Source organism: Proteiniborus sp. MB09-C3, from assembly GCF_030263895.1.
In the GTDB taxonomy this organism is placed as follows: domain Bacteria; phylum Bacillota; class Clostridia; order Tissierellales; family Proteiniboraceae; genus Proteiniborus.
In genome coordinates, this window is record NZ_CP127161.1 from 2,305,313 (window position 1) to 2,420,655 (window position 115,343).

Annotated in this window: 126 protein-coding genes, 1 tRNA gene, 1 other RNA gene, 1 riboswitch and 1 other annotated feature (2 of these 130 running past the window's edge); of the genes, 117 read left to right on the forward strand and 11 right to left on the reverse strand. The window is 32.4% G+C overall.

Going from position 1 to position 115,343, the window contains the following annotated elements:
• The 20 genes from dnaG to spoVAEA form a co-directional block, all read left to right on the forward strand.
• Positions 1-1,574, forward strand: the 3' portion of a protein-coding gene (gene dnaG, locus QO263_RS11125; protein ID WP_285621256.1) for a DNA primase. Its footprint begins 259 nt before the window's first position; the window shows 1,574 of its 1,833 coding nt (coding positions 260-1,833); its start codon lies beyond the left edge, outside the window; its stop codon occupies positions 1,572-1,574.
• A gap of 25 nt (positions 1,575-1,599) precedes the next feature.
• The gene (gene rpoD, locus QO263_RS11130) at positions 1,600-2,709 is read left to right on the forward strand and encodes an RNA polymerase sigma factor RpoD (protein ID WP_285621257.1); all 1,110 of its coding nucleotides are present in this window, start codon (positions 1,600-1,602) and stop codon (positions 2,707-2,709) included.
• 82 nt (positions 2,710-2,791) lie between these two features.
• Positions 2,792-3,517 (forward strand): HAD family hydrolase, encoded by a 726-nt coding sequence (locus QO263_RS11135; RefSeq protein WP_285621259.1) that lies wholly within the window; start codon positions 2,792-2,794, stop codon positions 3,515-3,517.
• 12 nt (positions 3,518-3,529) lie between these two features.
• Positions 3,530-4,222, forward strand: a complete 693-nt coding sequence (locus tag QO263_RS11140) for a tRNA (adenine(22)-N(1))-methyltransferase (protein WP_285621261.1) — start codon at positions 3,530-3,532, stop codon at positions 4,220-4,222.
• On the forward strand, positions 4,216-5,322 hold the full coding sequence (locus QO263_RS11145) for a Nif3-like dinuclear metal center hexameric protein (RefSeq protein ID WP_285621264.1): 1,107 nt from the start codon (positions 4,216-4,218) through the stop codon (positions 5,320-5,322). Before QO263_RS11140 ends, QO263_RS11145 begins: the two co-directional genes overlap by 7 nt.
• A gap of 39 nt (positions 5,323-5,361) precedes the next feature.
• Positions 5,362-6,075, forward strand: a complete 714-nt coding sequence (locus tag QO263_RS11150) for a zinc ribbon domain-containing protein (RefSeq protein WP_285621265.1) — start codon at positions 5,362-5,364, stop codon at positions 6,073-6,075.
• A 134-nt stretch (positions 6,076-6,209) separates the two neighbouring features.
• Positions 6,210-6,599: RNase P RNA component class A (rnpB, locus tag QO263_RS11155), an RNA gene on the forward strand.
• Positions 6,600-6,822: 223 nt separating this feature from the next.
• Entirely contained in the window at positions 6,823-7,881 is a 1,059-nt protein-coding gene (locus QO263_RS11160) for a C40 family peptidase (RefSeq protein ID WP_285621266.1), read from the forward strand.
• Positions 7,882-8,087: 206 nt separating this feature from the next.
• Positions 8,088-8,939 (forward strand): bifunctional 5,10-methylenetetrahydrofolate dehydrogenase/5,10-methenyltetrahydrofolate cyclohydrolase, encoded by an 852-nt coding sequence (locus tag QO263_RS11165; protein WP_285621268.1) that lies wholly within the window; start codon positions 8,088-8,090, stop codon positions 8,937-8,939.
• 198 nt (positions 8,940-9,137) lie between these two features.
• Positions 9,138-9,473 (forward strand): anti-sigma F factor antagonist, encoded by a 336-nt coding sequence (gene spoIIAA, locus QO263_RS11170; RefSeq protein WP_285621270.1) that lies wholly within the window; start codon positions 9,138-9,140, stop codon positions 9,471-9,473.
• 17 nt (positions 9,474-9,490) lie between these two features.
• Positions 9,491-9,928: an anti-sigma F factor gene (spoIIAB, locus tag QO263_RS11175; RefSeq protein WP_285621274.1), complete on the forward strand. Its 438-nt coding sequence runs from the start codon at positions 9,491-9,493 to the stop codon at positions 9,926-9,928.
• Positions 9,929-9,933: 5 nt separating this feature from the next.
• A complete protein-coding gene (gene sigF, locus QO263_RS11180; protein ID WP_285621277.1) occupies positions 9,934-10,701 on the forward strand; it encodes an RNA polymerase sporulation sigma factor SigF in 768 nt (255 codons plus the stop codon).
• 137 nt (positions 10,702-10,838) lie between these two features.
• Complete coding sequence (locus tag QO263_RS11185; protein ID WP_285621280.1) at positions 10,839-10,979, forward strand: hypothetical protein; 141 nt, start codon at positions 10,839-10,841, stop codon at positions 10,977-10,979.
• Positions 10,979-11,602, forward strand: coding sequence for a stage V sporulation protein AA (locus QO263_RS11190; RefSeq protein WP_285621282.1), 624 nt, complete (start codon positions 10,979-10,981; stop codon positions 11,600-11,602). Before QO263_RS11185 ends, QO263_RS11190 begins: the two co-directional genes overlap by 1 nt.
• Positions 11,603-11,622: 20 nt before the next feature.
• Positions 11,623-12,045, forward strand: a complete 423-nt coding sequence (locus QO263_RS11195) for a stage V sporulation protein AB (RefSeq protein WP_285621285.1) — start codon at positions 11,623-11,625, stop codon at positions 12,043-12,045.
• A 24-nt stretch (positions 12,046-12,069) separates the two neighbouring features.
• Positions 12,070-12,216 carry a hypothetical protein gene (locus tag QO263_RS11200; RefSeq protein WP_285621289.1) on the forward strand — a complete coding sequence of 49 codons (147 nt, stop codon included), beginning with the start codon at positions 12,070-12,072 and terminating at the stop codon, positions 12,214-12,216.
• Between the two features lie 6 nt (positions 12,217-12,222).
• Entirely contained in the window at positions 12,223-12,675 is a 453-nt protein-coding gene (gene spoVAC / locus QO263_RS11205) for a stage V sporulation protein AC (protein WP_502928665.1), read from the forward strand.
• 12 nt (positions 12,676-12,687) lie between these two features.
• Positions 12,688-13,704, forward strand: coding sequence for a stage V sporulation protein AD (gene spoVAD, locus QO263_RS11210; protein ID WP_285621295.1), 1,017 nt, complete (start codon positions 12,688-12,690; stop codon positions 13,702-13,704).
• Positions 13,705-13,716: 12 nt separating this feature from the next.
• Entirely contained in the window at positions 13,717-14,073 is a 357-nt protein-coding gene (gene spoVAE / locus QO263_RS11215; protein WP_285621297.1) for a stage V sporulation protein AE, read from the forward strand.
• A gap of 12 nt (positions 14,074-14,085) precedes the next feature.
• Entirely contained in the window at positions 14,086-14,643 is a 558-nt protein-coding gene (spoVAEA, locus tag QO263_RS11220; RefSeq protein ID WP_285621300.1) for a stage V sporulation protein SpoVABEA, read from the forward strand.
• A gap of 72 nt (positions 14,644-14,715) precedes the next feature.
• Here spoVAEA and QO263_RS11225 read toward each other — a convergent pair whose 3' ends face one another.
• Entirely contained in the window at positions 14,716-17,676 is a 2,961-nt protein-coding gene (locus tag QO263_RS11225) for a penicillin-binding protein 1A (RefSeq protein WP_285621303.1), read from the reverse strand.
• A gap of 330 nt (positions 17,677-18,006) precedes the next feature.
• Here QO263_RS11225 and yunB point away from each other — a divergent pair, with 330 nt between their 5' ends.
• Both yunB and hflX read left to right on the forward strand, forming a co-directional pair.
• Positions 18,007-18,657, forward strand: a complete 651-nt coding sequence (yunB, locus tag QO263_RS11230) for a sporulation protein YunB (protein WP_285621305.1) — start codon at positions 18,007-18,009, stop codon at positions 18,655-18,657.
• Positions 18,658-18,751: 94 nt separating this feature from the next.
• Positions 18,752-20,047 (forward strand): GTPase HflX, encoded by a 1,296-nt coding sequence (hflX, locus tag QO263_RS11235; protein WP_285621307.1) that lies wholly within the window; start codon positions 18,752-18,754, stop codon positions 20,045-20,047.
• Here the strand turns inward: hflX and QO263_RS11240 are convergent.
• Positions 20,044-20,499: a DUF3189 family protein gene (locus tag QO263_RS11240; RefSeq protein WP_285621310.1), complete on the reverse strand. Its 456-nt coding sequence runs from the start codon at positions 20,497-20,499 to the stop codon at positions 20,044-20,046. The two genes, hflX and QO263_RS11240, sit on opposite strands and share 4 nt — an antisense overlap.
• Before the next feature lie 179 nt (positions 20,500-20,678).
• Between QO263_RS11240 and QO263_RS11245 the strand changes: the two genes are divergently transcribed.
• The 3 genes from QO263_RS11245 (at position 20,679) to QO263_RS11255 (ending at position 22,437) form a co-directional block, all read left to right on the forward strand.
• Positions 20,679-21,113 carry an NUDIX hydrolase gene (locus QO263_RS11245; protein ID WP_285621313.1) on the forward strand — a complete coding sequence of 145 codons (435 nt, stop codon included), beginning with the start codon at positions 20,679-20,681 and terminating at the stop codon, positions 21,111-21,113.
• A 76-nt stretch (positions 21,114-21,189) separates the two neighbouring features.
• A complete protein-coding gene (locus tag QO263_RS11250; RefSeq protein ID WP_285621317.1) occupies positions 21,190-21,837 on the forward strand; it encodes a YigZ family protein in 648 nt (215 codons plus the stop codon).
• Between the two features lie 204 nt (positions 21,838-22,041).
• Positions 22,042-22,437 carry a CoA-binding protein gene (locus QO263_RS11255; RefSeq protein WP_285621320.1) on the forward strand — a complete coding sequence of 132 codons (396 nt, stop codon included), beginning with the start codon at positions 22,042-22,044 and terminating at the stop codon, positions 22,435-22,437.
• Between the two features lie 19 nt (positions 22,438-22,456).
• On the opposite strand, the gene QO263_RS11260 is transcribed toward QO263_RS11255, so the two are convergent.
• On the reverse strand, positions 22,457-22,810 hold the full coding sequence (locus QO263_RS11260; RefSeq protein WP_285621323.1) for a sulfite exporter TauE/SafE family protein: 354 nt from the start codon (positions 22,808-22,810) through the stop codon (positions 22,457-22,459).
• On the reverse strand, positions 22,807-23,172 hold the full coding sequence (locus QO263_RS11265; RefSeq protein WP_285621326.1) for a sulfite exporter TauE/SafE family protein: 366 nt from the start codon (positions 23,170-23,172) through the stop codon (positions 22,807-22,809). The genes QO263_RS11260 and QO263_RS11265 overlap by 4 nt, the downstream gene beginning before the upstream one ends.
• A 155-nt stretch (positions 23,173-23,327) precedes the next feature.
• On the opposite strand from QO263_RS11265, the gene cysK reads away from it, so the two are divergent.
• The 37 genes from cysK to QO263_RS11450 all read left to right on the forward strand — a co-directional run bounded on the left by cysK (position 23,328) and on the right by QO263_RS11450 (position 59,906).
• Entirely contained in the window at positions 23,328-24,245 is a 918-nt protein-coding gene (gene cysK / locus QO263_RS11270; protein ID WP_285621328.1) for a cysteine synthase A, read from the forward strand.
• Between the two features lie 61 nt (positions 24,246-24,306).
• A complete protein-coding gene (gene nadE, locus QO263_RS11275) occupies positions 24,307-25,029 on the forward strand; it encodes an NAD(+) synthase (RefSeq protein ID WP_285621330.1) in 723 nt (240 codons plus the stop codon).
• Positions 25,030-25,301: 272 nt separating this feature from the next.
• Entirely contained in the window at positions 25,302-26,435 is a 1,134-nt protein-coding gene (locus QO263_RS11280; protein WP_285621332.1) for a DUF3798 domain-containing protein, read from the forward strand.
• A 106-nt stretch (positions 26,436-26,541) separates the two neighbouring features.
• Positions 26,542-28,155 (forward strand): sugar ABC transporter ATP-binding protein, encoded by a 1,614-nt coding sequence (locus QO263_RS11285; protein ID WP_285621334.1) that lies wholly within the window; start codon positions 26,542-26,544, stop codon positions 28,153-28,155.
• A gap of 1 nt (position 28,156) precedes the next feature.
• Positions 28,157-29,197: an ABC transporter permease subunit gene (locus QO263_RS11290; protein WP_285621337.1), complete on the forward strand. Its 1,041-nt coding sequence runs from the start codon at positions 28,157-28,159 to the stop codon at positions 29,195-29,197.
• A 1-nt stretch (position 29,198) separates the two neighbouring features.
• Entirely contained in the window at positions 29,199-30,521 is a 1,323-nt protein-coding gene (locus QO263_RS11295; protein WP_285621340.1) for an ABC transporter permease subunit, read from the forward strand.
• A 185-nt stretch (positions 30,522-30,706) separates the two neighbouring features.
• Positions 30,707-31,450, forward strand: coding sequence for a YebC/PmpR family DNA-binding transcriptional regulator (locus tag QO263_RS11300; RefSeq protein WP_285621342.1), 744 nt, complete (start codon positions 30,707-30,709; stop codon positions 31,448-31,450).
• Between the two features lie 144 nt (positions 31,451-31,594).
• Positions 31,595-32,329 (forward strand): hypothetical protein, encoded by a 735-nt coding sequence (locus QO263_RS11305; RefSeq protein WP_285621344.1) that lies wholly within the window; start codon positions 31,595-31,597, stop codon positions 32,327-32,329.
• 152 nt (positions 32,330-32,481) lie between these two features.
• Positions 32,482-33,114, forward strand: a complete 633-nt coding sequence (locus QO263_RS11310) for a CBS domain-containing protein (RefSeq protein ID WP_285621348.1) — start codon at positions 32,482-32,484, stop codon at positions 33,112-33,114.
• Positions 33,115-33,342: 228 nt separating this feature from the next.
• Complete coding sequence (locus QO263_RS11315) at positions 33,343-33,978, forward strand: hypothetical protein (protein ID WP_285621350.1); 636 nt, start codon at positions 33,343-33,345, stop codon at positions 33,976-33,978.
• Between the two features lie 205 nt (positions 33,979-34,183).
• Positions 34,184-34,678 (forward strand): crossover junction endodeoxyribonuclease RuvC, encoded by a 495-nt coding sequence (gene ruvC, locus QO263_RS11320; protein WP_285621352.1) that lies wholly within the window; start codon positions 34,184-34,186, stop codon positions 34,676-34,678.
• Positions 34,679-34,688: 10 nt separating this feature from the next.
• Positions 34,689-35,276: a Holliday junction branch migration protein RuvA gene (gene ruvA / locus QO263_RS11325; protein ID WP_285621354.1), complete on the forward strand. Its 588-nt coding sequence runs from the start codon at positions 34,689-34,691 to the stop codon at positions 35,274-35,276.
• A gap of 18 nt (positions 35,277-35,294) precedes the next feature.
• A complete protein-coding gene (gene ruvB / locus QO263_RS11330; RefSeq protein ID WP_285621357.1) occupies positions 35,295-36,305 on the forward strand; it encodes a Holliday junction branch migration DNA helicase RuvB in 1,011 nt (336 codons plus the stop codon).
• Positions 36,306-36,332: 27 nt separating this feature from the next.
• Positions 36,333-37,991: a SpoIID/LytB domain-containing protein gene (locus QO263_RS11335; protein ID WP_285621359.1), complete on the forward strand. Its 1,659-nt coding sequence runs from the start codon at positions 36,333-36,335 to the stop codon at positions 37,989-37,991.
• A gap of 12 nt (positions 37,992-38,003) precedes the next feature.
• Positions 38,004-39,029: a tRNA preQ1(34) S-adenosylmethionine ribosyltransferase-isomerase QueA gene (gene queA, locus QO263_RS11340; RefSeq protein WP_285621364.1), complete on the forward strand. Its 1,026-nt coding sequence runs from the start codon at positions 38,004-38,006 to the stop codon at positions 39,027-39,029.
• A gap of 99 nt (positions 39,030-39,128) precedes the next feature.
• Positions 39,129-40,247, forward strand: a complete 1,119-nt coding sequence (gene tgt / locus QO263_RS11345) for a tRNA guanosine(34) transglycosylase Tgt (protein WP_285621369.1) — start codon at positions 39,129-39,131, stop codon at positions 40,245-40,247.
• A gap of 59 nt (positions 40,248-40,306) precedes the next feature.
• The gene (yajC, locus tag QO263_RS11350; RefSeq protein WP_285621372.1) at positions 40,307-40,630 is read left to right on the forward strand and encodes a preprotein translocase subunit YajC; all 324 of its coding nucleotides are present in this window, start codon (positions 40,307-40,309) and stop codon (positions 40,628-40,630) included.
• 143 nt (positions 40,631-40,773) lie between these two features.
• Positions 40,774-41,163, forward strand: a complete 390-nt coding sequence (locus QO263_RS11355; RefSeq protein WP_285621374.1) for a TIGR04086 family membrane protein — start codon at positions 40,774-40,776, stop codon at positions 41,161-41,163.
• Between the two features lie 76 nt (positions 41,164-41,239).
• Positions 41,240-41,377 (forward strand): six-cysteine ranthipeptide SCIFF, encoded by a 138-nt coding sequence (scfA, locus tag QO263_RS11360; protein ID WP_285621377.1) that lies wholly within the window; start codon positions 41,240-41,242, stop codon positions 41,375-41,377.
• 121 nt (positions 41,378-41,498) lie between these two features.
• On the forward strand, positions 41,499-42,842 hold the full coding sequence (gene scfB / locus QO263_RS11365) for a thioether cross-link-forming SCIFF peptide maturase (RefSeq protein ID WP_285621379.1): 1,344 nt from the start codon (positions 41,499-41,501) through the stop codon (positions 42,840-42,842).
• 11 nt (positions 42,843-42,853) lie between these two features.
• Complete coding sequence (locus QO263_RS11370; protein WP_285621382.1) at positions 42,854-43,357, forward strand: gamma carbonic anhydrase family protein; 504 nt, start codon at positions 42,854-42,856, stop codon at positions 43,355-43,357.
• Positions 43,358-43,436: 79 nt separating this feature from the next.
• Positions 43,437-44,702, forward strand: coding sequence for a protein translocase subunit SecD (secD, locus tag QO263_RS11375; RefSeq protein ID WP_285621384.1), 1,266 nt, complete (start codon positions 43,437-43,439; stop codon positions 44,700-44,702).
• A gap of 13 nt (positions 44,703-44,715) precedes the next feature.
• Positions 44,716-45,603, forward strand: a complete 888-nt coding sequence (gene secF / locus QO263_RS11380) for a protein translocase subunit SecF (protein WP_285621387.1) — start codon at positions 44,716-44,718, stop codon at positions 45,601-45,603.
• A gap of 107 nt (positions 45,604-45,710) precedes the next feature.
• Positions 45,711-48,224: a single-stranded-DNA-specific exonuclease RecJ gene (gene recJ, locus QO263_RS11385; protein WP_285621390.1), complete on the forward strand. Its 2,514-nt coding sequence runs from the start codon at positions 45,711-45,713 to the stop codon at positions 48,222-48,224.
• Positions 48,225-48,237: 13 nt separating this feature from the next.
• The gene (locus QO263_RS11390) at positions 48,238-48,753 is read left to right on the forward strand and encodes an adenine phosphoribosyltransferase (RefSeq protein ID WP_285621392.1); all 516 of its coding nucleotides are present in this window, start codon (positions 48,238-48,240) and stop codon (positions 48,751-48,753) included.
• Between the two features lie 164 nt (positions 48,754-48,917).
• Positions 48,918-51,083: a RelA/SpoT family protein gene (locus QO263_RS11395; RefSeq protein WP_285621393.1), complete on the forward strand. Its 2,166-nt coding sequence runs from the start codon at positions 48,918-48,920 to the stop codon at positions 51,081-51,083.
• Between the two features lie 13 nt (positions 51,084-51,096).
• Positions 51,097-51,546, forward strand: coding sequence for a D-aminoacyl-tRNA deacylase (gene dtd, locus QO263_RS11400; RefSeq protein ID WP_285621395.1), 450 nt, complete (start codon positions 51,097-51,099; stop codon positions 51,544-51,546).
• Positions 51,547-51,557: 11 nt separating this feature from the next.
• A complete protein-coding gene (locus tag QO263_RS11405) occupies positions 51,558-52,181 on the forward strand; it encodes an MBL fold metallo-hydrolase (protein ID WP_285621398.1) in 624 nt (207 codons plus the stop codon).
• 63 nt (positions 52,182-52,244) lie between these two features.
• Positions 52,245-52,427, forward strand: coding sequence for a hypothetical protein (locus tag QO263_RS11410; RefSeq protein ID WP_285621400.1), 183 nt, complete (start codon positions 52,245-52,247; stop codon positions 52,425-52,427).
• Positions 52,428-52,429: 2 nt separating this feature from the next.
• Positions 52,430-53,914 (forward strand): coproporphyrinogen dehydrogenase HemZ, encoded by a 1,485-nt coding sequence (gene hemZ, locus QO263_RS11415; RefSeq protein ID WP_285621403.1) that lies wholly within the window; start codon positions 52,430-52,432, stop codon positions 53,912-53,914.
• A gap of 32 nt (positions 53,915-53,946) precedes the next feature.
• Positions 53,947-54,163: a binding site (T-box leader), on the forward strand.
• 68 nt (positions 54,164-54,231) lie between these two features.
• Positions 54,232-55,497: a histidine--tRNA ligase gene (hisS, locus tag QO263_RS11420; protein WP_285621405.1), complete on the forward strand. Its 1,266-nt coding sequence runs from the start codon at positions 54,232-54,234 to the stop codon at positions 55,495-55,497.
• A 4-nt stretch (positions 55,498-55,501) separates the two neighbouring features.
• Positions 55,502-57,283, forward strand: a complete 1,782-nt coding sequence (gene aspS / locus QO263_RS11425) for an aspartate--tRNA ligase (protein ID WP_285621408.1) — start codon at positions 55,502-55,504, stop codon at positions 57,281-57,283.
• 133 nt (positions 57,284-57,416) lie between these two features.
• Positions 57,417-57,551 (forward strand): hypothetical protein, encoded by a 135-nt coding sequence (locus QO263_RS11430; RefSeq protein WP_285621411.1) that lies wholly within the window; start codon positions 57,417-57,419, stop codon positions 57,549-57,551.
• Positions 57,552-57,569: 18 nt separating this feature from the next.
• Positions 57,570-58,064 carry a GNAT family N-acetyltransferase gene (locus tag QO263_RS11435; RefSeq protein ID WP_285621417.1) on the forward strand — a complete coding sequence of 165 codons (495 nt, stop codon included), beginning with the start codon at positions 57,570-57,572 and terminating at the stop codon, positions 58,062-58,064.
• Between the two features lie 320 nt (positions 58,065-58,384).
• Positions 58,385-59,143 (forward strand): tRNA threonylcarbamoyladenosine dehydratase, encoded by a 759-nt coding sequence (locus tag QO263_RS11440; RefSeq protein ID WP_285621420.1) that lies wholly within the window; start codon positions 58,385-58,387, stop codon positions 59,141-59,143.
• Positions 59,144-59,164: 21 nt separating this feature from the next.
• Positions 59,165-59,593, forward strand: a complete 429-nt coding sequence (locus QO263_RS11445) for a SoxR reducing system RseC family protein (protein ID WP_285621423.1) — start codon at positions 59,165-59,167, stop codon at positions 59,591-59,593.
• A 37-nt stretch (positions 59,594-59,630) separates the two neighbouring features.
• The gene (locus QO263_RS11450; protein WP_285621425.1) at positions 59,631-59,906 is read left to right on the forward strand and encodes a metal-sensitive transcriptional regulator; all 276 of its coding nucleotides are present in this window, start codon (positions 59,631-59,633) and stop codon (positions 59,904-59,906) included.
• A gap of 107 nt (positions 59,907-60,013) precedes the next feature.
• On the opposite strand, the gene QO263_RS11455 is transcribed toward QO263_RS11450, so the two are convergent.
• Together QO263_RS11455 and QO263_RS11460 are read right to left on the reverse strand one after the other, a co-directional pair.
• Positions 60,014-60,451, reverse strand: a complete 438-nt coding sequence (locus QO263_RS11455; RefSeq protein ID WP_285621427.1) for a threonine/serine exporter family protein — start codon at positions 60,449-60,451, stop codon at positions 60,014-60,016.
• A gap of 2 nt (positions 60,452-60,453) precedes the next feature.
• Positions 60,454-61,224 (reverse strand): threonine/serine exporter family protein, encoded by a 771-nt coding sequence (locus tag QO263_RS11460; protein ID WP_285621430.1) that lies wholly within the window; start codon positions 61,222-61,224, stop codon positions 60,454-60,456.
• Between the two features lie 231 nt (positions 61,225-61,455).
• Here QO263_RS11460 and glyA point away from each other — a divergent pair, with 231 nt between their 5' ends.
• The 8 genes from glyA (at position 61,456) to spoIVA (ending at position 70,155) form a co-directional block, all read left to right on the forward strand.
• Positions 61,456-62,685, forward strand: a complete 1,230-nt coding sequence (gene glyA / locus QO263_RS11465; protein ID WP_285621433.1) for a serine hydroxymethyltransferase — start codon at positions 61,456-61,458, stop codon at positions 62,683-62,685.
• Between the two features lie 146 nt (positions 62,686-62,831).
• The gene (locus QO263_RS11470; RefSeq protein WP_285621436.1) at positions 62,832-63,749 is read left to right on the forward strand and encodes a YIEGIA family protein; all 918 of its coding nucleotides are present in this window, start codon (positions 62,832-62,834) and stop codon (positions 63,747-63,749) included.
• Positions 63,750-63,761: 12 nt separating this feature from the next.
• Positions 63,762-63,956 carry a capping complex subunit for YIEGIA gene (locus QO263_RS11475; protein ID WP_285621438.1) on the forward strand — a complete coding sequence of 65 codons (195 nt, stop codon included), beginning with the start codon at positions 63,762-63,764 and terminating at the stop codon, positions 63,954-63,956.
• Between the two features lie 215 nt (positions 63,957-64,171).
• Positions 64,172-65,527 (forward strand): DUF512 domain-containing protein, encoded by a 1,356-nt coding sequence (locus tag QO263_RS11480; RefSeq protein ID WP_285621441.1) that lies wholly within the window; start codon positions 64,172-64,174, stop codon positions 65,525-65,527.
• A 1-nt stretch (position 65,528) separates the two neighbouring features.
• Positions 65,529-66,854, forward strand: a complete 1,326-nt coding sequence (gene der, locus QO263_RS11485; protein ID WP_285621444.1) for a ribosome biogenesis GTPase Der — start codon at positions 65,529-65,531, stop codon at positions 66,852-66,854.
• A gap of 2 nt (positions 66,855-66,856) precedes the next feature.
• Complete coding sequence (gene plsY, locus QO263_RS11490) at positions 66,857-67,456, forward strand: glycerol-3-phosphate 1-O-acyltransferase PlsY (RefSeq protein WP_285621447.1); 600 nt, start codon at positions 66,857-66,859, stop codon at positions 67,454-67,456.
• 17 nt (positions 67,457-67,473) lie between these two features.
• A complete protein-coding gene (locus tag QO263_RS11495; RefSeq protein WP_285621450.1) occupies positions 67,474-68,499 on the forward strand; it encodes an NAD(P)H-dependent glycerol-3-phosphate dehydrogenase in 1,026 nt (341 codons plus the stop codon).
• 177 nt (positions 68,500-68,676) lie between these two features.
• Positions 68,677-70,155 (forward strand): stage IV sporulation protein A, encoded by a 1,479-nt coding sequence (gene spoIVA, locus QO263_RS11500; protein WP_285621453.1) that lies wholly within the window; start codon positions 68,677-68,679, stop codon positions 70,153-70,155.
• A 193-nt stretch (positions 70,156-70,348) separates the two neighbouring features.
• Here the strand turns inward: spoIVA and QO263_RS11505 are convergent.
• Positions 70,349-70,425 (reverse strand) — tRNA-Pro (locus QO263_RS11505).
• Positions 70,426-70,669: 244 nt separating this feature from the next.
• On the opposite strand from QO263_RS11505, the gene QO263_RS11510 reads away from it, so the two are divergent.
• From QO263_RS11510 to pyrR, 13 genes are all read left to right on the forward strand, one after another.
• Positions 70,670-71,047 carry a hypothetical protein gene (locus QO263_RS11510; RefSeq protein WP_285621455.1) on the forward strand — a complete coding sequence of 126 codons (378 nt, stop codon included), beginning with the start codon at positions 70,670-70,672 and terminating at the stop codon, positions 71,045-71,047.
• 210 nt (positions 71,048-71,257) lie between these two features.
• Complete coding sequence (locus tag QO263_RS11515; protein WP_502928666.1) at positions 71,258-72,451, forward strand: biotin/lipoyl attachment domain-containing protein; 1,194 nt, start codon at positions 71,258-71,260, stop codon at positions 72,449-72,451.
• Positions 72,452-72,496: 45 nt separating this feature from the next.
• Complete coding sequence (locus tag QO263_RS11520; RefSeq protein WP_352169734.1) at positions 72,497-73,168, forward strand: YggS family pyridoxal phosphate-dependent enzyme; 672 nt, start codon at positions 72,497-72,499, stop codon at positions 73,166-73,168.
• A gap of 3 nt (positions 73,169-73,171) precedes the next feature.
• A complete protein-coding gene (locus QO263_RS11525) occupies positions 73,172-73,621 on the forward strand; it encodes a cell division protein SepF (protein WP_285621457.1) in 450 nt (149 codons plus the stop codon).
• Positions 73,622-73,637: 16 nt separating this feature from the next.
• Complete coding sequence (locus tag QO263_RS11530; RefSeq protein ID WP_285621459.1) at positions 73,638-73,904, forward strand: YggT family protein; 267 nt, start codon at positions 73,638-73,640, stop codon at positions 73,902-73,904.
• A 7-nt stretch (positions 73,905-73,911) separates the two neighbouring features.
• Complete coding sequence (locus tag QO263_RS11535; protein ID WP_285621461.1) at positions 73,912-74,703, forward strand: YlmH family RNA-binding protein; 792 nt, start codon at positions 73,912-73,914, stop codon at positions 74,701-74,703.
• 18 nt (positions 74,704-74,721) lie between these two features.
• Positions 74,722-75,192, forward strand: coding sequence for a DivIVA domain-containing protein (locus tag QO263_RS11540; RefSeq protein WP_285621464.1), 471 nt, complete (start codon positions 74,722-74,724; stop codon positions 75,190-75,192).
• A 169-nt stretch (positions 75,193-75,361) separates the two neighbouring features.
• Complete coding sequence (locus QO263_RS11545) at positions 75,362-76,180, forward strand: bifunctional 3-deoxy-7-phosphoheptulonate synthase/chorismate mutase (protein ID WP_285621467.1); 819 nt, start codon at positions 75,362-75,364, stop codon at positions 76,178-76,180.
• A 422-nt stretch (positions 76,181-76,602) separates the two neighbouring features.
• Positions 76,603-76,881 carry a DUF5665 domain-containing protein gene (locus QO263_RS11550; RefSeq protein ID WP_285621470.1) on the forward strand — a complete coding sequence of 93 codons (279 nt, stop codon included), beginning with the start codon at positions 76,603-76,605 and terminating at the stop codon, positions 76,879-76,881.
• A gap of 9 nt (positions 76,882-76,890) precedes the next feature.
• Entirely contained in the window at positions 76,891-77,550 is a 660-nt protein-coding gene (locus QO263_RS11555) for a TraR/DksA C4-type zinc finger protein (protein WP_285621474.1), read from the forward strand.
• Positions 77,551-77,668: 118 nt separating this feature from the next.
• Complete coding sequence (lspA, locus tag QO263_RS11560) at positions 77,669-78,139, forward strand: signal peptidase II (protein WP_285621477.1); 471 nt, start codon at positions 77,669-77,671, stop codon at positions 78,137-78,139.
• A 14-nt stretch (positions 78,140-78,153) separates the two neighbouring features.
• The gene (locus QO263_RS11565; RefSeq protein WP_285621478.1) at positions 78,154-79,059 is read left to right on the forward strand and encodes an RluA family pseudouridine synthase; all 906 of its coding nucleotides are present in this window, start codon (positions 78,154-78,156) and stop codon (positions 79,057-79,059) included.
• Between the two features lie 158 nt (positions 79,060-79,217).
• Entirely contained in the window at positions 79,218-79,754 is a 537-nt protein-coding gene (gene pyrR, locus QO263_RS11570; protein ID WP_285621481.1) for a bifunctional pyr operon transcriptional regulator/uracil phosphoribosyltransferase PyrR, read from the forward strand.
• 176 nt (positions 79,755-79,930) lie between these two features.
• On the opposite strand, the gene QO263_RS11575 is transcribed toward pyrR, so the two are convergent.
• Positions 79,931-81,706, reverse strand: coding sequence for an Rqc2 family fibronectin-binding protein (locus tag QO263_RS11575; RefSeq protein WP_285621484.1), 1,776 nt, complete (start codon positions 81,704-81,706; stop codon positions 79,931-79,933).
• Positions 81,707-82,033: 327 nt separating this feature from the next.
• Between QO263_RS11575 and QO263_RS11580 the strand changes: the two genes are divergently transcribed.
• The 18 genes from QO263_RS11580 (at position 82,034) to QO263_RS11665 (ending at position 98,492) form a co-directional block, all read left to right on the forward strand.
• A complete protein-coding gene (locus QO263_RS11580) occupies positions 82,034-82,927 on the forward strand; it encodes a YicC/YloC family endoribonuclease (RefSeq protein WP_352168709.1) in 894 nt (297 codons plus the stop codon).
• Positions 82,928-82,949: 22 nt separating this feature from the next.
• Positions 82,950-83,210 carry an extracellular matrix/biofilm regulator RemA gene (remA, locus tag QO263_RS11585; RefSeq protein WP_285621487.1) on the forward strand — a complete coding sequence of 87 codons (261 nt, stop codon included), beginning with the start codon at positions 82,950-82,952 and terminating at the stop codon, positions 83,208-83,210.
• 29 nt (positions 83,211-83,239) lie between these two features.
• On the forward strand, positions 83,240-83,836 hold the full coding sequence (gene gmk, locus QO263_RS11590) for a guanylate kinase (RefSeq protein ID WP_285621489.1): 597 nt from the start codon (positions 83,240-83,242) through the stop codon (positions 83,834-83,836).
• Positions 83,837-83,846: 10 nt separating this feature from the next.
• Positions 83,847-84,050, forward strand: a complete 204-nt coding sequence (gene rpoZ, locus QO263_RS11595) for a DNA-directed RNA polymerase subunit omega (RefSeq protein ID WP_285621491.1) — start codon at positions 83,847-83,849, stop codon at positions 84,048-84,050.
• 22 nt (positions 84,051-84,072) lie between these two features.
• Entirely contained in the window at positions 84,073-85,266 is a 1,194-nt protein-coding gene (gene coaBC / locus QO263_RS11600) for a bifunctional phosphopantothenoylcysteine decarboxylase/phosphopantothenate--cysteine ligase CoaBC (protein WP_285621493.1), read from the forward strand.
• Positions 85,267-85,364: 98 nt separating this feature from the next.
• On the forward strand, positions 85,365-87,851 hold the full coding sequence (gene priA, locus QO263_RS11605; protein WP_285621494.1) for a primosomal protein N': 2,487 nt from the start codon (positions 85,365-85,367) through the stop codon (positions 87,849-87,851).
• 11 nt (positions 87,852-87,862) lie between these two features.
• Positions 87,863-88,315 (forward strand): peptide deformylase, encoded by a 453-nt coding sequence (gene def / locus QO263_RS11610; RefSeq protein ID WP_285621496.1) that lies wholly within the window; start codon positions 87,863-87,865, stop codon positions 88,313-88,315.
• Between the two features lie 10 nt (positions 88,316-88,325).
• Positions 88,326-89,255, forward strand: a complete 930-nt coding sequence (gene fmt, locus QO263_RS11615; protein WP_285621500.1) for a methionyl-tRNA formyltransferase — start codon at positions 88,326-88,328, stop codon at positions 89,253-89,255.
• Positions 89,256-89,306: 51 nt separating this feature from the next.
• Entirely contained in the window at positions 89,307-89,993 is a 687-nt protein-coding gene (locus QO263_RS11620) for a zinc metallopeptidase (RefSeq protein ID WP_285621503.1), read from the forward strand.
• Positions 89,994-90,051: 58 nt separating this feature from the next.
• Entirely contained in the window at positions 90,052-91,392 is a 1,341-nt protein-coding gene (rsmB, locus tag QO263_RS11625; RefSeq protein WP_285621506.1) for a 16S rRNA (cytosine(967)-C(5))-methyltransferase RsmB, read from the forward strand.
• Positions 91,393-91,457: 65 nt separating this feature from the next.
• Entirely contained in the window at positions 91,458-92,501 is a 1,044-nt protein-coding gene (gene rlmN, locus QO263_RS11630) for a dual-specificity RNA methyltransferase RlmN (RefSeq protein ID WP_285621508.1), read from the forward strand.
• A gap of 31 nt (positions 92,502-92,532) precedes the next feature.
• A complete protein-coding gene (locus QO263_RS11635) occupies positions 92,533-93,276 on the forward strand; it encodes a Stp1/IreP family PP2C-type Ser/Thr phosphatase (protein WP_285621511.1) in 744 nt (247 codons plus the stop codon).
• A 4-nt stretch (positions 93,277-93,280) separates the two neighbouring features.
• Entirely contained in the window at positions 93,281-95,227 is a 1,947-nt protein-coding gene (gene pknB / locus QO263_RS11640; protein ID WP_285621514.1) for a Stk1 family PASTA domain-containing Ser/Thr kinase, read from the forward strand.
• A gap of 24 nt (positions 95,228-95,251) precedes the next feature.
• On the forward strand, positions 95,252-96,127 hold the full coding sequence (rsgA, locus tag QO263_RS11645; RefSeq protein ID WP_285621522.1) for a ribosome small subunit-dependent GTPase A: 876 nt from the start codon (positions 95,252-95,254) through the stop codon (positions 96,125-96,127).
• A 2-nt stretch (positions 96,128-96,129) separates the two neighbouring features.
• Positions 96,130-96,777, forward strand: coding sequence for a ribulose-phosphate 3-epimerase (gene rpe / locus QO263_RS11650; protein WP_285621525.1), 648 nt, complete (start codon positions 96,130-96,132; stop codon positions 96,775-96,777).
• A gap of 45 nt (positions 96,778-96,822) precedes the next feature.
• Positions 96,823-96,925, forward strand: a riboswitch (TPP riboswitch).
• Between the two features lie 88 nt (positions 96,926-97,013).
• A complete protein-coding gene (thiT, locus tag QO263_RS11655; protein WP_285621528.1) occupies positions 97,014-97,574 on the forward strand; it encodes an energy-coupled thiamine transporter ThiT in 561 nt (186 codons plus the stop codon).
• Between the two features lie 13 nt (positions 97,575-97,587).
• The gene (locus QO263_RS11660) at positions 97,588-98,214 is read left to right on the forward strand and encodes a thiamine diphosphokinase (RefSeq protein WP_285621531.1); all 627 of its coding nucleotides are present in this window, start codon (positions 97,588-97,590) and stop codon (positions 98,212-98,214) included.
• Positions 98,215-98,303: 89 nt separating this feature from the next.
• Positions 98,304-98,492 carry a hypothetical protein gene (locus tag QO263_RS11665; RefSeq protein WP_285621533.1) on the forward strand — a complete coding sequence of 63 codons (189 nt, stop codon included), beginning with the start codon at positions 98,304-98,306 and terminating at the stop codon, positions 98,490-98,492.
• A 71-nt stretch (positions 98,493-98,563) separates the two neighbouring features.
• Here QO263_RS11665 and rpmB read toward each other — a convergent pair whose 3' ends face one another.
• Positions 98,564-98,755, reverse strand: a complete 192-nt coding sequence (gene rpmB, locus QO263_RS11670; protein WP_285621535.1) for a 50S ribosomal protein L28 — start codon at positions 98,753-98,755, stop codon at positions 98,564-98,566.
• Positions 98,756-98,985: 230 nt separating this feature from the next.
• Between rpmB and QO263_RS11675 the strand changes: the two genes are divergently transcribed.
• From QO263_RS11675 to QO263_RS11700, 6 genes are all read left to right on the forward strand, one after another.
• On the forward strand, positions 98,986-99,342 hold the full coding sequence (locus tag QO263_RS11675) for an Asp23/Gls24 family envelope stress response protein (RefSeq protein ID WP_285621537.1): 357 nt from the start codon (positions 98,986-98,988) through the stop codon (positions 99,340-99,342).
• A gap of 45 nt (positions 99,343-99,387) precedes the next feature.
• Complete coding sequence (locus tag QO263_RS11680) at positions 99,388-100,998, forward strand: DAK2 domain-containing protein (RefSeq protein ID WP_285629288.1); 1,611 nt, start codon at positions 99,388-99,390, stop codon at positions 100,996-100,998.
• A 95-nt stretch (positions 100,999-101,093) separates the two neighbouring features.
• Entirely contained in the window at positions 101,094-103,166 is a 2,073-nt protein-coding gene (gene recG, locus QO263_RS11685) for an ATP-dependent DNA helicase RecG (protein ID WP_352168716.1), read from the forward strand.
• Between the two features lie 181 nt (positions 103,167-103,347).
• On the forward strand, positions 103,348-103,935 hold the full coding sequence (gene rsmD / locus QO263_RS11690) for a 16S rRNA (guanine(966)-N(2))-methyltransferase RsmD (protein ID WP_285621544.1): 588 nt from the start codon (positions 103,348-103,350) through the stop codon (positions 103,933-103,935).
• Positions 103,907-104,386, forward strand: coding sequence for a pantetheine-phosphate adenylyltransferase (gene coaD, locus QO263_RS11695; protein ID WP_285621547.1), 480 nt, complete (start codon positions 103,907-103,909; stop codon positions 104,384-104,386). Before rsmD ends, coaD begins: the two co-directional genes overlap by 29 nt.
• A gap of 2 nt (positions 104,387-104,388) precedes the next feature.
• Positions 104,389-104,835, forward strand: a complete 447-nt coding sequence (locus QO263_RS11700; RefSeq protein WP_285621551.1) for an ATPase — start codon at positions 104,389-104,391, stop codon at positions 104,833-104,835.
• Positions 104,836-104,863: 28 nt separating this feature from the next.
• Here QO263_RS11700 and spoVV read toward each other — a convergent pair whose 3' ends face one another.
• Together spoVV and QO263_RS11710 are read right to left on the reverse strand one after the other, a co-directional pair.
• Positions 104,864-106,174, reverse strand: a complete 1,311-nt coding sequence (gene spoVV / locus QO263_RS11705) for a dipicolinic acid transporter SpoVV (protein WP_285621554.1) — start codon at positions 106,172-106,174, stop codon at positions 104,864-104,866.
• A gap of 163 nt (positions 106,175-106,337) precedes the next feature.
• Positions 106,338-107,594: a nucleotidyltransferase gene (locus QO263_RS11710; protein ID WP_285621556.1), complete on the reverse strand. Its 1,257-nt coding sequence runs from the start codon at positions 107,592-107,594 to the stop codon at positions 106,338-106,340.
• Between the two features lie 200 nt (positions 107,595-107,794).
• On the opposite strand from QO263_RS11710, the gene QO263_RS11715 reads away from it, so the two are divergent.
• The 10 genes from QO263_RS11715 to acpP form a co-directional block, all read left to right on the forward strand.
• Complete coding sequence (locus QO263_RS11715) at positions 107,795-108,991, forward strand: acetate/propionate family kinase (protein ID WP_285621560.1); 1,197 nt, start codon at positions 107,795-107,797, stop codon at positions 108,989-108,991.
• 120 nt (positions 108,992-109,111) lie between these two features.
• Entirely contained in the window at positions 109,112-109,618 is a 507-nt protein-coding gene (locus QO263_RS11720; protein WP_285621564.1) for a YceD family protein, read from the forward strand.
• A gap of 18 nt (positions 109,619-109,636) precedes the next feature.
• Complete coding sequence (rpmF, locus tag QO263_RS11725) at positions 109,637-109,816, forward strand: 50S ribosomal protein L32 (protein WP_074350396.1); 180 nt, start codon at positions 109,637-109,639, stop codon at positions 109,814-109,816.
• 139 nt (positions 109,817-109,955) lie between these two features.
• Entirely contained in the window at positions 109,956-110,537 is a 582-nt protein-coding gene (fapR, locus tag QO263_RS11730; protein ID WP_285621569.1) for a transcription factor FapR, read from the forward strand.
• Position 110,538: 1 nt separating this feature from the next.
• Positions 110,539-111,558, forward strand: coding sequence for a phosphate acyltransferase PlsX (plsX, locus tag QO263_RS11735; RefSeq protein WP_285621572.1), 1,020 nt, complete (start codon positions 110,539-110,541; stop codon positions 111,556-111,558).
• Entirely contained in the window at positions 111,536-112,552 is a 1,017-nt protein-coding gene (locus tag QO263_RS11740; RefSeq protein ID WP_285621576.1) for a beta-ketoacyl-ACP synthase III, read from the forward strand. The genes plsX and QO263_RS11740 overlap by 23 nt, the downstream gene beginning before the upstream one ends.
• Before the next feature lies 1 nt (position 112,553).
• The gene (gene fabK / locus QO263_RS11745) at positions 112,554-113,492 is read left to right on the forward strand and encodes an enoyl-[acyl-carrier-protein] reductase FabK (RefSeq protein WP_285621580.1); all 939 of its coding nucleotides are present in this window, start codon (positions 112,554-112,556) and stop codon (positions 113,490-113,492) included.
• 10 nt (positions 113,493-113,502) lie between these two features.
• Complete coding sequence (gene fabD / locus QO263_RS11750; protein ID WP_285621583.1) at positions 113,503-114,450, forward strand: ACP S-malonyltransferase; 948 nt, start codon at positions 113,503-113,505, stop codon at positions 114,448-114,450.
• Positions 114,451-114,460: 10 nt separating this feature from the next.
• Entirely contained in the window at positions 114,461-115,204 is a 744-nt protein-coding gene (fabG, locus tag QO263_RS11755) for a 3-oxoacyl-[acyl-carrier-protein] reductase (protein WP_285621586.1), read from the forward strand.
• A gap of 36 nt (positions 115,205-115,240) precedes the next feature.
• A protein-coding gene (gene acpP, locus QO263_RS11760; protein ID WP_285621588.1) for an acyl carrier protein crosses the window boundary here: on the forward strand, positions 115,241-115,343 show its start. The gene runs 128 nt beyond the window's last position; the window shows 103 of its 231 coding nt (coding positions 1-103); it begins with the start codon at positions 115,241-115,243; the stop codon falls past the right edge of the window.

Consider the following 115,343-nt stretch of genomic DNA (forward strand, 5'->3'; position numbering starts at 1 on the left):
AGCTATTAGCAAATAGAGCAAATATAGTGCTAGACGAAAAGGAGGCAAATGTTGATTCTAAGACGGAACGAGAAAAAGAAATAATCTTAAACATAAATAGAGAGACAGCAAGATATTTCTTTGACAATTTGCTAGATGACAATAATGCATTAAAGTATTTGTATAATAGAGGGATAAACAAAAAAACAATAAAGGCATATGGAATTGGATATGCAAAAAATAGCTGGGATGGAGTATTATCATTTCTACTAAAAAAAGGATACTCAGAAGAGCAAATTGAAAAAGCGGGCTTAGTTATAAAGCATAGTGATGGAAACAGATATTATGATAGATTCAGAGGAAGGGTGATGTTCCCCATAATAGATACTAGGGGACGTGTTATCGGTTTTGGGGGGAGAACAATTGCTGATGCTCAACCAAAATACTTAAACTCACCTGATACACCTGTTTTTTCAAAAGGAAATAATCTTTATGGTTTGAATACTGCAAAGAAGTATAGCCGAAATAGAATAATTTTAGTAGAAGGATATATGGATGTCGTTTCACTATATCAAAATGGAATAAATTACTCAGTTGCATCTCTGGGAACTGCTTTAACTGCTAATCAGTCTAAGCTATTAAAGAGGTATAGCAATGATATATATATATGCTATGATTCCGATAATGCAGGATTAAATGCAGCAAGTAGAGCATTGGACATAATGAAAGAGGAAAAAATAAATGCTAAGGTAATATTTCTTCCTGATGGGAAGGACCCAGATGATTTTATTAAAGAAAATGGAAGCAATAGATTTGAGCATTTTTTAAATAATTCCCTTAATTATTTAGACTTTAAGATTTTATTTTATAAAAAAAGATATAATCTAAATACTTTAGAAGGGAAAATAGATTTTACTAAAGAAATATCTAATATGCTTAAACAAATTGAGAGTCCTATAGAATTAGATGCCTATATTAATAAAGTGTCTTTAGAAACAAATATTTCTATAGATGCAATTAGGGAAGAAATACGAGAAAAACAAAGAGGACAGACCAATTCAGCCATTAAGGACAAGTATATTAATACTAATTATAGGAATACTAATAAATATAACATTTTGCCTGTAAAATACAATCTTGAGCCAGGACATTTGATGGCTGAGAAGAATTTACTAAACTTTTTAATCAAAGACAAAAAAATATTTGATCATATAAAAGATAGGTTTAGACCTGATGATTTTCTAGAACAAGTATATAGAAGAGCTGCTGAGATTATTTTTGATATTTACAATAATGAAGAAGAAATCCACCAAGACGAAATCACTATTCATTTTGAAGGAGAAGAACTGGAGAAGCTAAAGGAAGTAATTAATCTTGAGTCCGACTTTGGTGAGGACGAAAAAATTAAGGCTGTAGAAGACTATATAAAAAAGATAAATTACTATGAGTTGAAAATTAGAAAAAATGACATTAAGGAACAAATAGCCGATATTCAGAATAATAAGGCAAGGATTAAAGGAGATGTTGAAAAATTAATAAGAGAATTATGTTTAGAATTAATCGAAATAGACAAAGAACTAAAGCTACATCAGTAGTCTTTGCTGAAGGGAGGGGACTGAAATGAGCAATTTTGGAAAACAAAAAGAACCAAGCATAGGTGTTGTTAAAGGCTTAATGGATAAGGGAAAAAAGCAAGGAATGCTCTCATATAAAGAAATAATGGATACTCTTGAGGAATTAGATCTAGATACTGATCAAATAGACGAGGTATATCAAAATTTTGAAGAAATGGGAATAGACATAGTAGGAGATAAAGAGGAAGATATACTGATTGACAAAGATGTGGAAGACGAAGAAGTAATTGATATTGAAAAAGAAGATCTATCGCCTCCAAAAGGAATAAGTGTTGATGATCCTGTTAGAATGTACCTTAAAGAAATAGGAAAGGTTCCATTGCTAGATGCAGATGAAGAGACTGAACTAGCTAAGAGAATGGAGCAAGGAGATGAGGAAGCAAAAAGAAGGCTTGCAGAAGCAAACCTAAGATTAGTAGTAAGTATTGCGAAAAGATATGTAGGTAGAGGAATGCAATTTCTGGATCTTATTCAAGAGGGTAATCTTGGATTGATAAAGGCAGTAGAAAAGTTTGATTATAGAAAAGGATTTAAGTTCAGTACCTATGCAACTTGGTGGATTAGGCAAGCCATAACTAGAGCAATAGCTGACCAAGCAAGAACTATTAGAATACCAGTGCATATGGTAGAGACTATAAATAAATTAATAAGGGTTTCAAGACAGCTTTTACAGGACTTAGGTAGAGAGCCTACTCCTGAAGAAATAGCTAAAGAAATGAATCTTGATGAAGAAAAAGTTAGAGAAATATTGAAAATAGCTCAAGAACCTGTTTCTCTTGAAACTCCAATTGGAGAGGAAGAGGATAGTCATTTGGGTGACTTTATTGAAGATGATGCAGCACAGGCTCCTGCTGAAGCTGCTACATTTACTTTATTAAAAGAACAACTAATGGAAGTATTAGATACTCTTACACCTAGAGAACAGAAAGTTTTAAGACTTAGATTTGGACTTGATGATGGAAGAGCTAGAACTCTTGAAGAAGTAGGAAAAGAGTTCGATGTTACGAGAGAAAGAATAAGACAAATAGAAGCAAAAGCTCTAAGAAAACTAAGACATCCAAGCAGAAGTAAAAAACTTAAGGATTTTCTAGAATAAACTTTGATTGAACTTAGTTTTAAAGATTCGCATTTGCGCGAATCTTTAATTATGATTTTTAAATTTTAGATGGAGGATTGAAATGATAGACACTTTATTATTTGATCTAGATGGAACACTTCTTCCGTTAGATATAGAGATATTTACATTGAAATATTTCAATGAGTTATGTAATAAATTTGAATCTATTTTTGAGCCAAGAGTATTACAGGAGGCTGTTTGGGCTTCTACCAAGTATATGATTTGTAATACACAGAAAGAGAAAACTAATAAGGATTGTTTTTTCGAAGATTTTCAAACTAGAATAGAACGAAATCTTGAAGAATTATTCCCAATATTTGACGAATTCTATAATAAGGATTTTGTAAATCTTAAAGATTCAGTAAATCCAAATCCTGTAGTTAAGGAGTCTATTGAAATATTAAAGGACAAAGGCTATAATCTGGTAGTTGCAACTAATCCTTTATTTCCTAAAGAAGCAATATTTCATAGAATAGATTGGGCTGGGCTTAATGCTGATGATTTTAAATTAATAACAACCTATGAAAACATGCATTATTGTAAGCCAAATATACAATATTACGAAGAAATATTGGAGTTGATAAACAAGAAGCCAGATAATGTTATGATGGTGGGAAATGACGTACAGGAGGATATAATATCTTCAAAACTTGGACTAAAAACATTTTTAATAGAGGACTGTTTGATAGATAGAAAATCACCAGTATATATACCTGATTATAGAGGAAGCATAAGTGACTTTTATGAATTTGTTAATGAGTTACCAAGACTAAAGAATAAATGTTAAAGGAGTAGAAGTATGAGATTATCTCCAAGACTGCAAGCTATTGCAGACTATGTTCCTAGGGGAGCTTTAGTGGCAGATATAGGAACTGATCATGGATATATTCCTGTTTACCTTGTAGATAAAGAGATATCTAACAAGATTATTGCAACAGATATCAACATTGGACCACTTAAAAATGCTAGTTCATATATTGACGAAAAATATTATGGAGAGACTATAGAGACTAGATTAGGGAATGGACTTAAATGCTTATATCCTAATGAAGTAGATACCATTATTATTGCGGGCATGGGAGGACTTCTAATCGCAGAGATACTTGAAAACTCCAAAGACATTACAGAAACTGTAAAGCGTTTTATACTTCAACCCATGTCAGCATCAGAGGATCTTAGAAAGTATTTATATGACAATAAATATAAGATTATAGATGAGAAGCTTGCTAAAGAAGGAAGCAAAATATACGAAATTATGCTAGTGACCCATGGAGAAGATAAGATAGATAAGGATATATTCTATGAAATCGGTAAAAAGTTAATTGAAAATAAAGATAAGCATCTCAAGGAATTTCTAGACAATAAGATTAGAAAAACAGAGAAGGTGCTAAGTACATTGAAAGATAATCAAGCCGTAGAAGGCAAGATTAGATATGAGTATTTAAAGACTAAATATGATGGGTACAAGGAGGTGTTAAATGATTTATGTTAGCACGAGATATTGTGAATTTAGTAAACAGTATAGCTCCTCCTGAACTAATAGAAGAAAACTGGGACAATTCGGGTTTGCAAATAGGTAGCTTAGATAGTGATATAAAAAGAATTCTAATTTCTTTAGATGTTAGCCCTCTTACGGTAAAATATGCGCTCGATAATAATATAGATATGATAATATCTCATCATCCCTTTTTTTTCACACCAATAAAATCTATTACACAAGATAATATTAAAGGTAAAATGATAACAGATTTAATAAAAAATGATATAATAGTATATAGTATGCATACCAATCTAGATTCAGCAGAAAATGGAACTAGCGAAATACTTTCCAATAAATTCAAGCTATCTAATACGAAAATACTAACTAAGAGCTATATAGAGAAGCTATATAAAGTAGCTGTTTATGTACCTACCTCTCATAGTGATATAGTTAGAAATGCTATGGCAGAAAGTGGAGGGGGATTTATAGGAAATTACAGTCACTGTACTTTTAGTACAAAAGGGACAGGCACTTTTATGCCTAGGGAAGGGGCTAATCCATTTATAGGTGAGTCTAACAAATTGGAATATGTTGAAGAAGAAAAAGTTGAAACTATAGTAAGTGAAAAGGATTTGAATACCGTAATTGAATCAATGCTTAAAGCCCATCCTTATGAAGAAGTAGCTTATGATGTATATAATCTTCATAACAAAGGCAAGGAGTATGGATATGGTAGAGTCGGAGAAATAAAAAAGGAAATGACCTTATATGATATGGCACTATTGACTAAGGAAATATTAGACTGTGATAGTGTAAGATTATATGGAAGTCCTGATAAATTAATAAAAAAAGTAGCAATCTGTGGAGGAAGTGGGATTGATTTTCTAAAGGACGTATATTCTAAAAAAGCTGACGTATATATTACAGGAGACATAAAATATCACGATGCTCAACTTGCCTTAGAGGAAGGTATATCATTAATAGATGCAGGTCATTTTTATACTGAAAAGGTAGTATTACCATATATAAGGAGTTTTTTGGATGATATTCTAAAAAAAGAAGTGCAGGTTTTAAGCTATAGTGAAAAAAGTATTCCTTTTATGACTATTTAATTGCATTTTATCTTTTATTTGCCTTAAGGGGGTCGAAAGATGAGCCAGCTAAAGCTTTTATGGAGCATGCAACAACATGATAGGAGATTGGCACAACTAATACAAAAGCTTAAGGAAATTGAAAATGAAAAGAAAATGGATGATTTAATAGTTAAACTACGTCAGGTAGAATATGACGTAACCAACAAAAAGACTCGAAAAGAAGTAAATGAACTGAAAATACAAAGATCTAACAGCAAGTTAGAGCAAATTTTATTCAAGCTTAACGATATTGAAGGGAAGCTCTACGATGGTAGTATTTCAGACTTAAAGCAATTGACATATATGAATAAAGAAGCACAGGATACTAAAAAGGAGTTTATTAAATTAGAGAAAGAAATATTGATTTTAATGGAAGAGACAGAAAAATTAGGACAAGAGCTAATGGAAGTAGTCGATATATATAATAAGCTTAAAGAAGAAAAAGATAACAATATGAAAGAATGTGAATCTGTATCGTCTCAAATAAAGCTTGAGATTAAAAAGGAAAAAATAATAATTAGTAAAATATCATCTAGATTAAGCGAGGATCTTAGAAAAAAATATACTACACTAAAAGCAAGTAAGGGGAAAGTATTGGCTCAAGTATATGATGGTAAATGCAATGGGTGTCATATGACTATACCTTTATTCATAATGTCTAAGTTAAAAAATAAAGATGAAATAACCTATTGTGATAATTGTGGAAGAATACTATACTATAAGGAATCATAGGATACGGTATTAGCAATACAGCCATTTTTATAAGATATATTAATATACACTTAAATGATTGGAATTAATTCAATTATTTTCATTTGACATTAAACACAGTATTATGCTATATTATATTATGTTAATTGAATAATTAAGTAAGTCAGATGATCGCATGTATTCGCATGAGGAAAGTCCGAGCTCCATAGGGCAGGGTGCTGGGTAATACCCAGTGGGGGCAACCCCAAGGAAAGTGCAACAGAGAGATACCGCCAGAACTCTCTATCGGTATGATTACTGATTTTGTAGTGAAATAACTCATATTGATGTTATCTGGTAAGGGTGGAAAGGTGAGGTAAAAGCTCACCAGAGGCTAGGCGACTAGTCTGCTATGTAAACCCCATCTGGAGCAAGACCAAGTAGGGACTAGAAAAGACGGCTGCCCGTCGTCATCCCAATGGTAGGTCGCTTGAACCTATTGGCAACAATAGGTCTAGATAGATGATCATTTGATACAGAACTCGGCTTATAGACTTACTTGATTTAAATCATGAAAACTCAATGCTTTCAAGGCATTGAGTTTTCTTTTATTATTGGGCCAGTATAGGAGAAGCAAGTTGTAGCTTTTAGGAGCCAATAAGCTGTTCTTATTTTATACTTTTAGTTAGGATATGAAACTTAATGTTGCCAACGAAATATCAATGTAATATAATAGTAATAATCAGATATTTGTCTATACTTATTTGTTTTTTAACTAACGGAGGGGATGTGAAGCTAGTGAAAAGATGCGCTGCAGCTTTTACTGTTGCTGCTTTGATGTTTGTAACAAGTACAGCTTTTGGAGACACGGGGGTATTTATAAAAAATGCAGTATTGGTGAATAAAGATGGTGAATGTGTTACAAGTTTTTCACAGGGGTCAAGGGTATACATTTCTGAGGAAAATGAAAGTCAGTATATAATCAATGAAGATGATGACATATATCATGGGGACAAGCAAGACCTACTTATAGTTACGAAAAAGACCAGAATATTTAGAGTAAAGAACGAAGCAGCAGTTATGTATCTGGAGCCAAATATAAATTCTAATCCATTAAAGGAACTAATGCCAAACCAGATTCTTTATCCAGAAAGTCTAGAGGATCAATTCGGTTTATTTAGAACTGAAGATAATAAAAAGGGATATGTACTTCTTTCGTCAATAGAAGAAGGCTTTATAGAAAAGGAAAACATTTCTCAAGCTACAGCTACAGCAACTTTAACTGTAAAAAATAGTGAAAATAAGTATTTACATATTAAAAAGCTAGATATATTATACATAAAAGATTTTAAAGACAATCAATACATAGTATTAGATGAGGAAGGAAACGAGTTTTTAGTAAATCCTCTTCTAGTTTCTCTTAATAGTGAAAATGTACAAGCTTCAAGATCTACCTTTAATAGAAAAAGTACTACCAATGTTAGTAAAGTAATAGAATACGCATATAATTCTATTGGGAAGCCATATGTCTATGGGGATACAGGAAAAAAAGGTTATGATTGTTCAGGCTTGGTTTACTCTATTTTTTTACAAATAGGAGTAGAGCTACCACGTTCATCTAGTTCACAGGCTAGTTCCGGAGTACTTGTGAAAAAAGAAGATTTAATAGCTGGTGATTTAATATTCTTTAATACTAATGGTAAGGGAGTATCTCATGTAGGTTTGTATATAGGTGATGGAAAGATGATACATGCTTCTACTAGTTCTAAAAAGGTTAAAATAGACGAAATAAATTCCTCTTATTATGGGAAAAGGTATGTTACTGCAAGAAGAATAATTGGAAATTAAGGTATATTCATTAGCTTATTTAGAAAGTTTTATTGGAGTTTGAATTTTTTATAAACCCTAATAAAACTTTTTAAATTTGAAAAGATGTGTTTTGGGTTGAATAAAAGTCTTCTATTGTGTTAAAATTAAAGAGAATGGCTTGTTTTAAAGAAATATACATCGGTAATTACTTTTTCAAATATATAATTGAAAGGAAGGATTTACATATGGCTGAAATCTTAAAAGGAGCACCTGTGGCAAAGACAATAAAGGAAAGAATTAAATCAGACGCTGAGTCACTAAAGCAAAAGGGTATTATTCCAACGTTAGGAATTATTAGAATGGGAAATAGAGCTGATGACATTTCCTATGAAAAAGGCGTAATAAAAAACTGTGAGTCTGTAGGAATACAAGCTCGTGTTTTTAAAGTACCAGCAGATACTCCAATGGACGAATTTGTTGAACTCTTAAAAAAAGTAAATGAAGATGATAATATACATGGAATTTTAATGTTTAGACCATTGCCAGATCATATTGATTATGAGATTATAAAGAATATAATAGATCCTAGAAAAGATGTTGATTGCATGAATCCAATAAATCTTGAAAAGGTTTTCGAAGGGGAACTAGATGGTTTTGTTCCATGTACTCCAAAAGCCGTAGTAGAGATTTTAAAGCACTACAATGTTCCACTAGTAGGAGCAAGCGTAGCTATTATTAATAGAAGTATGGTAGTTGGGAGACCACTTAGCATGATGTTTCTAGGCGAGAGCTCTACTGTTACCATATGCCACTCAAAAACTAAAAACTTACCCGAAGTAACTGCAAATGCAGATATAGTTGTGGCAGCAGTAGGTAAAGCGAAAATGCTTGGAAAAGAATATCTTAGTCAAAATAGTATAGTGATAGATGTTGGAATTAATGATGCAGGTGAAGGAAAAATATGTGGTGATGTAGATTATGATAATGTAGCTGAAAACGTAAAAGCTATTACTCCAGTTCCTGGGGGAGTAGGCAGCGTAACATCGGCTATACTGCTTAGCCATGTAATCATTGCATGTAAAAATATTATAAAATAATATGGTATTTTATAAAAGGACCGAGAGGTCCTTTTATTGTGTCTTTAAATAATCTAAATAAGGCATTGAAAATTTTTAAGAAAAATACAATTTAATACATTAATATACAAAACAATACATTTTTCATTGAAGGAAAATTAGACTTGTTTAGAGAATAACTCACTAAAGATATATGGCTGAGTAGAGGAGGAGATATTTTTGAGGATTTCACTTGATACAAGAGATAAGATGCTTATTGTAAATTTTAATGGTGAACTTGATCATCATTCGGCGGAAGAAATTAGAAAGGAGATAGATAAGATATATTTTGAAAGGAGACTAGATCATATTGTCCTAGATCTAAAAAAATTGAACTTTATGGATAGTTCAGGTATTGGTTTGATAATGGGAAGATATAAAAATGTTTCTGATAACGGTGGTAAGCTTTATATAATAAATGCATCTTCAAGAGTTGAAAAAATACTAAAGATGTCAGGTATTCTAAAGATTGTGCAAATGTACAATACTTTAGATGATATTCCTGTTAATATCTAAAAGGAGTGATGGTCAGTATGATACAAAATAGTATGAGATTAGAATTCCCTAGCAAATCACAGAATGAGTCCTTTGCTAGAGTAGTAGTAGCATCTTTTGCAGCTCAGTTGGACCCAACCATTGAAGAATTATCAGATGTGAAGACTGCTGTTTCAGAAGCTGTTACAAATGCAATAATTCATGGATATGAAGATAAAATTGGTACAGTGATTGTAGAGTGTAAAATTGAAGATAATAAAATTGAGATTATTGTTGAAGATAAGGGAGTAGGAATTGAAGATATAAATAAGGCTACTGAGCCATTTTATACTTCAAGACCAGAGCTTGAAAGATCAGGAATGGGCTTTACTGTTATGGAAACATTCATGGATGAACTAGAACTATTTTCAGAGTTAGGGAAGGGAACCAAGATTAAAATGGTGAAAGTTTTTAGAAGTGTAAAAGTTGAGGAATAGATAATATGGAAACAAGCTCTGTTAAAAAAAATAATTATGGCTTGTTAGGTCACTCTGAAACAATGAATTTAATAAAAAAAGCCCAACAAGGTGATGAAAATGCACAAACTTTATTGGTAAACCATAATCTTGGTCTTGTAAAAAGTGTACTTAGAAGATTTGTAAATCGTGGACATGAACCTGAAGATTTGTATCAATTAGGTTGTATTGGTCTATTAAAAGCAATTCAAAAATTTGATATTAACTATGATGTGAAATTTTCTACATATGCAGTTCCCATGATAATTGGAGAAATAAAAAGATTTTTAAGAGATGATGGAATAATAAAAGTTAGTAGATCTTTAAAGCAGACAGCTATGAAAGCTAATATTGCAAAGGAAAAGCTAGCAAAAGAGCTTGGGAGAGAGCCGAATATTCAGGAAATAGCTGAGGAGATATGTGTAGATAAAGAGGAAATTGTAATGGCTTTGGACTCAAATGTTCAGCCTGATTATTTGTATGATGTGATTCATCAAAACGATGGATCTCCTATACATTTAATAGATAGAGTTATGACGAGTGAAGACGAGGATGTAGGAGTTTTAGATAAAATAACTTTAAAGCAGATTTTAAGTCAGTTGAAGCCTAGAGATAGACAGATTATCATTATGAGATATTTTAAGGATAAAACTCAGACTGAAATAGCCAATATGCTTGGGATTTCTCAAGTTCAAGTATCAAGAATTGAAAAAAGAGTTCTTCACGACATGAGAGATATGTTAACAAAGGTATGATAAATCATGCCTTTATTTTTTTGCATTAAAAAACAGTATTAGTACATAATAAAGTTATAAGTTAATTCGATGCATTATAACATAGCAATTATTATTAGTTAAATACAATAGATTAAGTTAAGTGGAGTTGATTATATATGAAGATTAAAATAGCAAAATTAATAGGATTTTGTTTCATAGTATTGTCAATAATTATTGTAAGCTATTTTTGCTATCAAAATTATAATTCAGCAAATGAAGAGCCTAAAAGGGCAAAGCTAGTAATTAATTTAAATTAATGGGGGGAATTATTATCGATAATGTAAAAGTATTTTTACAAATAGAACCTAAAATTACAGCAGAACCAGGACAGATAATTAAAATTAAAGATATTGCTTCAATATTTTGTACTGATAAAAAGGCAGAAAAATCTATATTAGAGCTGGAAGTACACAATATATCTGGAAGAAAAATAAATGATGTGATTCCAGCATTAAGAATTATTAAAACAATATATAAGTATGATGAAAATATAGATTTAACAGTAATGGGAGAGGCAGAGATATTAATAGATGTCCAAGGAGATACTAATGAGAGTAAGCTATTTAGCATAATTAAGACAGTCATAGTATGCTTTATTCTTTTCCTTGGAGCAGGCCTAGCCATAGTAAATTTTCATGCTGATGTAAACATGGATAAATCATTACAGATAATATATCGTATGGTTACAGGTGAGGAAAACCACAAACCTCTTATATTGTTAATACCATATTCAATAGGAATTGGTGTGGGCATGGCTACATTTTTTAATCATGTATTTCAAAAGAAATGGAAAAAGGAACCTAGTCCACTTGAAGTTGAAATGTTTATGTATGAAAAAAATATTGATGATTATATTTTAGATAAAACTAAACATAATTAACTCATCATGGTGGTGGATTTATGGTAAAACAATTATTTTTATGTATAGTTGCTCTATCTGGTGGCGCATTAGTTGGTACAGCAGCAGCAGCCTTTATAACTCTTCTTGATATTGTTCCAAGATTGGCACAAGTTACTGACACATCAGACAAAATTGGATTATATGAAATTATCTTATTCACTTCAATGACTGTCTTCTCACTATCAACCTTGATGGGTTGGAGTGTGGGAATTAAATCTAAGGTATTTCTTATACTAATTGGGTTTATCTTAGGTGCTTTTATTGGTTTATTGGCTTCTGCTTTAGCAGAGGTACTAAATGTTATGCCTGTATTATTTAGAAGAGTTAGAATTGAGAAATATATTATTGCAGTACTTATAGCAATTGCTTTGGGAAAGATGGTGGGCTCTTTCTTTAGTTGGAGTATTATAGGAAAACACTAATTATGAGAAAGGCGATGATTATTTATGGAAAACAGACATAAAAGCTTCAATATGTCTAATATTGACGATAATACTGAAAGCCAAAAAATTAGATATAAGGAGGCTCATTATCATCCTTATGACCATATATGCAGAATAAAGCTAAAGCAAAAAACAAACAATCTTAGATAAAGGTAGGTGGATTTAATGGATAAAATAAATCAAAAAGACTATTATGAATATGTAAAGAAGAAAATGCCCAAGCCTAATTATCTGAAAAATTGTATCTGGGCTTTTATTGTCGGAGGATTAATCAGTGTTGTGGGACAGTTTATAACAAATTACTTTAAAAATAATGGACTAGATAAAAAAGCTGTAGCTGCTGCAACAGCTATAGTATTAGTTTTTCTAGGAGCATTTTTCACTGGTCTTGGATTATATGATAAGCTTGGCAAAAAAGCAGGGGCTGGATCCATAGTTCCTATCACAGGTTTTGCAAACTCAATAGTATCACCAGCAATGGAGTTTAAAAGGGAGGGCTTTGTACTTGGCGTAGCCTCCAAAATGTTTGTTATTGCAGGACCTGTATTAGTATATGGATATGGAAGCTCAATATTGGTTGGTATTATTTATTTATTACTAAAGAAATAAGGAGGTAATAGCTTGGCTCAAAAGAGATTAGGAAAGCAAACGGTAGTTTTGGAAAATCCACCTTCTATAATTTCTACAGCTAGCATAGTAGGACCGAAGGAAGGAGATGGCCCTTTAAAGGATTATTTTGACCTCATATTAGACGATGATTTATGGGGAGAGGAAAGCTGGGAAAAAAGTGAAGCAAAATTACAGTTAGAAGCAGTAAAATTAGCTCTAAATAATGCTAAAATAGTGCCATCACAAGTAGATTACTTATTTGCTGGTGATTTATTAAATCAAATAACCTCCTCATCTTATGCCGCAAGGGAGTTAAAGATTCCTTTCTTTGGTCTATATGGGGCATGCTCTACTAAAACGGAGTCCTTAAGTCTAGGTGCAATGGCTATAGATGGGGGCTTTGCAGATACAGTTGTAAGTGTCACATCAAGTCATTTTAGTACAGCAGAAAGGCAATATAGATTTCCACTGGAGCATGGCAATCAAAGGCCTCTAACTGCACAATGGACAGTCACAGGGTCAGGTGCTTCCGTACTATCCTCCTATGGTAATGGACCTTATATAACTCACTTGACTACAGGAAGGATTATTGATCCAGGAATAGTTAATGCCAATAATATGGGACCTGCTATGGCTCCTGCTGCTGCAGATACTATAATTCAACATTTTAGAGATACTGGTTTTAAACCAGAAAATTACGATATGATAATAACAGGAGATTTAGCTGCTGTAGGAAAGGATATTGCAGAGGAGTTAATAGCAAAAGAAGGATATGATATATCAAATATATTTATGGATTGCGGGATTGAAATATTTGATGCAGAAAGGCAAGATACTCATGCTGGTGGAAGTGGATGTGGATGTTCGGCAGTCGTCTTTGCGGGATATCTTTATAAGGCATTGAAAACAGGTAAACTTAAAAGAATAATGTTAGTTTCCACTGGAGCTCTTCTTTCACCAACTATAATACAACAAGGTGAATCTATACCTGGAATAGCGCATGCAGTGACCATTAGTAATGAGAAATAGAGGAGGATTTTCATGGATTTTATTAAGGCTTTTATAGTAGGAGGAATTATATGTGTAATTGGGCAAATAATCATGGACACTACAAAGCTTACTCCTGCTCATGTACTCGTATTATTTGTAACATCTGGTGTTGTACTTACTGCAGTAGGAATATATGAGCCTATAGTAGAATTTGGAGGCGCAGGAGCTACAGTTCCGTTGCCAGGGTTCGGTTATTCATTGGCAAAGGGTGTAATTGAGGCAGTTAAAAAGGATGGTATAATAGGCGCTTTTACAGGGGGAATAACTGCAACTGCTGGAGGAGTGGCTGCAGCAATTTTCTTTGGCTATATTATGGCTCTTATTTTTAACCCTAAAACTAAGCAATAGTAAGGAGACAAGATGAAAAGAAAAATAATTCTGGTTACAGATGGTGATGATATTGCTAAAAAGGCAGTAGAAAAAGCTGCTATAAATATAGGGGGGAGATGTATATCAAAATCTGCTGGTAATCCTACTCCAATAAGTGGCGAAGAAATAGCAAAGTTAATAGACAAAGCTTTATATGATCCTGTAGTAGTTATGGCTGATGATATAGGTAATCCAAGACAAGGAAAAGGAGAGGAGGCATTAGCTTACTTACTTACAAATCCAGATATTGAAGTACTAGGAGTTATAGCAGTAGCTTCTAATACTGAAGGTGTTAAAGGTATAGAGGTGGATTTTTCAATTGATCATACTGGAAGGATTGTAGAGAATGCTGTAAACAAGAATGGATATGAAACAGATACAAAAATATTATATGGTGATACAGTAGACATTCTGAATAACTTTTCTATCCCTCTAATTGTTGGTATTGGTGATATAGGAAAAATCTGTGGTGTTGATAGATATACTAAAGGAGCACCATTAATAACTAAAGCATTAAAGGAAATAGTAAATAGAAGTAAGGCAAATTAACTAGCATAACAGATTGAATTAATAAAAGCTAGAGACCATTAAAATGATCTCTAGCTTTTATATTATTTATTCTTAATTATTGTTAGAATCTGAGTTAGTGTTTTCATTTTGGTTATTCTCGTTGTTCTCATTGTTGTTGTTATTGTTAAACCAGTAATCAAACCAATCAAACCATTCATCATCATTATTACCATTATTATCATCATTATTTGCAAAGTGAATGTCACATTCTTCAGTAGGCACAGTGTATTGGTAATCCTTTGGCACTAGTCCATTATGTTCTTCAGGGTTATAAGCTGGATTACGCTTAATAAATACTTTGTTTTCAATTAATTCTGGAGGACAATTTTCTGAAGCTAGCTTTCCTGTACTTGTATCTATTGCAACTTCTACGTGAATATCACATTCTTCTGTAGGCTCCGTTCCCTTTACAAACATCTCAGTTCTTGTGGTATTTCCTCTTGGATCACGAGAGCATATTTCGGTTGCAAGCTTACCAGATATTTTACAAATCTGTTTAGTCACGATATTCTCTTCAAGTTTAGGGAAGTTTTTAGCTTCATATCCTTCATGAATACTTGTCATAATATACGACCAAAAATCAGCTGCTAGTGTACTACCTTTTGACATTGTAATTTTGGGAGAATCATTTCCTATCCAGACTCCAGCAACATAATAAGGAGTATATCCTGTAAACCATACATCAGCTTGATCTTGAGTAGTACCTGTTTTTCCAGCTACTGGTATTTGCATTTTGTTTCTAAGCTTTGCTTTTCCAGCTATACCATTTGATACAGTAGTTCTTAAGATATCTGACATGATATAAGAAGCTTCAGGGGATGCTACTTTTGTTTTCTGAGGTTTATTCTCCAAGATGACATTATCATATCTATCTAACACTTTAGTATATGCTATAGGCTCTATAGCTAGACCATTATTAGCAATAGCTCCATAAGCAGAGGTTATCTCTAATGGAGTGAGTCCCCTAGTCATCCCACCTAAACCTAAAGCAGATAAGTTTTCATCATTAGTTGCTTTATTTTCTTGTCTAGTTATGATACTATCCTTTCCATCTTCTTTTATTATACCAAGCTTCGCCAGATATTCTTTAGATAAATCAATACCAATATTACTTAACGTCTTAACAGCGTTTACGTTAACAGATTGCTCTACAGATTCCCTTAGTGTCATTAGACCACGATAACCCGTATACCAGTTTCTAGGCCATAGTTTTCCATTATTATCATAAAAAGGTATATCATCAATAGAACTTGCAGCAGTAAACCCATTATCAAGCGCAGGTAGATAGACTGCAATAGGTTTTATTGCAGAACCTGGTTGACGCTGAGAAAGTGCTCTATTAAAAAGCCTGCTACCTTCAATATCTCTTCCACCAACTAAAGCTTTTATTTCACCTGTATTGTAATCCATTACAACTGTTGCTGATTGAGGCTGAACAACTCCAGTCTTATCATTATTTTGAAAATATTTAGGATCTATTAATAGCGTGCCATCAGCAGTTATTTTATAGAAATCCTTATTGTCATTTAGATAAGAACTTTTAATAATAAGTTCTTTCTTGTCACTAACATCATAGTTATCCATTGCAAGTGCCAAAGAGCCTACAACATGTTTAACAAGGTTTTTTCTTTCATCTATCGTATAATAATCTTCAATGTCAATAGTTTTTGGATAAATGTTCAGTTTTCTGTTTTTAATAATCAGATTTCCATCATCAGTTGCATTATAGGTTCCAGCTTCGATGATCAAATTTCCACTTTCATCAAATAGATTTGATTCTTTATAAAGAACTATTTTTTTATCATCCCCAATAATATTTTGATTCTTATCAACAGACCAGTCAACAAGAATAGGGGCTTTAATTTTATCTAAATTTCCACCAACTAGGATTTCTCCAAAGTTCTCATATGCCTTTTCGACTTTTTGCTGCATATCTAAGTTCATAGTAGAATAAATTTTTAAACCACCTGTGTAAAGCTCTTTTTCTGCTTCTTCCTTTGTATATCCAGCCTTTTCCATTAAATCGTTTAAGACCTGTGTTTTCACATAGTCTGAGAAGTAAGAAGTGATCCCCATTAGCTCCCTCTTACCTGGCTTAATGGCACTTCTAATATCTTCATTCATAGCCTCTTCATATTCTTCCTTACTAATATGCGTAATATCTGTAAGTTCCAACATTTTACCTAAAATTACTTTTTGCCTATTGATAGGTTCAGGATTAAATATAGCAGTATATCTAGTTCCTAAGATATCCACTTGCCCAACTACATCGTCATCTTCATCTACATCATCAGGTAAGTAAAGCTTATAAGGGGGTAGGCTATTAGGATTTTTAGTAATCCCTGCTATCAATGCACATTCAGCTAAGGTAAGCTCGCCTACATCCTTTGAAAAATATGTTTGTGCAGCCTCCTGCACACCATATGCACCTTGCCCTAAGTAGATTCTATTAAGATAGGCTTCTAATATTTGATCCTTTGTAAGCTGCTTTTCAATCTGAATTGCTAAATAGGCTTCCTTAATCTTACGCTCTAAACTTTTTTCAGTTGTCAAATATAGGTTTCTAGCCAATTGCTGAGTTATAGTACTTGCACCCCTAGCTGCAGATCCGGCCTTAATATCATCTATTAGGGCACCTATTATTCCTCTAAAGTCAACGCCTATGTGGTCATAAAACCTTTCATCTTCTATTGAAATAAATGCATTTTGAAGATTTTTAGGTATTTTATCTAAGGTTACTGAAGTTCTATTTTGTTCCGTAAGCAGTTTTTCTATTACATTACCTTTTTCATCAAGTATATAGGAGCTCTGATGTAGAAAATCGTCAATACTTGTGGGATCAATTTTAGGTGCAGTCTTAATAACTGCTAGTACATAGCCTCCAACTATTCCAGTTGTAATGAATCCAGCCATTAAAACGAATACTATAATAAGTCTAAAAGCACTTAGTTTTTTCTTTCCATTATTTTTTTTCTTTTTTCTATTATCTTTACTTGAATTATCCTGTGTCATAACTAACCTCCTTAAATATATAGGTGATAGAAGAGCCATGAACCTATATCATAGAAATTATACCACAATACTGGCAGTTTGTTAATAATATTAGTCAAATGTTGAACGTACGTTCTGGAAAATTAATAAATTTGTCATAAATAAGTCAGAGAAATTTTATATTTATGAAATTTAGTAATATAGTAGGAGTATACCATAATTTGGTGAATTTCATTCATTGATAATATGACTAGAGTAAAAATAAAAAAGTTCCACTGTATTAAATACAACATTAAATAATTAGTTTAAACATTTCAAAAAAAATACATATATTATAGAAGGGGTGTTTTTTTGAGAAGAAGAAGTAAAAAGAAAAAAGTATTTATTATTGTCGTCATTATTTTGGTTTTATCAATATACGGGTTTATATGGATAGATAGAAATGTAAAACCTACTCTACTTGCAGTATCTGAGGTTCAAGCTAGAAAAATAGCTACACAAGCAATAAATGAAGCAGTTAAGAATAAAATAAAGGATGATATTAAATATAAAGATCTCATATTCGTTAATTTTGATAAAGAAGGTAAGGTCACTATGATGCAGGCAAATACTATTATGATGAATAGTATAGCTTCAGATGTAGCATTAGAGGTTCAAGATAATATTAGAAATGTTGCTACTAAACAGGTTAAGATACCTATTGGCAATGCACTTAACTCAAACTTAATCACTGGCCCTTATATCAATTTAACTATAGTACCTCAAGGTACGGTTACAGTAGATTTTACTACAGAATTTGTTGAATCTGGAATTAATCAGACTATACATAAGGTATATCTAGTTATAATTACAGAAGTAAGAGTAATAGTTCCTTTAGCTTCAGATGTTATAAGAATAGTTACTAATATACCAGTAGCAGAGACAATCATAGTAGGAGATGTGCCTGAGAGCTATGTCTTTATACCAGAAAGAGACATTCCAAATATAATAGATGTAGAATAAGATGTAGAATATGATAAACCTTGAATCATATCGCTATTATTGTGTATAATTAAGATTACTAAATGAGTAAAAAATGCTCTTATGGGGTGAAAAAATGTACGATATTCAAAATACTGATAAACAAGAAAAAGTACTTATTGTTGGGGTGAATTTAGATAAGAAAACTGATATTGATATTGAGAGTTCTATGAATGAATTAAAGGAGTTAGTTTATGCAGCAGGAGGAACAGTAATAAGTGATGTGGTTCAAAATAAGGATAGAATTGATTCGGCGTATTTTATTGGAAAAGGAAAGGCTGAGGAAATTGCCTTATGCTGTGAAGAATTAGATATTGATACAGTAGTATTCAACAATGAGCTTACAGGAGCTCAAATTCGAAATCTTGAAGGAGTATTAAACAAAAAAATAATAGATAGAACAAGCTTAATATTAGACATATTCGCTAAAAGAGCCACGAGTAAGGAAGGGAGGCTTCAGGTTGAACTTGCTCAACTTAAGTATATGCTGCCTAGACTAATTGGTTTAGGGAATCAACTGTCTAGGACTGGCGGAGGTATTGGAACTAGAGGACCAGGAGAGCAAAAGCTTGAGACTGACAGAAGGCATATTTCTCGCCGTATAGCCGATATTGAAAAAGAGCTGAAGGAACTGGAGGGTGTAAGAAGAATAAAAAGAAAGAAAAGGCAGGATTCTGAGATACCTATAGTTGCTTTAGTAGGCTATACTAATGCAGGAAAATCTACTTTATTGAATAGTCTTATTAAACTTGATGAAGAATATAGCGAAGAAAAGGAAGTATTTGTTAAAGACATGCTGTTTGCTACATTGGATACTACCCTAAGGAAAAGTGTGCTTCCAAATGGTCAAGGATTTCTAATAACTGACACTGTTGGTTTTGTAAGTCAGCTTCCTACAAAGCTAATTGAGGCTTTTAAAGGAACACTAGAAGAAGTACAATATGCTGATTTACTTTTACATGTAGTAGATATGACTAATCAGGATTTAGATATCCAGATAAAAACTACACTTAGTATATTGAAGGATTTAGAGGTTTTGGATAAACCTATGATTACGGTTTTTAATAAAGCAGATGCTGCAGAAAATGAAGTGATTCTTCATATCTCAGGGCCGATGATTAAATTATCTGCTAAAACGGGATACAATATAGATATTTTACTTCAAATGATACAAGACAATTTACCTCAAAAATTTTACAAAGTAGAATTATTGGTACCTTACTCTGATGGCAGCTTGTCTACTTATTTATTTGATAACACTAAGGTTGCCAGCTTTGAATATAAAGAAAAAGGAACCCTAATCACTACAGTGTTAGATTCCATTGAATATGAAAAATATAAAAGTTTTATTATCAATAATGAAGATGATTAATTAATCATCTTCTTAGCATTGTTTACTAATTGAGCAATCTTGTCATAGGCTTTTGCGGTGCCATAGGCAGCTATCGGTCTTCCAAAGGCTACTAAATGTAGCCTTCTGGAAGAAAAACCACCAATTTTCATTAGCCAATTTACGGGGCTCATAGTACTTACAAGGAGTAAATCACTTAATTGTCCTCCTCCTAACTGATATGCATCTTCAATTGCAGGTAATACTAAATGAGGGGCAAATTGTCTACTTAATGTAAATACCTTATTTCCGTTTTCATCTAATCCTCTTAGTAATATTTTGCCTTGTTCTTGTTTAGATAATGTGTCAAAGAAAGAGATACCTAGTATGTCTTCCTTTGTTGGTTTTCTGTCATCAGGAAGTAAACCTAAATGTATGGCAGCAGCTAATACTGATGAATGAGAGCCTCCTACACAGTGATATATAATGTTCATAAAGTCACCCCAATTTAAGTTGTCAGAAATATTTTTCCCAAAGCTGTATTAATTATGAATATAATGAATAGATTTAAGTTATATTAATATTGAGGAAATATAAAATTTTCTGAAAAGTATTGAAATTATTTAGAACTTGTTGTATTATTAATATAATAAGAAGAGGGGAGGCGTTTGCCATGATTTTTAGAAGTTGCGCAGGCGGTGTAGTTTTTCATGAGGATAAGGTTTTCATTATGCAAAACGATAAAAATGAATGGGTTCTACCAAAAGGTAAAATTCGTGATGGTTTCTTAGCTTCTGAGACAGCGATGGAGCGTGTCAGAGAGGAAGCAGGGCTTGATGTGGAGATTATATCTACAGCCGGAGAAACTAGTTACGAATTTTATTCTTTTTCTAGGCAACAACCAGTATGCAATGAAATAACATGGTTCATCATGGATTCTAAAGACACTAATTATGTAGTGAATAAAGATTATGGAATATTAGATGCAGGATTTTATAGTATTGAAGAAGCTATTGACATGATAACATATAGTCAAGATAAGTCTTTAGTAAGCCTTTCTTATAGGAAATTCTTAAAGCTGAAGGAAAAAGAAGCCATTTTGGTATAAGGGTAGTTTATCTACCCTTTATTTTTTTTGCTCAATAATGATATAATCTAACTATGAATTGGAGGAGATATATAAAATGCTTATGAAGTACAGAACAATACATAGTTTTGGAAGTGATGAGATAATAATAACTAAGTCAAGATTTATTGGCTATGCAAAGCCTATTTCAAGCGAAGAAGAAGCTATAGATTTTATACAGGAAATAAAATCAAGACATAGAGATGCTACGCACAATGTTTATGCATATGTATATGGAGAAAACAACAATATACAAAGATATAGCGACGATGGCGAGCCTAGTGGAACGGCTGGTATCCCTGTATTAGAGGTAATAAAAAAAGAAGATTTAAGAAATGTAGCTGTAGTAGTTACAAGATATTTTGGAGGAACAAAGCTTGGAGCAGGGGGATTAGTGAGAGCCTATACAAAGGGGGCTAAAATAGGTCTTGAGGCAGGTCTTATAGTTGATAAGGTATTATTTAAGAAGATAAAGGTAAGGATTGACTATACTCTTTATGGGAAAGTAGAAAATGAATTATTAAGATTTGAATACATTATTAGTGACGTAATCTATGACGATGCGGTAAACATAATAGTATTATGCGAAACTGAAAACGTTAATAATTTAATTAATTTTCTTACGGAATTGACAAGTTCTAGGATGGCTTGTGAAGAGCTTGAAGAGGAATATTATTCTGTGAAGGATAACAATATTGTAAAGTAAATTAACTTGATGTGCCAGTTAATATAGATTGTATTTAGTCGAGGCTTAAAGAGTTTATTAGCAAAGCAAGTTCAGCTCGGAACAAGCTTACAAATTCTAAGCATCATAGCATAGTATTTGTTATTAGCTAGCCAGATGAGATTGGCGTTATGAAGTTAAGTTTAATCTTTATTGGGTATATATCAAAAAATAGGAGGGGATTATGTGGAGAATCGTGAAAGACTAAAAAGAGAAATGCTCGATAAAAAAGTATGGGCAGTAGTTGGAGCCACTGCCAAAAAAGATAAATTTGGATATAAGGTATGGAGAAAACTAGTGCAGCATGGGTACGAGGTTTATCCAGTAAATCAAAATTATGAAGATATTCATGGACAAAAATGCTATAAATCATTAGAAGAGCTTCCTAAGAAACCAGATGTCATAAATTTTATAATACCTTCTGCTGCTATTCTTGATATGCTTCCTAGGGCTAAGAAATTGGGAGTAGATTATTTATGGTGCCAGCCAGGTGCAGCAAACGGAGAGGTGGTACTAGAAGCAGAGAGCTTAGGCTTTAATATTGCATATAATGTGTGTGTTCTAGTCGAATTAGGTGAGTAATGGTCTCCATACAAGGGGACTATTTTTTTTTCTTTCCAAAGGTTTCATATGCTCCCATAATAAATAGAAAGGCTGCAAATACCTTTCTTAAGAAAGAAGGAGTCATTTTTACTGCAATAGATGAGCCAATAAATGCTCCTATTAATCCTGTAAATATTATTGGTGCGGCAGTGCTTAGATCAATATTCTTTTTTCTAGAATGAGTTATTAGGGCAACAGTAGCAATAGGTATAAATACAGCGAGATTGATCCCTTGTGCTTGATGCTGATTTAGATTTGAAAATATTATTAACCCTGGAATTAAAATTGTTCCTCCGCCTATTCCCATGCCACTTATTATTCCTGACAAAAAACCTATTAAGAACAATTTCATATCATAACCATCCTTATAGCTGCTATTATCATAAAAATCCCAAATACCTTTCTGAGAATATTACTTGGCACTTTTGTTAGATTTCTCGCACCGATATAACTACCTATAATTCCTCCTAAAGTTACTATTGCTGCAATCTTTAAATTTAGTACACCATGCCTAAAATATAAAAAAGAACTAATAAGAGATAGTGGGAATATAATACTAATAGCTGTAGCATGGGCCTTATGCTGATCTAAGCCGAGCATAAGAACTAAGGCTGGTACAGCGATTGTTCCACCACCAGAACCAAAAAGCCCGTTTACTAATCCTATTATAAGGCCAATTAATAATAATTTTATTTTGCTTTTTTTATTGTCCATAAAATCACCTAGAATAAAATTATATATTAAATCAAATCTTAATATATAAATAATACTTTTCCTAAAAAAGTTCATACTTATTCACTTGACAGAAATTAATTTAAATTATATACTTAAAAACACATAGGAATACTAGGAATTAAGGAGGAATAAATATGAAGGTTGTCAATAGTATTGTAGAGCTAATTGGAGAGACACCGGTGGTTAAACTAAATAGGATAACTGATGATAACTGTGCTGATGTACTTGTAAAGCTTGAGTACTTTAACCCAGGCAGCAGTGTAAAGGACAGAATTGCTTTAAATATGATAGAAAAAGCTGAAGTAGAAGGTAAATTAAAGTCAGATTCCATTATAATTGAACCAACAAGTGGCAACACAGGAATTGGATTAGCCATGGTAGGTGCTTCAAAGGGGTATAAGGTTGTATTAGTAATGCCTGATACTATGACTGTGGAAAGAAGAAACCTGCTAAAAGCCTACGGCGCTGAACTTGTTTTAACTCCAGGAGAAAAAGGGATGAAAGGTGCAATAGAGAAAGCACAGGAAATGGTTAAAGAAAATGATAAATATTTTATACCTCAGCAATTTGAAAATCCGCATAATCCTGCAAAACATTTGGAAACTACAGGAATTGAGATTTTAAAGCAAGTGGATGGAATAATTGATGCTTTTGTTGCAGGTGTTGGTACAGGAGGAACAATAACAGGCGTAGGAAAAGTATTAAAGGAAAAATTAGAAAATGTAAAGATAATTGCAGTTGAACCTGATAATTCACCGGTTTTATCAGGAGGAAGCCCTAGTCCCCACAAGATTCAAGGTATAGGGGCTGGTTTCATACCTGAAATCCTTGACATAAAGATAATAGATGAGATAGAGAGAGTAAAAGATGAGGATGCAATAGCAATGACTAAAAGATTAGCAAGGGAGGAAGGATTGCTTTTAGGGATATCTTCAGGTGCAGCCATATTTGCTGCTGTTAAAAAGGCTAGAGAATTAGGAAAAGGTAAAAGAGTAGTTGTAATAGCTCCAGACAGTGGAGAAAGATATCTTAGCACAGGTATCTTCGAATAATATTTGCTTAGTTTACTAAAATATGCTATATTGTTTTTATCAATAATCTGGAGGTAAACATATGAGCAATATACAAAATCTATGCGATGATATTGTCAGATGGATAAGGGATAGAGTAGAAGAATCAGGATCAAAGGGTTTAGTTTTCGGACTTAGTGGAGGAATTGATTCAGCTGTTGTGGCAGCGTTAGCGAAAAAAGCATTCCCAGATGGCGCTTTAGGTATTATCATGCCCTGTCATAGCAATCCTGAAGATGAGGAGCATGCAAGGCTCATTGCCGATGCTCTAAACCTGGAAACAAAAAAAGTTGACTTAAGCAGTATATATGATCTGTTTTTAAGTAAATTGGAGAAAACTGATAATATTTTAGCTTTATCTAATATTAAACCTAGATTCAGAATGACTACACTTTATTATTATGCACAGGTAAAAAGATATTTAGTGGCCGGAACAAGTAATAAAAGTGAGTATACAGTTGGATATTTTACTAAGCATGGCGATAGTGGTGTTGATATATTGCCAATAGTTGACCTTTTAAAGGAAGAAGTATTTGAATTAGCTAGATATTTAAACATTCCTGATATAGTTATTAACAAACCACCAACTGCTGGATTATGGGAAAATCAAACTGATGAAAACGAAATGGGATTTAGTTATAAAGAATTGGATGGTTATATTAAAACTGGAGAAGCCAGCGACAATATAAAAGATAGAATTGAAACAATGTATAAAAGAAGTGAACATAAAAGAAGATTTCCTCTTATGTATACTAGGAAAGAGTAAAGATAATTATCTTTACTCTATTTTTTTGCCGAGAATAAAATTCAGAATATACATAATATTTAGGAAATAGTCAAAGAAATATTCTGGCCATATCAAAATATTTATAATATTTTATCTTATGTGTAAAGCACAACTATTATATTTTAAAAATTAGATATTATAACATTCACGGTTTATGCATAAATATATACAAGCAAGTATAAAAGGAGGTGCTGTGCTAAAACAAAATTAGCTACTCGTGGATACTATTAGTTTTGAAAGGGGGATTTTGAATGTTTAAAAGGGTTATTGTATTTTTACTGGTAGCAGTTATGATTTTGAGCATGATAGCTTGTGGAGATCAAGCTACAACTGGGAAAGGCGGAAAATGGAAGATTGGAATTATGACCAATACAGTATCGCAAAATGAAGAAGAGTATAGAGCAGCTCAAAATGTTCTCGCTAAATATGGCGCAGAACACATAATTCATATGACTTATCCAGATAAGTTTATGGATGAGCAAGAAACTACCATAGCTAACGCAGTTAGTATGGCATCTGATCCAGATCTTAAAGCCTTGCTCTTTGTGCAGGCAGTACCTGGAACTGCCGCAGCAATTGACAAAGTTAGAGAGATCAATCCGGGTTTATTAATAATAGCAGGTGTACCTGGAGAAGATCCAAAAATGATAGCAGAAAAGGCTGATGTAGTATTCCAAGCTGATGATTTATCAATGGGTTCAACTATACCTGAGCAAGCTAAAAAACAAGGAGCAAAAGTATTTGTACATTATTCCTTCCCAAGACATATGTCTTATCCGCTTCTTGCAGCAAGAAGAGATCTTATGAAGCAAAAGTGTGAAGAAATAGGCTTGCAGTTTGTAGATGCTACAGCACCAGATCCAACAGGTGATATGGGAACACCAGGGGCTCAGCAGTTTATTTTAGCAGACGTACCAAGTATGGTAGAGAAATATGGTAAGGATACCGCTTTCTTCAGTACAAACTGTTCAATGCAGGTTCCATTGATAAAAGCTTCTTTAGATGAAGGTGCTATATATCCACAGCCATGCTGTCCTTCGCCATATCACGGATTCCCTTCAGCTTTAGGAATAGAAATTCCGGAGGATAAAAAAGGTGATATCGACTATGTAGTAAGTGAAATCAAAAAAGAAATAGCTAACAAAGGTGGAGCAGGAAGGTTCTCTACTTGGCCAGTACCTGTGGCCATGATGTTCATTGAAGCTGGAGCAGAGTATGCAATAGACTATATTGAGGGTAATACTACGGGAAAGATGGACCTTGCCAAGTTACAAGAAGCATTTGAGGAATATGCAAAGGTTTCTATAACAACTATGCCGCTAGAAGAAAATGGAGTTAAATATGACAACTACCAATTAGTTTTGCTTGATTTCTTGAATTTCTAATCAATGTATATTGCTTAAATAATTATGCTTAGTTCATTAGGAAATGTAAGGTTGCCTATATTGGTGGCCTTACATTTTTAACAAAATTTTAGGAAGGTGATGTCAGATGGGAGAAAAGTACACATTGCAGATGAAAAATATACATAAGGAATTCTATGGAAATAAAGTTATAAGGAATGTTGATCTATCTGTAAAACCTGGTGAAATACATGCTTTGTTAGGAGAAAATGGTGCTGGTAAATCAACTTTGATGAATATATTATTCGGTATGCCTATAATACATTCATCTGGTGGATTTACAGGAGAAGTTTTTTTCGATGGAGAAAAGGCAGATATAAAGTCACCTAGGAAAGCAATGGAATATGGTATTGGAATGGTACATCAAGAATTTATGCTCATTCCTGGGTTTACTCTAACAGAAAATATTAAGCTGAATAGAGAGAATACAAAACACAATTTCATAAGTGGATTATTTGGAAAGCCAGAAAGTAGGTTAAAAACCTTAGATTATAAAACTATGAATAATGATTCCAGAAAGGCACTTAATACTCTTGGCATGAATATTGAAGAATGGGTTAAGGTAGCAGGATTACCAATTGGATATATGCAATTTATTGAAATAGCAAGAGAAATAGATAAAAGAAATATTAAATTTTTAGTATTTGATGAGCCTACTGCGGTTCTAACAGAAAGTGAAGCAGATAACTTGATTGAAGCTATGAAAAGGCTTGCTGATTCGGGAATAGCTATATTGTTTATAACCCATAGGCTAGATGAGGTAATGCAAGCAGCAGACAGTGTTACTATATTAAGAGATGGTGAAGTTGTTGCAACAAGGAAAAAGGAAGAAACTAATACAATTGAACTCGCCGAACTGATGGTAGGAAGAAAGATACTGTTATCTCGCAAATCTGAAGAGGAGTTCGATTTAGAAAGTAAGGAAACCCTAGTATCTATTAGGAATCTTAGAGTCGATATGCCTGGTGAACAAGTTAAAGGTGTTGATTTAGAAGTGAAAAAAGGCGAAATTTTAGGCATTGGAGGCTTAGCAGGACAAGGGAAGATTGGGATTTCAAATGGAATTATGGGACTTTATCAGTCTACAGGAGAAGTTTATGTGAAAGGAAGACCATTCAAACTTAACGACATAACAGAAGCTCTAAATAGAGGATTAGCGTTCTTATCAGAAGATAGAAGAGGCGTAGGACTTCTTTTAGAGTCTTCAATTGAAAATAATATTGTTATAACAAGTATGCAAGTAAGGGGAAATTTTTTGAGAAAGCTTGGGTTGTTTACACAAAGGAATGATAAAGCTATTAGAAATCATGCTTTAAAGATGATAAAGGAATTAGATATTCGCTGTACAGGACCTCAACAATTGGTTGGAAAGCTAAGCGGCGGTAATCAGCAAAAAGTGTGTATAGCTAGAGCATTGACACTTGAGCCAGAAATACTGCTAGTATCAGAGCCAACAAGAGGAATTGATATAGGAGCTAAAAAGCTTGTACTAGACTTATTGGTAAAATTAAATGCTGAGTTGGGAATGACTATAATAATAACATCTAGCGAGCTTGCTGAACTACGTGGTATTTGCCATAGGATTGCAATTATCTCAGAAGGTAAGGTAGAAGGAATTCTTAAACCAACTGACAGTGATGCTGATTATGGTCTCATGATGGCAGGAGAGTATCACAAGCTGCATAAGAAGGAGGCTTTATAGTATGACTGAAACAATAAAAAGATTTACCAATAAATTTGGTCTGCCAAGAATAATCATTAGCCTGTTTTTCATATTATTGCTAGTTACTGCTGTGATAATTGACTTGTCCTTTAGCACATTAATGTCTGATATATTAAAAAGATTTGGAATGTATGGAGTAATGGTACTTGCCATGGTTCCTTCAATTCAATCTGGTACAGGACCTAACTTTGCTTTACCTATTGGGATTATTTGCGGATTAGTAGGCAGTCTTTTAGCTATAGAGTTGGGATTTACGGGTGGCATTTCATTTCTTGTTTCAATACTACTTTCGCTGCCTTTCTCAATTATTATTGGATGGATATACGGGCTGCTGCTTAATAGAATTAAAGGTTCAGAGATGTTAGTGGCAACATATATGGGCTTTTCTATAGTATCCTTTATGAGCATACTATGGATATTGTTGCCTTTTAAACACCCAGAAATGGTTTGGCCCATTGGTCGTGGTTTAAGAGTAACTATTGCTTTGGACTCCACATTTGGAGAAATATTAAATAAATTTTGGGAATTTGAAATCAAAGGTATTAAAGTTCCTACAGGATTATTAATGTTTTTCTTTATATCTTGTTTAGTGGTTTTTCTATTTACTAGGAGTAAATCAGGAATTGCAATGAAAGCTGCAGGGGATAATCCTAAATTCGCTATTTCGTCAGGTATAAACGTTGATAAAAAAAGGATATTAGGTACTATTCTTTCCACAGTTCTTGGAGGAATGGGAATAATTGTCTATTCACAAAGCTATGGATTTATTCAATTATATGAAGGCCCATTAATGATGGCTTTTACAGCAGTAGCTGCTATATTAATTGGTGGTGCCTCAGCTAAAAAGGCAAAGATCTATCATGTAATACTGGGAACATTCTTATTCCAAGGGCTTTTGGCTATATCACTTCCAGTTGCCAATCAGATTATCACTACAGGGAATCTATCGGAGGTTTTAAGGGCTATTGTACAAAATGGAATAATCTTATATGCACTTACCAAGGTAGGAGGTGAAGAGTAATATGAGTATGGTGAATAATATTCAAGATACAAGAAGAGATCAAGGAAATAGAAATGTATCCTTTAAAATAAGAAATTTTATGATAAATAACTGTGTTACAGTTTTATTCTTAGTTATATGTTTAGCTGGAGTTGTGATATCTAGATTACCTTTATTCTTCATAGCTAACGAACTGTTAATTAGAATTACGAGAGATTCTTTTCTTGTATTGTCACTAATTATTCCTGTATTGGCAGGCATGGGTCTGAATTTTAGTATAACCATAGGGGCAATGGCTGCACAAATCTCCATTATTATCGTAACTCACTTTAGTGTACCTGGAATATATGGTTTTGTTCTATGTGCAATACTATCTGTGCCTTTAGCTATTCTGTTTGGAAACCTGACAGGGAGGCTTTTGAACAAAACTAGGGGTCAAGAAATGATTGCCGGTATGATAGTGGGCTTTTTTGCAAATGGATTATATCAATTTCTATTTTTATTTCTAGTAGGGTCATTAATACCTATGAATAATCCTGAATTAATTATACCTGGTGGTGTTGGAATTAGAAATTCAATAGATCTATCAAGGAATAATGGAATTATGTACTCCCTTGATAATATATGTAAGCTCCCATTATTTAATGTTTTATTGTTTGTAGGTATCATAGCTACAGGGTTTTTTATGTATAAACTGCTAAATAAAAATAATGAAAAAGCAAAGAGAATAAATAGGATTAAGCAAGTTACAAATTTAATCCTGAGCTTAGCAATAGTATTGTTAAGCCTTTCTATTACATTTATAAGTTCACTGCCAAATGAAATAAGAATGCTAAAAAATTTAAAACTACCAATTGCAACTTCGCTAGCTGTGGGATTTTTATGCTTATTCAACATATTGATTGTGAGGACAAAACTTGGGCAGGACTTTAGGACAGTGGGGAATAGCCAGCATATTGCAGAGGTTTCGGGTATCAATGTGGATAAGGTAAGGGTATTGGCAATTACCATATCTACAGTGCTAGCAGCTTGGGGTCAACTGATTTTTCTTCAAAACCTAGGCACCTTAAATACTTATGGAAGCCATGTACAGATAGCTACCTTTTCAATAGCAGCATTGCTAATAGGCGGAGCTTCAGTATCAAAAGCAACAGTAGGGCAGGCATTACTAGGCGTTATACTTTTTCACACATTGTTCATTGTTTCACCAAATGCAGGTAAGAATTTATTTGGTGAGGCGCAAATTGGTGAATTCTTTAGAGCCTTTTTTGCATATGGTGTAATAGGAGTATCGTTGGGACTTCATGCTTGGAGAAAGCGAATAGAGATGAAAAATAAGCTTTAATCTTGACATAAAGACGGGTGTTTTTACATTCGTCTTTTGTTTTAATTGACTATATGTTACAATAATATAGTATCTTATATAGCAAGATCATAGGTTTGAAGATAATATAGTTCAAAGTATAGATTGATGTAATTTTTAAAATATGCTAAAATATTTTCAGAACCAATTAAGGGAGGATAAAATTTATGGCTGGTCATTCAAAGTGGGCTAATATAAAGCACAGAAAAGGAAAACAGGATTCTAAAAAAGCCCAAGTATTTACTAAATTTGCTAGAGCAATTGCAGTTTCAGTAAGGGAAGGAGGAGCAGACCCTACTTATAATGGCACTTTAGCAGGTCTTATAGATAAAGCAAAGTCTAATAATATGCCTAATGATAATATAGATAGAGCAATTAAAAAAGGCGCTGGTGAGCTTGGAGATGCAAATTTTGAAGAAGTAACATATGAAGGCTATGGTCCATCTGGAATTGCTGTAATAGTCAAATGTCTAACAGATAACAGAAACAGAACTGCTGCCGATGTGAGATATGCCTTTGATAAATATGGTGGAAACTTAGGAGCTACTGGCTGTGTAGGGTGGATGTTTGATAGAAAAGGCTTGCTAATTGTAGATAAAGCAGATGAAATAGATGAGGAGCAGTTAATGCTAGAGGCAATAGATGCTGGAGCAGAAGATTTTAGCTCCGAAGATGAATATTTTGAAATAATTACTGATTCGGAGAGCTTTGCAAAGGTAAGAGACATATTAAAAGAAGCAGGATATGCTTTTTCAACGTCAGAAATAACATATCTTCCTCAAAATGAAACAAAATTAGAGGAAGAAAAAGATATAAAAAACATGGTTAAAATGATAGATGTTTTGGAAGATAATGATGATGTTCAAGAGGTTTTCCACAATTGGGAAATGCCAGAGGATTTAGAAATATAGGAAAAAAAGCTTATTTAAAAACACTCTCATATGTCGTTATATACTAATGAGAGTGTTTTTTACCCTATAATTTGAAAATATGATTTATAAATGTTATAACAGTCATCTTTGTGGCAATAATTGCTAGTGGGAGGGGATTGTCTTATGGAAGCTTTATCAGTAAAAACACTGGATATGTATAGAGGCTTAAGAGATAAGTTTCTATTTAGTAACGATATTAATTCAATCTATATCCTTCTAGCTTTATATGACTTAGAAGAAAATATTTCTAGCATATACCCAAAATATATGAGTAAGCATGATATAAAAAAGAAGATTAAATTTGTACTCACAAATAGGGATGACAGTGAAATTATTTCTCGTAGCATAAGTGATATTATACATGAAGATATAAATAGATTGGAGCTTTGCTTTTACCTAGAAGGTTATAAGCATGGCTATACTAATAAAAAATGGACAAATATTCTTGAAAAAAAGGCTTTAGATTTATATGGCTTAGAGGGGATATACAAAAAAACTCATCTTTTTCACTTTAATACCTCTGATCAATCTATAAACGATATGAAAAAGAAATGCAAAAGAGAGATTGATAACAAAGAAAGAATAGATAGATACATTGAATCTTTAGTTTATACTTTTACCAATAAAATAATTAAAAAAAAGATTGTTGAGTTGGACAGATACATAAATAAGCAGCTAAGAATGAGCTTTGAGTGTAATGACATACATATAAGAGAGGAAAAGCATTATTTGCAAGAGGAAGAAATAGACAAAGTATATTTTTCTATTGTAAAAGCATTGATTAAAAAAATGAAAATTATCTATAAGGAAGCCTTCTGGTATGCGGTAAATGATAAGGTTTTAGTAATGTATTATTAGCTATTTAAAGAAAGCTAGAGATATTAGAGAGATTTGATTAATAGGCTACTAATTAGGGTAAGAAATATTAAAGAATAGGAAGGATTTATAAGATAATTGTTGAATAACTATATTAAATTTTCTTAATATATGTTAAATAAGGGGGAATATTCATGTATGTCAAGAATCATGTTCTATCTAAAGATAAGCTTGTAACTCTTCAAATGGAAGAAAGTATAAGTGAAGCCTTGGATAAAATCACCAAAGGCGATTTTTTATCTTTACCAGTCCTAAATGGGGAAACGTTTGTAGGGATTTTAATGAAGGAGACTATTTTTAGACGTTATTTTGAAGAGGGGTATACGGATAAAGAAAAATATCTCAAAGAAACTAAAGTCAAGGATTTGTGTAAAGCTGATGTAAAAACAATAAATGAAAATGTTTTTATTGAAAATGCTTCATATCTGCTAAATGAGTTTAGAACTCCTTTTCTTCCAGTTTTAGATAACAAGGATAGCTTTAAAGGGATTTTAACTCATAGCTCAATATTTAACGCATTCTCTGAAATTTTTGGACTTAATAAGGGAACTAGAATACTTATAAATGTGTATGATATTCCAGGACAAATTGCAAAACTTACAGAGACTATACGAAAGGCCAATGTAAATATTGCTAATTTTGCAGTTATGGATGCAAAGGTTATGGATGTTTATAAAGTAGTAGTTAGAGTTGATACTACGGATGTAGATGAACTCATTGAAAAAATTGAAAAGGCTGGATTTAAGGTAGCAGAGGTAAACAATTAACCTGCATTTTTGCAGGTTTTTTTATGACCTAACCCGATTTTCCGAATGCTTTTGTCGGGAAATCGTTGGTAGATCAAATGCAACGAGGACCAGATTTATGTGAGCGACAGCGAGCAAATAAATCTGTGTTGCGAGACTGCTTATGACCTAACCCGACTATCTTCTTAGATGTATATTTTTCTTGAATATGGGAAAAATATCTAACTAGATAGTGTGGGAGGGATAGCTATGAAAAGAGTATCAGTAGTTTCTACTATAATACTTTTGGTTGGACTTACAGCAATTGGTACGTTTGCAGGATATTATATAGGATTAAGGAAGGTAAATGAAAAGCCTCAGCCGCCAATTGAAGATGTTAAAGATAATAAAAGCAATGCAAATGAAGAAAAGACTAATAATACAAAAATAAATGATGAAAAGGATCATGAAGCTGGGTCATTAAATGAAGAGAGAATAGGCCCAAATACCATTTTGGAGTATGTAACTTATTATACAGAATGTAACCATGAAATAGTGGAGACAAGTGAATTAGAAAAACATATGGTAAATATGACGAAGGAAACATTTGAAGGATATATAAAAGGTAGCCATCCGAAATGGGAAGTAGAGAGCTTTTCTCATGAGAAAGTAATAGTAAAAATCGAAAAAAATCATCTATGTCAAAATCACTATGTCATAGGAGAAAAGAACGGAAAAATAGCAGTTTTTCGAATTGGTGAAAATGGCGAATGGGTAGTTGAACGAATTTATGAGGATTCACCCTTATCTCTGTTAAAGCAAATCGATCAGGAAAAAATAGAAAAAGGAATTATTACAAATAGTAAAGAAGAACTAGACGATACGCTGGAAAATTACATAAGCTAACAGATTAAATTAATAAAATAAAGTTAGGATTTTATGTTTGTTTTTATCCTGACTTTATTTTATTTATAATAAATGATAGAATATATGTTCTTACTTCTATATTTCAATTGAAGCCTTTGATAAAATCATATATTATAAAATAAATAACTAAAGGATTTACGAGAATTATATCGAATTATGTTTGTATAATGAAGGAGTGTTATATATGATAATATTTGGAATAGACCCAGGAATAGCTATAGTAGGATATGGAGTTTTAGAGTATAAGGGAAATAAATTCAATGTCATCGACTATGGTGCAGTTCAAACTTCAAATGAATATACTTTTCCCGTAAGATTAAAAATAGTATATGATGAGATTTCAATGTTATTAGAGAAATATAGTCCAGATGCGCTGGCAATAGAAGAACTGTTTTTTAACAAGAATGTGAAAACAGCAATAACAATTGGACAAGCAAGAGGTGCTCAAATCCTTGCTGCTGTAAATAAAGGCATAGAGGTTTTTGAATATACCCCTCTTCAAGTAAAGCAGGGAGTAGTAGGCTATGGTAGAGCTGACAAAAGGCAAATTCAAGAAATGGTTAAAATACTTCTAAATTTGGATAAAATACCGAAGCCAGACGATGTCGCAGATGCACTAGCTGTCGCTATTTGTCACGCACATTCTGGTAACTTCAGAGATATGTTTAAAATGAAATAGGGGTGATTCTTTGTATCAATATATTATAGGTAATATTGAAGAAATAAGTGAAGATTATTTAGTAGTAGAAAATAATGGTATCGGATATCTAGTTTATACTTCAAAAAATTCTATAATGGATATAGGTCAGAATACTGCTAATAGAAAGATATTGACGCATTTAATAGTAAGAGAAGATGTGATGAGTCTTTATGGATTTACATCTGATGAGGAACTTAAAATGTTTAAGTTGTTAATAACAGTAACTAAAATAGGACCAAAGGTTGCTATTGGTTTGTTGTCTACTTTAAGCACATCAAATATCAAAGTATCAATACTAAACAAGGATGCCAGCACTCTATCCAGAGCTCCGGGTATTGGGAAGAAGACTGCGGAAAGGATTATACTTGAGCTCAAAGATAAAATAGATGACAATATTATCTGTGACGAAGGAAGCTATGACGTGATTCCACGTGATGAAATAGAGGAGGTTGTTGTAGCATTAACTTCACTTGGCTATACTAGAAATGAAGTATTTAAAGCATTATCGTCGGTAGACACTGAAGGCAAAAGGACGGAGGAAATAATAAAGCTTGCACTTAGAAGGCTATCAAAATAGAGAAAGGATATCTATGATATGGATGAAATAAATGATAGAATCATTACTAGAAATTTAATAGAGGAAGACGTGGAAGTCGAATTGTCCTTAAGACCAAGGACATTAAATGAGTATATTGGACAACATAAGGCAAAGGAAAAATTAGATATTTTTATTAGGGCAGCAAAGGGTAGAAATGAGCCCCTTGACCATGTATTGCTGTATGGACCACCTGGACTTGGAAAAACAACACTTGCAAATATTATTTCAAATGAAATGGGAGTAAATATAAGAATCACGTCAGGGCCCGCAATAGAAAGAGCAGGTGATTTAGCAGCTATATTAACCAATTTATCTGAGAATGATGTTTTATTTATAGATGAGATACATAGACTAAACAGAAGTGTAGAGGAAGTGCTTTATCCCGCTATGGAGGACTATGCACTGGATATTATAATTGGTAAGGGACCAAGTGCAAGATCAATCAGACTTGATCTTTCTAAATTTACTCTTATTGGTGCAACTACAAGAGCAGGTTTATTAACCTCACCACTACGAGATAGATTTGGAGTTATGTGTAAGCTAGATTTGTATGATATTGAAAGCTTAAAGGAGATAGTGATTAGATCAGCTAATATACTTGGAGTAAATATTGATAAAGACGGAGCTGAAGAAATAGCAAAAAGGTCTAGAGGAACTCCAAGAATTGCAAATAGATTGTTAAAAAGGGTAAGAGACTATGCGCAAGTAGTTGAAAACGGAGACATAACGAAAGAGGTTGCAGATAGAGCCCTAAAGCTTCTTGAAGTAGATTCATTGGGACTTGACAATGTAGACAAGAAGCTAATATTGACTATAATCAATAATTTTGGCGGAGGTCCTGTTGGATTAGATACCTTAGCTGCTTCTACAGGAGAAGAACGTACTACCATAGAGGATGTATATGAACCTTATCTTTTACAGCTAGGATTTTTAAATAGAACTCCGAGAGGAAGGGTTGCAACAAAGAGATGCCATGATTATTTTGGTATAGAGTACAAAGAAGACTAATTATTATTGAAGACGAGGGGGATTATTTTGAAAAGAAATCTTTTGCCAATTGTTTTAGCCTTATTTTTATCTTTTACTCTATCAGGCAAAGTGTTTGCATATGAGAACGACTACGTTAAGGTCGCCATTAAATCGCCTTTAAAGCTTAATTACACTGTAAATCTAAGCAGCGATGGATTTCAATTAGGAATATGGGATAATGGCTTTAATTCAATCCTTAGCTTAGATGATAAAAATCTAGTAGCCAGAATAGATAGCTATTATGGAAATGCATATGGAAATTATCAGAAATCTAATGATATTTTTACAGCTACTCATGGACCTTTTCATATAAAGACTAATAAGATTTTCTTTTCATACGATGAGGCCTTATACGAGGTAAAGTATTTTAGAGATTTAAATATTGATGCATTTATTTATTGTGACCAAGGCATTTTTGAAATCTGGGTTGGTCAATTTTTAAATGAGAGTATGGCTAGGCAAGAATTAATAAAATATGAAGATTATTTTGGCAGTCAAACTGATATTATTGGTGAACCTAATAGTAGAATAATGTTAACAGATGAAAGCAATCAAATAATATTGATGTTTGATAAAAGTCAAAGCCTGTATTTATCTTCTATTAATACAGATAAAAGTATAATAAAGGTTGAAGATGCTGGTTATAGGGATTATATTACCTTTTCTAGAAAAGGTGATGAATTAATAGTTATAAATAATATTAAAATACAAAACTACCTATATGGGGTTGTACCTAAAGAAATGTCTGCAAGCTGGGCATTGGAAGCTTTAAAGGCTCAAGCAATAGCGGCTAAGAACTATACTTTAATCAATATGAATAAGCATATTAATGAAGGCTATAATTTATGTGACACTACACATTGTCAAGTATATGGAGGATACAATTCGGAAAATATAATGACAAATAGAGCAGTGGATGAAACAGCTGGGAGAGTTTTAATGTATAATAATGAAATTGTAGAGGCTTATTATCATTCTTCTAGTGGAGGGCGTACTGAAAATAGCGAAAATGTATGGAGTGGTGTCATTCCATATCTTAGAGGAGTAGAGGATGATTTTTCATTAGGCTCACCTTATGATTCATGGCAGTTTGTAATTAGCGAAGATGAAATAAGAGCTAAATTTATTGAAAATGGCTTGGATGTAGGAAATATAACAGATATTCAAGTTGTATCTACTTCTGAAAATGGAAGAGTAATTGAATTAATGATTAGAGGAACAATGGGAACACAGGTACTTAAGAAAGAACAGATTAGACAAGTACTTGGAGCTTCAAATATAAAGAGTACATTTTTTGAAATGAAAATTAATGGTGAAGGCGGGAGCTTTTTATCCCAAGATATTTATATTTATAGTACTAATGAGGGAAGGGTTATAAAACAATCAATAGATAATGCTACTGTATTATCTTCAGAGGGGTTAAATGTTTTAGATATTACATCATCATCGAAAGGCATTACATTAACAGATGGTTTAAGCACCAAAGAGATAATTAATAAAATAGAAAATAACACAATAAACAGTGAAGGAAAGTATGTATTTATGGGCAAAGGCTGGGGCCATGGAGTTGGCATGAGTCAATGGGGAGCTAAAAAAATGGCTGAGCTGGGATATAGCTATGAACAAATTTTAGAACATTATTATACTGGAGCAAAAGTTAAGTAAAGGATGATTTTAATGAGAAAAGAAGATTTTTATTTTGATTTACCAGAAGAACTTATTGCACAGGTTCCAATAGAAAATAGAGAAGGCTCTAGACTGCTAGTTTTAGACAAAAAAACTGGAGATACAGAGCATGGTTTCTTTTCAGATATAGTAAAATATTTGAATAAAGGGGATTGCTTAGTACTAAATAATACTAGAGTAATACCTGCAAGATTATTTGGACATAGAAAAGGTACTGGAAGCAGTGTAGAATTTTTATTATTAAAGAAAATAGATAATAATAGATGGGAGACATTAGTAAAACCAGGTAAAAAGGCGAAACCAGGAGCAATATTTGATTTTGGTGATGGTTTAATGGAAGGTGAGATATTAGAAGTTAAAGATGGTGGAACTAGAATAATTGAATTTAAATATGATGGTGTGTTTGAACAGCTATTAGATCAACTTGGCGAAATGCCCTTACCACCATATATTAAGGAAAAACTAGAAGACAAAGAAAGATATCAAACAGTATATTCAAAAAAGGAGGGCTCAGCTGCTGCACCTACAGCAGGATTGCATTTTACTGAATCTCTTCTGCAAAAGATAAAAGAAAGAGGGGTTAATATTGTCTATATCACGCTTCATGTTGGATTAGGTACTTTTAGACCAGTAAAGTCTGAGAATATTGAAGAGCATGACATGCATTCTGAATATTACGAAATTGATGAGGACTCAGCCAACTTAATTAATAGTACCAAAAAGGCTGGAGGTAAGATTATTGCAGTAGGAACTACTTCTGTAAGGACTATAGAATCTGCAAGTAATGAACAAGGCGAGGTAATTGCCAAGAATGGATGGACTAATATATTTATCTATCCCGGATATAAATTTAAGGTAATAGATAAACTAATCACAAATTTTCATTTGCCAGAATCAACGCTAATAATGCTAATAAGCGCACTGGCAGGCAGAGAAAATGTTTTACATGCCTACGAGGAGGCAATTAAATTGAAATATAGATTTTTTAGTTTCGGTGATGCTATGCTTATTAAATAGTGAGTTAACTAGCACAGCAGATTAAATTAGCAAAAGCTATGGAAATATGCATTAAGAGTTTTAGATATGAATAATTCTTTATTATAGTAGGAGGCAGCAATGACATTTAGATATGAATTAATAAAAGAGGCCAGTGATAGTAAGGCGAGATTAGGCAAGATATACACTCCCCATGGAGTTATTGAAACACCTGTATTTATGCCAGTTGGCACTAGAGCCACAGTAAAGACCATGACACCTGAGGAGCTTAAAGATTTAGGTTCTCAGATAATTTTAGGTAATACTTATCATCTATACTTAAGGCCTGGACATAAGCTTATTGAAGAGGCAGGGGGCTTACACAAGTTTATGAATTGGGATAGGCCTATATTGACAGATAGCGGAGGATTTCAGGTTTTTAGTTTAGGAGATTTAAGAAAAATAATTGAAGAAGGCGTAGAATTTAGGTCACATATTGATGGGTCTAAGCATTTTATTAGTCCTGAGAAATCTATTGAAATTCAAAATTCTTTAGGCTCTGACATAATAATGGCCTTTGATGAATGTGCTCCTTATCCAAGTGACTGGGATTATGTAAAAAAATCGCTTGAAAGGACTACGAGATGGGCAAAAAGGTGTAAGGAGGCCAATAAAAATCCAGACACTCAAGCCTTATTTGGAATAGTTCAGGGTGGGATGTACAAAGATTTAAGAGAACAAAGTGCAAATGAGCTTATTGATTTGGATTTTCCAGGATACGCAGTAGGAGGTTTAAGTGTAGGGGAGCCTGCTGAACTTATGTGTGAGATGCTAGATCATACTGTGCCTCTACTACCTAGAGAAAAACCAAGGTATCTTATGGGAGTTGGAAGTCCAGATTATTTATTTGAAGCAGTAATTAGAGGAATAGATATGGCTGACTGCGTACTGCCTACTAGAATTGCAAGGAATGGAACTGTTTTAACAAGCCATGGAAAGGTTGTTATAAGAAATGCTAAGTATTCAAAAGACTTTACAAGCCTAGATCCAGAATGTGATTGCTATACTTGCAAAAACTATTCCAAGGCTTATATTAGACATCTTTTTAATGTAGATGAAATATTGGGAGCTAGATTGGCGACTATACACAATCTCTATTTCCTAATAAAGCTTATGGAAAATATCAGGAAAGCTATTAAGGAAGATAGACTAATACAATATAAAGAAGAGTTTTATAATAAATATGGATATACAAAATAAAAATAAAGGATTTATTTCAAAAATGTAGAATACTACAAAAGAGGAAAGGAGGGACTATCTTGAGAGAATTTGTTTTATTAGGAGCTGCAGCAGCACCAGGTGGTAATATATTGTCTACTTTGATGCTTCCAGTGTTGTTTTTAGCTATTTTCTATTTCTTTATCATAAGACCTCAGCAAAAAAAGGACAAAAAGATTAAAGAGATGAGAAGCGGTGCAAAGGTTGGTGATGAGGTACTAACTATTGGAGGCATCTACGGCAAAATTGTTAAAATTAAAGATGAGATTATAACAATTGAAGTAGGAGCTGACAAAACAAGATTTGACATTGCTAAATGGGCTATAGGTAATATTCAAACATCATCAGAAGAATCTGAAAAATAGAAGTAAACTATTATTTTATACTATGACATGAAAAGATTTTCTTAGTTAATTTATTAATAAAGAACTAGGAGGATCTTTTTTATTTTTTGTAATAAAGTGGCTCCTTAAGCATAAATATTGATTAAGGATATGGAGGTGGATTTATGAGTTATTTTAAAAATCAAAATAGTTCAAGCTACTTTATAGACGTTATTAGAGGCACTATTATAGGACTAATGCTGACTATTTTACTAATATTAATATTTACCATTACATTAACCTATACAAAGCTTTCGGAAGAACTTATTCCATTAATCAATTCAATTATTATGATTCTAGGGATTACTTCAGGAGCTATTTTTACTTCAAGGAAGCTAGAAAGAAAAGGCTGGCTAAGTGGAGGATTAATAGGGATTCTTTATTTTATTATAATTTTTTTCATAAGTGCATTATTCGTTAAAAGCTTTGCTATGGATAAATACTTATTAATAAAAGGATTACTAGCTATAATTACTGGATGTATAGGAGGAATGATAGGAATAAACATAAAATAAACCTTTATTTAGCAATACTATTATGTTATAATCTATATGCTAGTTGCAAATAGAATTCTATTAAGGGGGCATTAAAATGAAACACATCAAAACTATCAGTAGACGTAATCTAAAGAATACTATTGTTAATCATGGATGTGGAGAATGTCAAACATCATGTCAGTCAGCATGTAAGACATCTTGTACAGTAGGAAACCAAAAGTGTGAAAAATAAGTTGTTGTTACATAAAAAGTAGTGGGCAACCACTACTTTTTAAATTTGCTTAATTGATTTATAAGGTTTGAATACCTTTTATAAAAATATAGTATATTTATTGAAATAATAGGGGGTCAATATGATTCATAAATTTGAATTAAATAATAAAAAATTAATATTAGACATTAATAGTGGTTCCATTCATGTCGTAGATGACTTAGTGTGGGATATTATAGAGCTGTTTGAAAAATGTGAGCGTAATGAGATTATCAGTGCGTTAAACAACAAATATGACGAGCAGGCAATAGCTCAAGCTTGTGAAGAGATTCAGGAATTAGTTGACAATGGATTGCTATTAAGTGAAGAGACAATAATAGACAATATAGAATACAATAAAGAGAATATTGTTAAGGCTTTATGTTTACATGTTGCACATGATTGTAATCTTAGATGTAAATATTGCTTTGCTTCTCAAGGTGATTTTCATGGAGACAGGCTTATCATGCCTTTTGAAATAGGAAAAAAGGCGTTGGATTTACTAATTCAAAGTTCAGGCAATAGAAGAAATTTAGAGGTTGACTTTTTTGGTGGAGAACCATTAATGAACTTTGATGTTGTAAAGCAGCTTGTAGCATATGGCAGAGAGTTGGAGAAAAAGCATAATAAAGTTTTTAGATTTACTATAACGACAAATGGAATTCTGTTAGATAAAGAAAAGATGGACTTTATAAATGAAAACATGGATAATGTTGTGCTTAGCTTAGATGGCAGAAAAGAAGTTAATGATGATATGAGACCGACAGTGAATGGGCAAGGAAGCTATGATATTATTACTCCAAAATTTCTAGAGTTTGTTAAACTAAGAGGAAATAAATCCTATTATGTCAGAGGAACCTTTACCAGCAAAAACTTAGATTTTGGAAAAGATGTGATTAATCTTTATAATGAAGGATTTGAAAGTATATCGGTAGAGCCTGTAGTGGCGAAGCCTGATCAAGACTATGCATTATTAGAGGAACACTTACCTACAATCCTAAAAGAATACGAAGAATTATCACAAGAATATATTAAACTGCACAATGAGGGGAAATCCTTTAGCTTTTTTCACTTTATGATAGATTTAAATCATGGTCCTTGTTTTATCAAAAGAGTGGTAGGCTGTGGAGCAGGTGTAGAATACATGGCTGTTACTCCAGAGGGAGACTTATATCCTTGTCATCAGTTTGTAGGCAATGAAGATTTTAAAATGGGAGATGTAGATACAGGAATAGTAAATACAGATCTTAGGAACAAATTCAAAGCTGCAAACGTGTATTCAAAGGAAGATTGTAAAAGCTGCTGGGCAAAATATTATTGCAGTGGAGGTTGTCATGCCAATGCATACAACTTTAATAATGACATTAGCAAACCTTATTCCATCGGCTGTGAAATGGAGAAAAAAAGAATTGAGTGCGCAATATCCATTGCTGCGAACATGGATTAGGAGGCAGTGCTATGATAATTGAGTATGAAGGAATAAAACCTAATATACCTAAAACTTGTTTTATAGCCGATAGTGCAGAGATTATTGGACAGGTAAAGGTTGGTGAATACACTAGCATATGGTATAACTGTGTTCTAAGAGGAGACGAGAATTCAATAATTATTGGAAATCATACGAATATACAGGATGGTACAGTTATTCATATAAGTAAGGATTATAGTACTGAAATAGGCGATTATGTAACAGTGGGACATAAAGCAATAGTCCATGCCTGTAAAATAGGAGACAATGTACTTGTAGGAATGGGGACAATTATACTAGATGGTGCAGTAGTAGAGGATAATGTATTAATAGGTGCTGGCAGCATTGTGACGACAGGGAAGAGAATTCCTTCTGGTTCGCTGGTGTTAGGCTCTCCAGCTAAAGTTGTGAGAAGCCTAACTAATGATGAGATTGAGCATTTAAAACAATCTGCCATAGATTATGTTAGATATGCAGAAAAACACAAAAAGTGATGACACTGCCTTAATATTGACTTAAATACGGAAAAAGTTGTATAATAGATTTCATGAAGAAAGAAGGGGGAGTAAAATAATGAACCTTAGGAATACAATAGTTTTTATATTAATTATTGCGCTTATTGGAGCTGTAGCATATAGTGCTGTATATGGCATTGATTCAGGAAAGATTAAAATCCCTACTGCAAGAGAGAAAATTGGATTAGGACTTGATTTAGCAGGTGGAGTTTATGTATTGCTAGAGGCACAGACAGATGAAACGGGCCCAGAACTAGACAAAAAAATTGACCAGGCCATAGCTATTATTAGACAGAGAGTTGATGGCCTAGGAGTATCAGAACCCAATATTGTTAAAGAAGGCAGCAAAAGAATAAGGATTGAGCTTGCTGGATTAAAGGATACACAACAGGCCTTTGATATGATTGGTAAAACAGCTCAACTTCAATTCGTTGATCCAGAAGGAAACATTGTTGTAACTGGTAAAAATGTTAAAAACTCTGAAGTTGCTTTTCAAAAGGGCAGTACAGGAGTAGAGGAGCCAGTTGTATCTTTAGAATTTGATAAAGAAGGAGCTAAGAGCTTTGCAGAGGCTACTTCAAGATTATCAGCTAAAGCTGATGCCAAAGATAAAGTTATATTCATAGTACTTGACGATAAGGTTATCTCAAATCCAGTTGTAAGGACAACTATAAATGATGGAAAAGCCTATATTGAGGGAGGATTTGATGTCCAAAGTGCTAGTGAACTTGCAACTTTAATTAGAGCAGGAGCTTTGCCAGTAGAACTTAAAGAAGTTCAGACACGTGTTATTGGACCAACACTTGGACTTGAATCTTTAGATAGAAGCATTTATGCTGGTGCAATAGGTTTAGCTATTATATTTTTATTTATGCTTATAATGTATAGAATACCTGGACTTATTGCGGATATAGCCTTAACCGTATATGTATTGCTTGTGTTAGGCATTATGATAGCTTTAGGAGTAAAATTGACTTTACCAGGTATCGCAGGATTAATTCTTTCAATAGGAATGGCTGTTGATGCCAATGTAGTTATTTATGAAAGAATAAAAGAAGAATTGAGAGCAGGAAAAACCCTTAGGGCTTCAATTGATAGTGGTTTTAAAAGAGCATTATCAAGCGTTCTTGATGCAAACATCACAACCCTTATTGCAGGCTTAGTATTATATTATTTCGGAAGTGGTCCAATTAAAGGCTTTGGAGTAACTTTGATTATTGGTATAGTTGCATCAATGATTACAGCAGTATTCATTACTAAGTCCTTATTAAAGCTCTTTGTTGGAACTAATTTAGCAAAAAATACAAAATTATATGGTGCGTAAGGGGGGAAATATTGTGAACTTTATTCAAAGAAGAAATATATTTTTTATATTATCGGCTTTAGTCATAGTATGTGGTCTCATTTACGGACTTTCTACTGGACTAAACTATGGTTTAGATTTTACTGGTGGAACTTTGCTGCAAATAAGCTTAGGCAAAACTGTTCCTGTTGAGGACATTAGAAAAATCACTGATACTTTTGATACAAAAGCAAGCATAATCCATGCTGGTGAGGGTAAAGAAGAAGTAATAATCAAATCTACATTAGATTTAGATAGTCAAGAGAGAAATGAAGTATTTGCTAAATTTAAAGAAGAATATGGACTTGAAGATGATGCCCTTATAGAGTCACAAAAATTTGGTGCTGCTATTGGTAGTGAAATTCAAAAGAAAGCTCTATTATCAATAGTTGTAGCTACAATTGGTATGCTTATATACATCTCTTTTAGATTTGAAGTTAAGTTTGGTCTAGCTGCAATTATTGCATTATTACATGATACTTTAGTTGTTTTAGCTGTTTATGCTGTGTTTAATATACCCTTAGATAGCACATTTGTAGCTGCAATATTGACTATTGTAGGTTACTCAATAAATGATACAATAGTGATATTTGATAGAATTCGTGAAAACTTAAAGCTCATGAAGAAGGACAAGTACGAGGATATTATCAATACAAGTATAAAGCAGACACTGTCTAGAACAATTAATACCTCTTTTACAACACTAATCGCAATAGTTACTCTATATGTTTTAGGAGTTGATGCCATTAAAGACTTTGCATTTCCTCTAATTGTTGGTGTTATTGTAGGAACATATTCATCAATATTTATTGCTAGCCCAGTATGGTATCTTTTAAAAACAAAGCTTAAGGATAAAAATGGTGTAAACATAAATAGAGCCTAATAAAAAACTGCCCTTAGGGCAGTTTTTTATTGGATAATATATTGTTGTTGAACAGAATATTAGTATAAGATATAATAATAGTGTATTTTCTTTTAGTAGGTGAGCAAATGATAAAGTTTAACAGCCTCATAAAAGTTGCTGAAGATAATAGCATAATAGTAAATAAACTAAGTGAAGCTCTTAGTATCTCAAAACTTGCTTCAAAAGTTATGATGAATAGAGGAATAATTGATATAAATAAAGCAAAAGATTTCCTAAATCCAGATATTGAAGGTCTCCTAGATCCTTTTTTATTAAAGGATATGGATATAGCTGTAGATAGAATTGTCCACGCAATACATAAAAATGAAAATATTTGGATATATGGAGATTATGATGTAGATGGTGTTACCAGTACGTCTATATTAATTATTTTTCTAAGAACTTTATGCAAGAATATAGAATTTTACATTCCTGATAGAATGTCTGAAGGGTACGGTCTCAATACTGAGGCTATTGATTATATAAAAAATAAAGAAGGACAATTAATAATCAGTGTTGATTGTGGAATTCAGTCTTTTGAAGTAGCTGAATACTGCAAAAAAATAGGGATAGACTTAATAATAACTGATCACCATGCTTGTGGAGAAAAGCTTCCTGATGCTGTAGCTGTTATTAACCCTAACAGAATAGATAATGAGTACCCTTTTAACAAGCTAGCAGGAGTAGGTGTTGCACTAAAACTTATACAAGCCTTAGCTTTCAGGTTGAATACTACCATAAATTACGAGAGTATATTACCTATTGTGGCTATAGGTACAGTAGCTGATGTAGTTTCTCTAACAGGTGAAAATAGAATAATAGTAAAAAATGGTCTAAATATGATTAAATCCACTGATAATCATGGGGTAAATGCTCTTTTAGAAGTTACTGGACTTATTAATAAAGAGGTTACAAGTGGACATATTGGATTTGTCATAGGACCAAGAATTAATGCTACTGGTAGAATTGGTATGGCAAAGTATGCTGTTCATCTTTTTATTACCAAAGATTATGAAGAGGCTAAATATCTAGCTAAAATGCTAGATGAAGAAAATATAAAAAGACAGAATATTGAAATTCAGATATTGAAAGAGGCTGAAGAAATTATCAGCAAGGAAATTGATCTAGAGAAAGAGAAGGTTCTAATAATTGCATCGGAAAATTGGCATAGTGGTGTTATTGGTATAGTGAGCTCCAGAATAACAGAAAAATATCATAGACCTAGTATTCTAATATCTATAGAAGGAGAAGAGGGAAGGGGTTCAGCTAGAAGTATATCAACGTTTAATTTATATGAGAATCTAAATAGATGCAAGGATTTATTTGTGAAATTTGGAGGACATAGCCAAGCTGCTGGACTTACTATAAAAAAAGATAATATTGAAGAATTAAGAAAGAGGATAAATGATATTGCTGATGAGATACTTGCTGATGCAGACCTTATACCTCAAACCATAGTTGATGCAGATATTGATATTGAAGAAATTGTATTGAAGTCGGCTTATGAGCTAAAATCTCTTGAACCATTTGGAATAGATAATTCCAGCCCTAGCTTTTTATTTAGAGGAGCTTCGGTTAAAGCTATTAGACCTGTAGGGAAGGATGGAAAGCACTTGAAGCTGACTATGGAGAAAGAAGGACAATGTATAGACTGTATAGGTTTTAATTTTGGTAGGTACTTAGATATTTTGGAGGTTGGTCAGAGAATTGATTTAATTGCATCAATAGATATCAATGATTATTTAGGGCAACAATGTGTTCAACTTATAATAAAAGACATAATTATATCATATGCAAAATTACTAACTGCATCTGAGGATTACATTGTTTCTCTTTTACCTATAATTGAAGAATCAAATAAAAGCTTAGAGCTTAATCTAGAGAAATTATCTATACAGTATCTAAATGAATATGAAAGAATAGATTATACAATAAACTCCATTGGCGAAAACAGTAATATTTTGATTATTGTCAATAACATTTTCAATTTATCTAAGCTACTTAATAAAATGCAGTATGAAGGAAGAGAGTTTATTAAAAGAATAGGCATTGCCTATAATAACCCAGTAGAGCATAATCCATGTGACATCATAATTAATCCTATTTTGAGTCGTCTAGACACTACCAAATATGATAAAGTCATTATGTATGATATGTGCTTTACTCAAAGCTATTTAATGGATATGATTGGCTTTTTTAAAAATGCTGATTTTCAAGTGTTAGTGGTTGATGGTGACTTTTTTAACAACCAACATTTAATTGAAGATATAATGCCTAAAGTTGATGATATAAGATTAATATATAAAACCTTAATAACAAGAAAAGAAGCATATCTTAGAATTGAAATAGATAAGTATTTAAATTCCTTATTTAACAAAACTAGAATTGATATAAATAGGTTTAAGTTTATAACTATAGTAGAAATATTAAAAGGCGCAAAGCTATTAGACTACATTATAAAAGATGGATTCTTAATTGTAAAAGTGCTTAAAAAACCAGATAATAAAATTGATATTGCTAATGTTTCAATTTACGACAAGCTTTGTTACATATCAAAAGAAATTATCAATTTAAAAAACAATTTTAATTTTTTAAATTAAAGGAGGAAGCATAATGGACTTTAAAAGTAAAATAAGAAGTATTTTAGATTTCCCTAAGGAAGGTATTAATTTCAGAGATATAACAACTGTATTAAAGGATAAAGAAGCATTTAATACATGTATCAAGCAAATGGCTGAACAACTTAGAGATAAAGATATAGACCTTATCGTAGGGCCAGAGGCTAGAGGCTTTTTAATAGGAGCTCCTCTTGCATACGAGCTTGGAGTTGGTTTTGTACCTGTAAGAAAACCTGGAAAGCTTCCTTCAGAAACTGTAAGCTTTGAATATGAGCTTGAATATGGTACAGACAAGCTTGAAATGCACAAGGATGCTATAGAGAAGGGTCAGAGAATAGCTGTAATTGATGATTTACTTGCAACTGGAGGAACTGCACTTTCAACATGCAAAATGATTGAACAACTAGGTGGAGACATAGTATCAGTAGGATTCTTCATAGAGCTAGAAGATATTAATGGGAGAAAATCCCTTTCTGATTATAATGTATTTTCGTTAGTAAAGTTCCAATAGGATAGAGAATATTTTTCTAAAATGCAATACAGCCCAAATTATGGGCTGTTTTTATAGAAATTATTTTTTGTTTTTATATTAAATTATTTCACGAAACATCTGAATCTGTTATACTATATTTATATATTTATGTGAAACTAGACTTTAGTGAGAGGTTGAGAGAATTGTTAGAAAACTTAATTCAAAAAATTGAAGAATACAATCCTCATGGTGACTTAGGCTTGATAATAAAGGCATATAACTTTGCTGAATCTTCCCATGCTGGGCAACTAAGGAATTCAGGCGAAAGATTTTTTGTTCATCCTTTTAATGTGGCTATGATTTTGGCAGAGTTAAATATGGATACCGCAACAATTGCTGCGGGTCTTTTGCATGATGTTCTTGAGGATACTGATGTAACTTATGAAACCTTAGCTAAAGAATTTGGCCAAGAAATAGCCAATCTAGTAGACGGCGTGACAAAGCTAAAAAAATTAAAATATAGAACTAAACAAGAAACCCAAGCTGAAAACTTGAGAAAAATGGTAATTGCCATGTCGAAAGACATAAGAGTGATTATCATAAAGCTAGCTGATAGACTGCATAATATTAGAACTCTTGAGTATATGTCTGATGCAAAAAAGAAAGAGAAAGCACTAGAAACCCTGGAAATATATGCTCCAATAGCCCATAGACTGGGTATTTCAACAATTAAATGGGAACTAGAGGATCTTTCATTAAGATATATTGATTCAGAAGGCTATTATGACCTAGTAGAAAAAGTATCTAAAAAGAGAAGAGAAAGAGAAGCATATATTTTAAATGTTATAGAAGTATTGAAAGAAAAATTAGATGAAATGGAAATAGAAAACGACATAAGCGGAAGACCTAAGAACTTTTATAGTATTTATAAAAAAATGGTCTACCAAAATAAGACATTTGAACAAATCTTTGATCTTACAGCTATAAGGGTTATAGTAGATTCTGTAAAAGATTGTTATGGAGTTCTTGGTATTGTTCATACCTTGTGGAAACCAATTCCAGGAAGATTTAAAGATTATATTGCTATGCCTAAGCCCAATATGTATCAGTCTTTGCATACAACTGTAATTGGTCCCCAAGGGGAACCTTTTGAAATACAAATAAGAACATGGGAAATGCATAGGACTGCAGAGTATGGTATTGCAGCTCACTGGAAATACAAGGAGGGTATAACTAGGACAGATGGATTTGAAAATAAGCTAACATGGTTAAGACAACTTCTTGAGTGGCAAAAAGAGCTTAAAGACCCTAAGGAATTTATGGAATCCTTAAAAATTGATTTATTTACTGACGAGGTATTTGTTTTTACTCCAAAAGGAGACGTTATAAGTTTACCTGCAGGCTCTACCCCTCTAGACTTTGCATATAGAGTTCACACGGCAATAGGAAATAATTGTGTCGGAGCAAAGGTAGATGGCAGAATTGTGCCTTTAGACTTTAAATTAAAAAATGGTAATATTATTGAGATATTAACTTCATCAAGCAGTAGCGGACCAAGTAGGGATTGGCTGAAAATAGTTATAAGCAGCCAAGCAAAAAGTAAGATAAAACAGTGGTTTAAAAAAGAGGAAAGAGATACAAATATAAACAAAGGTAAGGAATTATTAGAAAAAGAAGCGAAAAGACAAGGATACAAATTAACTGAGTTTCTAAAAGAAGATTGGCTTAAATCTTTAGCTAAGAAAATTAGTTTAAATAACGTTGATGATTTATATGCAGCAATAGGATATGGTAGCATTACTTTATCTCAAGTAATAAATAAGCTAAAAGAAAATTATAAAGAGTATTATAGCCAAAAAATTGATGAAAAGGATTTAGTAAACAAGCAAATACCTACTGTAATCCCTAAAAAGGAATACAAACCGACTCAAGGAATTTCAGTAAAGGGTGTAGATAATATTAAGGTAAGATTTTCTAAATGTTGTAGCCCTGTTCCTGGAGACGATATTGTGGGATATATTACTAGGGGCCGTGGAGTATCTGTTCATAGAAGTGACTGTCCTAATGTGAAAAGTTTAGACATACAGGAGCGGTTTATTGATGTAGAATGGGATACAGATAAGAAAACCTCCTACCAAGCAGAAATACAAATCAAAGCTACAGATAGATATGGCTTATTAACTGAAATTACTCAGCTATTAGCAGATATGAAGCTTACAGTAACATCCTTAAATGCAAGAACAAGTAAGGAAAAAACGGCTCTTATGAACATGACCTTAGAAATTAAAGATATAGAACAATTAAAAGAGTTAATGAAAAAAATAAGGAAACTTGAAGGAATTATTGATGTATATAGAGTTATAACCTAGAAGGGAGATTTAAATGAGAGCAGTCATACAAAGAGTTTCAACAGCAAATGTTAGGGTAAATGATGAAATGGTAAGTTTAATTAACAAGGGACTTTTAGTATTATTAGGTGTGGGTCATGATGATACAGAAGAAGATATTAATTATCTAAGTGATAAAATAGCTAATCTTAGAATTTTTGAAGATGAAAATGATAAAATGAATCTTTCTTTATTAGATGTTAATGGAGAACTACTTGTTGTGTCACAGTTTACTTTGTTTGGAGATACAAGAAAAGGTAAGAGACCAAATTTCATGAACGCAGCTCCTGCTCATATAGCTAATGAGATGTATTTAAAATTTGTTGAAAAATGTAGTACCTATGGTATAAATGTTAAGACTGGTGTTTTTGGGCAACATATGGATGTATCTTTAATAAATGATGGACCAGTTACCATAATAATAGATAGCAAAAAGGATTTTTAGGAGGATTTTTAATGATTGTTGAAAGATTACCATTAGGAGTTTATGCAGCAAACTGCTATATTGTAATGTGCGAAGACACCAAAGAAGCAATGATAGTAGACTTAGGTGGTGAACCAGAAGAAATAATCAAAAAATCAAAAGAGCTAGATTTTAAAATTAAATTCATAGTATTAACTCATGGTCATGGGGATCATATAGCAGGGATACCTGGATTATTGAATGTGATTAGCTGCCCTGTTTACATTCATGAAAAAGATGAAGAGATGATTCTAGATCCTAAGCTTAATCTTACTGCTGTAATGTCTACTGGTAGAATAAGTATTAAACCAGATAGATTGCTTAAAGACGGAGACATTTTAAGTATTGGCAATTTAGAAATTGAAGTTATTCATACACCTGGTCATACAATGGGTGGTATAAGTCTAAAGGTTGAAAATTATTTGATTACAGGAGATACTTTGTTTAAGGGCTCAATTGGACGAACTGATCTTCATGGTGGCTCTTATGAGGCAATTATTGATTCAGTAAATAACAAATTATTAAGGTATAGCGATGATACAATCATATTACCCGGACACGGACCAGCAACTAATATAGGCCTAGAGAAAAAAACAAATCCTTTTGCTATTAAATAATATATAGAATACTCTCAAAGATAAGTGGAAGAATAATAACAAATAACTTTGGGAGGATTCTGTATGAAAAATTTCAACTTTAACTATAGTGACCATAGCTTTTTAAAGGATATAAATAATCAGGACTTACTTAAACTAAAGGAAATGGGATTAAATGATAGAGAATTAGCAAGTGAATTAGGGATTCCAAAATCTCATTTAACTCAGCTATACAGGGAATATGATGTTGAATTGCAAGGGGATTGAAAATGATTTTTGTATACTTAGAAGGACATGATTTTAGATATGAAGTTAAGGAATTAATAAAAGTTTTTTATTTTAACACGGATATAGAAATTATTGAAAATAAAGCTTTTTTTGATAAACAAAGCTTTTTAATAGTAAGTTCCTTGTCATATACTGAGAATAAAGCTATTGTAAATACAAAGGTTTTTAGAGGAAAAGAGCTTATTGTTAGTGATACTATAGATGAGGTTACCGAAATTGATATAAAAGAGAATAATAAGAATAAAGTAACTAAGCTTGCAGTAAAGCAATCTATTTTTAACGCATTAACTGAAATTAATTCAATAAAAGCTCCATGGGGAGTCTTAACTGGCATAAGACCTACAAAGATAGTACATGATTTATTAGACAAAGGTATTGAAAAAAATGAAATAATGAATATATTAATAAAAGAGTATAGATTACACGAGGACAAGGCTAACCTTACATTAGATATTGCATTAGTTGAAAAAAAGGTTATAGGCAAGATAGATGATAATAAGTTTAGCCTATATGTTAATATACCTTTTTGTCCTACAAGGTGCTTGTATTGTTCTTTTCTATCAAATCCAATAGGTAAATATGGCGATTTAGTAGATATTTATACAGATAAGCTTATTTATGAAGTTCATAGCATAAAGGCACTTTTAAAAAATAAAACCATAGATACAGTTTATATTGGTGGTGGAACTCCAACGTCGCTGCCAGTAAAAAGCCTGGAAAAAATTATTAAGAACATATATGAGACCTTTGGTAAAGACTGTATTAGAGAATTTACAGTGGAAGCAGGTAGGCCAGATACAATAACTGAGGACATGCTCTTAATGCTTCATGATAATGATATAAAGCGGATAAGCATCAATCCTCAAACTATGTGTGAAAAGACGCTGTCCTTAATTGGCAGAAACCATACTCCACAGGATATAATTGATGCTTATAGATTAGCTAAGGATGTAGGATTTGAAACTATAAATATGGATATTATAGTTGGATTACCAGGAGAAGGCCCTGAAGAAATAAAGGCTACTATGAATGAAATAATAAAGCTAAATCCAGATAACCTTACTGTTCATACAATGGCAATAAAGAGAGCATCAAAGCTAAAAAAAAGCTTAGGTGAGTACTCCCTAACAGCACAGAATACTATTGAGGAAATGTTAGGGATTACAAGAAGCTATTCAGAACGAATGGATATGCATCCTTACTATATGTATAGGCAAAAACAAATACTGGGGAATTTTGAAAATGTGGGATATTCCAGGATAGGAAGGGAATGTATATACAACATCTTAATCATGGAAGAAAAACAAACTATTTTAGCAGTAGGCGCAGGAGGGGTAACTAAAATTTGTTATCCAAAAGAAAACAGAATAGAAAGAGTTCCAAATGTAAAAGATTTAAAAGAATACATAAATAGAGTTGAAGAGATGATACAAAGAAAGGAATATTATTTTAAAACATTGACATAAATATTTACATAAACTATAATAATAAACAATACATAAATATTATGAATGGAAAGAGTAGTTAGATCACTTAGTTAAAGAGAGTCGATGCTGGTGGAAAATCGATACTAATATTTAACGAAGACATCCTGGAGTAGATATGCTGAAAGCCAGTAGGCATATACGTTAGCCAGCGTTAATGGTTTTAAAGTGGGATATCTATGATATCCAACAAGGGTGGCACCACGGGAAATAACACCTCTCGTCCCTGTCAAATTATTTGACAAGGATGGAGGTGTTTTTTATTTTTTAAAATATTTTATAATTAAGGAGGAAAAGGTATGTTGACAAAGGCGCCTAAGGGCACCAAGGATATACTAGCAACGGAAGTATATAAATGGCAATATATAGAGAAGATTTTTAGAGATGTGTGTGAAAGCTTTGGCTACAAAGAAATAAGAACACCAGTATTTGAGCATACGGAGCTTTTTGAAAGAGGGGTAGGAGAGACTACAGATGTTGTTCAAAAAGAAATGTATACCTTTGAAGATAAAGCAGGCAGAAGTATTACTTTAAAGCCAGAGGGAACAGCACCTGTAGTTAGAGCTCTCATAGAGCATAAATTGTACTCTGGTGCAATGCCGTTAAAGTTCTTCTACATTACTCCATGCTATCGTTATGAAAGACCACAAGCCGGCAGGCTAAGAGAGTTTCATCAGTTTGGAATAGAGGTATTTGGCAGCAGTCAGCCAGCAGTAGATGTAGAAGTTATGTCTCTTGTATATAATTTCTATAAAGTTCTTGGAGTAGAAGGTATTGGTCTTAATATTAACAATATTGGCTGTCCAAAATGTAGAGCAGACTATAATTTAAAGCTAAGAGAGTATTTAAAAGATAAGCTAGATAATTTATGTGAAACATGTCAATCAAGATATGAAAAAAATCCTATGAGAATATTAGACTGTAAAAATGAAAAATGTCAGGCTGAAATAACAGATGCTCCACTTATGATTAACCATTTATGTGATGAGTGTAGTGAGCATTTTGAAAGGGTTAAAGAGTACTTAGACATAGCTGGTATTGAGTATAAAGTAGATCCTAAAATAGTGCGAGGCTTAGATTATTACACTAAAACTGCCTTTGAGTTTATATCAAAAGAAATAGGTTCTCAAAGTACTGTATGTGGCGGAGGAAGATACGATAGACTTGTTGAAGAACTTGGAGGACCATATACACCAGCTGTTGGATTTGGAATGGGTATAGAAAGACTATTACTCACATTAGAGAATAATGGAATAGAAATTCCTAGAGAAAAGGGCTTAGATATATTTATAGTAACAATAGGAGAAAAAGCTGATAAAGAAGCATTTAGACTTTTAAATAATCTAAGAAAAAATAAGATCTCAGCTGATAAGGATTATTTGGGAAGGAGCATAAAAGCTCAATTTAAGTATTCTGACAAGCTAGAAGCTGAGTATACAATTGTAATTGGCGATGATGAAGTAGAAAAAGGAGTAGTAACTCTTAAAAGCATGCATACTGGAGAACAGCAAGAGGTAAAGCTAAGCAATTTAATAGATGAATTGAAATCAAGGTTAGGGAGGTAACATTATGGGAGAATCAATGGGCAATCTAAGAAGAACACATATGTGTGGAAGCCTTAGAATAGAAAATGAAGGGCAAGAAGTGGTATTAATGGGCTGGGTTCAAAAGAGAAGAAATCTTGGTTCATTAATATTTGTAGACTTAAGAGATACTTCTGGTATAGCACAAGTGGTATTTGACAGCAATATCTCAGAAGAAGCCTTTAATAAAGCTGAAGCCATAAGAAGCGAGTATGTATTAGCTATTAGAGGTAAGATATATAAAAGGCAATCAATAAATAAAGAGCTGCCAACAGGTGAAATAGAAGTATTTGTTGAAGAATTAAAAATATTGGATGAAGCAGAGACACCACCTATTTATATTAAGGATAATGACGATGTAGCAGAAGCCATGCGTTTAAAATATAGGTATTTAGACTTAAGAAAGCCTTCAATGCAAAGCAATCTAAAGATGAGACATAAAGCTACAAAGCTAGTAAGAGAGTTTTTAGATGAAAATCACTTTGTAGAAGTTGAGACACCTATGTTGACAAAGCCTACTCCAGAAGGTGCTAGAGACTATATAGTGCCCAGCAGAGTTAACCCAGGTAAATTTTATGCGTTGCCACAGTCTCCACAGCTGTTTAAACAGTTACTAATGGTATCAGGCATGGAAAGATACTACCAGATAGTAAAATGCTTTAGAGACGAAGATTTAAGGGCAAATAGGCAGCCAGAATTTACACAGATAGATATTGAAATGTCCTTTGTAGACATAGAAGATGTATTAGCTATAAATGAAAAGCTAATTTATAAGATATTTAAAGAGTTAAAAGGAGTAGAAATATCTCTCCCAATAGATAGAATGACTTATAATGAAGCCATGAACAGATTTGGCTCTGACAAACCAGATTTAAGATTTGGATTTGAAATTAAATGTCTGTCTGAAATAGTTAAAGATAGTGAATTTAAGGTATTTAGCGATACAGTTAAAAGCGGTGAAGATGTAAGAGCAATAAATATTAATGGCCATGGAGATGAATTTACTAGAAAAAACATTTCTCAGCTAGAGGATTTTGTTAAAACATATGGAGCAAAAGGATTAGCATGGATTAAGATAACTGATGAAGGTATAACATCACCTATAGCTAAGTTCCTAAAGGAAGAGGAACTAAATGGTATAATAGAAAGGATGAAAGCTAAAAAAGGAGACTTAATATTAATAGTCGCAGATAAACCATCTGTAGTCTTTGCATCCTTAGGAAGCCTAAGAGTAGAGGCTGCTAGAAGACTTAATTTAATTAACAATGATGAATATAAACTAGTTTGGATAACAGAATTCCCGTTATTTGAATACGATGAAGAAGAAAAAAGATATGTAGCAAAGCACCATCCATTTACCCATCCAGTAGATGAAGATATAGAGCTATTAGAAACAGCACCAGAAAAAGTAAGGGCAAAAGCTTATGACATAGTTATAAACGGAGATGAAATAGGCGGAGGAAGTATCAGAATAAACAACTCACAGCTACAGGAGAGAATGTTTAAAGCCCTAGGCTTTACAATGGATGAAGCTTGGGATAAATTTGGATTTTTATTAGAGGCTTTTAAATATGGAGCACCACCACATGGCGGGATAGCATATGGCTTTGACCGATTAGTAATGCTTCTTACAGACAGTGATAACATCAGAGATGTCATAGCATTCCCTAAGACACAAAGTGCAACCTGCCTGCTAACAAACGCACCAACAATTTTAACAGAAAATCAGCTTAAAGAGGTGCATGTAAGCACTACAGTAAATGAATAAAGAGATATAGTAAAAGCCTAAGGTTCTGATTTGTAATGAAGACCTTAGGCTTTGCTGTTTTTAGGAAGTTATTATGCTGGATTAATGAAATATCTAAATGATATACAAATTCACCAATAAATTGAAGGACTTTATGAGAAAAAGTAGAATTAAAATAAAAGGTATTGTGTGTTTTACTTCATTTCATATTGATAGAAAAGGAGAAAACAATGGAGAATGGGTGATAAATAATCTAAAGAAAATAGTAAATTTTGTAAAGAAGATATAGTAGAATGGGAGGATTATAATGGAGAAAAATTTAAGATTATCCATGGCAAAAAATGAATACGATATAGTTACATTTTGGAAGATGTTTGATAGCTACATCAATGAATTATCTTTAAATGCATCTTTTGGGGATGAATTTGACTTAGAGTACTTTTATTCCGATGAATATAGAAATGCGATTGATAAATTAAGAACAAGAGAAACAAATCCATTAAGAATATTTTTTATAACTAAAGATGAAAATATCGTTGGTTTTTTAATGCATGTTACATACTTTGACGAAGACAGAAAATGCTTTTTAATGGAATATTGTATTGCGCCAGAGCATCGAAAATTAGGTTATGGCAAGTTAGCTTACTTAATGGTCCAAAAGTATATTAAGGATGAAGGTGCCTCATACATTGAACTGACCCCGACAAACGAATCAAACGAAAGGTTTTGGAGTAGTGTTGGATTTAGAAAATCAACAGATATGGACGAAGATAATAAATACTATTATAGAAAATCACTTTAATTCTAAAAAACAGAAATCTGTTTTTAAAAGTCAAGAAAATAGCTTGATAATTTGACATAATCTATTTTATTTTATACAAAATGAAGATGGTTTTGAAATTATATATTCTAAAAATTTGAAGTAAGCATTTATTTTAAAAATAAATGAATTAGACTACATAAACATACAAAATATGGGATTTTATATCCTAATCTAGATACATCCACAATTGTACTCTTATAGTATAAATATCACATTATTGATGTATAACTAAAACTATGCTATTATTTATTTGGCTATTAAATTGAATTAATATAATATTATATAAGGAGATGTAATATATGCTGCACTCTTTTTCGAGAACAGAGATGTTGATAGGGACAGAAGGTTTACAAAAACTTAAGGAAAGTAAAATTGCAATATTTGGGATTGGAGGAGTTGGCAGCTTTTCAGCGGAGGCTCTCGCTAGAAGTGGGGTAGAATCTTTTGTACTTGTAGATGACGATGATATTTGCCTTACTAACATAAATAGACAGATACATGCCACTAGAAAGACAGTAGGTAAGCCTAAAGTAGATATTATGAAGGAGCGTATATTGGATATCAATCCAAAAGCAAATGTGATTGCTCATAAAGAACTATATAATAGTGATAGTGCTGAAAGGTTATTAAAAGACGATTATACCTATGTAATAGATGCTATAGATATGGTTTCAGCAAAACTGGACTTAATTGAAAGATGTAAAAACAGAAATATTCCCATAATCAGTGCCATGGGAGCTGGTAATAAATTAAATCCTACTATGCTTGAGGTATCAGATATTTATAAGACCAGCGTTTGTCCTCTAGCAAAAGTAATGAGGAAAGAATTGAGAAATAGAAATATTAAAAGCCTCAAGGTCGTATATTCAAAGGAAATACCAATTGTACCTCAAAATATTAGTGGAAATTGTAAGACTGACTGTATTTGTCCAAACAAGGATAGAACATGTGCTGTAAGAAGACAAATTCCAGGGAGTGTTTCATTTGTTCCCTCAGTGTCAGGATTAATTATTGCCTCTGAGGTTATTAAAGATATTTTGGGTATAAATAATATGTAACTTATGATTTGGAGGTGAAATATGGAACAGATTGGGTTTGTCATCACCACTAATGAGGATATGGCAAAAGTCGTAGTTGGAAGAACATCGGCATGTGGAGAAAATTGTGCTTCATGTGGTTCAAGCTGCAATACGCCAGGCGTTTCATTGGAGATAAGAAATACTCTAGGTGCTAAGCCTGGAGATTATGTAGAACTTAAATCACATACAAGTCAGATTATAAAGTTTGCCGCTATTGTATATCTAGTTCCATTATTAGCCATGATAGCAGGAATTGCAGGAGGCATAAATATTTTTAAATCTGCTGGCTATGCTGGCTATGAAACATATGGCTTTCTCGTAGGCTTAGTATTTTTAGGATTGTCTTATATCGTATTGAGGATAATCGATAAGAAAATCAAGAGGAAAGATAAAGTTATTATTGAGATGACAAGAATATTAAACAATTGATTCTGCTTTTATCGGATATACTCTAGGGGGTGTCTGGATGGAAACTATTAAGGAAAATAATAATGACAATATTTTAAAAAGACTTAGAAGAATTGAAGGGCAGATAAAAGGAATACAGAGAATGGTAAGTGAAGACAAGTATTGTGGAGATATTTTAATACAGATAGCAGCTGCTAGAGCGGCACTTAATAAAGTTGGTGGAATTATTTTAGAAAGTCATATGAAGGATTGTCTAAAAAAGCATCTTGAAAGCAAAGGAGAAGATGAAGTTTTAGACAATCTAATAGATACCATGATTAAATACACTAAGTAACATAACTTTACTATTAAATCAACTAAATAGACAAAACAATATATATAAAACAAAAAATAGCCTTGATAAAATGCAAAATTTTTCAGGCTATTTTACTTTTTATTGAATTATCTTTTAGTTTTTTGATTAAGTAAAGCCCTACTAAATGAAGAAGATACGATTATTCCTATTGCAATTGCCAATGCAATAAATATAGCTTCTGTGCCTAATTCAGCAGCGCTTATAAAATCTTTGTTAATTACCTCTAACATTGTATAGTACATTCCTGCACCTGGTACTAATGGAACAATTCCTGGTATTATAAATATTGTAGCAGGTTTTTTAAAATGCTTAGCCATAAATTCACCTAAGAAACCTACTGTTATGGCCGCCAAAAGTGTACCTCCAATTGAAGAAGAGAACAATCTAACTGAAATAATATATACTACCCAGCTCATCGCACCGCCTAAGCTAGATTTAATGATTGAGTCCTTAGGTATGTTAAAAAACACACCAAAACCTGCAGTAGATAAAAAGGCATAAACAAATTGCTTTATATAAAACAAAATTACATTCCCCCATGAAAAATAATTAGCATTAGTCCTACTCCAAAGGCAACAGATAGTGCGACAATTACAGCTTCAAAGCCTCTTGACATGCCTGCAAGAAAGTCTCCCAGCATAGAATCTCTAGCAGCATTTGTTATCGCTACTCCTGGAACTAATGGCATTATAATACCAATTATTATTTTATCCATATTACTTCCTAATCCAAGTTTAACTGATATTATGGCTAAAAAAGTACCGATAGCTGCTGCCACAAAATTATTTATAAAGTATATCATATTAATTTTTCCAAGCATACTATTAGTTTTTATTACTAGCATACTTATGAGAAATGTACAGATAAAGTCATTAATAGTTCCTCCAAATAAAAGGGAGAAAAATCCTGCACCAAATCCACCAAATAAAATATTGGTAAGGCTATGATATGCTTTCTTACTATCTATTTTTTCAAGGTATTTAAAGCCCTCATCAATTGTCATTTCAGAGCTAACAAAATTTCTTGAAAATTCATTCACCAGAGCAATCTTATTTAAATCTATGGTTCTACTTTTAGTTCTCTGTATGTATGTTAATATATCATCACCAAAACCAATTGATAATAGTATTCCAGTAGGAGTTACAAAGGGGCCAGAATATGTGATATAGCTTCTTGATTCACATATCCTAGAAATTGTATCTTCCACACGATAGGTTTCAGCTCCACTTTCAAGCATTATTTTACCAGCTAGAGTCGCCATGCTTAGTAATCTTTTAGCTTCTCTTTTTGTCTCCACTATAACACCTCCTCATACGTTATAATTTTATTATATCAAAACAATACTATATTTAAATATCTAAATAATCATTACAATATTATACATAATAAGTCTAATAAAATAAACTTTTTATTAAAAACAATTAATAACTATTTATTATATTCTACTTAAATGATATATTATATATGGAAAAGGTATTAAATAATATGCTTTATAAAAAGTCTATTTAAAGAAAGGAGACAAATGATTATGGATTTTAGTAACCTTAGAGAATTTGACCCAGAAATAATGAAAGTAATCGAGCAAGAAACAGAAAGACAAAGAAGTAAAATTGAACTTATTGCATCAGAGAACTTTGTTAGTAAGCAAGTAATGGAGGCAATGGGAAGCCAATTAACAAATAAGTATGCAGAGGGTTATCCAGGAAAGAGGTACTATGGAGGCTGTGAATTTGTTGATATAGCAGAGGATCTTGCTAGGGATAGATTAAAGAAGCTTTTTGGAGCAGATCATGCTAATGTCCAACCTCATTCTGGGGCAAATGCAAATCTTGGAGTATACTTTGCAGTACTAAAGCCTGGTGATAAGGTTCTAGGTATGAATCTTTCTCATGGCGGTCATTTGACTCATGGTAGTCCAGTAAATATTTCTGGTACATACTACAACTTTGTAGCTTATGGTGTTGATAAAGAAACTGAAACTATAGATTATAATCAAGTGAGAGAAATTGCATTAAGGGAAAGACCTAAACTCATAGTTGCAGGAGCCAGTGCTTATCCTAGAGTAATAGATTTTGCAAAATTTAGAGAAATAGCTGATGAAGTAGGAGCATATTTAATGGTTGATATGGCTCACATAGCAGGTCTTGTAGCTGCAGGACTACATCCAAGTCCAGTTCCTTATGCAGACTTTGTTACAACTACAACTCATAAAACTCTTAGAGGACCTAGAGGTGGAGTTATACTTTGTAAGGAAGAATTTGCTAAGCAAATTGATAAATCAATATTTCCTGGTATTCAAGGTGGTCCACTAATGCATGTTATTGCTGCAAAAGCAGTTAGTTTTAAGGAAGCATTAGAAGATGGTTTTAAAGATTATCAAAAACAAGTTTTAAAGAATGCTAAAGCTTTAGCTGATAGTCTTGTAGAAAAAGGTTTTAGACTTGTCTCGGGTGGAACTGACAACCATTTGATGCTTGTAGATGTTAGAAACAAAGGCTTAACTGGTAAAAAGGCAGAAGCATTACTCGATCATATCGGTATAACTACAAATAAAAATACTATACCATTTGAAACTGAAAGTCCTTTTGTAACTAGTGGTCTTAGAATTGGTACTCCTGCTGTTACTACAAGAGGTATGAAAGAGGAAGACATGAAAGAAATTGCAAATATCATTAGTCTAACTCTTGAAGAAAAAACTGATGAAAATACTTTAAAGGGCTTAGTTAAATCGCTTTGCGATAGATTCCCACTTTACTAAAATAGTTAAGTTAATTATGAGTGAAAAGGTATTATTTGATTTTTTAAATCCTATAATGCCTTTTCTTTTGTTTTATGGTGAATATATGGTTTATTAGAGGGGAAAATAATATTATGAAAAAACAATGAAATAAAGTAGGTGAGTAATTGTTTAAATATGGTTTTATAATAGTGCCAGCTATTGTCGTAGGATTTTTGTCTAGAGCCTCCATGCTAAGAGTTGATTATAGGCAGTATCCAAGCTATCCACAAGGTGTTTTATCTCATTTGACCCTTGGAATGATAGCTGCTTCTCTTGGATCAGTAGCAGTTCCTGCAATTGTTTCGAATGAATTTGCAGCATTTACTTTTTTATCTCTTGCAGCTCAACAATTTAGAGATGTTAGAAGCATCGAAAGGCAAAGCTTAGATAATATTGAACCTACAGAGCTAGTTCAAAGAGGAACAGCATACATTGAAGACATAGCAAAAGCTTTTGAGGCAAGAAATTATGTTACAATGCTTGTGTCCTTAATTACAAGTATTGTAATCTATATATTGTTTAAAATTGAATTACCAAAAACTTATTCAATGATTGGAGGTATTGTTGCAGGAATAATTACATTTTATATATTGAATAGAGCTATATCAAGGCAAATTGTAGAAGAAATTGCAAATGTAAAGCCTGCAGCCATATCGTTTAATGGAGCAACACTACTAATAAATGATATACCCATCATAAATATCGGGCTTGAAGCCTCTAGAGAGATATACTTAAAAAATGGAATAGCTGCCGAAATAATTCCACATGATGAAGATGGAATCAGCACACTTGCCAATATAGGTCAAAGGCAGGCAATAGTCCATAATGCGGCCGTTCTCTTAGGATTAAGGAAGGACGTGGATGAACCTGATTTCACTCCAATAGCAAGAAGAAATCCTCATACAGGAAGCGTTGTCATGGTAATAGTTGCACTTGAGCCTGATGTCGAATGTCTCGTGGAAGCAATCAAGAAAACTCTAGTTCTAGAAAGTTCAAAACGCAAGCCTTTACAGTCCTATATTGGGAGAAAGGCTGCTGATTAAAGGAGTAGGAACATGGATATTGGAATAAAGGATAATATTTTAGCAATAATAACGATAGATGAAAAAGTAGTCTCTGGAGGAAACGTCCCTACCTTTTATGCTAAGAATACTGAGGAACAAAAGAGGGTAGCTTTAGTAATATCAAAGATTACAACTGGCATGGTGCATGACTTAGAAAATGGATGTTTAGTGATAGTTAGACATTAAATCTAAGGTATAATGAATATTCATTATGCCTTTATTTATTTGTACAATTATTATTAAGCACAATAAGCTGGATTATGCTATAATTATTGAAGAATATATGGAATGTTTAAATAATCATGATATAATATTAATACTAGGTACTAAAATTAGGTATAATAATATAGTTTAATATAATAGTGCTATGTTTAAATTTTATTATTTTAGAAGGAGATATTATGGAAGTAAATAATTATGAGGTTAATACCTATTACGATGGGAAAAATATTATTGATAATGTGGATGAAAACAGCATAGCTGAAGAACTGGGAATAGAGTCAGGAGATATACTTGTTTCAATAAATAACAATAAGATTACAGATATTATTGATTATAAGTATCTAATTACAGATGATTTCATAACTCTAACTATTCAAAAAAAAGATGGGGAGCTATGGGATATTGAAATTGAAAAAGATTTTTACGAAGATATAGGTATAACTTTTACTAATCCCCTTATTGATAAAGCAAAAAATTGTAAAAATAAATGTATCTTTTGTTTCATAGATCAGCTTCCAAAGGGAATGAGAAAGACTTTGTATTTTAAAGATGATGATTCTAGATTATCTTTTTTACAAGGTAATTTTATAACATTGACAAACCTTAGCGATGAAGAAATAGATAGAATAATTAGATATAGATTAAGTCCTATTAATGTATCAGTACATACTACAGATCCAGAGCTAAGAGTAAAGATGTTAAATAACAAAAATGCAGGAAAAGTCTATGATATTCTAAAAAGATTTAGTGATGCAGGAATAGAAATGAATTGCCAAATAGTTCTTATACCTGGTATCAACGATGGAGATAATCTTAATAAAACTTTAAAAGACCTATCATACCTTTATCCCAATATATCTAGTGTTGCAGTTGTACCTGTTGGCCTTACAAAGTATAGAGAAGGATTAAGCCAGTTGAGCACATATGATTATGAAACTGCCAATGAGCTTATAGAATTTATTCACAATAAAGAAAGAGAATATTTAAAGGATATAGGAACTAGATTTGTTTTTGCTTCAGATGAATTCTATATTTTAGCTAAGAAGCCAGTTCTTGAATATGAGGATTATGAGGGATTTCCCCAATATGAAAATGGAGTAGGTCTAATAAGATCCTTTTATTGTGAAGTTCAAGAAGCTCTTTTGGATATTAAAGAGAACTTAGTCTTAGATAGGAGTTTTACTATTGCTACGGGAACACTGTCCTATGATTTTATCAAGGAAATAGCTAGTATGGTTATGGCAAAAATAGATGGGCTTAATTTAAATGTAGTCCCAATAATTAATGAGTTTTTTGGGGAAAAAATTACGGTGTCAGGACTAGTTACTGGTGGAGACTTAATTAATCAATTAAAAACATGCGAAATAAAGGATGGACTAATTATTCCGAGCTCTATGCTTAAAAGTGGAGAGAAAGTATTCTTGGATGACATCACAGTAGCTAATATTGAAAACAGCTTAAATACAAGGATTATAATATCAGATATTGACGGCGAAAAGTTCGTTGATATTTTTAAAAATGAGATGAGGTGCTAAAATGACAAGACCAATAGTTGCAATTGTTGGAAGACCAAATGTGGGTAAATCCACTCTTTTTAATAAAATTGCTGGAAAGAGAATATCTATTGTTGAAGATATGCCTGGCGTTACCAGAGATAGAATATATGCAGAGGGAGAATGGCAAAACAAATATTTTACTATGATAGATACAGGCGGAATTGAGCCAAAAAGCAATGATGTAATAATGTCTCAAATGAGAAGACAGGCTGAAATGGCAATAGAAACTGGCGATGTCATTCTTTTTATAGTTGATGGATTAGAAGGAATAACTGCTACAGATAGAGAAGTTGCTGATATGATTAGGAGAACTAAGAAGGAAGTTGTGTTAGTCGTTAACAAAATAGATACTCCAAAAACTCCAGATACTATTTATGAATTTTATGAATTAGGATTAGGAACTCCAATTGTTATTTCTGCAGGGCAGGGATTAGGTCTTGGAGATTTATTAGATGAAGTTGTAAAGCATTTTCCAGAAGATAAGGATGTTGAATATAATGAAGATGTCATTAAGGTCGCTGTAATTGGTAAACCTAATGTAGGAAAATCATCACTTATTAATAAAATATTAGGTGAAGAAAGAGTAATTGTTAGCGATATTGCAGGTACTACAAGGGATGCAATAGATACATATTTTACTCATGGAGAAGATGAATATGTATTTATAGATACAGCAGGAATGAGAAAAAGAAAGAGGGTAAATGAAAATATAGAACGATATAGTGTAGTGAGATCACTTACTGCAATAGAAAGAGCGGATGTTTCCATAATAGTAATAGATGCTGTAGAGGGAATCACTGAACAGGACACAAAAATCGCAGGCTATGCTCATGACAATGGAAAAGCAGCTATAATTGCAATAAATAAATGGGATCTGATTGAAAAGGAGACAAACACCTATTTAAAATTTGAAGAAGATATAAAAAGAATATTGTCTTTTATGAGCTATGCTCCAATTATCTTCATTTCGGCTGAGACTGGTAAAAGAGTTGATAAGCTATTAGATTTAGTAAAGGTAGTTTCAAATAACCATTCGATGAGAGTATCAACGGGTACCTTAAATGACATTATTGGAGAGGCAGTACTAATGAATCAACCGCCTTCAGATAAGGGGAAAAGACTAAAAATATATTATGGTACGCAAGTAGGTATTAAACCACCTAAGTTTGTCATATTTATTAATGACGAAGAACTTATGCATTTTTCATATGCAAGGTATCTAGAAAATCAAATTAGGCAGTCCTTCGGTTTTGAAGGAACACCTATTCAATTTGAATTTCGAGAAAAGGGAGAGAAGGGGGAGTAATCTTGTCTGGTATCATAGCTGTTATATTCATTGGCTATGGGGTGGGTAATTTTGCCACATCCTATATATTAGGAGAGCTTTTTAAGAAAACCGACATTAGAAAGCATGGAAGTGGCAATGCAGGTGCTACCAATGCTTTAAGAGTGTTTGGGGTAAAATTAGCTGCTGCTACATTTGTTATTGATGCATTGAAAGGTGTTCTGGCAGTAATTATTGGCAGATTAATACTAGGAGATGTGGGAGGGTTAATTGGAGGAATTTCTGTAGTGGTGGGTCATAACTGGCCTATACTATTGAAATTTAAAGGTGGTAAAGGAATTGCTTCCACGATAGGTGTAGTTACAACTATTAACTATCAAATAGCTTTAATATGCATTATTGTTGGACTAGTAATTGTAATTAAAACTAGATATGTTTCATTAGGCTCTATTACAGCCATATCTTTATTACCAATATTAATAGTAGTCATGGTCAGACCTTTTGATTTATATTTCTTTATTTTTTCTTTATTATTAGTGGCTATGGCTATTTTCAGGCATAGAAGTAATATAAAAAGATTAATTAACGGAAATGAATCAAAATTAGGGAAAAAAGCGATTTAACAAGGAGTGAACTAAAGTTGAAGAATATTTGTATACTTGGGGGAGGTAGCTGGGGTACAGCATTAGCTATTGTACTTGCTAAAAAAGGCTATAATATAGATTTATGGTTAAGAGATAAGAAGCAGTGTGATGAAATCAACATTGCAAGAGAAAATTTGAAGTATTTACAGGGGATTCTATTACCTAATAATATAAATGCAACAGACGATATAACTAAGGCAGTTTCTAACAAAAAGATAATAGTTTCAGCAGTCCCTTCTCACGCAGTTAGAGAAACTATGAGAGCAATAAGAAATCACACTTGTAAAGAACCTATTATAGTTAATGTAGCAAAAGGAATAGAAATAGATACCTTGCTGAGAATTTCTGAAATAGTAAAAAAAGAGCTGCCTAATGCGGAATATGCTATTTTATCAGGGCCATCTCATGCAGAAGAGGTTGCCAGAGATATACCAACTACAGTTGTAGTAGCCTCCGCAAAAAAGGCTGTAGCAGAGCTCATTCAAGATGTTTTTATGACTCCTAAATTTAGGGTATATACTAATCCAGATGTAATAGGAGTAGAATTAGGTGGAGCATTAAAAAACGTAATAGCTCTAGGTGCAGGAATATCAGATGGACTGGAATATGGGGATAATACAAAGGCTGCACTGATGAATAGAGGCTTTGTCGAAATAGCTAGAATTGGTGAAGCTATGGGTGCTAACAAGATGACCTTTGCAGGATTATCTGGAATAGGGGACTTGATTGTCACATGCACAAGTATGCATAGCAGAAACAGAAGAGCAGGAATTCTAATAGGACAAGGCTATAGCCTGGAGAAAGCCACTGAATCCATTGGAATGGTAGTGGAAGGCATAAAAACCACTAAAGCAGCATATCAGCTTTCTAAAAAATATGGTGTCATTATGCCTATTACAGAAGAAATATTTAAGGTTCTTTATGAAGGGGCAAATGTAAAAAATTCTGTTGTTAACCTGATGCTTAGGGATAAGACTCATGAAATAGAAGATATAGTTAATGAGGATCAATTCCTTTGGTAAAGACATGCGAATCGCATGTCTTTTTTTTATTGGCATGTCATAATGTTTAACTCTAGAGTCATATATATAACTAAAAGGTCTTTGTTTTTCTAGAATCTATGTTTATCTTTGTAGCGAGTAAACGGCTATAAAGAGATAAATATATATTTTTATTATTTTGTAAAGGAGGCTTGTTAAGTGGATAAGTATGATATTTACAGAGATATTTCAGAAAGAACTGATGGCGACATCTATATTGGAGTAGTTGGTCCAGTTAGAACAGGAAAATCTACTTTTATAAAAAGATTTATGGAAAAACTAGTTGTGCCCAATATAGACAATAAATTTAAAAAAGAAAGAGCAAATGATGAGCTACCTATGAGTGGCTCAGGAAAAACTATAATGACGACAGAACCAAAATTTGTACCTACGGATGCAGTAGAATTGACATTAAAAGACAATGTGAAATTTAGAGTAAGAATGGTAGATTGCGTTGGCTATTTAGTTAAAGGAGCCTTAGGCCATGAAGAAAATAATATACCTAGAATGGTAACAACTCCATGGTATGAAAAGGAAATTCCATTTGAAGAAGCAGCTGAAATAGGAACTAGAAAAGTAATTACTGATCATTCAACAATAGGGATTGTAGTAACAACAGATGGTTCAATTACAGATATTGATAGATCTAGTTACATTAAAGCAGAAGAGAGGGTTATTAGTGAACTTAGGGAGTTAGAGAAACCATTTGTTGTACTTCTTAACTCAAGACATCCAGAGCTAGATAGTACCATAGCTTTGAGAGAGAATTTAGAGGAGAAGTACAAAGTACCAGTCATAGCTGTAGATTGTCTTAACATGGAAATGGAAGAGATAAATAAGATACTTGAAAAGGTATTATTAGAATTCCCAATAAAAGAAATAAATATCAATCTTCCGCAATGGATTGAGGGATTGCCAAAAAATCATTGGGTTAAAAATACAATTCTTAGCTCAATTAAAGAAATAGTTCATAATCTTCAAAGGCTCAGCGAAATAAACTATGCTGTAAGCAGATTTGGCGAGCTTGATATAATAAATGCTGTTAAGATTAAGGGTATTGAGCTTGGAGAAGGGGTAGCAAATATTGAGATGAATGTTGATGGCCAACTGTTCTATCATATCCTAAATGAACTAACGGGATATAGAATTGAAGGCGAGCATCAATTGCTAGGATTAGTAACAGGCTTGGCTAAAGCAAAGAAAGAATTTGACAAGGTTGAAAGAGCTTTAAGTGATGCTAGGCTTACTGGATACGGGTTAGTTCCTCCTAGTCTAGAAGAATTAGATTTAGCTGAACCAGAAATATTTAAGCAGGGTAATAGATTTGGAGTCAAATTAAAGGCTATGGCACCAAGTTTACACTTTATCAGGGCAGATCTAACTACTGAAGTTTCCCCTATAATAGGAACTGAGAAGCAAAGTGAAGAGCTTGTAAAATATTTATTAGATGAATTTGAAAGTGATCCATCAAAGATATGGGAATCAAATATGTTTGGGAAATCTTTACATGATCTAGTAAAAGAACAACTAGAAAGTAAACTTAATATGATGCCAGAAGATGCTAGAAGCAAAATGCAGAGGACTTTAGAGAGAATAGTAAACGATGCAAGCGGAGGGCTAATCTGTATCATAATATAAAGTTAGGGGCAAGGTTACAAACCTTAGCCCCTAATTTTATGACGTAATTTAATCGTATCATAAATCTTTACATAATGAAAAACTAGATACTATTATTCGTGTCAATTTTAGCAAGATGTATCAAAACATATCCGAATCAAAAAAACATAAATGGCTATTTACCAACGTTATCTTAACATACACAAATGTAGCTTGGTCGGGATGACAGGACTTGAACCTGCGACCCCAAGTCCCCCAGACTTGTGCGCTACCATGCTGCGCTACATCCCGAAATATTTATTAGCAGTAACCTTGTACATGACAAGGCTATAAGAATTTATGTTTTGCTGACAAATTAAATTATAGCACAAGAATTATCAAAAAGCTAACTTGATTATTTTTTGTTCCAATATTACTACCATATCATACCGATAACATGACTAGTCTTTTAGTATCAATTTAATCTACATATTTCCTAGTAGTGTAATTTGTGATATACTTTTTATAGAAAATCATTAGAAAGCAGGTACTGTTAATGTTTTTATATGATATTATACTGATTTTATTTATGCTTTTTATGGTAAGTATAATTGGCTATATACTAGTGGTTATAAAAGAAAAACTTTACTTAAACGATAATATAATTGTTTTAGGTAAAAAGTCTGTTACTCAGGAGCATATAGATGAGACTGATATGAAAATTTTTTCAATAGGTGGTGTAAAGTTAAAATCAGGTGATGAAATAAGTGTTGTTTTATTAAATAATAATAGAGTGAATGGGATAGTGATTGGGGCAAAAACTAAGAAAAAAGAACTTTTGCTTGTGACACATCAAGATGAAGTAAAGAGCTTTGATGTAGAAAAAATTAGAAAGATTAAAATAATAAGTAAATATGGCAGCTTTTTTAGATAATAGTTTTTATTATCTGCAGAAAATGCCAAAATAAAAGGATAATTTTTGTATTCATTTTGAAGGAAAAAAAGAATATTTGAAGAATTAATATAGACAAAGAGGTGGTTAGATGTCGCAGGAAGAAAGAAAAAAAAAAGAATTAAACGTAAAAAATTTAGATATAGCCTAATAATAATAGTAGCTTCATACCTTGCTTTTAGAATGATTCCCGTGTTTTCCACAACGAATCTCAAGACAATAACTGCTAATAGTGGAACTATAGAAGAGTTTGTTTCTTCTAAAGCTATAATTTTAAAGGACGAGTTTGTCTATAAATCAGAGGTTCAAGGCTCCGTATCCCTATTAAAGCAAGAAGGTGAAAAAGTAGGCAGAGGAATACAGGTAGCTAAGATTAATAGAGTAGATGGCAGTTCTTATTCAAAAGAGTTAGAAGAGTTGGATAAACAGATAGAAATATTGAAAAAAACATCAAAAGGTAAGGATATATTGAATAAAGACAAAGAAAAAATTCATGACAATATCGATATGATAATTGATGAGCTTCAAAACAGCGTTTTAAGCGGTAATTATACTGAGGCTTTTATTTATAAAGACACTTTATTAGGCAGTATTGATAAGCAACATTTAGTTACTGGTCAAAAAAATCTTATGTCACAAAGCCTTGATAGTCTTTTGGAAAAGAAAAATCAGATAATCAAGAATATGGAAGGTTCAGACATTATCAGTTATTCTTCTAAAGCCGGAATAGTAAGCTACGAACTGGATGGACTGGAAGATATTTTTACAGTAAATAAAATTGATGAGTATAAACCGAGTGATTTTAGGATTATTGAGGTCAACAAAACTGATTTAGCAGAAAAAAAAGAGGTTAAGTATGGAGAGCCTGTCTATAAAATCATTAATAATTTTACATGGTATATGATGACAGAAATTGATGCGAAAGATATGGACAAGCTTGAAGAAGGAAAGATAATATACATAAGGATAAACAATGGAGATAAAAAAATAATTTCTAGAATAGTTAAACTTGCTAAAGAAAATGATAAATATTTTATGATTTTGAAATTAACAGAGTATTTTCATGAATACTACAATGAGAGATATTTAGATGTTCAAATAATTAAGAATACATTTGAGGGATTGATGATACCAAATAAATCCATAACTGAAAAAGATGGAATAAAGGGTGTTTATATTAAAGACATTAGTGGAATAGTAAAATTTAGACCTATAAAAATATTAACTAGTGATGACGAGCATACTATTGTAAGTGAAGGGGTTGGGAACTATAGCCTTATAGAGCTAAATATCAATGGTGAAACCCAACAATTTAGTACAGTAAAAATGTTCGATGAGGTATTTATTAATGGGAGTAAAATTAAAGAAGGACTTATAATTAATTAACATAGGGAGGGGTTACAGATTTATACAGGAGATAACATTAACATAATTAAGGAAAAAGTGAATAGCATCATGGCTAAAAAAGGCTTAAGTTTTGATGACATTATAATGGTAGCTGTGACTAAAACTGTAGATGTTGATAGGATTAACGAAGCTATTGAACTTGGAGTAACAGATATTGGTGAAAATAAGGTACAGGAAATCCAAGACAAATACCAGAAAATAAATTCAAATGTAAAATGGCATATGATAGGGCATCTTCAAAGCAACAAAGTAAAATATATTATTGACAAGGTCTGCATGATACATTCCCTAGACAGAATGAGTTTAGCCGAAGAAATTCAAAAAAGGGCTGAAGAGCATAATATTTCTGTAGATGTTTTAATTCAAGTAAATATAGCCGAAGAAGATTCTAAATTTGGTTTAAAAAAAGAGGAAGTTATTCCATTTATTGAATCAATTAGAGATTTTAGCAGAATAAGAGTAAAGGGCTTGATGACTATAGCACCCTATGTTGAAAACCCTGAAGAAGTAAGATTTGTATTTAGAGATTTAAAGAATTTATTTGAAAAAATTAAAGAACTCAATATACCTAATATTGACATGAAATATTTATCTATGGGTATGACAAATGATTATGAAATTGCTTTAGAAGAGGGCGCAAATATTGTACGTATAGGAACTGGTATTTTTGGAAAAAGATTATATAAGGGGGATTAAAAAATGGCTGATATGGCAAATAAATTTTTAAATAAGGTTAAGTATATAATTGGTATAGATGATATGGAAGAACCTGAAAATGAACAGGTTGAAAGCAATAAAGAAATTGAATTAGATTTACAAAAAGGCATGTATAAGCAAAATAGAGTTTTAAATATTCATACAAACAATAATATTAAGCTTGTGGTATATGAGCCTACAAAATATGAAGAGGCTCCTAAAATGGTTGAAGATTTAAAAAACAGAAAAATAGTAGTATTTAATCTAGAAGAAATGGAATTAGAGCCTAAAAAGCAAATTTTCGATTTTTTGAATGGTGCAATATACGCTTTAGATGGTAATATTCAAAAAGTTTCTAAGGATATATTTATATTAGCACCTAGTAATGTAGAAATAGATTCAAGATTGAAAGAAGAACTAAAGAACAAAGGAATATTTCCTTGGCAAAAATAATTAAGAGGTGAAAAGCTTGACAGTATTAAAGGTAGCCTTAGAGAAATTAATTTATATTATCGAAACCCTTATATTCATTAGAGCTATTTTATCTTTTATTGTAAGGGATACTAATAATGCTATAACCTCATTTGTTTTTCAAGTTACAGAGCCTATTTTATTACCCTTTAGAGAACTTTTGAGGAAATTAAAAATTGATACAGGAATGATGGACTTTTCTCCTCTTTTGGCTATCCTCTTTTTATCTTTTTTATCTACTATTATAAATACAATTTTATGGTAGACTAATGATGATTATTGATAAGACTGCATTATTAGACCATATTAAAGATAAAGATCAACACTTAGTCTTGAGAAGGGTAATCGACAAATTAGAAAGAGTAGTTGAAAATCATTCTATAGAATATACAGACTTTTTAGATCCATATCAAAGGAAACTATGCTATTCATTTATAAATAGATTTAATGAAGTTTCTTTTTTTGAAAAGGGAGGACTGGAAAGCTCTGAAAGAAAATCCATCATAATGTATCCTAGATATATGAATAATAATGATGTTGAATCGCCAATACAGGCACTCCGAATTGATGGCAGTTTTAAATTCAAAGAGTTAACCCATAGGGATTATTTAGGTGCATTAATGAGTTTAGGAATAAAGAGAGAAAAAATAGGTGATATTTTAATCCATAAGAATTATGGAAATATAATTACCTTTAAGGAAATTTCTGACTACATAAAATACAATTTAGAAATGATTAATAAAGAGTCAGTATTTATTACCGAGATAGAAACATCTGAATTAGTAGAAGTAGAAGAGGAATTTGTAGAAAAAAATATAACTATATCTTCTTTCAGATTAGATGCATTTATAAGTGCTATACTGAATCTTTCAAGAGAAAAAAGCTCTACTCTTATAAAAAGTGGTCTTGTTAAAGTAAACTGGCAGACAATAGATGCAGTATCTAGAGAGGTTCATGAAAATGATTTGATTTCAGTACGTGGTTTTGGAAGAATGAAAGTAAGTAGAATTTTGGGAAAAACAAAAAAAGATAGAAATAAGGTTATTGTTAAAATAATTAAGTAAAGGGGATGACAATACAATATGCTTACACCACTTGACATTCAGAACAAAGAGTTTAAAAGAGGAGTAAGAGGATATAAAGAAACAGATGTAGATGCTTTTCTTGATGAAATCATGATAGACTATGAAAATATATTTAAAGAAAATATAGAGCTTAAAGACAAGATTTCGATGTTGAATGATCAAATAAAGCATTATAATAAAATTGAAGAGACCCTGCAAAACACTTTAGTCGTAGCCCAAAGTACTGCTGAAGAGGTTAAGATTAATGCAAAGAAAAATGCAGATTTAATTATTAAGGAAGCAGAAGATGATTCTAAAAGAATTATTGAAGATGCTAGGAATGAAGCTTTGAAAGTATGTGAGGAGTATGAGACCCTAAAAAAAGATATGCTAGTATTTAAAACTAGGTTTAAGACATTACTTCAATCACAGCTGGAATCAATAAATGACTATTATAATGATTTAGGAATAGACAATAGCAAAGAGTAAAGGATATGTATTTTTTTATTACGTATCCTTTTATTTTTACTTGACACTTTTAAATATGACTATATAATGAAATAGAAAACAAAAAAATAAGAATTCATATTCTTTAGTTTATATGTTTAAACTATTTATGTAATGTTTATTTTTTTATACGCTTTTTGGAGGACTATAAATGGATATGTTTATTATAAAAAACGATGGAAATAGCAGAAAAATTATTGATTTAGGAGACGGTATAAGGATAGGAGAAAGAGAATTTACGATTATATCAGGTCCTTGTGCAGTAGAGAATGAAGAGCAAATTGAATTGGCAGCAGAAGCTCTAAGCAGTATGGGAATTAAAATACTCAGAGGTGGAGCATTCAAGCCTAGGACTTCTCCATATACTTTTCAAGGATTGGGACTTGAAGGCTTAAGACTTTTGAAAAATGCTGGCAAAAGGCATAATATGAAAGTTATATCAGAAGTTATGGATCCTAGAGATTTAGAGGCTTCCTATGATTATGTTGATATATTTCAGATAGGATCGAGAAATATGCAAAACTACACCTTATTAAAAGAAGTAGGTAAATTTAATAAGCCTGTGCTTTTAAAAAGAGGGATGGCTGCAACTATAGAAGAATGGGTAATGGCTGCCGAGTATATTGCATCAGAGGGTAATGACAAGATTATTCTTTGTGAGAGAGGAATTAGAACCTTTGAGGAATATACAAGGAATACTCTTGACTTGACTGTAGTCCCTATAATTAAGGAATTAACAAATCTACCCATTATTGTAGATCCAAGTCATGGTACAGGTAGAAAAGAATTAATTAGACCTTTAACTAGAGCCTCTGTAGCTATAGGAGCAGATGGTGTTATGATTGAAGCTCATCCTAATCCATGTGAGGCGTTATCAGATGGTAAGCAGTCACTGAACTTTGAAGAGATGAGAGCAGTATTATCTGATATTGAGGCAATTAAGAATTGTATGGATAACTTAAATAGCTAATTTGCACAAGTAGTTCAATATTCCATAATATATAATAGGACCAAAATATATATTTTCTAGTACTGAATATATTATTGGAATATTGAGGTGATATAATGTATTTTGATAATAAGGTAGAACATGCAGACTATTTATTGTTTTTTTTCATATTATTAGTACAAATATGGGGAGCAAAATTCAAAAAAAACAATTTACTATTTTTCTATATATTATTAGCTTTCTTTACTTAGTCTAAGTCAACAAAGTCAGAGAGCTTATTGAAGGGCTTTATCAGTTTTAGAGTATTTCTAAGCTGCTTAAAGCCTTTTATATTTTTATTAAATGTAATATAATGTAATATAATATATATAGGCAAAATACATTATATATACCTGATTATAAATTAAATCTTTTGGGAAGATTATTATAAGGGGGATTTAACTGTGAGCGAAAACAATGGAATAGAGAAAAGATTAGAAGAACTAGCTAATAACCTAGAGAAGGCAAAAATACATGAATACGTAGATTTTGTAAATAATAAAAAAAGACTGATATATATTAATTTTATAGGAGGATTAGCAAGAGGCTTTGGCATGGCAATTGGTTTCACTGTATTAGGCGCCTTAGCAATATATATTTTGCAAAAATTGATTTCATGGAATATACCTTTAATCGGAGACTTTATTGCTGAGATAGTAAGGATTGTACAAGAAAGATTGTAGGAGGAGGAAATGGATAAACAAAAGTTAAAGCATTTTAAGGAACTATTGATGAATGAAAAGAAGGATTTACTTAATACCCTAGAACTTATGAATTCAAATGAACCAAACGCTTCAATGAGAGAGTACTTTGATGAATTATCTAGTTATGATAATCATCCTGCTGATTTGGGAACTGAAATGTTTATGATGTCACAAAACATGAGCTTAAAAAGTAGTCAATCCAGTATTGTTGATGAAATAGATGAGGCATTAGACAGAATAGAGAATGGTTCATATGGAATATGTACAGTGTGCGGGAAAAATATAGATGAAGATAGATTAGAGATAATTCCATATACAAGCATTTGTATAAAATGTTCAGACCGTGAAGTACCTGTAGATAAAAAAATGAGTTATCGCCCTGAAGAAGAGGAGACTATTCAATTTCCTTATGGAGGTTCTAATACAGACCATACAATTGAAGATAAGGTAGGATTTGATGGTGAAGATAGCTTACAGTCTGTTATGAAGTTTAATGATGTTTTAGGAGATCCTTACTTTGCAACTGGCGATAATCAGGGCGTATTTGATGATATAGAGCATGGTTTAGTTGAGGAAGTGGAAGGAATATCTGAAGAATACTATAGGAAACAATATGATGATACTAAGAAAAAAGACTTTTCTGATTAATGGCTGGATATGAATCTAGCCATATTTTTATAATAAACAGGAAAATCTCATTATTAATATTTTGATGACTTGCTGTTGTAAAAAGAAGCTTTATAATTTAAAATAGTATTATACTATTTTGAGGAGGTCACAAATGCTATATGCAGCAATAAGTATAATAATAATCTTATTAGATCAAATAACTAAGTTCTATGCAGTACAATTACTTAAGGGAAATGCTCCAGTAGTCATTATAGAAAACTTTTTACGACTTAACTATGTAGAAAATTTTGGAGCTGCCTTTGGTATATTACAGAATAAAAAGATATTTTTTATTATAATTACGACTATAGTAGTGATAGGGATCATTGTTTACATAAAGACAAATACTAATTTGACTATTACAATGAAGATAGCATTAGCCATGGTAATCGGAGGAGCTATAGGAAATCTTATAGATAGAGTAAGATTAGGCTATGTAATTGATTTTGTCGATGTAAACTTTTGGGGCTTGTATGACTTTCCCGTATTTAACATAGCAGATAGTTCGATTGTAATAGCTACAATTCTAATATGCTATTTAGTGATTTTTAATAAATATGAGCTTTAGGAAGAGTGTTAACTATGGAATTGTTAGAGATATTTGTCAATGGTGAGGATAACGAAAGATTAGATATATATCTATCTCAAGAGCTAAATGATGTTTCAAGGTCATATATTCAAAAGCTTATAAAAGAAGGACTAGTTAAGGTAAACGATAAAGTAGTGAAAGCAAAGTGTATTGTTTCTGAAGGAGATTATATACAAGTACACCTTCCAGAACCTAAAAAGCTAGAGATAGAACCAGAAAATATTCCTATTGATATTGTATATGAGGATGGAGATGTAGCTATAGTAAATAAACCTCAGGGTATGGTAGTGCATCCTGCCCCTGGAAACTATAGCGGAACTTTAGTAAATGCATTGCTGTATCATTTAAACAGCCTGTCTAATATCAATGGCATAATCAGACCAGGCATTGTCCATAGAATAGATAAGGATACCTCTGGTTTATTAATGGTTGCAAAAAACAATTTAGCCCATGAAGAGCTATCCAAACAGTTAAAGGCTCATACCATTAATAGAATTTACAATGCTCTTGTAGACGGCAATATAAAAGAAGAAAAGGGAACAGTAGATGCACCAATAGGTAGGCATCCAGTAGATAGAAAAAAGATGACAGTAACAGATATAAATAGTAGAGAAGCTGTAACTCATTTTAAGGTATTAGAGAGATTCGGACAATATACACTAATTGAGGCAAAGCTTAAAACTGGTAGAACACATCAGATAAGGGTCCATATGTCTTTTATCAACCATGCTGTAACTGGTGATCCTGTTTATGGAGGAAAAAATCAGAGATTCAAAACTAATGGACAACTTCTACATGCTAAAACTATAGGATTTATCCATCCTAGAACTAGAGAATACTTAGAATTTGATTCTTCTTTACCAGAACATTTTACTAATGTGCTAAACATATTAAAGTGATACAAAGGAATAAATAGTTTATAAAAAGGCAATATTCATAAAATATAGTTAACATCCTTTAAATTAGCTCTGTGAGGTTGATAAGGTTTGGTTTAAACTTCTTATCAATAGCTATAAGAAGTTTTTTGTTTTAAAAAAGTAATACAGGAGGGACTAATATGGATACGAAGGCTATAGTAATGGACGAAAATGCTGTAAATAGAGCTATCACTAGAATATCCCATGAAATATTAGAAAAAAATAGAAGTGTTGATGATTTAATATTAGTAGGCATAAAGACTAGAGGAGTACCATTTGCCCAAAGAATTGCTGATAGAATTAAGGAAATAGAGAATAAAGCTGTACCTGTTCAAATTCTAGATATAACCTTATACAGAGATGATTTGACAGAAATAAATAGTAGACCAATAGTGAGTACAGAAGAATTTAATTATGATATTACTAACAAAATAGTCGTATTAGTGGACGATGTTTTATTTACAGGAAGGACTGTTAGAGCAGCCCTTGATGCATTAATAGATAAGGGAAGACCCCAGAAAATTCAATTAGCAATATTAATTGATAGAGGACATAGAGAGCTTCCAATAAGAGCTGATTTTGTAGGGAAAAATGTTCCCACTTCTAGAGATGAAATTGTCAGCGTAAATTTCTATGAAACTGATGGTGCAAGCCAAGTTCTGATAAATAAACTGTAACCCTAAAAAACTCCAGCATTTTAGATGGTCACTGAAAAAGTCTTTTTTGTCATCCTGAGCATCAGCGAAGGATCTCTCATGCATTGAAAACATAAGATTCTTCGACTGCATCTCAGAATGACAAACAAAAAAACGAAATTTTTAGTGGCCCCTATTTTAGCTGGAGTTTTTAGGTATTACTCTAATTTAGTCAATTTATTAATCAATTCTTTTTCAGGTGTGACATAAACCGTATTGTAGTAATCATATATAACCATACCAGGCTTAGCACCACTAGGTTTTTTTACATTTTTTCTTTCAGTATAATCAACTGGAACATTACTAGATAATTTAGCCTTGCTATGATATGCTGCAAGCATCGCCGCTTCTATTATAGTTTCTTCAGAAATTTGACTGTCCTTAGCTTTTATTATTATATGCGAACCAGGAATATTTTTAGTATGCATCCAAATATCCTCTTTGCTAGAAAGCTTCAAAGTAAGATAGTCATTTTGCTTATTATTTTTTCCTACAAAAATATCATATCCATCTGAGGATATAAAATGAAGTGGAGAAGAATATACTTCTTTTTCTTTCTTTTTTACTTTTGAAGAAGATTTTTTTACATAGCCTTCGTTAACCAGCTCTTCTCTTATTTCTTCTATTTCCCTTAGTTCAGTACAATTTTCAAGGCTTATCAGTACATTTTCTAAATAATCTATTTCCTCTTGCGTTTTTATAATTTGTTCGCTAACAAGCTGATATGCATTTTTTAGCTTATTATATTTTTTATAATATTTTTGAGCATTTTGAATGGGAGACAATCTTGGATCTAGATGTATGCAAATCTTCTCTAAATCCTCCCTATAGTAGTTTTCTAATACTATAGAAGTTTGTTTTTTTTCAATCCTATGAAGATTTGCTGTCAATAGATCTCCATAAATCTTAAATATTTCTCTTCCTTCTGCCTCTAATAGTTCTTCTTTTTGTTTTGCAAATTTGTTAAGGGCTCTATCAAGCTTTACAGAAATAGATTTTCTTAAATCAATTGACTTATGCTTGATTCTATCTATTTTATCTCTAGTAATATAGAAATCTTCCAGTAATTCATTTATAGAAATATATTGGGTTTTTGGCATATCGCCATATTGTAGTATATCTACTGCTGAAAAAGCTATGATTTCGCTTTCATCTTTATTTTTTACCATAGCTGGAGAAAATATATTATCATTAATTTTGTCATAAAATTCTTTAAAGGAAAAATAAAGATTATTAAGACTATCTTGCTGTAATTGTCCAACTATCATACTATCATCGAGGCTAGCTCGATAACATATTTCTCTTGCTAACAAAGGACTTAAGCCGATGATATTTCCATATAATGCTTTGTATACATACATTCCTTTCTCAGATTTATCTATAAAGCTAATAAAATCTTCTTTAGATAAATTAAAAGGTGCTAGCTTTCCCTGAGAAGGAGGATTTTTATATTCAAGTCCAGGTAGAATCTGTCTAACACTGCTTACGGATATAGGGACTCTTTTTACAGAATCTATTATTTTATTTGAATCTTTTTCAATTAGTATTATATTACTATGCTTTCCCATAATCTCAATAATTAGAGCTTTAGTAGATAATACTCCAAGCTCATCTAGGCTTTGTATGTCGATGCATAAAACTCTATCCATAGAATGCTGATAGATGTCGATCAATTTTCCACTTTGCAGATGCTTTCTAAGCAGCATACAAAACATAGGTGGTGCCATTGGATTTGTTTTTGTTTCATTAGTAATATACACTCTAGGATTACTACTGCTAGCAGAAATCAGAAGCTTATAATTTTTGCTTTCATTTCTTATACTTAAGACTATTTCATCATTTTCAGGCTGATATATTTTTTCTATTCTCCCGTTTTTTAACAAGTTAGATAATTCATATACTAATGCATTCATTACTATTCCGTCAAAAGACATAATAATTCCTCCAAATATGTTTTAATAAAGTATAACATTTTTTATTTCAAATAGAAAATAATAAAATTTAAAAATCTCATAATAATTTCTAAAATTATCATAAAAATTGATAAAAAATAATATAGTTGTTAAAATTTCGTAATAGAGTGAAGGTTTAAAGCTTATAAAGTCAAATTATATATATATATCATTTTTTATTGAGAATCTATAAAGTATTCAAAAAAAATATATGGACAAAATTAAATTATATAATTGTATATTACTTGATTCATGACATTGACACTAGTGTATTTTGTGGTAAAATTGATTATAATAGTTTGGGGAAGGATGAGAAGCTTGATAAAGAGCATGACAGGATTTGGTAGGGGAGAAATGAATGATGGCTTGAGAAACTTTACAGTAGAGATTAAATCTGTAAATCATAGATATAATGATACTCTGGTAAAGATGCCTAAGCATATCGGATACCTAGAAGAAAACGTAAAGAAGAAAATTAGAAATGTTATTAGCAGAGGAAGAGTAGAGGCTTATATTAGTCTAGAGTATGTTGGAGAAGGGGATGTAGAGGTAAATGTGGATTTGCCCCTAGCTAGATCTTATAAAAAGGCAATTGACTTATTGTGTGAGGAGATTGGATTAAAGAATGAGGTTTCAGTAGAGCTATTTGCTAAATTTCCTGACATATTAAAGACTAGTAAAAGAGAAGAGGACGAAGACGAGATATGGCTTTGCTTGAGTAGAGCAGTTGACATAGCATTAAAGAGCTTAATTGCTATGAGAATAGAGGAAGGGAAGGAGCTTTCCAAGAATATTAAGTCTAAGCTTCTTAATATAAGAGAAATAGTAAAGCAAATTGAAAACAGAGCACCTTTAATAGTAATAGAATATAAGGAAAAGCTTTGTAATAGAATTAAAGAGCTCCTAGATGAAAAATATGAAATTGATGAAAGTAAACTGGCAAATGAAGTAGCCTTTTATGCTGACAAAAGTAGTATTGATGAAGAAATAGTAAGGCTTTATAGTCATATTAATCAATTTATTGATATATTAGAATCTGATGAAGACTCTGTGGGCAGAAAACTAGACTTTTTAGTTCAAGAAATGAACCGAGAGGTAAATACAATTGGCTCAAAAGTTGGCGATATAATTATTACCAATTATGTAGTTGAACTAAAAAGCGAAATGGAGAAAGTTAGAGAGCAAATTCAAAATATTGAATAATTAAATAAGAAGGAGGATAATCATGAGTATAAAGCTTATTAATATAGGTTTTGGCAATATTGTATCAGCTAACAGAATTATAGCTGTAGTAAGTCCTGAATCAGCACCCATTAAGAGAATAATTCAAGAAGCTAGAGATAGAGGAATGCTTATTGATGCTACGTATGGAAGAAGAACTAGGGCTGTAGTCATTACAGATAGTGACCATATTATCTTATCAGCAGTACAGCCAGAAACAGTAGCACATAGATTAAATAGTAAAGACAGCAGTGAGATGGAGTAATTATATAACAACGAAAAGAGGAGAGCTGAATGGGAAATGGGTTGCTTGTTGTAATTTCAGGTCCATCAGGTGTAGGCAAGGGGACAGTTTGTAAACGTCTACTTAGTGACAATGACAAAATTAGCTTATCAGTATCTGCAACTACAAGGGAGGCAAGAACTGGTGAAATAGATAAAATAAGCTATTATTTCATTGATAGAAAAGAATTTGAAGACATGGTGGAAAAGGACGAATTCCTTGAATATGCATATGTGCATGGAAACTATTATGGTACTCCTAAAAAATATGTCTTGGATAAGATTGATAAGGGACAGGATGTTCTACTAGAGATTGATATACAGGGAGCACTAAAAGTAAAGGAAATTTATCCTGATGGAGTTTTTATTTTCATAATGCCGCCATCAATGGAAGAATTAAAGAAAAGAATTGTCAATAGGGGAACAGAGACTGAAGAAGCAATTGCAAGAAGATTTGAAACTGCATATAAGGAAATCGAATATGTATTCAAGTATGATTATGCAGTATTTAATGATGAAATAGGAGTAGCTGTAAAAAAAATAGAATCTATCATTGAAGCAGAAAGATGTAAAGTTAATAGACAAACAGATATTATTAAAAAGATTTAGGAGGTTTTTTATGTTATACCCTTCAATTAATGAATTATTAAAAAATGTAGACAGTAGATACACTTTAGTTTTATTAGTTTCTAAAAGAGCTAGACAAATCGTTGATGGTTCGGAGCCTTTAGTAGATCCAAAGTCTAGTAAACCAGTATCTATTGCAGTGCAAGAGGTATCAGAGCATAAGGTTACGTATACAAGACCACAGACATATAAGTAAGCAATATCGTGAGGTGTGAAAAATGCTTAGTGGAAAAAACATTGTAATGGGCGTTTCTGGTGGTATTGCTGTGTATAAGGCTGTAGATGTAGTTAGTAGGTTAAAAAAGCTAAATGCTAATATAGATATAATAATGACCAAATCGGCAGCCGAATTTGTAGCACCCTTAACCTTTCAATCAATATCGCAGAATCCCGTCACTGTAAATATATTTAATGAACCAAAGCAATGGAAGATTGAACATATTTCTCTAGCAAAAAAAGCAGATGTTTTTTTAGTGGCTCCAGCAACAGCCAATATTATTGGAAAGGTAGCTAACGGTATTGCAGATGATATGTTAAGTACTACAATAATGGCTACTAGAGCAAAAGTAATTTTTGCTCCAGCTATGAATACGAATATGTATAATAATATTATTTTTAAAGAAAATATGAACAAGCTGAAAGAACATGGCTATGAATTTATTAAACCTGGATCTGGCAGACTAGCCTGTGGAGATATTGGAGAGGGCAAAATGGCAGAACCTTGTGATATAGTAGATTATATAATAGGTTCGTTTAATGGCAATCAGCTTAAAGGAAAGAAAATCATTATAACTGCTGGACCTACTATAGAACCCCTTGATCCTGTAAGATATATGACTAATTATTCAAGTGGAAAAATGGGATTTGCTTTAGCTAAGGTAGCTCAACAGCAGGGGGCAGAGGTTACACTAATATCTGGACCAGTGAATTTGGAGCCTCCTTTAGGAGTTGAATTTATTAGGATAAATACTACTCAAGAAATGTTCAATGCAGTAGGTAGATATTTTGATGATTGTCATGTACTTATTAAGGCAGCGGCGCCACTTGATTATAGACCAGTTTCAGTCAGTGAGCATAAAATTAAGAAAGAAAAAGATGAAATTGAACTTAAATTTGTTAAGAATCCAGACATTGCAGCACATTTCGGTAAAATTAAGAAAAAACAAATAATAATAGGTTTTGCTGCAGAAACAGAAAACATTATTGAAAATGCAAGGAAAAAGATTGATAAAAAGAATCTAGATTTTATTGTTGCAAATAACGTATTAGCAGAAAATGCAGGATTCAAAAGTGATACTAATATAGTGACTATTGTTGATAAAAACGGATCTGCGACAGATTATCCAATGATGAAAAAAGAAGACGTAGCAAGGGCCATTATAGATAAGATTTCTGCAATGCTAAATTGCTAATTAGAGCTAGATGTTTGACATGGTAGAGGTTAATCCTTATTATGTAAATATCTAGCTTTTAAAATATTTTTTATGCTTAAATTGAAAGGTTGGATTTTATGACTGATAGAATGTTTGTTGAAGTAGTCGTAGACAACGCAAGCTCAAGCACTGATAGATTTTACACATATATTGTGCCAGAGGGATATAAAGAAGATGTTGAAATCGGAAAGAAAACACTAGTTCCTTTTGGAATTGGCAATAAGCTAGTTGAAGGAATAATAGTGAATATAATTAGTGATACAGATATAGATTATAAAAGAATAAAGCCTATAAAGAGTATTTTTAACGATGACCTTATTCTATCTAAAAATCTTGTTAAATTAGGGTTTTGGATGAAGGATAAATATTTGGCTCAATATACTGATATTTTTAGAACCATGATGCCTTCTGGGACGACAAATAAAGTAATTGAAATCATAAACTTAGTTAGTAATGAGGAAGAGGATTATAAAAAAATAAAGTCTAAAAATCAGTTAAGGATAATAGATTACCTAAAAGAGCATGGAGAAGCGGAGCTACAACAAATTAGAGAAGCAACTGGAATAAAAAATATCAACTCGAGCATAGATTCATTAGTTAAAAGTGAAATAGTTGAGATTACTAAGAAAGTTAATTCTGATGTAAATATAAAATATGAGAAGTTTGTAAAGACCTGTTTTTGTCCTGCAGATACTGAGGCAATTCTTGGTGCATTAGCTAAAAATGCAACCAAACAGATTGAAATAATCAAATATCTGAAGGATATCGAGTCCATAAGCTTAAAGAATATGATGATTAATACTAACTGCAGCTTAAGCTCATTAAAGTCATTAGAGGAAAAAGGATATGTTGAGATTATAGACATGGAAGTTAAACGAGATGCTATAACTAAAGAGATTGCTCCATATAATAAAGTTAAATTGACAAAGGAGCAAAAAGATTGTGTAGATAATATATATAATGATTATCTTGAAAATGGTTTTAGCAAGTATTTAATTCACGGAGTGACTGGAAGTGGAAAGACAGAAGTTTATCTTCAATTAATCGAAAGGGTTCTTGAAGAGGGCAAACAAGCTATTGTGCTAGTTCCAGAAATATCTCTTACTCCTCAGACTGTTGAAAGGTTTGCAGGAAGATTTAGAAATAATGTAGCTGTCTTGCATAGTAGATTATCAAATGGTGAAAGATACGATGAATGGAGAAAGATAAAAGAAGGTGAAGTACAAATTGCTGTAGGAGCTCGGTCTGCAATTTTTGCTCCCTTTGACAACCTAGCATTCATTATTATTGATGAGGAACATGAGGCAAGTTATAAATCCAGCATGAATCCAAAATACAATGCAATAGAATTAGGAGAAAAAAGATGTGAAATTGAAGGGGCTACCCTAGTTCTTGGCTCTGCAACCCCATCTATGGAAAGCTATTATAGAGCAAAGCAAAAAGAATACAAGTTATTAGAACTGCCAAACAGAGTAAACAGCAAAGAAATGCCTAAGATTGAAGTCATAGATATGAAAAAAGAACTGGATAATGGCAACAAATCTATGTTTAGCAATGCTCTTTATAATTCTATTGTAGAAACCCTTAAAGCTAGGAAGCAAGCTATACTTTTTTTAAATAGAAGGGGATTTTCTACTTTTATTTCTTGTAGAAAATGTGGCTATGTTGTAAAATGTAAGGAATGTGATATTTCTTTAACTTATCATATGGCACAAAATATACTCAAATGTCATTATTGCGGATATACTCTAAAACCGCCAACTATATGTCCTAGCTGTAATAGTAGATATATTAAATACTTTGGAACAGGGACACAAAGGGTAGAAGAGGAAGTAAAAAGACTATTTCCTCATGCCAGAACTGCCAGAATGGATATGGACACTACCACAGCTAAAGGAAGCCACGAAAAAATATTAGGGAAAATGAAAAGGGGCGATATTGATATACTCATTGGAACCCAAATGATTTCAAAAGGGTTAGATTTTCCCAATGTAACATTAGTAGGGATAATTGCAGCAGACCTTACACTTAATATACCTGATTTTAAGGCTTCAGAAAGAACTTTTCAATTATTGACACAAGTCGGAGGTAGAGCTGGAAGAGGAGAATATGATGGTAAGGTAGTTCTTCAGACGTATGAACCTGAGCACTATAGTATAATGACTGCTAAGTCTCATGACTATATTAGCTTTTACAATAAGGAAATATCAATACGGAAAGAATTTAACTATCCTCCATTTACAGATATTATAAATATCATTATTTCAGGAGAAAATGAAAAGGATACATATAATATTTCTAATTCAATTGCAGAGGATATTAGACGAGAAATATATCAAGAGACCAATAATCTTGAATTAAGAGAAGCAGTCATAGGGCCTATGGAGGCTCCTATTTATAGAATAAAGGGGAAGTACAGGCGTCAAATTATTATTAAAATAAAAAGAAGTTATGTTTCCATGATAACTAAAGCAATAAATAGGGTAAATATAAGCAATAGGATAAAGAATAATTATAAAAGCATTAATATAAGCATTGATATTAATCCAGTTTCAATCATTTAGGAGGTTATGAAATGGCTATTAGACAGTTAAGATATGAAGACGATCCTATTTTAAGAAAAAAATCTAGAGAAGTAGACGTAATTGATGAAAAAATAAAAACTTTGGTACAGGATATGCTTGATACAATGTATAAAGAAGAAGGAGTAGGCTTAGCAGCTCCACAGGTTGGTATCCTTAAAAAAGTGGTAGTAATAGATATTGGTGAAGGACCAATAGCATTAATTAATCCCAAAATTGTGCAGGAAGAGGGAGAAATTATTGATATGGAAGGTTGCTTAAGTATTCCAGGAAAAAGTGGAAAAGTGTGCAGACCTGAAAAAGTAAAAGTAGAATATTTGGATATAGGTGGAAATAAGAATGTAATTGAAGGCACAGCTCTTTTAGCCAGAGCACTTTGTCATGAAATTGATCATCTATATGGAATATTGTATATTGATAGGGTAATAAATTCAGAAGAAGAATAGGAGTGTTAAAATGAAGGTTGTATTTATGGGAACTCCAGACTTTTCTGTCCCAACACTTGAGGCTTTATTTAATAATGGCCATGAAATATCTTTAGTAATATCCCAAGCAGACAAAGCAAAAGGAAGAGGGAAAAAGGTACTATTTACTCCAGTTAAAGAAAAGGCCTTACAGCTAGACTTAAATGTGTATCAGCCTGATAATATTAATTCCGAGGAAAGTATAGAGATAATTAAAAAAGAAAGCCCAGATGTAATAGTAGTAGTAGCCTATGGTCAAATCTTAAAGGAAGACATATTAAATATTCCTAAGTTTGGCTGCATAAATGTACATGCTTCTCTATTACCTGAGTATAGAGGGGCAGCTCCTATAAATTGGGCAATAATAAATGGTGAAAAGAGAACTGGTGTAACGACGATGGTTATGGAGAGAGGATTGGATTCTGGAGATATGCTGCTAAAAAACGAAACCAAGATATATGATGGAGAGACTGCTGGTGGGCTTCATGATAGACTCATGAAAATAGGGGCAGAATTACTTATAGAGACTATTAAAGGTCTAGAGACTGGAGATATTAGTAGAACTCCTCAGAATCATGAAAATGCAACTTATGCACCTATGATGTCTAAGGATCTTGGAAAAATCAAATGGAATGAAAAAGCCGATAATATAAGAAACCTAGTCCGAGGTACTCAGCCGTGGCCTGGGGCATTTACCACATATAAAGATAATAATATGAAAATACTAGAAGTTGATATTGTAGCTAAATTTAAAGATGAAGAAAGTGGAAGAGTTGTTAAAGTAAATAATGATGGAATATATGTAAATGCATTAGATAATTGTATATTAATAAAACAGATTCAGTTTCCAGGTAAAAAAGGAATGAGCGTATCAGACTTCTTAAGAGGTAATGAATTTGAGATTGGAGCTTTATTAAAATAATATATAATTAGACTTAACGAAGTAAAGAATATTTAATAAGGAGGGCTTAAAGTGTATGGTTATTATTTTAATTCAGAATTTATCTTTTTAATTCCTGCTATTCTTTTTGCAATGTATGCACAATCAAAAATACAGAGTGCATTTAACAAATATTCTAGGGTCAGTAGCAGGTCAGGCTATACTGGAGCACAGGTAGCTAGAAGGATATTAGATAGAAATGGACTATATGACGTCAATATAGAACATATTTCTGGAAGACTTACAGACCATTATGATCCTAGAAGCAGAGTTTTAAGACTTTCCAGCACAGTTTATAATGGTACATCTCTTGCTTCTTTAGGTGTAGCCGCCCATGAGGTAGGTCATGCTATACAGCATGCCGACGGCTATTCATTTTTGATATTTAGAAATACTATAGCGCCTATAGCAGGATTTGGTGCAAGATTTGTTTGGATTTTAATTATTGCGGGATTTGCATTTAGTTTCCCTTCTTTAGTCAGTGCTGGTATTTTGTTGTATTTAGGAGTAGTGTTATTTCAAATAATTACACTCCCAGTAGAATATAATGCTAGCAAAAGGGCGTTATTACAATTGGAAACTGGTAGCTTTCTTTCACAGGACGAATTAGTTCCAACAAAACGAGTATTAGATGCTGCCGCTTTAACTTATGTAGCTGCAACTCTCACTGCTATAGCACAGCTTTTAAGATTAGTGGCATTATCTAGGAGAAGAGATTAAAGGGGTTATATGTAACCCCTTATTTTTATTTAGATAGATCATATTATGAGGTGAAGTAATGAATAAAAACCCAAGAGAAATTGCAGTTAAGATTCTAGGAGAAATTAATGAGGAAAAAGCTTATTCAAATATATCTATAACTAGAAATATTAATGAAGGAATAAGTAACCTAGACGAGTCTTTAATAAGGGAAATGGTTTATGGAGTAATTGAAAACAAGCTTTTAATAGACTGGGTTATTATGCAATTTTCAAAAGTTAAGATTAAAAAAATAGCACCTATAATCAAGGAAATATTAAGAATAGGAGTCTATCAGATTCTTTTTATGGATAAAATACCAGATAGTGCTGCTGTAAATGAATCAGTGAAGCTAGCAAAAAAATATGGGCATAAAGGCTCTGTAGGCTATGTAAATGCAATATTGAGAAATATATCTAGGAATAAAAGCAATTTAGAATTTCCTAAAAGGAATAATGATCCTGTAGAATATCTATCAGTAAAATATTCTCATCCTAAATGGATGGTGGAAAAATGGTTGAGTGATTATGGCTTAAGTTTTACAGAAGAGCTATGCATCGCCAATAATGAGAAGCCTAAGTTAAATATAAGAGTAAATACATTAAAGATTTCTAAACTGGATTTAATGGAGAAATTAGAAAGCAAAGGATTTATTGTAAGTGAAGGTAAGTATGCATATGATTGTATAATAATAGATAATCCAGTTAGAATAACAGACACAGAAGAATTCAAAAGTGGCTTATTTCAAATACAAGATGAAAGCTCTATGATGGTGGCTCAGATAATGGATCCAAGTCCAGGAAGTCTTGTAATAGATGTTTGTAGTGCACCAGGAGGGAAAACTACCCACATAGCTCAAAAAATGCAGAATGAAGGCAAGATAATTGCTAGGGACATTCATGAGCATAAGCTTCAGCTGATTGAAGGAAATATTAAAAGACTTGGAATTAATATTATTGAATTAGAAAAGTTTAATGCTTTAGATTTAGATGAAAAATTAATTGGTAAAGCTGATTATTGCCTTGTAGATGCTCCTTGCTCTGGACTAGGACTGATACGAAGAAAGCCAGACATAAAGTGGAACAAGGAGAAAGACAATCTAATTGAAATAGCGGAATTACAATATGAAATACTAATGAATAGCAGTATGTATGTTAAAAATGGAGGTCTTTTAGTTTATAGCACCTGTACAATACAAAGAGATGAAAATATCCACCTAATTAGAAAATTCACGGAGAATAATAATTTTAAACTTATAAGCTTTGAAAGCTTGATAAATAATACTGAACTGAAGAAGTCTGCGACAAATGGATATATCGAATTATACCCTAATATTAACAATACAGATGGCTTTTTTATTGCTAAGATGATTAAAATATAAGATATAGCTAGTAGTTAAATTATACATGATTATGATATAATATATAATGTCTAAGGAGGGATTCTTTGAATAATATTGACTTAAGGTCGCTAGAAATAGAAGAATTAGAAGAAGTGTTTTCAAATCTTGGAGAAAAAAAGTACAGAGCTCATCAGACCTTTAAATGGATACATCAGAAGATGGTTTCTTGTATAGATGATATTACAGAACTTCCTCAAGGACTAAGGGACAAGCTGAATTCTGATTTTTTAATTAGTAAGCTTAAAATAGCAGAAAGACTAGATTCGAAACATGATGATACTAGTAAATATTTATTTGTCTTAGATGATGGAAATATCATTGAAAGTGTAATGATGAAGTATAAGCATGGCATTTCTGTGTGCCTATCTACTCAAGTAGGATGCAGAATGGGTTGTAAGTTTTGTGCTTCAACTAAAAGTGGGCTAGTAAGAAACTTATTACCAGGGGAAATACTTGAACAATTTTACGAAATACAAAAAGATCAAGGCATCAGTATCTCAAATATAGTGTTAATGGGAAGTGGAGAACCTTTAGATAATTATGACAATGTGATGAAATTTTTAAAGATTATACATGATAAAGATGGACAAAATTTAGGATATAGACATATTACGATTTCAACCTGTGGGATTGTTCCTAGGATATATGATTTGGCAGAGGAGGGTATACCCATTAATTTATCTATTTCTCTTCACTCGCCATTTGATGAGGAAAGAAAGAATATTATGCCAATAGCCAATAGATATAGTTTACACGAGATAATGGAAGCCTGTAACTATTATATTGCTAAAACAAACAGAAGAATAACCTTCGAATATACATTAATTTATGACGTAAATGATAGACCAGAGGATGCATTAGAAATAATAAAATTGCTCAAAAATATGCTGTGCCACGTGAATTTGATACCCCTTAATAATATAAAAGAATTTACTCATACTAAATCTGATGAGAAATCAATACAGAGCTTTAAAGATATTCTAATCAAAAATGGAGTAAATACTACTATAAGGAGAGAAATGGGGGCAGATGTGAATGCTGCTTGTGGGCAACTAAGAAGAGATTATCTTAACAGGAAAAAATCATGAGCTACATTATCTTGTGAAGTGAGGTGTTTAGATGTTTATTTGTGCATGTTCAGACATAGGAAAAGTAAGAAATATTAATCAGGATTCTTACTATTATTCAGATGACAGCAGGCTGCCCTTGTTTGTAGTAGCAGACGGTATGGGTGGTCATAATGCAGGTGAGGTAGCCAGTTCCTTAGCCATTGATACGATTAAAGAAAATTACAAGAGAGAAAAAGAAAATATCATTCAGGGTAGCCTTGATATTCCAAGGTTTATAAACCTAACCTTAATGGAGGCTAATAATAGAATACTAAAGGAAGCCAAGGAGAATGATAACTATGTAGGTATGGGAACTACAATTACCTTGGGAATCATATACAATGACGAAGTATTTATAGGACATATGGGTGATAGTAGAGCATATCTATTTAGAGAACAGGAATTATATCAGCTGACTCAAGATCACTCCTTAGTAGCTGAATTAGTCAGAAATGGAAGCATCAGCACTGAGGAGGCGGTAAATCATCCGCAGAAAAATATTATTACTAGGGCATTAGGTACAGATAATGACATCAAGGTTGACATAATTAATAGAAAGCTTGATATTAATGACGTAATAATATTATGTACTGATGGCCTCACTAATTTAGTAGCTGATTTAAAAATAAGGGAAATTTTAAATAGCTGTTGCGACTTACGACATGCTTGCTGCTTGCTCACAGATGTCGCAAACGAACTAGGTGGCTTTGACAATACAACAGTTATGATTATAAGATATGTTGAAAAGAGGTGAAGACATGATTGGAAAAATATTAGGTAATAGATACGAAATCATTGAAAAGGTTGGAGGAGGAGGCATGGCTTTAGTCTATAAAGCCAAGTGCAGATTATTAAACAGATTTGTTGCAGTTAAGATATTGAGATCCGAATTCATACACGATGAGGATTTTATAAATAAATTTAGAAGAGAATCACAGGCTGCTGCAAGTTTATCTCATCCTAATATAGTAAGCATTTATGATGTAGGCGTTGAAGATAATATTCATTATATTGTAATGGAATATGTTAATGGTAAGACATTAAAGCAGCTAATTAGAGAAAAAGGAAAGCTAAGTATTGATGAATCTTTAGATATTGCGATTAAAATTGCTGAAGCATTGAGTCATGCACATGAAAATCATATAGTTCATAGGGACATTAAACCTCACAATATCTTAGTAACAGATGATGGAGTTGTTAAAGTAACCGATTTTGGAATAGCAAGAGCAGCTACTACTTCTACTGTAACTAATACAAGCAATGTTATAGGCTCTGTACATTATTTTTCGCCAGAGCAGGCTAGAGGTGGGTATACAGATGAAAAATCAGATATCTACTCCTTAGGTGTAGTTATGTATGAAATGATAACTGGAAGACTTCCTTTTCAAGGAGATAGTCCAATTTCTGTTGCTTTAAAGCATATTCAAGAGGATATAGAGCCGCCATCACATATTGATGATACTATTCCTAAAAATCTAGAAAGCATAATTATGAAGTGTGTACAGAAAGATCAAAGCTTAAGATATAGTGATATTAAACTCCTATTAAGCGATTTAAAGAAAGTAAAGAATAGCGATGAGATTCATATAAGCAGCTTTAATGATTCACCTACTAGAGTAATTCCAAGAATAGATGATACCTTGATTGGCTCAAATGGAAATGACTTAGTTAATAACCAAAGAAAAAAAGCTGATAAGCATAGTAGTGATAATAAAATTCATGAGGATGAGAAAAAAGGAACATCTAGATTTATTACACTGACTGCAATTATGTTAGCTTTATTATTGACAATAGGGCTTACAGCAGGATTTTTATGGTTTAGAGGACAGATACAAGGTCAGGAAGTGAAGGTCATTAGCGTTGTAGGACTTCACAAAGATGCTGCTAAAGCAAAAATAGAAGAAATGGGTCTTAAGTTTAAAGTGAAAAACGAAGTATATAGTTCAGAATATAAAGAAGGACATGTAGTTGATCAAAGTGTTGATGCTGGAGAAATCGTAAAATTAGGCTATCCTATTGAGGTCACAGTGAGTAAGGGGCCAAGAGAAACTGATGTACCTAGTGTAGTCAATAAGCATATAGATGAAGCAGAGATCCTTTTAGAGGGCAAAGAGCTGAAAAGCATTGTCAAACGTGTTCCAAGCGACATTCCAAAGGACTATGTCATAAGCCAAACTCCAGAAGAAGGCGAAAAGGCTGTAGTAGGTTCTACCGTAAGCTTAGTCGTTAGTGATGGCCCTGAGATAGAGTATGTGGTGGTGCCAAATGTAATTGGAGATAATATAGAAACAGCTGAAAAGCAGCTTACTTCATTGGGCTTAATTGTCAATAAAAAATATGAGTATAATGAAAATGTTGATAAAGGTATAATAGTTTGGCAGGATCTCACAGCAAATACAGAAGTAGAAAAAAATGCAACTATAAACCTAACTGTAAGTGATGGCCCAGAAGTTACTGAGGAACCAAATACTAACGATACGGGAACAGGTGAAGAGGATTTAACAAGTAGTAATTTGTCTATTATTCTTCCAAAGGATAGGGAAGAAGTCGAGGTAAAGATATATAGAATACAAGATGGTGAAAGAGAAGTAATATATAATGAGGTTCACAGTACAAAACAGGAATCTATCTCTGTTTTAGTCAAAGGAAAGAAAAGTGCAAAATATGAGGTTTATTTTGATGGTACCTTTAAAGATGAAATATAATTATATTTTTAGGAGGACTGATTAATGCTAGAAGGAACTATTATAAAAGGTATAGGTGGATTTTATTATGTGAAAGTAGACGATACAGTTTATGAATGTAGGGCAAGAGGACTTTTTAGAAAGAGTAAAATTACCCCTCTTATAGGAGATAGGGTTTTAATAAAGATAAATAAAGAGGATAATACTGGATATGTGGAACAAATTCTTGACAGAATTACAGAACTAAAAAGACCTCCTGTTTCAAATGTAAATCAGGCTGTGATAGTCTTTGCTGTACAAAAACCAGATCCTAACCTATGGCTTTTAGATAGATTCTTGCTTCTAGCATCATATCAGAAACTAGATGTAATCATATGCATAAATAAATCTGATTTAGACCTAGATGGAAAAGCAGATGAGATTTATGATGTTTATAATAAGGCTGGTTATAGAATTATAAAGACTAGCTGTAAAACTAAGGAAGGCATTGAGGAAATAAGAAATTTGCTTAAAAAGAAAATTACAGTATTTGCAGGCCCATCTGGAGTAGGAAAATCTACGCTATTAAATAATATTCAGGCAAATTTAAAGCTACAGACTGGTGACATTAGTCAGAAAACTAGCAGAGGTAAGCATACAACAAGGCATGTAGAGCTTATTGAATTAGATTTAGGGGGATGGGTTTTAGATACCCCAGGCTTTAGTACTTTAGATATTGATTTTTTAGAAGAGGAGGAACTTGAGAACTTCTTTATTGAAATATCTGAAAAAAGTACCCTTTGTAGGTTTTCAGGATGCTGCCATAATAAGGAGCTTGGTTGTGCAGTAAAGGAAGCAGTTGATAATGGTGAAATAAGTAAATCTAGGTACGATAATTACCTAAGTATGCTACAGGAAATAAAGGAAATCAGGAGGTACTAGACATGATTAAAATAGCTCCTTCTATTTTATCAGCAGATTTTAGTAAATTAGAAGAACAAATCAAATTAGTTGAGGAGGGTGGAGCAGATTTTATTCACCTAGATGTAATGGACGGGCATTTCGTTCCTAATATCACATTTGGCGCACCTGTAATTAAAATGCTGAAAAAGGTTACCACTGTACCCTTTGATGTGCATTTGATGATAGAAAAACCAGACCAATATATTAAGGATTTCGTAGATGCAGGAGCAGATATTATTACTGTCCATCAAGAAGCATGTATTCACCTTCATAGGACAATACAGTATATAAAGAGCTTTGGAATAAAAGCAGGAGTTGCGTTAAACCCATCTACTTCTATTGAGACCATTAGATATATTATTGATGAAATAGATATGGTTCTGATTATGACTGTTAACCCTGGATTTGGGGGGCAATATTTTATAAATCAGATGAAGAATAAGATAATTGACTTAAGAAAGCTGATAAATAGTCGCAACCTCAATATTGATATACAAGTTGATGGTGGAATAAAGCTGGACAATATCAAGGAGGTAGAATCCTATGGAGCTAATATATTTGTAGCTGGTTCTGCCATATTTAATAGTGAAGATATTGTTTATGCTACTAGAATGTTTAAAAGTGTATAGCTTTACTTTCTTTAAAATACTTGATATAATGTAGACAAACAGGATAATCTACACTAGGGGAGCATTTATGCTGAGAGGAGGCAAATTAGCTTCGACCCTTAAACCTGATCTAGTTAATACTAGCGTAGGGAAGTGTTTGCAAAATATTTTTTTGTTGCATTTTATGCTATGAAAAATTAAATGGACACTAATCCCTCCCTAGTAAATATTTTTAAAACATAAAGGGAGGTTTTTTTATGGCTTCAATTGTCAAAAAAGAAAAAGTAAGGTTTTTAGCTGAAAGTGGTATCATGATAGCATTAGCTACAATATTAAGTATGATAAAGGTTTATAAGGCACCTTTTGGAGGCTCTGTAACAGCAGGAAGCATGATACCTATAATTCTTATTGGAATAAAGTGGGGTACATTGCCTGGGATATTGGTAGGTATAGTATATGGGATACTTCAAGCAGTTTTAGAACCCTATATTGTGCATCCAATCCAGTTCCTTTTAGACTATCCCATAGCTTTTGGGTTGTTAGGATTAAGCGGTTTTTACAGAAGCATAAAGAACATTCAACCTCGAAATAGGACCATGGAGTATGTCGGTGTTGTAATAGGAATATTTTTAGCCATATTTGGAAGGTTTATTTGCCATGTGTTAGCTGGAGTTGTATTTTTTTCAGAAAATGCCGGTGACATAAACTCATGGCTATATTCATTAGGATATAATGGAGGCTATCTATCTTTGGAACTAGCAATATCTATTGTAATTATTGTATTGCTATGGAAGCCTATTAGAAGAGAGATTAAATAAAGAGAGTGATTAAATGAAGGCTTTAATAATATCAAATGGAGATTTAAGCGATATCAGCTTAGCTAAGTATTTTGATGATGCAGATATAGTTATTTGTGCTGATGGTGGTGCAAGGCATTTGTTTAATGAAGACCTTGTTCCAGACACTATAATAGGTGATTTAGATTCATTGGATGAAGAGGCTCTGAATAGTTTTCAGAAATTGGGCGTAAACTTTGAGAAATATCCAACACATAAGGATAAATCAGATACTGAACTAGCAATAGAGTTTGCAATAGATAAAGGTGCTACGGACATTACTTTACTAGGTGCTACTGGCAGTCGTATGGATCATTCACTAGCAAATATATTGATTTTATATAGGCTAGTCAATCAAAATATTAATGCAGTTATTGTCGATAGTCACAATGAGATGTTTATAACAAAAAGTCTACTTAAGCTAGATAATAAAGATGGGCATTTTGTTTCGGTGATACCTTTAACTGATTCAAAGGTTACTCTTAAAGGATTCGAGTATGATACCAATTCTGTAGAATTTAATTTTGGTTCCACATTAGGCGTAAGCAATATAATAAAAGATGAAGAAGGGCTTATAGAAATAGAATCTGGAATATGCCTTGTTATAAGATCAAGGGATTAAATAAGAAAGTCAGCGATAGCTGGCTTTTTTGTAACGTTTTTTAGAAAAATTGAATACTATATAATAGTAGCCTTATGAGGGGTGTCTATATGGGAAGATATAGAAGATATAAATTTAAACGACATTTCATTGATGGCAGTATCAAAAAAATTATAGGTATAGGCTTATCCATATTAGGTGTTATTATAATAATACAAGTAATACCTATAAGAGCATGGATTTTTGCACTGGGATTGCTATTTATTTGCTTGGGCTGGTTTCTGTTTAAAATTTTTTAGAGATATAGAACATCCAACTAACTATATGTACAAAAAATCAGACAGGCTTCCATTACACTGGAAGCCATTTATTATAATGCTCTTTCAACATTACCTGATCTGATACATCTTGTGCATACGTAAATTCTTTTTGGAGTTCCATTAACCATAGCTCTTATTCTACGTACATTTGGAGACCAAGTTCTATTGCTCTTTTTATTTGAGAAAGTTACTAAGTGTCCTGACACTTTTCCCTTGCCACATACTTCGCAGAACTTTGCCATATAAAACACCTCCTTAAACCCTAGGTTTGCTAATAATCATTATTTATTATATATTTATAAAATCAACATATATTATTGTATCACATCCTAGGTATTTTTTGCAATATAAAGATATTTTTATCCCTATTTTAATTATTATTTATTCTTAAGTTGAAGATAATACAAATATAATGTAAAATAAAACTATAAAATCCTTTATTCACTTTTCTAAAATAAAAGGAGGACTGTAAATGGCAGGTAAATTGACCAATGAATATGGCTCAATAAATATTGATGAAAGCGTTATAGAAACTATTGCTGGGCTAGCAGCGATTGAAAGCTATGGTCTAGTTGGAATGTCTAGTAGAAACGCTACAGATGGGCTAGTAGAACTATTAAAGAAAGAGCATGTAAAGAAAGGCGTAAAGGTTTATACTGATGGAGATAGAATTGTTGTTGATCTATTTGTAGTAGTGCAATTTGGCACAAAAATTTCCGTAGTAGCAGATAATATTATAGATAAGGTAAAATATAATATTGAAAGTATGACTGGTTTAAAGGTTGAAAAAGTAAATATAAATGTACAGGGAGTAAGAGTACAAAAGTAGGCTAAGGAGGTACTAATATTGAAAATTCAATATATAGATGGAAATATGCTCAAAAAGTTATTTTTTGGAGCTGCTAACTGTCTTGAAAAAAATAAAGAAGCTATCAATGCATTAAATGTTTTTCCGGTTCCCGATGGAGATACTGGTACCAATATGTCATTGACTATGCAGTCTGCTATTAAACAAATAAGAACCTTAGAAACGGATGACATAGACAAAATTGTCACAGCTGCTTCTAATGGTTCTTTGATGGGGGCGAGAGGTAATTCTGGAGTAATACTTTCTCAATTATTCAGAGGCTTTGCAAAAGGGTTAAAGGATACCGATAAAATTGATACCTCTGCAATTGCAACGGCTTTAAAACTTGGTTCTGATACAGCCTATAAAGCAGTTATGAAGCCTATTGAGGGAACTATACTAACTGTTGCCAGAGAGAGTGCTGAAATGGCTATAAATATATCAAAACAGGAAACGGATATGGTAGAATTTCTTAGGACAGTTATTAAACATGGCGAAGATGCTTTAGCTAGAACACCTGAAATGCTCCCTGTACTAAAGCAAGCAGGAGTTGTAGATGCAGGTGGAAAAGGACTTATCACTATTTTCATAGGAGCATTGGAGGCTTTAACTGGTAAAGAGGAAACATTAGTAGATGATGTAATAGCAAAGGATGATACTGCTAATTCTTTTATAGAAGCTGATGGAGATATTACATTTGGCTACTGTACTGAATTTATAATCAATAATTCAAAAGTAGATTATGAAGTATTCAGGGATGAAATAGTAGACTTTGGAGACTCTATGCTTGTAGTTGGTGGAGACAATATTATTAAGGTACATATCCATACAAACGAGCCTGGTGGAGTGTTACAAAAGGCATTACAATATGGTGAACTTATAGATATTAAAATTGATAATATGAGATATCAGCATAGAAACAATTTAATAGATGATACTGCTACTACAGCAGCAATGGAAAATACAGTGCAAAAAGAAAGTAAAAAATATAGCTTTATTACTGTTTCTATGGGAGAAGGGCTCTCCAATGTATTTCATGATTTAAATGCTGATTATGTAATTGCAGGTGGACAGACTATGAATCCAAGTACAGAGGATATTCTTAATGCTATTGATAAGGTAAATGGAGAAAATATTATTGTTTTGCCTAACAATGGAAATATCATTTTAGCCGCTACCCAAGCAAAAGAGTTGAGCAATAAGAAAGTAGAAGTATTACCAACCAAAACCATACCACAGGGAATTGCTGCCTTAGTTACTTTTGATGAAGAGCTTAGCATGGAAGAAAATGTTGAGAACATGAAAGACACAATTGCATCAGTAAAAACTGGTCAGGTGACTTTTTCAGTTAGAGATACAATCATGGAAGAAAAAGAAATAAAAAAAGATGATATTATGGGAATATATGATGGTAAAATAGAAGTGATTGGTAACAATGTTCATGAAGTAGCCTTTAGCTTAGTTAAATCAATGGTGAATGACGATAATGGCCTAGTAACAATATTTTATGGTAATAACTTATCTGAGCAAGATGCAACAGATTTAGCAAATAGAATTGAAGAAGAGTTTGAGGATTTAGATATTGAAGTGGTTTTTGGAGGACAGCCTCTCTATTATTATTTAATTTCGGTTGAATAATTTGATGATTATATTTCTTTAAATACAAGAATTCGAAGTAATAGACTTTGGATTCTTGTTTATTTTTTGTATAATATATATAGTAAAGCATAGAGGTGATTACTTTGGAAAAACTGGAGAAGTCAGTTCAATATATTAAGGGCGTCGGTCCAAAAAAAGCAAAATTATTAAGTAAAATGGGCATAGAAACTATTGAAGATATATTCTATAATTTTCCTAGGGCATATGAAGATAGAAGAGAGATAAAAAAGATTTCGACCTTGGAAAATGGAGAAAAAGCCAATGTAAAAGTAATTATATGTGGTACTCCTAGAACATATAGGCCCAGAAAAAATATGTCAATAATCAAGTTACCAGTAAAAGATGAAACAGGTATTATGTATTTAACTTGGTTTAATCAGGACTATATAATAAATAATATTAGTATGGGAGACATTATTGTCATAAGTGGAAGAGTAAAAAGATTAGGGAATCAAATAGAGATGCAGAATCCAATATATGAAAAATATAATGAAAGTGGGAAAAAAATTGGGAGAGTAGTCCCAATTTATCAATTAACTGAAGGTCTAACGAATAATGAATTGACTAAAATAGTTGAGCAGACCATAGATACTTACTTAAGCTATACCGTAGATGCGATTCCACAAAATATTATTGATAGATTAGGATTATTTTCATTTAATCAAGCCATCAAAAATATTCATTTTCCAGAGGACAGGTTTTCCTATAAAAAAGCAAAGGAAAGACTTGTTTTTGAAGAATTGCTATTTTTGCAATTAGGGCTTTTTATTATAAAGGGAAATAGTATTGTTAATAATAAAGGGATTATATTTTCTAAAAATGATGAAACTAGTAAACTCTTGGAATTGCTTCCTTACAAATTGACATCAGCTCAAACTAGGGTTTTTAATGAAATTGCTAGGGATATGGAATCTCCTAAACAAATGAATCGACTTGTACAGGGGGATGTAGGTTCAGGAAAGACTATTATTGCAGTGTTATCAATGTTAAAGGCATTCAATTCAGGTTATCAATCTGTGATGATGGCGCCTACTGAGATACTAGCAACTCAACATTATGAGAGTATAAAAACTTTACTTGATAAATTTAATATTTGCTGTGAACTATTGACTAGTAATATTGCTGGAAAAAAGAAGGCTGACATATTGAGTAGAATTGAGACTGGTGAAGTAAATATAATTATTGGTACACATGCTGTATTGCAAGAAAATGTTAGCTTTTATAAATTAGGATTAGCAATAACTGATGAACAGCATAGATTTGGAGTCAGGCAAAGGGCTACATTATCATTAAAGGGCAGTAATCCAGATATACTTGTTATGACTGCCACACCTATACCTAGAACTTTGGCATTGATATTATATGGTGATCTGGAGGTATCAATAATTGATGAACTTCCAGCTGGGAGGAAAAAGATAAAGACCTATGCAATTACTGGAGAGATGAAGGAAAGAGCTTATTCATTTGTTCGAGAACAGGTTAATAAAGGTAGGCAGGCTTATATAGTATGCCCGTTAGTTGAAGAATCAGATAGCATCAATGCACAATCTGCTAACGAATTATACGAAAATTTAAAAAGCAGTACTTTTAATGATTTACGCCTTGGACTACTACATGGCCAGATGAAGTCCCTTGAAAAAGATAATATAATGGCAGAATTTAAAAATGGACAAATAGATGTTTTAGTTTCAACTACTGTAATTGAAGTTGGTGTAAATGTGCCTAATGCTAACATCATGTTGATAGAAAATGCAGAAAGATTTGGATTAGCTCAGCTTCATCAGTTGAGAGGAAGGGTAGGAAGAGGAAATCATCAGTCTTATTGTATATTAGTTAATGAAAGTAAAAGCAGGATTTCTAAAGAAAGAATGCATATAATGGAGAAAACAAATGACGGTTTTTTAATAGCAGAAAAGGATCTTCAAACAAGAGGACCAGGTGAATTTTTTGGAACAAGACAGCATGGATTGCCTGACTTAAAAATAGCTAATTTATTTTCTGATATAAATACTTTGAAAATATCTCAAAAAATAGCGTTTCAAATATTAGAGAAGGATCCTAATTTAACATCAGAAGATTATAGAATTATAAAAGAAAGAATACTAAAGCTATTCAATAAAGAATCACAGCTGATATCCTTCAATTAAAATAGTTCTAGTAGCGCAACAATTATTATTAACTAGTATGACAGATAAATTTATAAGGAATTATGATGAAATGACAGGATAATTATAACAACATTTGAGTATTTTGCAAAAAACATAATAAATTGTTTAGAATTTAGTGTTTTTGTGATAAAATATTAATTACTAATGAGGAGGAATTCAATTGCGTGTTATAACAGGGAAGTCAAAAGGAAATAAGTTGATTGCTCCTAAAGGACTACATACTCGCCCTACATCAGATAAAGTAAAGGAATCCATCTTTAATATTTTAGGTGATATAAATAATGAGAGTCAAGTTCTAGACCTTTATGCAGGTTCTGGGAATATAGGAATAGAGTTTTTAAGCAGAGGAGTTAGTAGATGTTATTTTATTGATAATGATATTAACAGTATCAAATCAATAAAAGAAAATTTAGAAAGGACAAGGCTTGTTGCTCAAGCTTTTGTATATAAAAATACTGCTGAAAAAGCAGTAAATACTTTGAGTTTAAGAGGAATTGCGTTTGACTATATTTTTTTAGATCCTCCATATGAAAAGGGGATCTTAGTACCTATAATAGAGAAGATAAGCAATAGCAATATACTTGATGAAAGAGGGATCATAATAGTTGAGCATGAAAGTAAACTAGTTTTGCCAGAATATATAAATAATTTAATAAAAAAAGACTTACGAAAATATGGAGGAACTACAATATCTTTTTACATCTATGGGAGGTTAAACAATGAAGGCGATTTATCCGGGGACTTTTGATCCAGTTACTAATGGACATTTAGATATTATTAAAAGATGCTCCAAGAAGTTCGATAAAATAACAGTTTTGGTTTTAAATAATCCTTCAAAAAAACATATGTTTACTGTTGAAGAGAGAATTGATTTACTGAAAGATGTCACGAAAAATTTGGAAAATGTTGAGGTTGACTCATTTACGGGTCTACTAGTAGATTATATGAGGGAAAATCAGGTAGAATTAATAATAAGGGGATTAAGAGCTGTTTCAGACTTTGAGTATGAAATGCAAATGGCTCTAATGAATAATAGACTTCATGATGATGCAGAAACATTTTTTTTGATTGCAAGAAACCAATATTCTTATTTGAGCTCTAGTATTGTAAAAGAGGTTGCTAGCTTTAATGGAAACATTACTGGTTTAGTACCTGAAACGGTGGAACTAGCCATAAAAGAAAAACTCAAGGGGGTATAAGAATGGACGTATTAAAGCTTTTAGATGAAATTGAGGATATTATAGAAGGTAGCTCAACAATACCATTTGCAGGTAAAGCTTTAGTAGATAAAGGCGATGTGTTAGACATCATTAAGGAAATAAGAATAAAATTACCAGACGAAATAAAGCAGGCAGAATGGATTAAAGAGGAAAGACAGAGAATTTTAGCAGAGGCGCAAAATGAAGCAGATACAATGGTTGAAGAAGTAAAGTTACATATTGAAGAAATGATAGAACAGCATGAGATTACAAAACAAGCATACGAAAGAGCAGAAGAAATAACTTCAAAGGCTCAAAGCAATGCTAAAGAAATGAGAATTGGAGCAAAAGAGTATGCTGACGGACTTCTCAAAGAGGTAGAAATGAATTTAAGAAATATTGTAGGTACATTAGAAAAGAATAGACAGGAATTGAACAACTTTAAGTAATAAAGGACTCCTTACTAAAGGAGCCCTATTATTTATTAGATAAAGATCTTATACTATATATAGTTCCAATAAAAATTGAGAGGACGATTATAGCCATTAATATAATAAATTCCAAGCCTATTGAAAATCTAAGAGTTTTTAGCCAATTTTCAAATAAATTTTCTTGTATACTATAATTTTCTGATAAGAATGACATCACTACAATGTTTTTAAAGAAAATTTTATATAATACGAAGCAGTATATGGAAGAAAACATAGCATGAAAAACTTTAGACAGTATGTAAAGCTTAGGACTAATATCAGTGTTATTTAACATGCTGATAGCTTGACTATGTATTGATAAACCGCTCCATCCGATTAAAAAGCTTACAGAACATAATTGCGAGATAATACTTGCGTTCTTAGCTGTAGATATTAATTTACAGCCGTTTGTCATTTCTAAAAGTCCGCTAATTAGACCTTCTATAAGCTTAATATCCAAATTAATAGGTATTATTAGCTTAAAGAAGCTTGCTAAAAGGTTAATGACTCCTGTAGTTAATAATATTTCTATGATCACAGAATATATTACTATAAATCCTCCAACCATAAACATTGCTTCAAGGGCAGATTTTATTGAATCACTCATTAGTATACTCATGCTTCTTCCATCTTTTTTCCTAGCTGCAATTAGTTCTGATAATGCATTTTTTAAGTAGTTATTGCTACTATTACTATATATTTTGTTATTTTTATTTTTTATTTTAGCTTTACCATAGCCTCTAAAAAGTAATCCTACAGTTATTGCACCTAAGTAGTGGGAAGAGGCAAGGAGAGTACCAATGGAGGAGTTTTTAAACATTCCTATAGAAACTGCTCCTATCATAAATAAAGGCCCAGAGGTGCTGCAAAATGAAACAAGTCTTTGAGCTTCAACCCTACTAATTATATTTTGCTTCCTAAGTCTAGAAACTAAAGAAACTCCCACTGGATAACCAGAAGTTATACTCATAGCAAATGCAAAGGAGCCTTCTCCAGACGTTCCGAACAAAGGATACATTACAGGATTTAATAGTGTCCCAATAAAATTCACTACGCCAAGTCCTATAAGTATTTCAGCACCAATAAAAAAAGGTAATAAAGACGGGAGAACAACACTTGACCAAGTTACCAATCCATTAAATGCTGCACTTATAGTGTTATTAGGATATATTATTAAACAAGAAACTAAGAATACTACTATCAGGATTAATAAGTATGTTTTTATGTTTTCAAATCTATTTATTATTTTTTTGTATATTTTGTGTATTGCAAAAAAAACAATACTAATAGAAAAAAGTATAACTAAATAATTAGCCATAATAGACCTCCAATGTCTATACTGATATATTATATTGAGGTCTCTTGGATAATATGATAGTTACTAGTACTAGTTCAACTAAGACTATGAAGCCATCAATCACATAGTTAATCCATAGTATCTATGTGATAATAAAAATGCAATTTTTAGGTTATATCTTGAATTATTCACTGTTTAGTTTAATATAAGGTGACATTGTATAATCTAAGTTCATTTTCATTTCGCCTCTACTAAGACCTAGAATATAGACATCTGTAGCTTTCTTATCCAACTCTATCATTTGATTTAAGATTTTGTTATTTAGTTTTGGATAATCAGCAAATTTAGTGATTATAGGTAATGAACTTGTTTTTTTTGCTTGCCTTAATATATCAATACCTTTAGAATTTAATCCTAGAATTCTTATATACTGAGGACCATATGAATGAAGAGTCCTAATTATATTTTTATTCATACTAAGCAGTAAATGAATAATAATTCTTTTCAATCTAGTCATTGTATACCTTTTAGTGCTTACACAATTCAATATATCGTCAATACAGTTATACTTACTAGAGCAATCTATAATTCTATTATCTAGTCCTTCACTTACATCTAATATATTTTTTAGAATCTCGGGAGTGCTATTTCTCAGTAAATACAATAGAATCATAGAAAAGTTGTTTAATGAATTGAAATCCTTATTGTCATTATAAAAGCTTTCTAAATACTTATAAGTAATATGGGGTACTGTATGCTTAATGTTTTCCAAAGAGGTATTTATAAGTTGTTCCCTAATAGCAGTTGCACTGGATATATTATTACTGATAGCTTTATCGTGATAGCTAGACTTTTCTCTCTTAAGTGTAAAGGGTTTAATGCTGCTATCAATTTTTTTTATTGATTTCAAATATTCTATTGATAGAATATTATTTGGATTAGAAAGGATGCTGCTTATCATTGAAGAATCCAGTGAATCTGTTTTACCTAGGTAGTTGATCAAAGCTTTTTCTCTTGCTCTTGGGAAAGAGTTCCCTTGCTCCAATTCAGACCTAAGGTATTCTTTATAGCATTTAGGTTCATTGTTTAGTATCTCTGCTATATAATCTAATGGCTGGATATTTCCCAATTCACTCCCAAAACAAATGCTGTCTACAATTCCTAAGCTATCAAGTATTTTAATAGCACCATAAGCAAAAAGTTCAGCGCTTTGACATGCATATACTACTGGCAGCTCTACAACCAAGTCAACTCCATTGTCTACGGCCATTTTTGCTCTAGTCCATTTATCAACTAAAGCTGGCTCTCCTCTTTGCAAAAAATTACCGCTCATAACTGCAATAGAATATTCGGAATTTGTTATTTTTTTAGATTCATTTAAATGATATAAATGCCCGTTGTGAAAAGGATTATATTCAGTAATTAATCCAACTATTTTCATAAAAACCTCCATAAATTAATCTGTTGTGCTAGTTAAATCAAATGAAAACTACTTATTAGCATAAATTACTATATTTATTATAACATTTTAAAAAGATTATTAATGATTAATATGGGAAATAATCTATATATAGTTGATTTTTTTGCATGATTATAATATCATGATAATTGTTAATATATATACACTCTAGGAGGTAGAATATGAAAATTTTAGTTATTAACTGTGGGAGCTCTTCATTAAAATATCAGTTGATAGATATGTCAAATGAATATGTATTGGCAAAAGGCTTAGCTGAAAGAATAGGTATTGAAGGTTCTAGAATAAAACATAAACCAACTGGTAAGGAAGAAGTATTAATTGAAAAGCCAATGGACAACCATAAAGTTGCACTAGGGATAGTATTAAATGCAATAGTTGATCCTAACCATGGAGTTATAAAATCAATGGATGAAATAGGTGCAGTAGGACATAGAGTTGTTCATGGAGGAGAAAAATTCTCTGAATCTGTTGTAATTGATGATAGTGTAATGAAAGCTATAAATGATTGTGTAGAATTAGCACCATTACATAATCCACCAAACATTACCGGAATAGAAGCATGTCAAGAACTTATGCCAAACACTCCAATGGTAGCAGTATTTGATACGGCTTTTCATCAAACTATGGAACCTGATAACTATATATATCCGATACCTTATGAATTCTATGAAAAATATAAGATTAGAAGATATGGATTCCATGGAACTTCCCATAAATATGTTTCTCTAAGGGCTGCTGAAATATTGGGAAAAGATATTAAAGATTTAAATATTGTTACATGTCACCTAGGAAATGGCTCAAGTGTATGTGCAGTACAAGGCGGAAAATCAATGGATACAAGTATGGGCTTTACTCCATTAGAAGGTTTAGCAATGGGAACTAGGTCAGGAGATATTGACCCTGCAATAATTCCATTTATTATGGATAAAGAGAACATGACCTTTGAAGAAGTAAATGATATGCTTAATAAAAAATCAGGAGTACTAGGTATTTCAGGACTTAGCAGTGATTTTAGAGATTTAGAAGTGGCAACTGAAGAAGGAAATGAAAGAGCTAAACTAGCTATAGATGTTTTTGTTAATAGAGTAAAAAAATATGTTGGTGCATATGTAGCTACAATGTGTAGAATAGATGCATTAGTATTTACAGCAGGTATTGGCGAAAATTCTGGTTATATTAGAGAAAAAGTGTGTGAGGGCTTAGAATGCCTAGGCATTAAAATAGATTCAGAATTAAATAATGTAAGGGGTAAAGAAGCACAGCTAAATAGAGATCTAACCTCTACATCTATATTTGTTATTCCAACTAACGAAGAACTAATGATTGCTAGAGATACAAAAATATTAGTATCTAAATAAAAAAATAGGCAGGTCATCCTGCCTTTTTATACTATCATTTGGTAATGTAACAATTGTTCTTGACAAACCTTCTATAACTTATATATAATAAAATTTGGCAATGTTTAAGAGGTGAACTTAATGAAGATAGATCTATCAAGACTTATTGATAGAGCAGTTTACAAAATAGACTTTGAACATTCCTTAAATTTAACTAAGGTATCAACCAAAACAGGAGAAATAGCATTGGCTGGCCCAGTTAATGTAAAAGGTAGTGTTTATAAGACAGATGAAAACATGTATCTTGATGCAAAAGTTTCATATGAATATTATGAAAACTGCGCAAGATGTCTAAAAGAGTTTGTTAATAGAGTAGAGACTGTTTTATCAGGAAGGCTTATGGAGACTTCTCAATTATTGGATACAGATGATGATGAATTTGTATTCTATTATGATAATGGCGAGGTAGAATTGACAGAACAAGTTTTAACCTCCATATTATTGTCTTTACCTATGAAGGCATTATGTGCTGACAATTGTAGAGGATTATGCTTAGTCTGTGGAAAAGACTTAAATAAGGAAGAATGTAGCTGCGAAATTCAAGAGATTGATCCTCGTCTAGCAAAATTAAAGGATTTATTTGACTGATTTAAGGAGGTGTTTTTAATGGCAGTACCAAAGCGTAAGACATCAAAGGCAAGAAGAGATAAAAGAAGAGCTTCAGCTCAAGTATTAACAAAGGCAACTGTAGTTGAATGTCCACAATGCCATGAGCCAAAGCTACCACATAGAGTTTGCAAATCTTGTGGGTATTATAAAAATAAAGAAGTTGTATCTGTTGAATAATGGATAAAAAAAGATAGTGTATAAGATCACTATCTTTTTTTATTTTATTAAAATACCCCTTGATTTTTTAATATTAACAATGTATACTTAATATTAGTATCTGGTACTAAACATAAGTATTAACTTGAGGTGAAAAATTGTGAGCAATGTAAAGTTAAGCAAAAAAGAAAGACATATTAAGCTTATTGAAAAGTTAAAGGAGGATCCCTTTCTAACTGATGAAGAGTTAATGCAAATATTCAATGTAAGTGTTCAAACTATAAGGCTAGATAGACTTGAACTAGGGATACCAGAATTAAGAGAGAGAATAAAGAATGTAGCTGAGCAAAGCTATTCAAAGGTTAGGACAATCGGAGGAACTGAAATCGTAGGAGAACTTGTGGACATCAATTTAGGTAAAAACGGTATTTCAATACTTGAAACTGATGAAACCATGGCCTTTATGAAAACAAGTGTTGTAAGAGGACACAATATCTATGCCCAGGCAGAGTCTTTAGCTATTGCAGTAATAGATGCTGACGTTGCACTAACTGGAGTTGCAAATGTTAAATATAAGGATCTAGTTAAAGCAGGAGAAAAACTAATCGCAAAGGCTGAAGTAACTAGAAAAAGGGGCAATAAGTATTTTGTACATGTTTTCACTTATGTCGGACAGAAGCAAGTTTTTAGAGGTAAATTCATTCTTGTTTCTATTGAGCAAAATAACCAGGAGGCGAATTGATATGAAAATAGCTGTAGATGCAATGGGAGGAGATCAGGGCTTATTAGCTACAGTAAAGGGGAGCATCGATGCTGTAAATGAATTAGGAGTTAGCATAATTCTCATAGGCGATGAAGAAAAGATTAAAAACGAGCTGTCAAGAAATGAATACAGTGGAGATAAGATAGAGATTATAAATGCCGAAGAATCTATTACAAATGATGAAGAACCAGCTATGGCCATAAGAAGAAAAAAACAATCATCAATGGTAATTGGACTTAATCTTGTAAAGGATAAAGAGGCAGATGCTTTTGTATCCTCTGGTAGTACTGGGGCATTGCTTACAGGTGGTCTGCTTATTGTGAAGAGGATTAAAGGAGTAGACAGAGCAGCCCTTGCAATACCTTATCCTACAAAAAAAGGAATATCTTTATTACTAGATGCAGGTGCTAATACTGATTGTAAAGCCAAATATCTTCAACAGTTTGCAGTTATGGGCTCAATATATGCAGAGAAAATATTAAGCATTTCAAACCCTAAGGTTTCTCTTGTAAATATAGGTACTGAAGAAGGTAAGGGAAATGAGTTATCAAAGGAAGCTTATGGTTTATTAAAAAATGCTAATATAAATTTTGCTGGAAATATTGAGGCAAGGGATATTCCAGAAGGTAATGCGGATGTCCTAGTATGTGATGGCTTTGTTGGAAATATTATATTGAAGCTAACTGAAGGTCTTGCTATGTCAATTTTCAGTATGCTAAAGGAAGAGTTTATGAGTTCTTTTACTAGCAAAATAGGAGCATTGCTGTTAAAACCAGGCTTAAGAAAATTCAAGAAAAGATTAGACTATACTGAGTATGGAGGGGCACCGCTGCTAGGAACTAAGGGTGTTGTGATAAAAGCTCATGGTAGTTCAGATGCAAAAGCTATTAAAAATGCAATCAAACAAGCTAAAGTTTTTGTAGAAAATAAAGTAATTGAAAAAATAGAAGCTGAGATAAACTCTTTGGGAGGTAATTATGACACAGAGGAGAGATTTTAAGGGAGTTGGAATAATTGGTACAGGAAGCTATGTTCCAGAAAAAGTAATCACAAATTTTGATTTAGAAAAGATAGTAGAAACATCAGATGAGTGGATAAGAGCCCGTACTGGAATTAAGGAGCGAAGAATACTGGATACAGATAAAGGCTCATCATTTATGGCTATTGAGGCGGCTAAAAAAGCTTTGGAGAATGCAAAAATAAGCCCGGAAGATATAGACATGATTATTGTGGCTACAGTTACTCCCGATATGATGTTTCCTTCAACAGCATGCTTAGTGCAAGAAAGCTTAAAATGTAAAAATGCTGCTGCTTTTGATTTAGAAGCAGCATGTTCAGGCTTTCTATATGGTCTTTCTGTTGCGTATTCTTTTGTAAGCTCAGGTATATATAAAAATATTTTACTTATTGGTGCCGATGCTCTTTCTCGAATAACAGACTGGACTGATAGAAATACATGTGTATTATTTGGGGATGGAGCTGGAGCTGCTATTATCAGTGAGGTCCCAGAAGGAAAAGGTGTATTAGGTCTAGACTTAGGTGCAGATGGTGAAGGAAAAAATTTGTTGAAGCTTGTAGCAGGAGGCTCGTTGATGCCAGCTACAGAGAAAACCGTAAAAAATAGATTACATTATATATATATGGAAGGAAATGAAGTATTTAAATTTGCCGTAAGGAAAATGGAAGAAATATCTCTTAAAATTATAGAAAAGAGCAAATTAAAGCTTGAAGATATCGATTATTTAGTTCCCCATCAGGCAAATATGAGAATTATAGAGTCTGCTAGAAAAAAATTGAAGCTTGCAGAAAACAAAGTTTATGTCAATCTAGAGGATTATGGAAACATGTCTTCTGCTTCTATACCTGTAGCATTAGATGAAGCAGTAAGAAAAAACAAGATAAAGGATAATGATGTTATTTTATTAATAGGATTTGGTGGAGGCCTTACTTGGGGAGCCATGGTAATAAGATGGTACAGCAAAGGGAGGTTCTAAGTTGATAAAAACTGAAATATGTGAATTATTAGGTATTAAATATCCAATTTTACAAGGTGGAATGGCTTGGGTAGCTACATCAGAATTAGCTGCTGCTGTCTCTAATGCTGGTGGATTGGGGATTATAGGAAGTGGCGCTGCTCCGAGGGATGTGGTACAAAAGGAGATAAATAGGATAAAGAAACTTACGAATAGGCCATTTGGGGTAAACGTAATGCTGATGTCCTCTCATGTAGATGAAATAATTCAACTTTTATATGAAGAGAAGGTTCCAGTAGTCACAACAGGTGCGGGAAATCCTGGGAAGTATATGAGTAGATTTAAGGAAATAGGAACTAAAGTAATTCCAGTAGTACCATCGGTAGCCTTAGGGAAAAGGATGGAGAAAATTGGCGCAGATGCTATTATTGTAGAAGGAACTGAAGCAGGAGGTCATATTGGAGAGTTAACTACGTTGTCATTAGTTCCCCAAGCTGTAGATGAGGTTAAGATACCAGTAATTGCAGCAGGTGGAATTGCTGATGGAAGAGGCTTGGTTGCTGCATTGGCATTAGGCGCTAAGGGAGTTCAAATAGGCACTAGATTTGTTTGTACAGTTGAGTGTCAAGTACATGAAAACTATAAGAACGCAATAATTAAATCATCCGATAGAGATGCAGTAGTTACTGGTAGAACTACTGGACACCCTGTTAGATCATTAAGAAATAAATTTACAAAGAATCTACTTGAGCTTGAAAAGCAAAATACAGATATAGATACTATAGAAAGCTTTGGAACCGGTATGTTAAGAAGGGCTGTCATTGAAGGAGATGTAGAGAATGGCTCTGTTATGGCAGGCCAGATTAGTGGGTTAATAAAGGACATCAAGACATGCGAGCAAGTTATACAGGATATAATGGCAGAAGCTGAGGATGTAAGAAACAGTATATTTAGTTTTTAGAGGTGATAAAATGGGAAAAGTAGCTTTTTTATTTCCTGGGCAAGGCGCTCAGTATATAGGAATGGGCAAGGAAATTACTGATAAGTATTCTATTGCCAATAGAATATTTGATGCAGCTAGTGAAATACTTAGCTTAGATATGAAAAAATTATGCTTTCAAGGACCTGATGAAGAATTGACAAAGACTGAATTTACTCAACCTGCCATACTAACTACATCTATTGCAGTATTAAAAGTAATAGAGAAGTATGGATTATCAGCGGAAGTATGTGCTGGTCTAAGCCTTGGAGAGTACTCTGCTTTAGTATATAGCCAGGCCTTAAGCTTTGAAGAGGCTGTAGGTCTAGTAAGAAAAAGAGGAAAATATATGCAAGAGGCTGTTCCATTAGGTAAGGGCACTATGGCAGCAATATTGGGACTAGACGATGATACAATAGTTCAGATAATTGATAAGGCTAGTGAAAAAGGAATTATTGAGGGAGCCAATTATAATTGCCCAGGTCAAGTTGTATTATCAGGTGAAATAGAGGCTATAAGAGAAGCATGCAATATTGCTAAAGAAAAAGGTGCAAAAAAAGCAACTATTCTATCTGTAAGCGCACCATTTCACTGTAGCATGCTAGCTGGTGCCGGTGAGAATCTAAAATCCGAATTAGAAAAAGTGACAATTAATAAACCAGCTAAAAGCTTTATTTCAAACGTTACAGGCAATTACGTTAATAATGCTGAAGAAATTAGAGATTTATTAATTAGACAAGTTTCTATGCCAGTTTTATGGGAACAGTCTATAGAGCGTATGATTAATGATGGGGTGGATACACTTATAGAAATAGGCCCAGGTAAAACCTTAATTGGATTTGCGAAAAAGATTGGCAAGAAAAATGGCAGGGAATTAAATCTATACAATGTAGAAAACATTGAAACACTTGAGCACTTGACATTTAAAATTAAACATTAGAGGTGGTAAAGTGGAACTAAAAGGAAAGGTAGCATTAGTTACTGGCGGCTCTAGAGGAATAGGAAAATCTATAGCTATTAAACTAGCCTCCCTTGGCTCTGATGTACTTTTTTCATATACTAGCAACGCTGATAGAGCAAAAGAAGTGCAAGCTGAAATAGAGCGTATGGGAAGACGTGCATTAGCAATAAAAGCTGATGTATCAAAAATAGATGATGTTGAAAGAATGATACAGGAAGGCATGAATTATTTTTCACAAATTGACATACTAGTAAATAATGCAGGAGTTACAAAAGACAACCTTCTTATGAGAATGACTGAAGAAGAATGGAATAATGTTATGGATGTGAATCTTAAAGGAACCTTTAATGTTACTAAATGTCTAATAAGAAATATGATTAAGCAAAAGAATTGTAGCATCATTAACGTGGCATCCATAGTTGGAATTTCAGGAAATGCAGGACAATGTAACTATTCTGCTTCAAAAGCAGGAATTATTGGCTTTACAAAATCATTAGCAAAGGAAGTAGGAAAGAAGAATATTAGGGTAAATGCAGTGGCGCCAGGTTTTATAGCTACTGACATGACTAAGAAGCTTCCTGAAAAAGTCGTTGAGGAATACCTAGAAAAAATAACACTGAATAAACTTGGGGAGCCTGAAGATATAGCTAATGCTGTTGCATTTCTTGCAAGCGATATGTCAAAATATATAACAGGGCAGATTATTGTTGTTGATGGTGGTATATTAATTTAATATAATATAATATATTTATTGAAGGGGGGTGTACTTATGGTATTTGAAAAAATCAAAAAATTAATTGCAGAACAACTTGATGTTGAAGAATCAGAGATTGCTCTTGAATCTTCTTTCCAGGAGGATTTAGATGCTGACT

Bases quoted from the DNA above. Each gene is read 5' to 3' on its own strand.
- rsgA (WP_285621522.1), top strand. From the start codon at position 95,252: ATGCTAGAAGGAACTATTATAAAAGGTATAGGTGGATTTTATTATGTG.
- QO263_RS11135 (WP_285621259.1), top strand. From the start codon at position 2,792: ATGATAGACACTTTATTATTTGATCTAGATGGAACACTTCTTCCGTTA.
- QO263_RS11265 (WP_285621326.1), bottom strand. From the start codon at position 23,172: ATGGACAATAAAAAAAGCAAAATAAAATTATTATTAATTGGCCTTATA.
- spoVAEA (WP_285621300.1), top strand. From the start codon at position 14,086: ATGAAAAGAAAAATAATTCTGGTTACAGATGGTGATGATATTGCTAAA.
- QO263_RS11305 (WP_285621344.1), top strand. From the start codon at position 31,595: ATGGAAGCTTTATCAGTAAAAACACTGGATATGTATAGAGGCTTAAGA.
- rsmB (WP_285621506.1), top strand. From the start codon at position 90,052: ATGAATAAAAACCCAAGAGAAATTGCAGTTAAGATTCTAGGAGAAATT.
- QO263_RS11710 (WP_285621556.1), bottom strand. From the start codon at position 107,594: ATGAAAATAGTTGGATTAATTACTGAATATAATCCTTTTCACAACGGG.
- scfB (WP_285621379.1), top strand. From the start codon at position 41,499: ATGATTCATAAATTTGAATTAAATAATAAAAAATTAATATTAGACATT.
- QO263_RS11200 (WP_285621289.1), top strand. From the start codon at position 12,070: ATGGAAAACAGACATAAAAGCTTCAATATGTCTAATATTGACGATAAT.
- QO263_RS11675 (WP_285621537.1), top strand. From the start codon at position 98,986: ATGGCAGGTAAATTGACCAATGAATATGGCTCAATAAATATTGATGAA.
- QO263_RS11410 (WP_285621400.1), top strand. From the start codon at position 52,245: ATGAAAAATTTCAACTTTAACTATAGTGACCATAGCTTTTTAAAGGAT.
- QO263_RS11225 (WP_285621303.1), bottom strand. From the start codon at position 17,676: ATGACACAGGATAATTCAAGTAAAGATAATAGAAAAAAGAAAAAAAAT.
- QO263_RS11525 (WP_285621457.1), top strand. From the start codon at position 73,172: ATGGCTGATATGGCAAATAAATTTTTAAATAAGGTTAAGTATATAATT.
- fabD (WP_285621583.1), top strand. From the start codon at position 113,503: ATGGGAAAAGTAGCTTTTTTATTTCCTGGGCAAGGCGCTCAGTATATA.
- QO263_RS11665 (WP_285621533.1), top strand. From the start codon at position 98,304: ATGGGAAGATATAGAAGATATAAATTTAAACGACATTTCATTGATGGC.
- thiT (WP_285621528.1), top strand. From the start codon at position 97,014: ATGGCTTCAATTGTCAAAAAAGAAAAAGTAAGGTTTTTAGCTGAAAGT.
- QO263_RS11510 (WP_285621455.1), top strand. From the start codon at position 70,670: ATGTTTTTATATGATATTATACTGATTTTATTTATGCTTTTTATGGTA.
- queA (WP_285621364.1), top strand. From the start codon at position 38,004: ATGAGAAAAGAAGATTTTTATTTTGATTTACCAGAAGAACTTATTGCA.
- QO263_RS11545 (WP_285621467.1), top strand. From the start codon at position 75,362: ATGGATATGTTTATTATAAAAAACGATGGAAATAGCAGAAAAATTATT.
- ruvC (WP_285621352.1), top strand. From the start codon at position 34,184: ATGATAATATTTGGAATAGACCCAGGAATAGCTATAGTAGGATATGGA.
- QO263_RS11435 (WP_285621417.1), top strand. From the start codon at position 57,570: ATGGAGAAAAATTTAAGATTATCCATGGCAAAAAATGAATACGATATA.
- QO263_RS11140 (WP_285621261.1), top strand. From the start codon at position 3,530: ATGAGATTATCTCCAAGACTGCAAGCTATTGCAGACTATGTTCCTAGG.
- nadE (WP_285621330.1), top strand. From the start codon at position 24,307: ATGAGCAATATACAAAATCTATGCGATGATATTGTCAGATGGATAAGG.
- hemZ (WP_285621403.1), top strand. From the start codon at position 52,430: ATGATTTTTGTATACTTAGAAGGACATGATTTTAGATATGAAGTTAAG.
- secD (WP_285621384.1), top strand. From the start codon at position 43,437: ATGAACCTTAGGAATACAATAGTTTTTATATTAATTATTGCGCTTATT.
- QO263_RS11430 (WP_285621411.1), top strand. From the start codon at position 57,417: ATGAGAAAAAGTAGAATTAAAATAAAAGGTATTGTGTGTTTTACTTCA.
- gmk (WP_285621489.1), top strand. From the start codon at position 83,240: ATGGGAAATGGGTTGCTTGTTGTAATTTCAGGTCCATCAGGTGTAGGC.
- QO263_RS11150 (WP_285621265.1), top strand. From the start codon at position 5,362: ATGAGCCAGCTAAAGCTTTTATGGAGCATGCAACAACATGATAGGAGA.
- plsX (WP_285621572.1), top strand. From the start codon at position 110,539: ATGAAAATAGCTGTAGATGCAATGGGAGGAGATCAGGGCTTATTAGCT.
- pyrR (WP_285621481.1), top strand. From the start codon at position 79,218: ATGGATACGAAGGCTATAGTAATGGACGAAAATGCTGTAAATAGAGCT.
- rpoD (WP_285621257.1), top strand. From the start codon at position 1,600: ATGAGCAATTTTGGAAAACAAAAAGAACCAAGCATAGGTGTTGTTAAA.
- QO263_RS11315 (WP_285621350.1), top strand. From the start codon at position 33,343: ATGAAAAGAGTATCAGTAGTTTCTACTATAATACTTTTGGTTGGACTT.
- QO263_RS11475 (WP_285621438.1), top strand. From the start codon at position 63,762: ATGGATATTGGAATAAAGGATAATATTTTAGCAATAATAACGATAGAT.
- pknB (WP_285621514.1), top strand. From the start codon at position 93,281: ATGATTGGAAAAATATTAGGTAATAGATACGAAATCATTGAAAAGGTT.
- rpe (WP_285621525.1), top strand. From the start codon at position 96,130: ATGATTAAAATAGCTCCTTCTATTTTATCAGCAGATTTTAGTAAATTA.
- glyA (WP_285621433.1), top strand. From the start codon at position 61,456: ATGGATTTTAGTAACCTTAGAGAATTTGACCCAGAAATAATGAAAGTA.
- cysK (WP_285621328.1), top strand. From the start codon at position 23,328: ATGAAGGTTGTCAATAGTATTGTAGAGCTAATTGGAGAGACACCGGTG.
- QO263_RS11450 (WP_285621425.1), top strand. From the start codon at position 59,631: ATGGAAACTATTAAGGAAAATAATAATGACAATATTTTAAAAAGACTT.
- QO263_RS11355 (WP_285621374.1), top strand. From the start codon at position 40,774: ATGAGTTATTTTAAAAATCAAAATAGTTCAAGCTACTTTATAGACGTT.
- QO263_RS11680 (WP_285629288.1), top strand. From the start codon at position 99,388: ATGCTCAAAAAGTTATTTTTTGGAGCTGCTAACTGTCTTGAAAAAAAT.
- QO263_RS11295 (WP_285621340.1), top strand. From the start codon at position 29,199: ATGAGTATGGTGAATAATATTCAAGATACAAGAAGAGATCAAGGAAAT.
- rpmF (WP_074350396.1), top strand. From the start codon at position 109,637: ATGGCAGTACCAAAGCGTAAGACATCAAAGGCAAGAAGAGATAAAAGA.
- priA (WP_285621494.1), top strand. From the start codon at position 85,365: ATGACTGATAGAATGTTTGTTGAAGTAGTCGTAGACAACGCAAGCTCA.
- QO263_RS11190 (WP_285621282.1), top strand. From the start codon at position 10,979: ATGGGGGGAATTATTATCGATAATGTAAAAGTATTTTTACAAATAGAA.
- QO263_RS11565 (WP_285621478.1), top strand. From the start codon at position 78,154: ATGGAATTGTTAGAGATATTTGTCAATGGTGAGGATAACGAAAGATTA.
- def (WP_285621496.1), top strand. From the start codon at position 87,863: ATGGCTATTAGACAGTTAAGATATGAAGACGATCCTATTTTAAGAAAA.
- hflX (WP_285621307.1), top strand. From the start codon at position 18,752: ATGTACGATATTCAAAATACTGATAAACAAGAAAAAGTACTTATTGTT.
- QO263_RS11660 (WP_285621531.1), top strand. From the start codon at position 97,588: ATGAAGGCTTTAATAATATCAAATGGAGATTTAAGCGATATCAGCTTA.
- aspS (WP_285621408.1), top strand. From the start codon at position 55,502: ATGGGAGAATCAATGGGCAATCTAAGAAGAACACATATGTGTGGAAGC.
- scfA (WP_285621377.1), top strand. From the start codon at position 41,240: ATGAAACACATCAAAACTATCAGTAGACGTAATCTAAAGAATACTATT.
- QO263_RS11280 (WP_285621332.1), top strand. From the start codon at position 25,302: ATGTTTAAAAGGGTTATTGTATTTTTACTGGTAGCAGTTATGATTTTG.
- QO263_RS11555 (WP_285621474.1), top strand. From the start codon at position 76,891: ATGGATAAACAAAAGTTAAAGCATTTTAAGGAACTATTGATGAATGAA.
- QO263_RS11240 (WP_285621310.1), bottom strand. From the start codon at position 20,499: ATGAACATTATATATCACTGTGTAGGAGGCTCTCATTCATCAGTATTA.
- spoVV (WP_285621554.1), bottom strand. From the start codon at position 106,174: ATGGCTAATTATTTAGTTATACTTTTTTCTATTAGTATTGTTTTTTTT.
- rpoZ (WP_285621491.1), top strand. From the start codon at position 83,847: ATGTTATACCCTTCAATTAATGAATTATTAAAAAATGTAGACAGTAGA.
- QO263_RS11310 (WP_285621348.1), top strand. From the start codon at position 32,482: ATGTATGTCAAGAATCATGTTCTATCTAAAGATAAGCTTGTAACTCTT.
- QO263_RS11445 (WP_285621423.1), top strand. From the start codon at position 59,165: ATGGAACAGATTGGGTTTGTCATCACCACTAATGAGGATATGGCAAAA.
- dtd (WP_285621395.1), top strand. From the start codon at position 51,097: ATGAGAGCAGTCATACAAAGAGTTTCAACAGCAAATGTTAGGGTAAAT.
- QO263_RS11700 (WP_285621551.1), top strand. From the start codon at position 104,389: ATGGACGTATTAAAGCTTTTAGATGAAATTGAGGATATTATAGAAGGT.
- QO263_RS11165 (WP_285621268.1), top strand. From the start codon at position 8,088: ATGGCTGAAATCTTAAAAGGAGCACCTGTGGCAAAGACAATAAAGGAA.
- QO263_RS11185 (WP_285621280.1), top strand. From the start codon at position 10,839: ATGAAGATTAAAATAGCAAAATTAATAGGATTTTGTTTCATAGTATTG.
- QO263_RS11290 (WP_285621337.1), top strand. From the start codon at position 28,157: ATGACTGAAACAATAAAAAGATTTACCAATAAATTTGGTCTGCCAAGA.
- fmt (WP_285621500.1), top strand. From the start codon at position 88,326: ATGAAGGTTGTATTTATGGGAACTCCAGACTTTTCTGTCCCAACACTT.
- QO263_RS11245 (WP_285621313.1), top strand. From the start codon at position 20,679: ATGATTTTTAGAAGTTGCGCAGGCGGTGTAGTTTTTCATGAGGATAAG.
- QO263_RS11635 (WP_285621511.1), top strand. From the start codon at position 92,533: ATGTTTATTTGTGCATGTTCAGACATAGGAAAAGTAAGAAATATTAAT.
- remA (WP_285621487.1), top strand. From the start codon at position 82,950: ATGAGTATAAAGCTTATTAATATAGGTTTTGGCAATATTGTATCAGCT.
- QO263_RS11715 (WP_285621560.1), top strand. From the start codon at position 107,795: ATGAAAATTTTAGTTATTAACTGTGGGAGCTCTTCATTAAAATATCAG.
- coaD (WP_285621547.1), top strand. From the start codon at position 103,907: ATGAAGGCGATTTATCCGGGGACTTTTGATCCAGTTACTAATGGACAT.
- QO263_RS11405 (WP_285621398.1), top strand. From the start codon at position 51,558: ATGATTGTTGAAAGATTACCATTAGGAGTTTATGCAGCAAACTGCTAT.
- QO263_RS11250 (WP_285621317.1), top strand. From the start codon at position 21,190: ATGCTTATGAAGTACAGAACAATACATAGTTTTGGAAGTGATGAGATA.
- spoIIAB (WP_285621274.1), top strand. From the start codon at position 9,491: ATGATACAAAATAGTATGAGATTAGAATTCCCTAGCAAATCACAGAAT.
- QO263_RS11540 (WP_285621464.1), top strand. From the start codon at position 74,722: ATGCTTACACCACTTGACATTCAGAACAAAGAGTTTAAAAGAGGAGTA.
- QO263_RS11300 (WP_285621342.1), top strand. From the start codon at position 30,707: ATGGCTGGTCATTCAAAGTGGGCTAATATAAAGCACAGAAAAGGAAAA.
- coaBC (WP_285621493.1), top strand. From the start codon at position 84,073: ATGCTTAGTGGAAAAAACATTGTAATGGGCGTTTCTGGTGGTATTGCT.
- QO263_RS11370 (WP_285621382.1), top strand. From the start codon at position 42,854: ATGATAATTGAGTATGAAGGAATAAAACCTAATATACCTAAAACTTGT.
- QO263_RS11740 (WP_285621576.1), top strand. From the start codon at position 111,536: ATGACACAGAGGAGAGATTTTAAGGGAGTTGGAATAATTGGTACAGGA.
- QO263_RS11720 (WP_285621564.1), top strand. From the start codon at position 109,112: ATGAAGATAGATCTATCAAGACTTATTGATAGAGCAGTTTACAAAATA.
- QO263_RS11390 (WP_285621392.1), top strand. From the start codon at position 48,238: ATGGACTTTAAAAGTAAAATAAGAAGTATTTTAGATTTCCCTAAGGAA.
- hisS (WP_285621405.1), top strand. From the start codon at position 54,232: ATGTTGACAAAGGCGCCTAAGGGCACCAAGGATATACTAGCAACGGAA.
- rpmB (WP_285621535.1), bottom strand. From the start codon at position 98,755: ATGGCAAAGTTCTGCGAAGTATGTGGCAAGGGAAAAGTGTCAGGACAC.
- QO263_RS11195 (WP_285621285.1), top strand. From the start codon at position 11,623: ATGGTAAAACAATTATTTTTATGTATAGTTGCTCTATCTGGTGGCGCA.
- ruvB (WP_285621357.1), top strand. From the start codon at position 35,295: ATGGATGAAATAAATGATAGAATCATTACTAGAAATTTAATAGAGGAA.
- sigF (WP_285621277.1), top strand. From the start codon at position 9,934: ATGGAAACAAGCTCTGTTAAAAAAAATAATTATGGCTTGTTAGGTCAC.
- spoVAE (WP_285621297.1), top strand. From the start codon at position 13,717: ATGGATTTTATTAAGGCTTTTATAGTAGGAGGAATTATATGTGTAATT.
- QO263_RS11535 (WP_285621461.1), top strand. From the start codon at position 73,912: ATGATTATTGATAAGACTGCATTATTAGACCATATTAAAGATAAAGAT.
- QO263_RS11440 (WP_285621420.1), top strand. From the start codon at position 58,385: ATGCTGCACTCTTTTTCGAGAACAGAGATGTTGATAGGGACAGAAGGT.
- QO263_RS11260 (WP_285621323.1), bottom strand. From the start codon at position 22,810: ATGAAATTGTTCTTAATAGGTTTTTTGTCAGGAATAATAAGTGGCATG.
- der (WP_285621444.1), top strand. From the start codon at position 65,529: ATGACAAGACCAATAGTTGCAATTGTTGGAAGACCAAATGTGGGTAAA.
- QO263_RS11145 (WP_285621264.1), top strand. From the start codon at position 4,216: ATGTTAGCACGAGATATTGTGAATTTAGTAAACAGTATAGCTCCTCCT.
- QO263_RS11285 (WP_285621334.1), top strand. From the start codon at position 26,542: ATGGGAGAAAAGTACACATTGCAGATGAAAAATATACATAAGGAATTC.
- QO263_RS11575 (WP_285621484.1), bottom strand. From the start codon at position 81,706: ATGTCTTTTGACGGAATAGTAATGAATGCATTAGTATATGAATTATCT.
- QO263_RS11580 (WP_352168709.1), top strand. From the start codon at position 82,034: ATGAGAAGCTTGATAAAGAGCATGACAGGATTTGGTAGGGGAGAAATG.
- QO263_RS11480 (WP_285621441.1), top strand. From the start codon at position 64,172: ATGGAAGTAAATAATTATGAGGTTAATACCTATTACGATGGGAAAAAT.
- tgt (WP_285621369.1), top strand. From the start codon at position 39,129: ATGACATTTAGATATGAATTAATAAAAGAGGCCAGTGATAGTAAGGCG.
- recJ (WP_285621390.1), top strand. From the start codon at position 45,711: ATGATAAAGTTTAACAGCCTCATAAAAGTTGCTGAAGATAATAGCATA.